This window comes from Shewanella benthica KT99 (assembly GCF_000172075.1).
In the GTDB taxonomy this organism is placed as follows: domain Bacteria; phylum Pseudomonadota; class Gammaproteobacteria; order Enterobacterales; family Shewanellaceae; genus Shewanella; species Shewanella benthica_A.
The window spans coordinates 57,672-152,522 of record NZ_ABIC01000005.1 but is presented as its reverse complement, the minus strand read 5'-3'; the positions used below and the strand labels follow the sequence as shown (position 1 = coordinate 152,522).

The 94,851-nt window shown below is 45.9% G+C and carries 91 protein-coding genes and 10 pseudogenes (1 of these 101 cut by a window edge); 44 read left to right on the top strand and 57 right to left on the bottom strand.

The features are described from left to right. Positions 1-7 precede the first annotated feature (7 nt). The gene (rpmA, locus tag KT99_RS03605; protein ID WP_005497146.1) at positions 8-262 is read right to left on the bottom strand and encodes a 50S ribosomal protein L27; all 255 of its coding nucleotides are present in this window, start codon (positions 260-262) and stop codon (positions 8-10) included. A 15-nt stretch (positions 263-277) separates the two neighbouring features. Further along, positions 278-589 (bottom strand): 50S ribosomal protein L21, encoded by a 312-nt coding sequence (rplU, locus tag KT99_RS03600; protein ID WP_005497144.1) that lies wholly within the window; start codon positions 587-589, stop codon positions 278-280. 275 nt (positions 590-864) lie between these two features. On the opposite strand from rplU, the gene ispB reads away from it, so the two are divergent. Beyond that, positions 865-1,836, top strand: coding sequence for an octaprenyl diphosphate synthase (gene ispB / locus KT99_RS03595; protein WP_005497141.1), 972 nt, complete (start codon positions 865-867; stop codon positions 1,834-1,836). Positions 1,837-2,018: 182 nt separating this feature from the next. Here the strand turns inward: ispB and mdh are convergent, their stop codons facing one another. Next, positions 2,019-2,954: a malate dehydrogenase gene (gene mdh / locus KT99_RS03590; RefSeq protein WP_005497139.1), complete on the bottom strand. Its 936-nt coding sequence runs from the start codon at positions 2,952-2,954 to the stop codon at positions 2,019-2,021. 359 nt (positions 2,955-3,313) lie between these two features. On the opposite strand from mdh, the gene argR reads away from it, so the two are divergent. From argR to cspE, 3 genes are all read left to right on the top strand, one after another. Then, a complete protein-coding gene (gene argR / locus KT99_RS03585; RefSeq protein WP_005497137.1) occupies positions 3,314-3,784 on the top strand; it encodes a transcriptional regulator ArgR in 471 nt (156 codons plus the stop codon). 205 nt (positions 3,785-3,989) lie between these two features. Beyond that, positions 3,990-4,235 carry a cupin domain-containing protein gene (locus KT99_RS03580; RefSeq protein ID WP_005497136.1) on the top strand — a complete coding sequence of 82 codons (246 nt, stop codon included), beginning with the start codon at positions 3,990-3,992 and terminating at the stop codon, positions 4,233-4,235. Between the two features lie 578 nt (positions 4,236-4,813). Continuing rightward, positions 4,814-5,026, top strand: a complete 213-nt coding sequence (cspE, locus tag KT99_RS03575; protein ID WP_005497134.1) for a transcription antiterminator/RNA stability regulator CspE — start codon at positions 4,814-4,816, stop codon at positions 5,024-5,026. Positions 5,027-5,902: 876 nt separating this feature from the next. Here the strand turns inward: cspE and KT99_RS20040 are convergent. Together KT99_RS20040 and KT99_RS03560 are read right to left on the bottom strand one after the other, a co-directional pair. Then, entirely contained in the window at positions 5,903-6,193 is a 291-nt protein-coding gene (locus KT99_RS20040; protein WP_005497128.1) for a hypothetical protein, read from the bottom strand. Between the two features lie 67 nt (positions 6,194-6,260). Continuing rightward, positions 6,261-6,491: a hypothetical protein gene (locus KT99_RS03560; protein WP_040571575.1), complete on the bottom strand. Its 231-nt coding sequence runs from the start codon at positions 6,489-6,491 to the stop codon at positions 6,261-6,263. Between the two features lie 355 nt (positions 6,492-6,846). Between KT99_RS03560 and KT99_RS03555 the strand changes: the two genes are divergently transcribed. Continuing rightward, the gene (locus tag KT99_RS03555; RefSeq protein ID WP_005497125.1) at positions 6,847-7,206 is read left to right on the top strand and encodes a TM2 domain-containing protein; all 360 of its coding nucleotides are present in this window, start codon (positions 6,847-6,849) and stop codon (positions 7,204-7,206) included. Between the two features lie 319 nt (positions 7,207-7,525). Next, on the top strand, positions 7,526-7,954 hold the full coding sequence (locus tag KT99_RS03550) for a DUF481 domain-containing protein (protein ID WP_005497123.1): 429 nt from the start codon (positions 7,526-7,528) through the stop codon (positions 7,952-7,954). Positions 7,955-8,157: 203 nt separating this feature from the next. On the opposite strand, the gene KT99_RS03545 is transcribed toward KT99_RS03550, so the two are convergent. The 3 genes from KT99_RS03545 to KT99_RS03535 all read right to left on the bottom strand — a co-directional run bounded on the left by KT99_RS03545 (position 8,158) and on the right by KT99_RS03535 (position 11,866). Continuing rightward, on the bottom strand, positions 8,158-9,321 hold the full coding sequence (locus KT99_RS03545; protein ID WP_005497121.1) for an NAD/NADP-dependent octopine/nopaline dehydrogenase family protein: 1,164 nt from the start codon (positions 9,319-9,321) through the stop codon (positions 8,158-8,160). Between the two features lie 1,395 nt (positions 9,322-10,716). Next, positions 10,717-11,454, bottom strand: coding sequence for a DUF599 domain-containing protein (locus KT99_RS03540; protein ID WP_040571573.1), 738 nt, complete (start codon positions 11,452-11,454; stop codon positions 10,717-10,719). 205 nt (positions 11,455-11,659) lie between these two features. Further along, a complete protein-coding gene (locus KT99_RS03535; RefSeq protein WP_005497109.1) occupies positions 11,660-11,866 on the bottom strand; it encodes an AbrB/MazE/SpoVT family DNA-binding domain-containing protein in 207 nt (68 codons plus the stop codon). Between the two features lie 496 nt (positions 11,867-12,362). Here KT99_RS03535 and KT99_RS03530 point away from each other — a divergent pair. The 3 genes and pseudogenes from KT99_RS03530 to KT99_RS22205 form a co-directional block, all read left to right on the top strand. Then, positions 12,363-14,806: pseudogene (locus tag KT99_RS03530) on the top strand (acylase). Positions 14,807-15,081: 275 nt separating this feature from the next. Beyond that, complete coding sequence (locus tag KT99_RS03525; RefSeq protein ID WP_040571557.1) at positions 15,082-15,543, top strand: hypothetical protein; 462 nt, start codon at positions 15,082-15,084, stop codon at positions 15,541-15,543. A 502-nt stretch (positions 15,544-16,045) separates the two neighbouring features. Continuing rightward, positions 16,046-16,186 (top strand): annotated as a pseudogene (locus KT99_RS22205) (delta-class carbonic anhydrase); the annotation flags it as partial. 11 nt (positions 16,187-16,197) lie between these two features. Here the strand turns inward: KT99_RS22205 and KT99_RS03520 are convergent. Both KT99_RS03520 and rbsK read right to left on the bottom strand, forming a co-directional pair. Beyond that, positions 16,198-17,205 carry a LacI family DNA-binding transcriptional regulator gene (locus KT99_RS03520; protein ID WP_005497105.1) on the bottom strand — a complete coding sequence of 336 codons (1,008 nt, stop codon included), beginning with the start codon at positions 17,203-17,205 and terminating at the stop codon, positions 16,198-16,200. 78 nt (positions 17,206-17,283) lie between these two features. Then, positions 17,284-18,204 carry a ribokinase gene (gene rbsK / locus KT99_RS03515; RefSeq protein ID WP_005497103.1) on the bottom strand — a complete coding sequence of 307 codons (921 nt, stop codon included), beginning with the start codon at positions 18,202-18,204 and terminating at the stop codon, positions 17,284-17,286. Between the two features lie 587 nt (positions 18,205-18,791). Between rbsK and KT99_RS03510 the strand changes: the two genes are divergently transcribed. Further along, the gene (locus tag KT99_RS03510; protein ID WP_040571556.1) at positions 18,792-19,736 is read left to right on the top strand and encodes a LysR family transcriptional regulator; all 945 of its coding nucleotides are present in this window, start codon (positions 18,792-18,794) and stop codon (positions 19,734-19,736) included. Positions 19,737-19,740: 4 nt separating this feature from the next. Here KT99_RS03510 and KT99_RS03505 read toward each other — a convergent pair whose 3' ends face one another. Next, positions 19,741-20,580, bottom strand: a complete 840-nt coding sequence (locus KT99_RS03505; protein ID WP_005497099.1) for a phytanoyl-CoA dioxygenase family protein — start codon at positions 20,578-20,580, stop codon at positions 19,741-19,743. Positions 20,581-20,772: 192 nt separating this feature from the next. Here KT99_RS03505 and KT99_RS03500 point away from each other — a divergent pair, with 192 nt between their 5' ends. Both KT99_RS03500 and KT99_RS03495 read left to right on the top strand, forming a co-directional pair. Further along, positions 20,773-21,039, top strand: coding sequence for a hypothetical protein (locus KT99_RS03500; RefSeq protein ID WP_157752176.1), 267 nt, complete (start codon positions 20,773-20,775; stop codon positions 21,037-21,039). A 149-nt stretch (positions 21,040-21,188) separates the two neighbouring features. Then, a complete protein-coding gene (locus KT99_RS03495) occupies positions 21,189-23,525 on the top strand; it encodes a TonB-dependent receptor plug domain-containing protein (protein ID WP_232504241.1) in 2,337 nt (778 codons plus the stop codon). A 37-nt stretch (positions 23,526-23,562) separates the two neighbouring features. Here the strand turns inward: KT99_RS03495 and KT99_RS03490 are convergent, their stop codons facing one another. Then, on the bottom strand, positions 23,563-23,931 hold the full coding sequence (locus tag KT99_RS03490) for a response regulator (RefSeq protein WP_005497095.1): 369 nt from the start codon (positions 23,929-23,931) through the stop codon (positions 23,563-23,565). 143 nt (positions 23,932-24,074) lie between these two features. Continuing rightward, positions 24,075-25,616: a protein adenylyltransferase SelO gene (locus KT99_RS03485; RefSeq protein WP_005497093.1), complete on the bottom strand. Its 1,542-nt coding sequence runs from the start codon at positions 25,614-25,616 to the stop codon at positions 24,075-24,077. A gap of 228 nt (positions 25,617-25,844) precedes the next feature. Between KT99_RS03485 and KT99_RS03480 the strand changes: the two are divergent. The 5 genes and pseudogenes from KT99_RS03480 to KT99_RS03470 all read left to right on the top strand — a co-directional run bounded on the left by KT99_RS03480 (position 25,845) and on the right by KT99_RS03470 (position 29,019). Continuing rightward, positions 25,845-26,552 (top strand): annotated as a pseudogene (locus KT99_RS03480) (pirin family protein). Positions 26,553-26,708: 156 nt separating this feature from the next. Next, complete coding sequence (locus KT99_RS23210; RefSeq protein ID WP_269764033.1) at positions 26,709-26,840, top strand: hypothetical protein; 132 nt, start codon at positions 26,709-26,711, stop codon at positions 26,838-26,840. Then, on the top strand, positions 26,818-27,333 hold the full coding sequence (locus KT99_RS22605; RefSeq protein ID WP_005497089.1) for an SDR family NAD(P)-dependent oxidoreductase: 516 nt from the start codon (positions 26,818-26,820) through the stop codon (positions 27,331-27,333). The genes KT99_RS23210 and KT99_RS22605 overlap by 23 nt, the downstream gene beginning before the upstream one ends. Before the next feature lie 14 nt (positions 27,334-27,347). Continuing rightward, on the top strand, positions 27,348-27,590 hold the full coding sequence (locus KT99_RS22600; protein WP_005497086.1) for a hypothetical protein: 243 nt from the start codon (positions 27,348-27,350) through the stop codon (positions 27,588-27,590). Between the two features lie 490 nt (positions 27,591-28,080). After that, on the top strand, positions 28,081-29,019 hold the full coding sequence (locus KT99_RS03470; RefSeq protein ID WP_005497085.1) for a DMT family transporter: 939 nt from the start codon (positions 28,081-28,083) through the stop codon (positions 29,017-29,019). Here KT99_RS03470 and KT99_RS03465 read toward each other — a convergent pair whose 3' ends face one another. From KT99_RS03465 to KT99_RS03410, 17 genes and pseudogenes are all read right to left on the bottom strand, one after another. Further along, entirely contained in the window at positions 29,020-29,451 is a 432-nt protein-coding gene (locus KT99_RS03465) for a cold-shock protein (protein WP_232504238.1), read from the bottom strand. Between the two features lie 71 nt (positions 29,452-29,522). Then, entirely contained in the window at positions 29,523-29,945 is a 423-nt protein-coding gene (locus KT99_RS03460; protein ID WP_232504237.1) for a hypothetical protein, read from the bottom strand. Positions 29,946-30,618: 673 nt separating this feature from the next. After that, positions 30,619-30,753, bottom strand: coding sequence for a hypothetical protein (locus KT99_RS23205; protein ID WP_005497080.1), 135 nt, complete (start codon positions 30,751-30,753; stop codon positions 30,619-30,621). 27 nt (positions 30,754-30,780) lie between these two features. Further along, positions 30,781-31,578: an AI-2E family transporter gene (locus KT99_RS03455; protein ID WP_005497079.1), complete on the bottom strand. Its 798-nt coding sequence runs from the start codon at positions 31,576-31,578 to the stop codon at positions 30,781-30,783. Next, a pseudogene (locus tag KT99_RS22595) lies at positions 31,571-31,744 on the bottom strand (potassium channel family protein); the annotation flags it as partial. The gene KT99_RS03455 and the pseudogene KT99_RS22595, both read right to left, overlap by 8 nt. A gap of 15 nt (positions 31,745-31,759) precedes the next feature. After that, complete coding sequence (locus tag KT99_RS03450; protein WP_005497077.1) at positions 31,760-32,233, bottom strand: hypothetical protein; 474 nt, start codon at positions 32,231-32,233, stop codon at positions 31,760-31,762. After that, complete coding sequence (locus KT99_RS03445) at positions 32,226-33,098, bottom strand: HlyD family secretion protein (protein WP_005497076.1); 873 nt, start codon at positions 33,096-33,098, stop codon at positions 32,226-32,228. The genes KT99_RS03450 and KT99_RS03445 overlap by 8 nt, the downstream gene beginning before the upstream one ends. A 25-nt stretch (positions 33,099-33,123) precedes the next feature. Then, positions 33,124-33,333: a DUF1656 domain-containing protein gene (locus tag KT99_RS03440; RefSeq protein WP_005497075.1), complete on the bottom strand. Its 210-nt coding sequence runs from the start codon at positions 33,331-33,333 to the stop codon at positions 33,124-33,126. Continuing rightward, positions 33,333-33,755, bottom strand: a complete 423-nt coding sequence (locus KT99_RS22200; protein ID WP_198401989.1) for a TolC family protein — start codon at positions 33,753-33,755, stop codon at positions 33,333-33,335. The genes KT99_RS03440 and KT99_RS22200 overlap by 1 nt, the downstream gene beginning before the upstream one ends. A gap of 55 nt (positions 33,756-33,810) precedes the next feature. Next, positions 33,811-34,494, bottom strand: a complete 684-nt coding sequence (locus KT99_RS22195; protein ID WP_005497072.1) for a TolC family protein — start codon at positions 34,492-34,494, stop codon at positions 33,811-33,813. Continuing rightward, entirely contained in the window at positions 34,491-34,700 is a 210-nt protein-coding gene (locus KT99_RS22190) for a hypothetical protein (RefSeq protein ID WP_005497070.1), read from the bottom strand. Before KT99_RS22190 ends, KT99_RS22195 begins: the two co-directional genes overlap by 4 nt. A 10-nt stretch (positions 34,701-34,710) precedes the next feature. Beyond that, positions 34,711-35,193, bottom strand: coding sequence for a hypothetical protein (locus tag KT99_RS22185; RefSeq protein WP_005497069.1), 483 nt, complete (start codon positions 35,191-35,193; stop codon positions 34,711-34,713). Further along, positions 35,190-35,591, bottom strand: coding sequence for a hypothetical protein (locus tag KT99_RS22180; RefSeq protein ID WP_198401988.1), 402 nt, complete (start codon positions 35,589-35,591; stop codon positions 35,190-35,192). Before KT99_RS22180 ends, KT99_RS22185 begins: the two co-directional genes overlap by 4 nt. A 5-nt stretch (positions 35,592-35,596) precedes the next feature. Next, positions 35,597-36,766 (bottom strand): FUSC family protein, encoded by a 1,170-nt coding sequence (locus KT99_RS22175; RefSeq protein ID WP_005497066.1) that lies wholly within the window; start codon positions 36,764-36,766, stop codon positions 35,597-35,599. Between the two features lie 176 nt (positions 36,767-36,942). Continuing rightward, a complete protein-coding gene (locus KT99_RS03420; RefSeq protein ID WP_100067606.1) occupies positions 36,943-38,280 on the bottom strand; it encodes a BamA/TamA family outer membrane protein in 1,338 nt (445 codons plus the stop codon). 101 nt (positions 38,281-38,381) lie between these two features. Beyond that, positions 38,382-38,576 (bottom strand): annotated as a pseudogene (locus KT99_RS03415) (endonuclease/exonuclease/phosphatase family protein); the annotation flags it as partial. Positions 38,577-38,595: 19 nt separating this feature from the next. Beyond that, positions 38,596-39,693 (bottom strand): endonuclease/exonuclease/phosphatase family protein, encoded by a 1,098-nt coding sequence (locus KT99_RS03410; protein ID WP_005497060.1) that lies wholly within the window; start codon positions 39,691-39,693, stop codon positions 38,596-38,598. A 245-nt stretch (positions 39,694-39,938) separates the two neighbouring features. Here KT99_RS03410 and KT99_RS03405 point away from each other — a divergent pair, with 245 nt between their 5' ends. Then, on the top strand, positions 39,939-41,234 hold the full coding sequence (locus KT99_RS03405) for a lipopolysaccharide biosynthesis protein (RefSeq protein WP_050774307.1): 1,296 nt from the start codon (positions 39,939-39,941) through the stop codon (positions 41,232-41,234). 1 nt (position 41,235) lies between these two features. On the opposite strand, the gene KT99_RS21905 is transcribed toward KT99_RS03405, so the two are convergent. The 3 genes from KT99_RS21905 to KT99_RS03395 form a co-directional block, all read right to left on the bottom strand. Further along, complete coding sequence (locus tag KT99_RS21905) at positions 41,236-41,382, bottom strand: hypothetical protein (protein WP_005497057.1); 147 nt, start codon at positions 41,380-41,382, stop codon at positions 41,236-41,238. 8 nt (positions 41,383-41,390) lie between these two features. Further along, positions 41,391-42,224, bottom strand: a complete 834-nt coding sequence (locus tag KT99_RS03400; RefSeq protein ID WP_005497055.1) for a hypothetical protein — start codon at positions 42,222-42,224, stop codon at positions 41,391-41,393. A gap of 389 nt (positions 42,225-42,613) precedes the next feature. Continuing rightward, entirely contained in the window at positions 42,614-44,248 is a 1,635-nt protein-coding gene (locus tag KT99_RS03395; protein ID WP_005497053.1) for a CHASE domain-containing protein, read from the bottom strand. Positions 44,249-44,852: 604 nt separating this feature from the next. Here KT99_RS03395 and KT99_RS03390 point away from each other — a divergent pair. Continuing rightward, a pseudogene (locus tag KT99_RS03390) lies at positions 44,853-45,050 on the top strand (thiol:disulfide interchange protein); the annotation flags it as partial. A gap of 45 nt (positions 45,051-45,095) precedes the next feature. Here the strand turns inward: KT99_RS03390 and KT99_RS03385 are convergent. The 5 genes from KT99_RS03385 to KT99_RS03365 form a co-directional block, all read right to left on the bottom strand. Continuing rightward, positions 45,096-45,632 carry a cytochrome b/b6 domain-containing protein gene (locus tag KT99_RS03385; protein WP_005497049.1) on the bottom strand — a complete coding sequence of 179 codons (537 nt, stop codon included), beginning with the start codon at positions 45,630-45,632 and terminating at the stop codon, positions 45,096-45,098. Between the two features lie 42 nt (positions 45,633-45,674). Continuing rightward, positions 45,675-46,202, bottom strand: coding sequence for a menaquinone-dependent protoporphyrinogen IX dehydrogenase (gene hemG / locus KT99_RS03380; protein ID WP_005497047.1), 528 nt, complete (start codon positions 46,200-46,202; stop codon positions 45,675-45,677). Positions 46,203-46,467: 265 nt separating this feature from the next. Next, positions 46,468-48,090: a di-heme oxidoredictase family protein gene (locus KT99_RS03375; protein ID WP_040571570.1), complete on the bottom strand. Its 1,623-nt coding sequence runs from the start codon at positions 48,088-48,090 to the stop codon at positions 46,468-46,470. A 154-nt stretch (positions 48,091-48,244) separates the two neighbouring features. Next, positions 48,245-49,399, bottom strand: a complete 1,155-nt coding sequence (locus KT99_RS03370) for an imelysin family protein (RefSeq protein WP_040571553.1) — start codon at positions 49,397-49,399, stop codon at positions 48,245-48,247. A 32-nt stretch (positions 49,400-49,431) separates the two neighbouring features. Beyond that, the gene (locus KT99_RS03365) at positions 49,432-50,817 is read right to left on the bottom strand and encodes a hypothetical protein (RefSeq protein WP_005497041.1); all 1,386 of its coding nucleotides are present in this window, start codon (positions 50,815-50,817) and stop codon (positions 49,432-49,434) included. Positions 50,818-51,243: 426 nt separating this feature from the next. On the opposite strand from KT99_RS03365, the gene KT99_RS03360 reads away from it, so the two are divergent. Together KT99_RS03360 and KT99_RS03355 are read left to right on the top strand one after the other, a co-directional pair. Beyond that, positions 51,244-52,440 (top strand): MFS transporter, encoded by a 1,197-nt coding sequence (locus KT99_RS03360; RefSeq protein ID WP_420038528.1) that lies wholly within the window; start codon positions 51,244-51,246, stop codon positions 52,438-52,440. Positions 52,441-52,494: 54 nt separating this feature from the next. Further along, the gene (locus KT99_RS03355; protein ID WP_005497036.1) at positions 52,495-53,328 is read left to right on the top strand and encodes a TIGR03899 family protein; all 834 of its coding nucleotides are present in this window, start codon (positions 52,495-52,497) and stop codon (positions 53,326-53,328) included. A gap of 92 nt (positions 53,329-53,420) precedes the next feature. On the opposite strand, the gene cobA is transcribed toward KT99_RS03355, so the two are convergent. Then, on the bottom strand, positions 53,421-54,284 hold the full coding sequence (gene cobA / locus KT99_RS03350) for a uroporphyrinogen-III C-methyltransferase (RefSeq protein ID WP_005497035.1): 864 nt from the start codon (positions 54,282-54,284) through the stop codon (positions 53,421-53,423). Positions 54,285-54,414: 130 nt separating this feature from the next. On the opposite strand from cobA, the pseudogene KT99_RS22590 reads away from it, so the two are divergent. The 4 genes and pseudogenes from KT99_RS22590 to KT99_RS03335 all read left to right on the top strand — a co-directional run. Next, positions 54,415-54,501, top strand: a pseudogene (locus tag KT99_RS22590) (phospholipase A); the annotation flags it as partial. Positions 54,502-54,618: 117 nt separating this feature from the next. Further along, positions 54,619-56,244, top strand: a complete 1,626-nt coding sequence (locus KT99_RS03345) for a S41 family peptidase (RefSeq protein WP_232504236.1) — start codon at positions 54,619-54,621, stop codon at positions 56,242-56,244. A gap of 105 nt (positions 56,245-56,349) precedes the next feature. Further along, a complete protein-coding gene (locus KT99_RS03340; protein ID WP_005497032.1) occupies positions 56,350-56,700 on the top strand; it encodes a hypothetical protein in 351 nt (116 codons plus the stop codon). Positions 56,701-57,168: 468 nt separating this feature from the next. Continuing rightward, complete coding sequence (locus tag KT99_RS03335; protein WP_005497030.1) at positions 57,169-57,693, top strand: peroxiredoxin family protein; 525 nt, start codon at positions 57,169-57,171, stop codon at positions 57,691-57,693. A 45-nt stretch (positions 57,694-57,738) separates the two neighbouring features. Here the strand turns inward: KT99_RS03335 and KT99_RS03330 are convergent, their stop codons facing one another. The 6 genes from KT99_RS03330 to KT99_RS03300 form a co-directional block, all read right to left on the bottom strand. Continuing rightward, positions 57,739-58,593: a PA4780 family RIO1-like protein kinase gene (locus KT99_RS03330; protein WP_005497028.1), complete on the bottom strand. Its 855-nt coding sequence runs from the start codon at positions 58,591-58,593 to the stop codon at positions 57,739-57,741. 138 nt (positions 58,594-58,731) lie between these two features. After that, entirely contained in the window at positions 58,732-59,145 is a 414-nt protein-coding gene (locus KT99_RS03325; RefSeq protein WP_005497026.1) for a DUF3010 family protein, read from the bottom strand. 217 nt (positions 59,146-59,362) lie between these two features. Next, positions 59,363-61,003 (bottom strand): hypothetical protein, encoded by a 1,641-nt coding sequence (locus tag KT99_RS03320; protein ID WP_005497022.1) that lies wholly within the window; start codon positions 61,001-61,003, stop codon positions 59,363-59,365. Positions 61,004-61,833: 830 nt separating this feature from the next. Further along, complete coding sequence (locus KT99_RS03310) at positions 61,834-62,619, bottom strand: phosphoadenylyl-sulfate reductase (protein WP_040571552.1); 786 nt, start codon at positions 62,617-62,619, stop codon at positions 61,834-61,836. Continuing rightward, positions 62,597-64,330: an assimilatory sulfite reductase (NADPH) hemoprotein subunit gene (gene cysI / locus KT99_RS03305; RefSeq protein ID WP_040571568.1), complete on the bottom strand. Its 1,734-nt coding sequence runs from the start codon at positions 64,328-64,330 to the stop codon at positions 62,597-62,599. Before cysI ends, KT99_RS03310 begins: the two co-directional genes overlap by 23 nt. A gap of 114 nt (positions 64,331-64,444) precedes the next feature. After that, positions 64,445-66,247: an assimilatory sulfite reductase (NADPH) flavoprotein subunit gene (locus KT99_RS03300; protein ID WP_005497011.1), complete on the bottom strand. Its 1,803-nt coding sequence runs from the start codon at positions 66,245-66,247 to the stop codon at positions 64,445-64,447. Between the two features lie 344 nt (positions 66,248-66,591). Here KT99_RS03300 and KT99_RS03295 point away from each other — a divergent pair. After that, positions 66,592-67,998 (top strand): annotated as a pseudogene (locus KT99_RS03295) (MipA/OmpV family protein). A gap of 143 nt (positions 67,999-68,141) precedes the next feature. On the opposite strand, the gene KT99_RS03290 reads toward KT99_RS03295, so the two are convergent. Both KT99_RS03290 and KT99_RS03285 read right to left on the bottom strand, forming a co-directional pair. Continuing rightward, a complete protein-coding gene (locus KT99_RS03290) occupies positions 68,142-68,624 on the bottom strand; it encodes a TetR family transcriptional regulator (protein ID WP_005497007.1) in 483 nt (160 codons plus the stop codon). 300 nt (positions 68,625-68,924) lie between these two features. Then, the gene (locus KT99_RS03285) at positions 68,925-69,182 is read right to left on the bottom strand and encodes a hypothetical protein (protein WP_005497006.1); all 258 of its coding nucleotides are present in this window, start codon (positions 69,180-69,182) and stop codon (positions 68,925-68,927) included. Between the two features lie 241 nt (positions 69,183-69,423). Between KT99_RS03285 and KT99_RS03280 the strand changes: the two genes are divergently transcribed. From KT99_RS03280 to KT99_RS03255, 9 genes are all read left to right on the top strand, one after another. After that, positions 69,424-70,347, top strand: coding sequence for an LpxL/LpxP family Kdo(2)-lipid IV(A) lauroyl/palmitoleoyl acyltransferase (locus KT99_RS03280; RefSeq protein WP_083804803.1), 924 nt, complete (start codon positions 69,424-69,426; stop codon positions 70,345-70,347). A gap of 71 nt (positions 70,348-70,418) precedes the next feature. Continuing rightward, on the top strand, positions 70,419-71,969 hold the full coding sequence (norR, locus tag KT99_RS03275) for a nitric oxide reductase transcriptional regulator NorR (RefSeq protein ID WP_005497003.1): 1,551 nt from the start codon (positions 70,419-70,421) through the stop codon (positions 71,967-71,969). A gap of 83 nt (positions 71,970-72,052) precedes the next feature. Continuing rightward, on the top strand, positions 72,053-72,745 hold the full coding sequence (locus KT99_RS22585) for a M16 family metallopeptidase (RefSeq protein WP_005497002.1): 693 nt from the start codon (positions 72,053-72,055) through the stop codon (positions 72,743-72,745). Between the two features lie 48 nt (positions 72,746-72,793). Further along, on the top strand, positions 72,794-73,453 hold the full coding sequence (locus tag KT99_RS22580) for an insulinase family protein (protein WP_005497000.1): 660 nt from the start codon (positions 72,794-72,796) through the stop codon (positions 73,451-73,453). Positions 73,454-73,478: 25 nt separating this feature from the next. Further along, positions 73,479-73,661: a hypothetical protein gene (locus tag KT99_RS20035; protein ID WP_050774306.1), complete on the top strand. Its 183-nt coding sequence runs from the start codon at positions 73,479-73,481 to the stop codon at positions 73,659-73,661. 233 nt (positions 73,662-73,894) lie between these two features. Continuing rightward, the gene (locus KT99_RS20030) at positions 73,895-74,734 is read left to right on the top strand and encodes an insulinase family protein (RefSeq protein WP_050774305.1); all 840 of its coding nucleotides are present in this window, start codon (positions 73,895-73,897) and stop codon (positions 74,732-74,734) included. Positions 74,735-74,835: 101 nt separating this feature from the next. Further along, positions 74,836-75,078: a hypothetical protein gene (locus KT99_RS20025; protein ID WP_005496998.1), complete on the top strand. Its 243-nt coding sequence runs from the start codon at positions 74,836-74,838 to the stop codon at positions 75,076-75,078. A gap of 157 nt (positions 75,079-75,235) precedes the next feature. Beyond that, on the top strand, positions 75,236-76,375 hold the full coding sequence (gene zapE / locus KT99_RS03260; protein ID WP_005496997.1) for a cell division protein ZapE: 1,140 nt from the start codon (positions 75,236-75,238) through the stop codon (positions 76,373-76,375). 662 nt (positions 76,376-77,037) lie between these two features. Beyond that, on the top strand, positions 77,038-79,281 hold the full coding sequence (locus KT99_RS03255) for a DUF6351 family protein (protein WP_005496996.1): 2,244 nt from the start codon (positions 77,038-77,040) through the stop codon (positions 79,279-79,281). 69 nt (positions 79,282-79,350) lie between these two features. Here KT99_RS03255 and KT99_RS03250 read toward each other — a convergent pair whose 3' ends face one another. Then, positions 79,351-80,046: a hypothetical protein gene (locus KT99_RS03250; RefSeq protein WP_005496995.1), complete on the bottom strand. Its 696-nt coding sequence runs from the start codon at positions 80,044-80,046 to the stop codon at positions 79,351-79,353. Positions 80,047-80,206: 160 nt separating this feature from the next. Here KT99_RS03250 and KT99_RS03245 point away from each other — a divergent pair, with 160 nt between their 5' ends. Then, positions 80,207-80,908 (top strand): oxidative stress defense protein, encoded by a 702-nt coding sequence (locus KT99_RS03245; RefSeq protein WP_005496994.1) that lies wholly within the window; start codon positions 80,207-80,209, stop codon positions 80,906-80,908. 176 nt (positions 80,909-81,084) lie between these two features. Further along, positions 81,085-82,035: a WD40 repeat domain-containing protein gene (locus tag KT99_RS03240; protein ID WP_005496992.1), complete on the top strand. Its 951-nt coding sequence runs from the start codon at positions 81,085-81,087 to the stop codon at positions 82,033-82,035. A 175-nt stretch (positions 82,036-82,210) separates the two neighbouring features. Here KT99_RS03240 and lgt read toward each other — a convergent pair whose 3' ends face one another. From lgt to KT99_RS03230, 3 genes and pseudogenes are all read right to left on the bottom strand, one after another. Then, on the bottom strand, positions 82,211-82,999 hold the full coding sequence (lgt, locus tag KT99_RS03235) for a prolipoprotein diacylglyceryl transferase (RefSeq protein ID WP_040571551.1): 789 nt from the start codon (positions 82,997-82,999) through the stop codon (positions 82,211-82,213). Positions 83,000-83,291: 292 nt separating this feature from the next. Beyond that, a pseudogene (locus KT99_RS22570) lies at positions 83,292-83,444 on the bottom strand (4-aminobutyrate--2-oxoglutarate transaminase); the annotation flags it as partial. Between the two features lie 95 nt (positions 83,445-83,539). Continuing rightward, entirely contained in the window at positions 83,540-85,015 is a 1,476-nt protein-coding gene (locus tag KT99_RS03230) for an NAD-dependent succinate-semialdehyde dehydrogenase (protein WP_005496989.1), read from the bottom strand. A gap of 655 nt (positions 85,016-85,670) precedes the next feature. Between KT99_RS03230 and KT99_RS03225 the strand changes: the two genes are divergently transcribed. Both KT99_RS03225 and KT99_RS03220 read left to right on the top strand, forming a co-directional pair. Further along, positions 85,671-85,958, top strand: a complete 288-nt coding sequence (locus tag KT99_RS03225) for a putative quinol monooxygenase (protein ID WP_005496986.1) — start codon at positions 85,671-85,673, stop codon at positions 85,956-85,958. A 126-nt stretch (positions 85,959-86,084) separates the two neighbouring features. Then, entirely contained in the window at positions 86,085-86,369 is a 285-nt protein-coding gene (locus KT99_RS03220; protein ID WP_232504235.1) for a ribbon-helix-helix domain-containing protein, read from the top strand. Between the two features lie 472 nt (positions 86,370-86,841). On the opposite strand, the gene KT99_RS03215 is transcribed toward KT99_RS03220, so the two are convergent. The 4 genes from KT99_RS03215 to KT99_RS23190 form a co-directional block, all read right to left on the bottom strand. Beyond that, the gene (locus KT99_RS03215; protein WP_005496981.1) at positions 86,842-87,369 is read right to left on the bottom strand and encodes a DUF3087 domain-containing protein; all 528 of its coding nucleotides are present in this window, start codon (positions 87,367-87,369) and stop codon (positions 86,842-86,844) included. 406 nt (positions 87,370-87,775) lie between these two features. Beyond that, positions 87,776-88,252, bottom strand: coding sequence for an IS66 family transposase (locus KT99_RS23200; RefSeq protein ID WP_005496980.1), 477 nt, complete (start codon positions 88,250-88,252; stop codon positions 87,776-87,778). Beyond that, complete coding sequence (locus tag KT99_RS23195) at positions 88,249-88,578, bottom strand: hypothetical protein (protein WP_269764032.1); 330 nt, start codon at positions 88,576-88,578, stop codon at positions 88,249-88,251. Before KT99_RS23195 ends, KT99_RS23200 begins: the two co-directional genes overlap by 4 nt. Before the next feature lie 71 nt (positions 88,579-88,649). Continuing rightward, complete coding sequence (locus tag KT99_RS23190; RefSeq protein WP_005496971.1) at positions 88,650-88,904, bottom strand: DUF6444 domain-containing protein; 255 nt, start codon at positions 88,902-88,904, stop codon at positions 88,650-88,652. Between the two features lie 273 nt (positions 88,905-89,177). Here KT99_RS23190 and KT99_RS03200 point away from each other — a divergent pair, with 273 nt between their 5' ends. The 4 genes from KT99_RS03200 to KT99_RS03190 all read left to right on the top strand — a co-directional run bounded on the left by KT99_RS03200 (position 89,178) and on the right by KT99_RS03190 (position 92,373). Beyond that, a complete protein-coding gene (locus KT99_RS03200) occupies positions 89,178-90,539 on the top strand; it encodes a Na+/H+ antiporter NhaC family protein (RefSeq protein ID WP_005496968.1) in 1,362 nt (453 codons plus the stop codon). Between the two features lie 246 nt (positions 90,540-90,785). Further along, complete coding sequence (locus tag KT99_RS22565; protein ID WP_005496967.1) at positions 90,786-91,130, top strand: hypothetical protein; 345 nt, start codon at positions 90,786-90,788, stop codon at positions 91,128-91,130. After that, a complete protein-coding gene (locus KT99_RS22560; RefSeq protein WP_005496965.1) occupies positions 91,106-91,486 on the top strand; it encodes a hypothetical protein in 381 nt (126 codons plus the stop codon). Before KT99_RS22565 ends, KT99_RS22560 begins: the two co-directional genes overlap by 25 nt. Before the next feature lie 134 nt (positions 91,487-91,620). After that, positions 91,621-92,373 (top strand): pseudouridine synthase, encoded by a 753-nt coding sequence (locus KT99_RS03190; RefSeq protein ID WP_005496963.1) that lies wholly within the window; start codon positions 91,621-91,623, stop codon positions 92,371-92,373. A gap of 428 nt (positions 92,374-92,801) precedes the next feature. On the opposite strand, the pseudogene KT99_RS20405 reads toward KT99_RS03190, so the two are convergent. Then, a pseudogene (locus tag KT99_RS20405) lies at positions 92,802-93,589 on the bottom strand (IS1595 family transposase). Between the two features lie 101 nt (positions 93,590-93,690). Here KT99_RS20405 and KT99_RS03175 point away from each other — a divergent pair. After that, positions 93,691-94,389, top strand: coding sequence for a hypothetical protein (locus tag KT99_RS03175; protein ID WP_005496960.1), 699 nt, complete (start codon positions 93,691-93,693; stop codon positions 94,387-94,389). 376 nt (positions 94,390-94,765) lie between these two features. On the opposite strand, the gene KT99_RS03170 is transcribed toward KT99_RS03175, so the two are convergent. Next, positions 94,766-94,851, bottom strand: a protein-coding gene (locus KT99_RS03170) for an IS66-like element ISSbe3 family transposase (protein ID WP_086017578.1); it runs 1,350 nt beyond the window's last position. Within the gene, positions 94,766-94,851 belong to an annotated coding region that runs on past the window's edge; the region does not span the whole gene.

Here is a 94,851-nt window from a genome sequence, read left to right as displayed (position 1 = left end):
CTAAAGATTAGCCTTCGATGCTAATGAACTTACGGCTCTTAGGACCTTTAATTTCGAACTTAACTTTACCGTCAGTCAAAGCGAATAGAGTATGGTCACGACCCATACCTACGTTAACACCAGCGTGGAATTTAGTACCACGTTGACGAACGATGATGTTGCCAGCAAGAACTGACTCACCACCGAAACGCTTTACACCAAGACGTTTGCTTTCTGAATCGCGGCCGTTACGAGTAGAACCGCCAGCTTTTTTATGTGCCATGAGTTAGACTCCTAATTAAGCGTTGATAGCTGTAATTTTAACTTCGGTAAACCACTGACGGTGGCCCATTTTTTTGTCGTGATGCTTACGACGACGGAACTTCACGATAGTAACTTTATCGTGACGGCCGTGGCTGATAACTTCAGCAACAACCTTTCCACCTTCGACTAAAGGTGCACCAATGTGTACAGTCTCACCGTCGGCAACCAAGAGAACTTGGTCAAACTCAACAGTATCGCCTGTAGCGACTTCTAATTTTTCTAGACGTAATGTATGGCCTTCAGCAACACGATGCTGCTTACCACCACTTTGAAAAACAGCGTACATAGCTATTTTACTCCGGTATTCTAACACGCCGGCTCATTTAGTTGAGGCTGGGGTGTTATAAAAGCTTTAATGACAATGGTGGCGGATTTTACGCTAAGAAGCGTAAGCTGACAAGCCCTAATCACTAAAGAATAAAAAAAGATCGGAATTACCCGTACAATTCACCTCAAGTGCTGTTTTACGGCGCTTTTTTAGGTAGAATCCCATGATTATAACATTAAGCATTAATTTTGGGCCGACAAATACTTTTCAGCCCCACAAACCAGAGCCTCTTTATGGATTTGAACGCCATCCGTCAGTTAGCTGATAGCGACATGCAAGACGTCAATAAGCTTATATATGCACAACTTGAATCTGATGTTGCCCTGATCAATCAGTTAGGCTTCTACATTATTAATGGCGGCGGTAAACGTATGCGCCCATTACTCTCCATATTGGCTGCTCGTGCGATCGACTACCAAGGAGTGGCTCATCTTAAGCTAGCCGCTATCGTTGAGTTTATCCATACGGCATCGCTTCTCCATGATGATGTCGTTGACGAATCCATGCTGCGTAGAGGAAGAGACACGGCCAATGCCCTATTTGGTAACAGTGCCAGCGTGTTAGTCGGCGACTTTCTTTACACTCGTTCATTCCAGATGATGACCGAATTAGGCAGCATGAAGGTATTAAAGATGCTTGCCGACGCAACCAACGTACTGGCCGAAGGTGAAGTACTGCAGTTAATGAACTGTAACGACCCAGATACCAGTGAAGAAAGCTATATGCGGGTCATCTATTGTAAGACGGCCAAACTGTTTGAAGCCGCGACTCGACTCGCCGGCGTACTCGCCGACAGCCCGATAGAAATACAGACTGCACTAGCAGATTACGGTAAATACTTAGGCACCGCATTCCAGTTAACCGATGATCTACTCGACTACACGGCCAATACCGAAGAGTTAGGTAAGAATATAGGCGATGACTTAGCGGAGGGGAAACCTACGCTGCCGCTAATCTATGCGATAGCTCATGGTACCGAGAAAGAACAAGCATTAATACGTAAGGCCGTCGAGCTCGGTGATGGTACACAAAACATCGAAGAGATCCTCGTAGCACTGAACAACTGTGGCGCATTGAAATATACCCATGACAGAGCCTTAGAAGAGTCTGATAAGGCCGTAGCAGCGTTAGCTTGCATTCCTGATAGCGAATACAAGCAAGCCCTTATATCTCTGGCTAAAATTGCGGTAGAGAGAAACCACTAGAATCGATTACCGAGAGTTAACCTTGCATATAGGTAAAGATGTAGTTTGGTATAATATTCTTTTTGTTCTAAAACACTGTTTTAGAACATCTGCACCTCAATCATCTTAGCTAAGATGAGATGAGATGAGAGATCAAAAAAGGCGCCCTAGGGCGCCTTTTTTATTAGGCTTAACGCCAAAGTTTACTTAACAAATTCGACGCCTAAGGTGATATCTGCTTTTAATGTATCTAGCATAGCATCACGGGCATTAGCTTCGAACTCACTCACGTCACCGTAAGCCAGTACTTTTTCGACGCCATTCTTACCCAGTAGAACTGGCTGAGCGAAGAATTCTGCATGCTCACTGCCACCATCGACATAGGCACACTCAACAACATTATCGTCACCTTGAAGACCGCGAACCAAAGATAAACCGAAACGACATGCAGCCTGGCCCATAGAGAGTGTCGCGCTGCCGCCACCGGCTTTAGCTTCAACCACTTCGGTACCCGCATTCTGGATACGAGTCGTCATTGCGGCAACTTCTTCATCGGTAAAGCTTACGCCTTCTACCTGAGACAGTAGTGGCAGAATCGTCACACCACTGTGGCCACCGATAACGCTTACTTTAACATCGGCAACGTTTAGTCCTTTCGCTTCGGCGATAAAGGTCTCAGAACGAATAACGTCTAGTGTTGTTATACCGAATAGACGGTTCTTGTCATAAACACCGGCAGCTTTTAACACTTCAGCGGCGATAGCGACTGTGGTGTTGACTGGGTTAGTAATAATACCAATCAAAGCTTTTGGACAAGTTGCGGCACATTTCTCCATCAGGTTTCTCACGATACCGGCGTTGATGTTAAACAGATCTGAACGATCCATGCCCGGCTTACGTGCAACACCAGCAGAAATAAGCACCACATCGGCACCTTCCAGCGCAGCAGATGGATCTTGACCAGCAAAGCCTTTAACTTCGACTGCTGTCGGGATATGGCTTAAATCGACCGCGACACCAGGTGTTACAGGAGCAATATCATAAAGGGATAGTTTTGAACCGGCTGGCAATTGCGTTTTGAGTAATAGGGCAAGAGCCTGGCCAATACCACCAGCGGCACCAAGTACAGCAACTTTCATAGTTATCTCCGTCAATTCTTGGGTATTTGTGATATAGATCTATCTTTCCAGATGGCGCAACATTACTGGAATAATGAATAAATTTCAATTATCCCTTAGTCTTGATTAGATTTTATTTTTAATTGCCATCGAGAAATCTTCTAAGCTGGTGAGCCATACAGGCATTAACCTGCACTATCCGAGCTAAACAGATCGACTTCAGCTCTCAACTTAGTCCAAGTCTGGCTACATTTAGACGAGATAACAAATCTCACCCCTTGATAACTTGCATTTTTATTCAATTTACTCGGGTATTTGTTGACAAAAAGCCTGAAATATTCAAAATAGAGAAGATTTTTGAATAAAAGAACACAAAAACTATGCAAGCAAATAAAAATCAAGACGAACTTGTTAAGACCTTTAAGTTAATTTTGAAAGAGGAGCGTTTTGGCTCCCAGAGTGAAATTGTTATCGCCCTTCAAGCCGAAGGCTACAGCAACATCAATCAGTCGAAAGTCTCCAGAATGCTAAGCAAGTTTGGCGCGGTGCGAACCCGCAATGCCAAGCAGGAGATGGTTTACTGCTTACCCGCTGAACTGGGTGTTCCCACGGCGGGAAGCCCGCTAAAGAACCTGGTACTGGATGTTGACCATAACCAAGCCATGATAGTCGTCAGGACGAGTCCGGGAGCGGCCCAGCTAATTGCACGTTTATTGGACTCTATAGGTAAGCCAGAGGGAATTCTTGGCACCATTGCCGGTGATGATACTATCTTCATTACACCGGCTAATATAGACGAGATAAGCAGGACTTTACATACGGTTAAGTCCCTGTTTAACTACACGGATTAATCAAGTCCCGAAGAGGGATGTGAGATTCTAGGCCTCGGATGAACATCAATCCCATCATCGAAAAAGGGACGCTTATGGCGTCTCTTTTCATTTCATTATCAAAAAAACACCGGTTCCATCTACAACCAGCTCGTCCCCCACACGCTTAGATCGTCAGTTCCTTCCATACTCAAACGATAATTAACCGCAGAAGATATTCAATATTTTGCTCATCGATGGCGAGCCTCATCCCTTTAAAAAAGGTGACTATATCTGCTTCAATGCCGATACAGGCATAGCTCACACCCTAAGAAATGACTCAGACAAAGAGTTCGTATTCCTGGTCATAGGCAACCGAGATAAGCACGACGTAGTGGTCTATCCGGAAAACAACAAGGTCTTGGTCCGGGCAGTCGATGAGAGCTATGCCAAGCGTCTAACCAATTACTGGGATGCGGATACTAAAGACTGATCAAGTTAATCTCAACCTATAAATAAGCACACCCGATGGGCTAAACCGAAACTCTTAGTGTGTTTCGGTTTAAACCTCTCCAGACGAGTCGGTCATAACAAGTTCGCTCATTACCATCCCAACATGAGAAACCCCAAACAATATAAAAAGTAGACCGCTATCGAACATGAGTGGCACAGTCTCGATATTGTATAAAAAACAAATATAATGGTAAGAGATTGATTGTAATCAAAATTATAATGAGGCGCTCTTTTATCATTCTTTGTGATGAGAATATATTACAAAACTCACCCCATCATTTAGATGCCATCTTGGCCAGCACTGTTAATTACTTTTTCGGTACTCAAAATGAAAAAATGAAAAATAACGCTGTACAATTTTTGATTATAAGGTATTATTTGCCTCGCTCAGCTGTTTAGAGTTATTAGTGATAAAATAAGTAAAAAGTAAACCTTAGATTTCTTCGTTATTGTTGTTATCCTCAGTTTCCCTTATCTTCATCGTCACATTCAATAATTCAATTTCAGCACATCGCATACTGCGATATATTTTATGAATTTAACTATAAGGGACACATCATGTCTAATTCAACAACTGGTCTAGTAAAATGGTTTAACGAAGAGAAAGGTTTTGGTTTCATTACTCAAGACAATGGCGGCGCTGACGTATTCGTTCACTTCCGTTCAATCACTTCTGACGGCTTCAAGACTTTAGCTGAAGGCCAGAAAGTATCTTTCGAAGTAGAGCAAGGTCAAAAAGGCCTTCAAGCAGCTAACGTAGTTGCGCTTTAACTTTGTAAGTCGACGTAAATGGTTTAGGACCATTTACGTCATATTTAAAGCAATTTTCAATTCTATTTTAATCAACATTTATACCGTATCTGCAAAAATATTAACATTTCAATCATCTGCTTGCTTGTATATATCGTTACGTTACTCACTTTCTTCGTTATATCATTATAAATAAACATTAAATATTTACAGCTTAAGGCAAATGTTAAGTTTAACTTCTAGTGCATTGATCCGGATTATAAAAAAGCAAGACAAAAAATATCATGCGCAGCAGATCAGACACGATTTTGGTATCAATATTGGTTCAACACCAAGTAAGCCAACCAGCAGCTCCCTCCCCCAATAAACAACAAGGTAATCAATGACAGTAAACTTCAATATTTTTAAGAATGAGATTTCTTGGAACGCATTAATCCATCAGTTAAATGGTGATGTACTATTACGTCATATTTTAATGAAAGGTAATATAGATAATAGGAATATTGAATTATCCTATTGTGATGAAACCTGCCAAGGTAAGATCATTAATAGTGAAAATCAGCTTATCGGTAATTTTTCTATATTCTGCTAGTACCATAAGCTGTTTATATCGCAGTTAACGATGAAACACAGTTTCTTATGGCGGCAAAACCAGAATGAAGGGAGTCATGACTATATTTTGCAACGAACGAAACTCCCCTGCCAGCTAAACACTATGTTGCTCATTGCAGAACTCCGCCAGCGATAAAATAACGACTCTTTGGTAGCAAAGTCACTTATCAGTTAAAGCATATCGCTTGGAAAGCTTAATATAGAGAAACAGCGACAGGAAAATCACACCACCGCCCAGTGCCTTTTGTAATTTCAGCGTCTCATCCAACATAGTGACACTCAACATCATGGTCCATGATTGGCTCTAGAATCATGATTAAAGCGGCGGTTTCCATCTTTACTGAGTACAGCCCCCACAATACCGACCACAAATAGCTGCAAACATATTGAAACTAACGGAGTAAGTTGGCTGCTGATTTTCTTATTCAGCACGAAGTGAATAGAAAGAAGTACTGCAGCAAGCAGAAAAGACAGCTGACTTGCATCAACTTGCCAGTCCTTACCCCACGTCAGCAACATCATACTGACGGGCAAAGCTAACCAAAATGCTTTGTTCGGTTTTAGCTGAAAAAGCATCCATGATGATCACTGGGGCAATGATCATAGCTAAGCTCAGGCTCACAATAAAGCTAGGTTTTATTTATTACTGATGCTTCTCAGTTTCCCGTGTAACCAGAATAAAGGTCAGGTACATTTTGGTTGGTAAAGACAATGCCATGCCAAAGGCCACACACATAGCACTAATCATGATACCTGTTACGCCCATAGCTTCAATCGTCTCGTTGAAATTATGCAGGTATATACCAAGTAAAATCAAACAAATACCGACAGTGATACTGATTTTCAAGATTAGAATTAACTTATCATCTGTCACTATTACTCCTCCATTATCAGCATCATGTTCGACTAGTATGATGAACAAATCATACCCTGTTACACCATGATTAAGATCAAAGACTCAACTTGCCCTCAATCACAGCAAGCTATTTAGTCTGATACCAATGCTGTCTTAAACTTTGATAGAACTTTAGATCAAGCTTGTCTTCTGATCAACAAAAAGTCGCTATCGACATTCAGCAGCACGATAATATTCGCTTGCGCCTTTGGTCACACCGCCTGCCATAGCTTTATTTTATTTTTGTGAACTGTGCACCTATGTTTCAGCGCACACTTGTACGCATAATGAGTCATTAGTAATTTTAACTCACGAGTGACAACTGGAGTTTGCAATGAAAAATAGTGCTCACCCATGCTCTCAATGTACAGAGTGCAGCCCAAAGATCGACCTTAATTTGGTCACCTGCCCCCAATGTCATGCCGCTCAAGGATTAGAAGCCCTCGCTGGAGTCAATCCATGCGTTCATATTAAAAATCAAAAACTCGCAATATGGTTTAGCTTTATATTCGGCGGTTTTGGCCTACATAAGTTCTATTTAGGTCAATACCTGAAGGGCAGTTTGTACTTAATGTTTAGCTGGACGTTAGTGCCGATGATTGTGAGCTGGGTCGATGCTTTTCGCACCATGAAAATGAGTCCCTTTAATTTTGAGCAGCGTTATAGTCGTAAAGTGACTCGCCACTACATTTAGCCAATGATATAGGGATCAAAGCCATTCGCTGGCTACTGTTTTTTTATTGGTACTTATTTTAAGCTAACAGCTACTTAAGCAAGATCCCCCCCCCACTCCAAGCATTTCATCTGTTTCATGTGCTGCTAATTTAGCGTCAATTGATACAAACACAACCTCCTACGTTAGTATTACAAACAATTGAAAAAATCACCTATTTTGTACTAGCCTTGCTTCTTGGCTGTGAAGATTAAAATAGTCTCTCACAATTTGAGCCAGTTTATGTTTCAGAGCATGTCACAACAAACACTGAGCAACCAGTCGAAACACTCGAATCCAAGTGCGTATTCCGGCAATTAAACATGGGAAAACGGATACTAAAAGCGGCCACTTTAACCATTACCAATATCAATATCAAGTTGGCATTATTAGCGAATTTAATGGTTGGATGGATACCGCCGTATTTACTGAATTAGGGGCAAATTACCTGAATGTAAAAGATAACTTGAGTAGTGACAGTATTAGCGCAAATGCCAGTGCGACAATGCTCAAACTCTGGAGTGACAGGTGGTACAACACATTGGTTGTGCAGGGCAGCGCGGCTATTGATGGCAGTGAACGTTATGAAACTTATGCCAGGCTATCACTTGGGTACCGAGTGACCGAGCGCTGGTCCTGGCAGATCAAATACCGTTATGAGTCTAATCAATATGAGACTTATAATGAAGAGGAGACTAAGTGGGGCTTCGCCATACCGTCTCAATTTTGAATGAAATCAATAAAGAGCAATACAATATAAGCCATAAATAACGCTGCACTTGCATGTTGAACGCGACAAGACAACTGGGACAATTCGATCACTTAGACTAAAAATAGGGGGAGTGAGTGATCGCAACCGCCGGAATATGCAGCGCCCTCAGACTCAGCCCCCCAGATTATACAACCTAATGCTCAATGCTTACACTGGGACGGCTAAATTTTCGCTCGCAACTCTTTTCTTTCTACAAAATGCAATAACTCTTCCCTTGTTAGTTCAGCTAACCCTAAAGAAGCTAATGTTCTGCCTTCTGCATAAAAATCTCTCGCTAAAATACCGCCACTCATCTCGATCAAACGATCACACTCAGGCGTATTAATACCTAATGTTTCACCTAGTGATGATAATAAAACCAACCCCATAGGCACATCCTCAGTGACGTATCTATTGTCGAAACTGTCAGGTCCTGGAGGTGATGAGATTTTATAGCTTTCAAAAACTTCTCTAGGGTCTTGATTCATATCTTGTTCATTTCTGAATAAACATGCTTCTAGATAAGGAATGGGTTCACATCCTAGCGCACTTAACACCGCCATTTTTTCCGCGTCCAATTTTTCTATCATTAGCCATGCCATTTTAGTCGAAAGAGCATCCCTATACATATATGGAACTTCATCAGGATGATGCTTGGCACAATACTCAAGCATTGGATACATTACATACTGCCCCACTGTGTGAACTATGATATTGGGGTTATGTAGTGCCGATTCGAATATATGTTTTCGAACGCTGCTCATTTCAATGTTGTAGGCAGGGAATAAACGGGATGCGATGGCCATTCCTTCTGCTGTTCTTGTGGCGGGGAAAAATGACAGGGAATTTCTGACATTTTTAAATAAAACTTTCACAGTGCCAGATTCAACCACTCTAGCATCATTTGGGGTAGATTCCCCTTCTGCAAATATCGGATTATTATCACAAAATTGATTATAGAAGATACTGCCTGCATAGCCAGGTATCAAGATGACCAACTGATCGTCCTGGAAATATTTTGCAATCCTTTCAGCCAAAGCCCGGTGGTATGTGGTTTGAATGAAAATCATAACTACATCCGCCCCCTCAATCGCTTCTTTAGGGTCTCGGGTAATCAATTCCAATGGTTGAAAGGTTTTTTCGGCATCATCGGCACTATCAGTAAAATGCCCTTTTTTGGTGTTATCGATGCAGTATATTCCCTTATTTCTGACCATAGCTTCAAAGTGGTCATCATGGGTAATACGATTCGAAGTCTTCAATAGTCTTACTTTATGTCCTGCTTCAGCAGCCATAAACGCACAAGCAGAACCAGCATTGCCTGCTCCAATTATGGTGATTATCATTTTTTCTCCATTAAAATATTAAAATATTAAAATTAGTTAGAAAGTTATAAATATCACCTCTTTATCAGTGTAAAACTGCGGAAATTGAATAACCTAGACACCCATAGTTATTCTTATGCTTTCTTACTCCGAGAAAGCAATAATTTCAAGCAGACTAGCTCCTGTGATTATAGTTATGGTGTCGTTATCACATTGCGATTTTTCAATCTTTGTATGCTTTGTAAGTGAGCGCAGCGTAAAGTATTCGGTGATCCGCAGCACCGTACCCGACTCACTGCTAAAGCTGTAGAAAGCTCAAAATCAACTTAACTGTTAATTTATGTTAGGGATCATACGCTTTTATAGGCTTTTGTCATTGATAGATATCAAAATGTTACATTTCCGTGAAACATTTTCCCGATGCAAGTGTCCGCCAAAGCTCTGTTTTCTATGCGGTGTTAACCACCAGATAATTTTGGTTTTATTCTTGTTGCGCCTATTTTTACATAGGCATAACATAGCCATCTGTATACAAGCTGTCTAGCTGTTTATAGTTAAATTTATATTGCCCTTTATTTTAAATAGCTTAGGCTAAAGGTCTTTTTTTGAAAAAATATTTTATTTAGCATCCGGATTTTATATTATTATCAACTACAATTATAGAGAAATACCTACTAGTGACCGAACTACTTGACCAGTGGGACCCCATGAAAAACGGCGGCGATAGCCGTTACTCGAATAACAATTATACTGCACAAAGCATAATTAACGAGGAAGAGTGAAAGCGAGCAGCAGGTGTTTTGGATGACTCATCTGAAGCGTCATTAATCTCTATATAGTTTTTACCTTCCACATCATAGATAGATTTTTTATCCGTGAGGATATTTTCCCCAGGGCAACAAGCCAGTATTCTTATACATAACCATTTCCCCTCTGCCACTACAATACTTCTTTAATTAAACCATAAAACGACATCATTATTAATGCTATGGCATGGGGATTCTTCTGTTAAGTATCTTGAAAACTGTTAACATCAATACTGAATACTAAGCAATATGGATTTAGTAAAATTTATTAAAATATAAATGGCTCAACTAGATTGTTTCCTTTAGGTATTCTAGACTATAACTGTGGTTCAACAGCTAGATAGACAAACAATATTTAACCACTAGCCTAGGCCACCTTATACGTATTCAGGCTAGTACTGGCTTGAAACTTCGTTGCCTTTCTTAAAAGTAATTGCAGAATATTTTTGGCCATTTTCAAACCAATGCGTTCTACTCCATCTTCTTGGCCTTTAGTAAATTGAGACTCAACGGATTTTTGATCATTTTCACACCCAATAGGTTATTGATCAAAGCACTCGCACGCCATTCATCTATCTGGTGTTCGACATTCAAGCGACTAACTAGGTCATCATCGCGGCTGACTATCCCTCTCTTTTCGCTCCTGCTCCTCTTTTTGCAACATGATCATCCCACAGGTGATAGCCACAACGGCTTTAGATTTAAACTCTCGGGCGTAGAGGGTGTAGACAACCAGTAGACTAGAGGCAATAAAGAGTAGCGGATGGAAAAACCAGCTTAGTACCGCCATGGAAAAATAGTAAGCACGCATGCCATAGTTGTAGGAGTGGGCAGCTTGATCTTGGACAATCGCCATCTGAGTTGCGTAGTTTTTCATATGATCACTAGTCTCACGTCCTCGCAGTGGGGTGGCACCAATCATCACATTCACGAAACCATATTGGCGCATCGACCAGGTGAACTGGAAAAAGGCCATCACGAAGATAAAGGTAAGTAGGCTCAATTTTATCTGGATCAAAGCATAGCTAGGTGTAGCAGTGAAAGGGATAGAAACGATCACCGACTCCAATCGTTCTACCTGTGCAAAGAGTGTCAACACACCGGCAAGTATTAACATAGTAGTGGAGGCAAAAAAGGTGGTATTTCGCTCGATGTTTGCCATAAGTGCAGCTTCACCCACCCGCATTTCATAGCGCATCAGTTCATTCATCCAGTGAATTCGGTGCTGATGCAGGCAGCGAGCGAGACAGTTGGTATTTTTCGCTTTCCACTTGGCAAAGTAGGTGTAGCCGATCCAGCTCACCACAAAACAGATAAATGCGATAAGATCTAATACTGAACCTGTCAACATAGCGACTTCCTCGAGGCTTTTGGCAATATCACCAGCTCCTCGATTATGGCAAGCTTTTCATAGCCTTACTGTGACACAGAACAGGTCCAGTCGTTAATTATCAAGGATATATAGAGCTTTATTTAGGTTATCAAGGCTCAAGCTATCGCACTCACTGATGAACTAGCTCTGTGCTAACGGGTATCACCAATGAGGGGAAACGTCACGCATCCTCTTCATGCATATAGTCTTCAATCCGTGTCATTTGTTCGGCTAATTCATCATCCTTAGTGACGAGGCGATAACTGCCATGTGCCATCTTCTCGAGACAGATACTGTCTCCGGCACCAAGATGGAGCCGTTCTACTACATCTTGTGGTAACTGCAAGCCTAAGCCTTTACCCACATTTTGGATCTTGAGTACTGTCATTGTCACTACCTACTCTTTTTATCTGTCATTCGACACATACAAGCGTCATATTAGAACAAACCTATTAATGCAAATTATAGTTGTTCTGCATAGAAATGAGACAAGGTAGAGATCTGTTGACCTTTTCTTATCCGGCCAACATCGTTAGCCAAATTTGGGAGCGATTAGTCATTAGCAGGCCAGCGACCATAAAACAAAATAAAAATGGCTGCTCCACAAAAGTAAGCTCCCCCCCCCCCCCCACTCATAAATATTTTTGAATAGAGCCGCTCACGCATTTAAACAAACTTAACATACCCGGTAAAAATGTAGACAAACGTTTAAATGATTGCTTAAATGGTTGCGGTGTTTTTGTTGTATTTTGAACATGTTGGTTTGGGCGCAGACGGTTTAGCGCTTCTAAGATAAGCTAATGGCTCAAAATTGAGGCACATGGATGGTAAGACTCACTCATAAACAAGCGGCTTTATGAGACAACAATTAATTAGGATCTACAATGGAATTAAACAAGATCATGCTAACTGTTGGCCTTGCTTCAACAGTTTTTCTTGCGGGCTGTGGTAACGATAGCGACTATTCAAAAACCCCAACAGTCAAGCCAACTCCCGAAGTCACTCCTCCTTTACAAGTCTTCGCGCCTGACGGTCTGCTTAAGGCACAAATCCGTCGTACCACCTTTGGTGTGCCTCACATTCGAGCGGATAACTTAGAAAGTCTGGGGTTTGGTAGCGGTTATGCCCAAGCACAAGATAATTTATGTGTATTAGCCGATGGATTTATCAAGGCTAACTCAGAACGCTCTATGTACTTCGGCCCACACGCCTCAATCGATTTTACAACTGGCTTACCCACGACTGAAGATAACGGTAACTTGGTCTCAGACTTTGCTTATAAGGCGATGAAGATCAGAGCTATGGCCGAGGCCCAGTATCCACAATTCAGTTATAATTCACGGGCATTGATGGATGGATTTAGCGCAGGCTATAACCGGTTTTTAGCCGACATAGAAGCCGGAGAACAAACAGGCGACCCCTTTTGTTCGGGCCAACCTTGGGTTAAACCCATCGACGGTGTCGATGTTGCAAACTACCTATTGTCAATCGCACTGCTACCTGGCGCTGCCAACTTCCTCGATTTGATTTTTTACGCCAACCCAGGTGATTTAGGCTCTAACGGCTGGGGATTAGGTAAAGATAAAACCGAGAACGGCAGAGGCATGGTGTTAGGTAATCCCCACTTTCCTCATACTGGCAACCTGCGTTTCTGGCAGTCTCACCTGACTATTCCCGGTCACCTTGATGTGATGGGCGGCTCTCTAGTGGGCATGCCTGGGACCATTAATATCGGCTTCAATAAAGACTTGGCCTGGACCCACGCCTTCTCAACCGCTGAACATTTTGTTATGTATAACCTTGAACTGGTTAGCGGCGATCGCATGCAGTATATGTATGACGAAACGCCCATGCCCATTACTAAGGAAACGGTACAGATTTTAGTTAATGGTGGCCCAGCTGGCATGCTCATAGCCGAGAAAGATATTTACACTACGCCTAAGGGCCCCATGATCGAAGCGCCTGTAGGCCTGGCCCCCTTTCCCTGGGACGATGGTCAGGCCTTCATGCCAACATGGCGAATAAAGATTCCATTGACCATTGGTTTGCAATGAATACGGCAAGTAATAAAGATGAGTTCCAGCAAGCCTTTAAAAACTATGGCGGGATGATTTTCAACAATACTATGTACGCCGATAAAGAGGGTAATACCTTCTATATCGACGACTCAACCGTGCCTGGTTTATCGGGTATCGCCATACACCTGTTAAAAACTCATCCCGGTATTATTGCCGCTAGAGAGCAAGCTGGCTTTACCATCTTACCCGGCAATACATCGGTATTTAGCTTCGATGGACCTATGCCTTACGAGTTCGCTCCCAAGCTTGAGCGCAGTGACTTTGTGCAAAACTCCAATAACTCATTCTGGTCAACCAACTTAGCCGAGCCACTGGAAAATTACTCACCCATGTACGGAGCAGAGCGTGGTCAATTATCACTGCGCACTCGTATGGGGCTTAAGTTAATGGAAGATGCCGCCGGTGATGATGGTAAATTTAATATTGAGGAACTCGAGGCCGCCATGTTATCGAATCGCATCTATTTAAATGAGCTGGTGTTCACCGACTTAATTACTCAGTGTGAAGCCCAAGCCGATACACCTGTATTTGTCACCGACACGATATCGAAAGATGTCAGTGCAGCATGTGATGCCTTGAAAGACTGGAATGGCAAACAAGATAATACCAGTATTGGCGGCGCATTAGTTCGTGAGTTTGCCCATCAATTCGATCAATCGAGTATGTTGACCGTGCCATTTGATGCAACGAAAGCCGCCACTACACCTAACAGCCTAGTGGCAGATGGTAGTGCACTTCAGGCCTTGGCACTAGCTGCACTTAACGTTGAAGCGGCAGGTTTCGATGTCGATGCACCGCTCGGCAGTGTTCAGTTTGTTGAAAAATCATTACCCGATGGCACAGCCTCAGGCACTAAACTGCCTTGGCCAGGAAGCCACAATGCCGAAGGTGGCTTCAACGTATTCTCCACCAGCTTATCTGGTGATGACACGCTGATCCCGCAGCATAAATACTCGCCCGTGATGGATGCGGTGAGTGGCACTCCTTTGGCATCAGGCTTAACGGCTGAAGGCTATCAAATCCGTTATGGTTCCAGTTGGATGATGGCGGTCAGTTTCACCGACCAGGGCCCAGTGGCTAAAGGTATCCTCACTTACTCAGAGTCGAATAATGCCCTCAGCCCATCATTTGTGGACCAAAGCTTATTGTACTCGACTAAAAAGCAGTTCCGCCCATTGTTGTTTACTGAAGATGAGATTGCTGCAGCGGTTGAATCGACCATTGAGCTAAGCATGCAAAAAGTACCGTAAATTAAACCCGAAATATTTAACAGTCCGCTAATTGTGGGCTGTTAATATTTTTATTTCACTTCACGCTTACCATCTTTTGCATTTAAGGGCTATTGCTCGCTGCGTTTCAGCCCGCTGACTGATGCGATCATCAATTAGCTTAATACAAGCATGGCTTGCCACGAATTCAGTGAATTCAATGGGAAACTCCTTTTAAGATCCACTATCATTAAGGATATTGTTATCAAATAAGCTGTTTTATCGAAGTAGGCTCATAGTTGCAATTGGAGGCCAATATGGCAATAAACCAACTTGTATTCACACTCTTATTAGTCACTGCCATCATCAGTGTGGTAATTTATTTGCGCTTTCCTCCTCGTTTTCTCAATAAAATTAGATATCCTTCCCACATTAAGCCTATCAGTCATATCTATGAAGTGCTGCCTGATGGACACCATGATACAAATAGGCAGACAATACATCCGTATCACAATGTCACCATTGAACTCAGCCACTATGCTTGTTGTGCGGTAAAAAATCTTCAAGGCATACATTTTTTATCTAAAGATGCCCCATCTATGCCCCTATCCAATTGCGATGCCTTTGAATGTCGATGTCACTACAAACACTACCAAGACAGAAGAAGAGAAAAACTGGAGCGCCGTGTCGATTTTGGTATGACACACGATCTGTTTGGTGCCTTCGGTGAGAAAAACCAAAGGGGAAATAAGCCTGATAGAAGACACAAAGGAGACTAATCCAAGTGGAGGCAAACTGAATAAGTAAACACTAAAATCATCGCTCTTTATTATGAAGTATCAGTACTTGTATGACACGATAGTTGATTAAAAAAAACAAAACGATAGCAAGGTAGCAAAAAATCACCTTCTTCTCACTTCAGTCCTTAACCCTGCAAGATATCAACAGAACCATGATGAAGCCTATGTCGAAATGCTGAACCGTGGTCGACTAGCAGCTATCTGCTGCGGGCACAGAGTTAACCGACCATAAAGCGGTAGAGTCTGAAATTACGATTCGCTTTACAAAGAAAAGAGAGGATATCAATAAGGTGTTAATCATAGATAGTGATGTGCACCACACGATGGTACGGCAACCTTTATATCAGGAAAGAGATGACATCATAACTCTGTATTTCCACTGACCGGATCTGGTTATTTATGATGCCTTAGTGATCTTCATCGAGACAAGAGATATAGAAACCATTCAAGGTAACAACAAACGCATACTTGCCAAGGCGCTGGTATCAGTGAGGCGAATAGTCATCCTCAGTTACGCGTAGAGACTCAGATATTTGTACTGGTCAATGACGCTAAAGCCATGAGCTTTATGGAGCCAATGAAAAACAGGCTTAACCAAGCCTTAAACATTCCAAGCCTTTAAATAAACCCAGTTCACTCTTCAACAGGTTTTCGCACAGCGACGGAATCCCGGATGACTAACCTAGGTGGCAATAGGGTACGTTGACTTTCCCGTTCGGGAGTCTTTATTCGTGCCAGTAACATGGCAATCGCCTGCTCCGCCAGCTGTTCCAATGGCTGACTGATAGTCGTCAATGGTGGGTTGAAATATTTAGCCCCAGGAATATCGTCATAACCGATAATAGACAGATCTTGTGGAATAATGAGCCCCAGTTTGCCAGCCACCCGTATTGCGCCCATGACCATAAGATCATTGCAGGCAAATATGGCCGTCACCGGACTGGGCTGGTCAAGTAACCTGCTCATGGCCTCTGCACCACCTTCGTAGGTAAACTCACCGGATTGGACCCAGCGCTCATCCACCTCGGCATTCGCTTCGGCCATTGCCCGGTGATATCCGGCGATACGGTGCTGACTATTGGACTTATCCAGCGGCCCAGCCAACATGCCAATGTTCATATGACCCGACTCTAGCAGATGCCTAGTCGCCATATAGCCACCCTGCTCCGAGTCATCCAAGATGCGATCATAGCCCGCTTGCTCAGGACCGGAATCCATCATCACCATGGGCATAGTGCCATAGGAAGATACGGGTAACTGACGGGCATCTGAGCTCACCATCAACATGCCATCCACCCGCCTCTGATTGAGCATGACCATGTAGTCTTTGGCCCGCTCGATGTTACCCTGGGTATTACACAAGATAAGGTTATAACCAAGGCGGTACGCTACCTGATCCACCCACTGAATTAGATCTGCGTAAAATGGATTATTCACATCTGTGATCAACATGCCTAGGACTCGACTGCTGCCGCCTTTGAGACTACGAGCAACTGTGTTGGGCACGTAGTTGAGCTCAACAACAGCCGATTCGACCTTGGCCTTACCCTCGACAGAGACAAACCGAGTCTTGTTGAGCACATGGGAAACTGTGGTCGTAGAGACACCAGCCAGCTTGGCAACGTCACGTATGGTGGTCATAGGAAATACCCCGCAGGCTTGGCCAAAATGCTAGGTATGCGGGTCATAGATAATACTCCTAACAAAAATTTACACCATTCACCCTAGAGCTAACCGTTCCAAGGTTGCTTCCCGAGTCGGGATAGAGCTTTGTGCCCCCATGCGAGTCACAGATAATGCCGCGGCGGCCTGGCCAAAACGCACCGCATCCAGCATAGATTGACCTTCCAGTAATCCGCAGACGAAACCGCCGTTGAAGGTGTCCCCGGCAGCCGTTGTATCTATGGCCTGCATCACGAAACCGGCAATGTGCTTACCTTCGCCCTTGTGTGACAACCATACACCACGCTTACCTAAGGTGATTAGCACAGTCTCGATACCAAATTGGCTGTACAGCTTGCGTGCCGCAATATCCGCATCCGATAACTCCCTGATAGCCACGCCAGTTAACTGCTCGGCTTCTGTCTCGTTGGGGGTGATGATATCGACATGACGCAATAAGCTTTCTGGCAATGCCTTAGCGGGCGCCGGATTCAACACCACTCGAGTACCGGCTGCTTTCGCTATCTTAGCCGCCGCGACTAAGGTAGTGACAGGGGTTTCCAGCTGTAGCAAGAGTAGGTCCGAGTCTTGGATAGCGGCCTTGTGCTCAAGCATCACAGTCTCAGTCAGGCAAGCATTAGCACCCGGCCAGATACCGATACGGTTTTCACCCGAGTCCTCGACGTAGATCATCGCCACTCCGGTATTTTCACCGGGTATAGTGGTGATGCCCTTAGTGTCGATACCGACATCGACGAGACCTTGTTTCATCTGCTCACCTATGGCGTCGATGCCGATACAGGCAATCATAGCCACGTCCGCTCCCAACTTGGCCGCGGCCACAGCCTGATTCGCGCCTTTACCTCCGGCCACTATTTGGTACTGTTTAGCTTGAATAGTCTGCCCGCCCTTAGGCGCGGCGCCGACTTGCATCAGGTGATCTACATTGATGCTGCCCAATACGGATAATTTGGCCATCTGAGTCTCTCTTTGCTTAATTGGATAGCTGGCTGCTTACACGGCGGCACAGCAAGAACCGAATAATCGGCTATAATGATCTCATCTCACGGTTCGACTTAAAACTGTGAAATAACCGCGCAAACGGTTGCGCAAACGATTGCGTGAATATTAATACACCTAAATCCGTATATCCAGACCAAAAACAAGATCTAGATCACGCTATTATAATTGTTAGCTATCTTCAAAATATGCACGATTTTGATCATCAGTATGGGAGAGTTTTGAACTGTGAGCTAATCATCTATGGCGATTAAGTCTTCGCGGTATTGATGGAACTGCTATTTATCTGCAGTAACTTACTGGGCTATTATCGGTATTATGGCTTCACTTTTGCAGCCAAATATAAGCAGAGTTAAAGCAGGTATGACTCGAGTCTAATACTCAGCCACTCATGCAGAAAATCTATAAGTAATCGTTAGCAGCGAGTTCAGCGCAAAATCACGATCCGTAAGATCGGGGCATCCAACTGTTTGTTCAACAAATGAAAGACAGTTAGAATGATATTTACTTATTAGAATATCATTACTGTGCACGAAGAGGATGCTATGGATATAGCCCAACGAAGCCGGGTGAATATCAATTTACTGGTCACACTCAAAGTTCTGCTTAAAGAGCGTAGTGCCTCGGCAACGGCTGACAGGCTCAATCTTAGCCAGTCTTCGATTAGCAAAAACTTGTCCCAATTGCGTCATTTGTTTAACGACCCACTGTTTCACCGTACTCCCCACGGTTTAATGCCGACGCCACTGGCATTGGAACTCGAGCCAAAACTCAGCGCCGTCTTGTTAACAATGGAGGATTTATTTGCCCCGAGCCAATTTGATTTGACGGATTATCAGGGCTGTTTTCGGATCTCGATGCAAGAAAGTGCCTTTGAATTTATTATTGCCCCCATTATCAATAAGCTATTGAGTTGCGCGCCGGGCATGCGCTTAGATACTTGGTTTAAAGACACCATGAGTCTGGACCAACTCAATCAAGGCCAACTTGATTTTGTGATCTTGCCCCACGATGTGGGTCAAACACCCAATTTTGGTCATCATCTCAAGGCAAAAGAACTATATCGTGACAATTTGGCATGTGTCGTCAGGAAGGGACATCCGGCCTTGGCACATGAGTGGGACCAACAGGCTTACCTTAACTATCGCCATATTCATGTGCGAGATAAGGAACTCGGTACACCTATATTTGAGCAGACACTATCCAAGCAAGGTTTACGGCGAAATATTGCAGTGCAGGTACCCGACTTTTATTCGGCAACCAGTCTGTGTAGTCAATCGGACCTGATTTTCACCACCACCTCGACTTGGGCTGAGTTTGCCATGACTAAGCAATCGCTGGTCCATCTGCCCATGCCTGCATCGTCTGTACAGGTGGTGTATTCGCTTATTTGGCACCAACGCAGTGATGCCGACCAGGCCCATCGTTGGCTCAAAGAGCAAATCATCAATACCACCCAAGGATTCTCAGCCGCGAACGCTGCACGATAGCGGTTTAACGATTAAAACCACGTAAGGCGAGTGCCTTAGGGTGTAACCAATTTTCTTTGGCATATTCACTGCTGCCATCGGTGACGTGGAGTGTATATGCCTGACGCGATTTACTCGAGCGGTTAGGTGCGCTGTAATGTGGCAGACGCCCCTGAAATACCACCAGACTGCCAGCTTTTACTTCCACCGATTGACTAGTTTTCTCGGTCGGCCAAGGCGTATCGTCTAATTTAACCATGCTAGTGGTTCGACCGTCGAGATTGAAACGTTCCCGCAACGGCCCGAGGTGCCCACCGCGTTCAACCCACAAACATCCGTTCTCTAAGGTCGCATCTTCAATCGCAAACCAAAACGTCACCACACTTTGCGGGCTGGTGTAAAAAAAGGTCGCGTCCTGATGCCAGTTGACTACACCGCCAATCCTGGGCTGCTTAAAGATGTACATCGACTGACGAATTTGTGGCTGTTGCAGGCCGACATCTGCCGCGATCTCACCCAATAAGGGGAGATGACTAAACTGTTCAAACACGGGATCTAACTCATGCAAGGCATGGCCAATTTTGTTAATGCATAACTCACGTTCCTGGACTAGCTTGCCCTCGGCGTCAAACGCTTCCTCTTCGAAGAAACATTGGATTTGCTCGGCCGAGTCGAGAAAATGATCATCACCGCTGCGATTATTGTGTTTGGTGGTAAAGGTATGAGAGGCATGATCATCACGCCATTGCTCTACTATGTTTGCCGCCGACGCTTTCAGTTGCGAGAGCATCGACGGTTCGATAATCTCATTTAACACCACGAAGCCTTGTTCTTGATATTGCTTAATTTGTTCTCTAGTTAACATGGCTATCCGGTCCTACTGCTCGGGCAGATTATTATTATTTCATGCCACTATACCGCCGGCCTTTCTTTGCGTAAATTGAATAGTAGTAAAAAACAAAATTACAAATTGGAATATCAGATGGGCTGTTTGTCGGCTATTCTAGCGCCAATTTTTAGCGGGTTAATCTTGCTAAGCGAGCAGAGGACAGTTGCGGTGAATATACATTTTCATAAATCATTTTGGGAAGCTGAGTGTACCAATGAGCAAGAGTTGGACCGACTCTTAGAGAGGATAAAGCACGAAGGTTATCAGGGCAGTGAGCTGTTTTTACCCTTCTATGACATCAACGCCACCAGCACGCTCACTGCCCACAGGCGGCACGGGCTGAATATCATCACCGGCATCGCCACCGACGGTACGACTGCCAGCGAACACCTGAGCTCTCGGAGCGCGGATAATCTCTATAACTCTTGGCTCTGAAACAGCAGGTTTCATTCTAAGGGTATCAAGTGTAACGGTGTTAGCCTGCGCGCAACATCATATAGCTTAAAGTAACAAATGGATTTCATTTCATGAAAAATAAAATTGCAATCTTAACCATAGGCGCTAGCTTAGTCGCTCCACATGCCATGGCGGCCGCAGAGATCACCAAAGTTGAGCGTATTCAGGTGATCGGCTCACGCATCGCATTGCGCACGGCGACAGACAGCGCAGTGCCGGTAGATATCATCACGGCGGAGCAGCTTGAAGCAACGGGCATGTCAGAAACGGCCAAGGCACTGCAATTTGCCGCACCGAGTTATAACTTTCCATTTTCATCTATCACGGACGGTTCAGATGCGGTACGACCCGCGAGCCTGAGAGGCATGTCGCCGGATCAGACCTTGGTATTGGTCAATGGTAAACGCCGTCACGGCTCCGCCCTGGTTCACCTAGGCGGTACCACAGGCAAGGGCTCATCGAATGTGGATCTGAACGCCATCCCGATGACCGCAATTAAGCGCATCGAAATATTACGTGATGGCGCCGCCGCGCTCTATGGCTCGGATGCCATCGCCGGCGTGATCAACGTGGTATTGAAAGACAGTGCCCAGGGCGGTAGCATATCGCTCCAGACCGGCCAGACTTATGAAGGCGACGGCGAGCAGATCCGGGTCGGCATTAACCAGGGCATTAGCTTTAGCGAAGATGGGTTTGTTAACTTGACGTTCGAGGCGCACCAAAAAAATAGCACCAATCGCGCTGGGTTAGACCCTCGTCAACAATATCCCTTGCTCCAAGATGGCAGTCTAGATCCCCGCGAAGATAGCTTCGATCGTCTAAATCACCATGTCGGTGACAGTGATTATAATAACTACAGCCTGTTTCTCAATGGCGCACAAATATTCAGCGACGACAGCAAATTGTATGCCTTCGGCGGGGTAAGTTCACGCAATTCGACCTCGGGAGCCTTCTATCGCCGCGCCAAGGACTCACGCAATATCATCGAAACTTATCCTGACGGCTTCTTACCTCAGATCAGCCCGGAGATTATCGATTATTCGTTAGTGACCGGATATGAGTTTGACTTGGGCCAATGGAGCCTGGATGCCTCTGCCGGCTATGGTAGCAACTCCTTTCAGTATCGGGTTGTAAATACCTTGAATGCCTCTCTTGGGCCGACCAGCCCGACCTCTTTCGACGCCGGCACCCTGTCGAATTATGAGACTAACCTCAACCTGGATGCCTCGACCTACTACGATTTTCTCAATGAATCCGACATACTGGTGGCGATGGGAATTTCTTGGCGTGACAGCAGATATCAAATCGAGTCGGGTCAGCAAGAGTCATATATTAAGGGAGATTATCAAGATAAAGCCGGTGCTAGCCAAGGTTTCGGTGGTTTCAGCAAGGGATCTGAAATCGATATAAATCGCCAAAATACCGGTGTCTACTTGTCACTGGAAAACCAGATCAGTGACGATTTTTACTGGGCGATGGCGCTGCGCTATGAGCACTATTCAGACTTTGGTGGCAACACCAGTTGGAAGATTTCTGGTCGTTATGATATCACCGACCAGCTGGCAATCCGCGCCAGTACAGACACAGGTTTTCGCGCTCCCAGTGTCCAGCAACTTTACTTCACCAACGTATCGACCTTCTTCGATCCAGACCCGATCACCGGCGAGTTTGTGCCGAGAGAATCGGGCACATTTAACAGCCTATCTCCAATCACCAAAGGCTTGGGCGTCGAGGCGCTAATGCCTGAAATTTCACACTCATATAGCCTAGGATTGGTCTTCACCAGTAGTTATGGGCTGACCGCCAGCCTAGACATGTATCAAATCGACTTAGACGATCGCATCATTCTATCGGGTTCGGTCGATAGCGACAGTTCGGAGGAAATCGCCGCCATCCTCGCCGATACCAATGCCGACTCGGCGCGTTTCTTCCTCAATGCCATCGATAGTCGCACTCGCGGAGTCGATCTGGTCCTCTCGCAACAATTGGACCTAGGCAGCTTGGGTGACTTGGAAACCAACCTATCCTTCTCCTACAACCAGACAGAAGTCCAGGATATACATCTGCCGAGCATCTTAAGTGGTCAACAAGAAGACTTATTCGATCACCAAGAAGAAGTGAATATGACCGAAGGCACGCCACATAATAAAGGCAATATTGGTTTCACTCACAGGTACGATGACTTCACCACTAACCTAAGATTCAGCTACTTTGGCTCTTACACCATTGGCTACTCGAGCACAGATGTCACCTATGGCGATAAATGGACCACAGACATCAGCATGCGATATCAGGCAACTGCCGGTCTTGCTTTGAGCGCGGGGGTGCAGAACTTATTCGATGTGTATCCCGACAAGCGTCCGGAAGATAATAACTTCAATGGTATATTCGTGTATCCACTCACCAACTCTCCCTTCGGTTTCAACGGTGGTTACTATTATGTAGAGGCTAAGTACACCTATTAATCGATAGGCTCAAATTTTCGTTAATGTGCCGAGTCGATCAGTAAGGGAGGTATTGGTCGACCATTTTCTGTATCACGTCAGGCATAATAGGCTTGTTGACGTAATCGTTGGCACCGAGTTTCAGCGCAAAATCACGATCCGAGCTATCTACTAAGGTGCTGATAACAACCACAGGTATATTGGCTCGTGATGAGTCCGCCTTTAGGAACCTAAGCACCTGGTAGCCATTCACCTCAGGCATAGTGATATCCAGCAAGATGAGATCTGGGATCATTGAATTTAAGATCTCTATGCCACCACTGCCGGAGTTGGCAGTAGTGACTTGATAATCATCGCCTAGGATTGCCAGTAATACCCCGGTACACACAGGGTCATCATCAATGATCAAAATTTTAGCTCTTTCCATTTAGCCCTCTCAGATCTAATTTCAATGTCTTTATTGTATCCAATTTAAGCAAAAAAGACACCCATGAGGCTAATCTAATCAAGGTTCGAAAACCTGAGTTAGCACAGCAAATCCCTAGAGAACTTACTAAAAATCCTTACCCCTTAAGTTCCACAGAATGTGGTGTAGGATCCAAAACTCTCTGGTGCCGCTTTGGCATATTCCTCGGCCCCAGCCTGCGGCGTATAAGGGTTCTCGAGTACCCTAAGCAAGTTTTCAAACGGCTGATAATCAGCTCTTTGCTCTGCCGCTTCTATGGCATGCTCAACCTGATGATTTCTAGGGATATACACAGGGTTAACGGCATTCATCATGGCCACGCGATCTGGCAGAGAGCGCTTTTCTTGGGATGGCGTTTCGCTTAACTGCTTTTCTCTTGCTTGATCGTCTCGGCAGAGGCGCGCCATCCATAACTTCTTCCACTGGATAAACTTAGCGGCATCATTGAATAGCTTGTCGCTTTGGCAGCTGGTACTCTCGAGACTGCTAGTTTCAAGATCGTTAGCGAGTTGGCGGAAGAGCTGGCTAAAGTCTACCTCTTGCCCCGACATAGACTCAAGCAGTTGCTCGCAAAGGGCTAAGTCGCCTTCCTCTTCAATGGATATACCCAGTTTTCCCCGCATGCCTGCTAGCCAGTAACCTTGATACACATCCCAAAATTGGGTGACGGCTTCAGTCGCTTTCGCTACTGCTTCCTCTGCATCATCGCTTATCAAGGGCAACAAGGTTTCGGCTAATCTAGCCAGGTTCCACTGTGCTAAGACTGGCTGATTATTGTAAGCATAACGCCCATCTCTATCGATGGAGCTAAATACAGCTTTGGGATCATAGTCATCCATAAAGGCGCAGGGGCCATAATCTATGGTCTCGCCGCTAATCGTCATATTGTCGGTATTCATCACACCATGAACGAAACCGACCAGCAACCAGCGGGCGACTAACTCAGCTTGCTTGTCGCAAACCGCACTCAGAAAGTCCAGGTATGGCTGTTGGCTGCTTTTGAGCTCTGGATAGTGACGCTCAATGGCGTAATCGGCCAGCTGCTTAACCTTATCTTGCTCACCGCGGGATGAAAAAAACTGAAATGTGCCGACACGTATATGACTGGACGCGACGCGAGTGAGAACGGCTCCAGGCAGGAGTTGAGTGCGCATGATTTGCTCACCTGTGGTGACTACGGCTAATGCCCTGGTGGTGGGGATATTTAGGGCATACATGGCTTCACTGAGTATATATTCCCGCAGAACGGCGCCCAGTACCGCCTTACCGTCACCACCTCGTGAAAATGGCGTTCGGCCAGAGCCCTTGAGTTGAATATCCACACGTTTGCCGTCTTTGTCTAACACTTCTCCCAACAGTAGCGCCCGACCATCACCTAGTTGCGGACTAAAGCCGCCAAATTGATGCCCGGCATAAACTTGTGCCAGTGGACTGGCACCTATTGGCGCCTGGCTACCCGAAAAAACCTCGGCTAATTGAGCTGGATTAGCATTACTCAAGCCAATGCTACTCGCCAATGAAGTATTTAATTTCACTAGCTCAGCACTCGGCGCTTTTGCCCCCGGGCAGGAAGCATAAAAACCTTCTAAGTTTTCTGCGTAGCTGTTGTCGAAGGTCAAACCCAGATCTATTTTCACACTGCTCATCGTTATTCCCATGCCATCAAGACAAAAGTATTCTTTAAACCCTTGCCTCTACTTTACCCCAATCTGCATAAGAAGGTCTCCCGTTCAATATTTACTCCTATTTTTTAGAATGTTTAATGCGATATTTCGCAATATTCATTCGATAATCTCAAGAGTATGCTGATCGTAATCGCTAATACAACAGCATTGTTAACGAGATAAGTTTTAGCCCAGTTCAGGAGAAAAAACATGAAAGTACAGAGTCAATTTTCAGCCAGGCCAGCGATGGATGGAGATGGCGTGAATATTCGCCGGGTAGCCGATTTCAATCATACCAAGTTCGACCCATTCTTGATGATGGATGAGATAAAGTCCGATGATGAACAAGACTTTATCGGCGGTTTTCCACCCCATCCTCACCGGGGTATCGAGACATTTACCTATATCCGTAAAGGCGGATTTTAGCACAAGGATCGGCTGGGAAATGTGAAAGCCATTCGCGCTAAAGATGTGCAATGGATGAGTACCGGCAGCGGAGTCATCCATTCCGAGATGCCGATGAGGGCCTGCATGGGTTTCAGATTTGGCTCAATATGCCAGCGAAGGATAAGATGCGCCCGGCGAGATATCAGGACACCAGTGAAACGGTAAATCCTGAGGTTAGCAATAATACCGGCGCGACACTGCGAGCATTGGCGGGGGATTGGGCATTTGCCGGACAAGCAGAAATTAGTGCTCCGGTACAAGGGCTTGCAGGGGAAGCCGCAATAGCCGATCTCATGCTGAATCCTGACGCTATTGCCGAGTTACAGCTCAAGAGACATGAGTTTGTCGGCCTCTATCTGTATCAAGGAGGATATCGTGCACATGGGGCCCTTTGTAATGAACACACAAGCGGAGATCCAGCAGGCGATCGATGATTATCGAGCCGGACGCTTTGGCGAAATCCCGCTGTAGGAATCAAAACCATAAATATTAAGCCTGAAACTAAGTTATTGAGTCATGATGTTAAACCGCTAGCCAACACGGAAGCCAGATGTTAATAATATCGATTGGTATAAGAAAGCCACATTAAAATAATTGCGCTAAATACAAACTCAGGGAAGTAGATCAATGGCTGATTCAAAGGTTAACTCAGGGGCGATCCCAACACCGGAAGACAACACATTCACTGCTGCTTCCGGGGCGCCGACGGTACTGATCACAGGGGCATCTAAGGGCGTTGGCGCAGCATGGGTTTGCTAAGGCCTTTCCTGAGGGGGTTAATCTGGTATTAGTGGCTAGAGGATTAGCGGGGTTACAAGAGTTAGAGAGTGAGTTAAGCCAATACCCTAATGCCAAGGTGTTGACCCTGACGGCCGATATTGCCGACCTTAAGGCGTGTAAACAGTTAGTCGCGGCTGCGGTGAAAGAATTTGGCGGTATCCATGTCTTAGTGAACAATGCGGCCCTGCACCATAGAGGCGAATTTAGTCAAAGAACGCCGGAGCAGATAGCGGCCATGGTGGATGTGAATCTAAGATCGCCCCTGTATCTGGCTGCACTCGTGCTGCCCCTAATGCCTAAGTCAGGCCCTAAAGCCATCGTCATGGTGGGCTCGCTGGCTGGCCGTGCGCCTCTACAGGGCGCTGCGACCTATAGCAGCACTAAATCCGGGCTTAGAGCCTTCGCCTATGCCTTAAGCGACGAGCTTAGGGATAAAAATATCAATGTGGCCGTGGTGTCACCCGTCCTATAGATACCAGTTTTATTATGGATGAGATAGATGAAGTGGAAGATATTGTCTATTCCCAGCCCATGAGCACGCCAGAGCAAGTCGCCGCAGCTGTCGTTAAGTTAGCGAAAGGCACAGAGACCGAAATTGCCATGCCCTGGTTTAGCGGTAAACTCTCTACATTAGGCTACCTGTTCCCCAGTTTTCGCCGTGCCAGTCGTGGACTGCTCTATCGCATCGGCCGTAAGAACAAGGATAAATACCGCCGACGTCAATCTTAAACCTGAGGTAAATTCAAATATCATTCACATCAAATGTTAACCATAAAAATTCAAATTTCACATAAAATTATTCAAGCAAAAAAACGACCAGCATTAACATAAATTAATTTAGATTTTATAATTGACAGTATACCTCAAGAGATACACTATGAATGTCCACTTAATTCCTCAAGTTTAGGAACAGGGTTTAGTTCATGCTGTTAATTCAATCTCAAACAAGTCATCAAGATAAACTGGTATCGATTCAGTTATGACTCCTAGTCACGAATACGAATACCAATCCCAGTGTGATGACTTGTGTGTGGCCGAATCAGCCCGCGGATGAGATGGAGATAGCGCGCTAGTCTACACCATTACCCAGCCGCAAAAGATAGCAATGCGGCAGATAACTCCCCCATGCTCCGCTCTCTTCTCGGCTTACCACAAATTTGATGACCAAGACTCATGTTTTGCTTCAAATTGTTAATACCAGCAGTAAGCGAGGTACAAGATGACAATGCAAGTCCAGGCAACATTACCCAGACTGGTTCCCGCAGCCTTTTTATCTGTGGTTTTGATCTGGTCTACCACGCCACTGGGCATAGTCTGGAGCAGCGAGTCTGTTCATCCGACCATGGCTGTGTTGCTGAGAATGGTGATCGCCTTGTTACTGGGAAGTTTGATCCTCTTGATAACCCGTATTCGAATGCCATGGAGCAGAACGGCGATAAAGCTTTATGGCGTATCATCCATAGGCATAGTTGGCGGCATGTTACTTAGCTACTTTTCGGCTCGTTATCTGGCGTCGGGGACCATGTCGCTGATCTTCGGCCTGTCGCCACTAATTTCAAGCTTACTGGCTCAGAGGCTCCTCGGTGAAGCCAAATTTGGACCCATGAAACTATTAGCCCTAGTCATGGCTTTTATCGGATTAGGGATAGTTTGTTCATCTAAGCTGTCGCTGGGCTCGGATAGCTGGATTGGCCTGATGCTGATCTTGACTGCGGTGTTTCTATTTAGTCTCAGTGGCGTGTTAATAAAGACCATCAAAATCAATATTCATCCCATCGCTAGCACTGTGGGTGCATTGGCATTTTCGACACCAATGTTTGCCTTAGCTTGGCTGATATTCGACGGCACCCTACCAATAGACACATGGCAGGAGAGATCACTCTGGTCGATCCTGTATCTGGGGGTATTTGGCTCCCTGATAGGCTTTATCGCTTACTTCTATATTTTGCAGAATCTGAAGGCGAGCACTGTCTCTCTGGTGACCTTGATAACACCTGTGTTCGCCATGACGTTAGGGGCACGGCTTAATGGCGAAACCATCACAGATGCCTTAGTCATAGGCGCCATATTTGTGATTTCCGGCCTGGGCCTATATCAGTTCGGCGAAACGACCATGGACTCGATCAAACGCAGACGGATGAAGAAAAAGAGCGGTTGATCACTGTGTTCTGTGTACATCCTCTGTGGTATTGGTGTCAGTGAACATCTGATAAATCAAGCTGCCACCGATAAGCAGCACGGCTATGATTAATAGCCGTGCTATGACAGCCGATGAGGAGATAGGGATCTTACTATTGCCATTACCTAAATAGGGTTTGCTCTCCTTCACATCATCAGCATTGGCTTCGACCCCCTCAATATGAGCCTGGATGGCATTGAGTTTACTGTCGAGTTTAGTCTCTATCAGAAAGAAGATGGTGTCCCAAATTTTTGGGCGCCTGCTCATATGTTTCAATACCGAGATATGGATAGATATGTCCTGCTCGCTGGCAGGACCATGTAACGTCGCCATATCGGCATGAGACGCATCCGGCCTAATCAATCCAAATCCCTTGTCATCATTCCAGTGGATCAATACGCCCTTTAACATCTGAGTTTTCATACCTGTATTTAGTGCAATCCTAAAAAAATGCCAGTGAAAGGTTTACCTAAAACCTCACATCAGAGCCTGCTATGGTTTTTAATGTCGCTCATCGCTTGCAGCTTCTGCTGAAAATGAGTATCAAGTTTAAACCACAACTCTCCCGTTGGTGCGACATTTTTCATAATGGTGTAGTCACCCATCTTGCCCACATAAAAGCGAGAATACTTATCGGCCATAAATGAAGTTTGAGCGAACAGCTCACCCTCACCCACAGCCTCACAACTTATCTTAAGCGGCGAAGTCCTAGATATTGAAAAATTGACGATATTCATCATCTCCCCCTTAACCCTGAGCGACTCCTTCGACAATATCTCTATTAGCTCATCGTAATGGATTTTACCATCGCAAACACCAGGGATCTTCACCCAAGAACCTATGATAAGCGGAACTAAGCTTTTATCTTGTTGAACTTGAACCGGTTTATCAGTATTAACATACAAAACTATCCCAACTCCGCTCCCTACCAATAAGAGAAATAAGCTAAGGAGCATTATTTTGTTTTTTTCTGAGGACATTAGATCCCTTGATTGCTGCGAGTAATTAAATCGACACAAGTTATCTTAATAGAGGTAAAACATCCATAGCATATTGTTAAACATATACTATATTATTGTCATCATAAGGCCTATATATCGTTCTTCATCAATCAGGTAACACATTGGCCAGAGAAAGTAGGCAAAATTAGTGAGAAGATTAGTATACAGAGCCATGCTTAATTAGTTTTTACTGTAAAACAAAAAATAATACCTATCGGTATAAGCTTGTCGAAATTACAATACGAGATTAAGTTCTATTAGTTATAACCTCTAATAAAATCCTTCTCCAAATTGATCACATCTTGCTTAGTGCAATGAGTCTCCTTAGCCTGATCTCACGCTTCGGCGGCAAGCAGCTTGATAACGTAATCGACTCTACAACGGTATGAGCTAGAAGTTTCATAAAGGTGATGATTGATTGTAAAATGCAACAACCGCCTCCCACATGCATAGATTATGCGCTAACTTAAACCTGCCACGAATGATAGTAATCCCATAAAAAGGAGAGCCAATGCTCTCCTCTCCCCTTTTATAAACAGAAAATCTGCTAGGCTCCCTTAAGCCAGTAAAACGTTAGCTATTTAACCTCACTCGTCACAGTTTCTAGCTTAGACTCTGGGCTCTCACCTTCAAGCACTCGCGCTTGTTCAGCCTCTTGTTCCTTGTCGGCCTTCAACCAGGCTATAAACAACTCATACCAGATGGCGAGCACGACTGCGCCGAGGAACAAGCCTATAATTCAGGCCGTCAGCATGCCGCCGATGGCACCAATCAAGATAACAGGCATAGGCACATCCACGCCGCGTCCCATCAACAGAGGCTTAAGGAAGTTATCCGATACGCCGGCAATCAGCACCCATATAGTGAAGATGGTCGCGGCAGTGAGTGTGATCCACTGCTCGCCATTCTGACCCGCTACACGTACTGCGATAATGCTAACGGCATCGGAAATCTTCTCCGCATGAGACATGAAACCCGCCGCGATAGCCAAGGAGATGATAAACATCATCAGAGTCGCCAAGCTACTACCTATGACCGCAGCTATGGTGCCCACGGCCGTCTTTATCTCAGGCAGAAAATGCTGCACTGCCTTCTCCAGGTTAGTGGAGAACAGCGCCCAAATTTCATAAAGCTTGTCACCGATCACAGGAATATCGGCCACCCTCTGGGTCGGGCCAGAGATCTGAACATCGCCACTCTGCAACACCTCTATGGTACGGCTGACACCATCGAATATTGAACCTGAGACTAGGACAAATGGAATGACCAGAAGCGCGACTCCTATGACAGCCAGTGCAGTCGCAGCCAGTCCGCGTCTGCCCTTGAAGGCTTTCTCCAATTTATGGGTTAATGACATCAGAGCCACGGCTATGATGGCACCCCACAACACGGGAATAACGAAGGGCCTGATAATGTCATACGTCCATACGATTAGCATAAACAGCAAGCCGATGCGAATAGCCGACTCCATCATGTTATTGACGAATATTTTACTCTGCTGATTTGCCACTCGATTATTTCCTTGTAGATTATCCATGTTGTTTTCCCTGATTTGAACTCACTAAACTCGCTACCACGATAGCCATATAAAACACACCGGCAATCGCTTCCATGTAGACAAGGACTTGTGAAAATGGGCTGATGGGACTGATATCCCCATAGCCTAATGTGGTTAAAGTAACGAAACTAAAATAGGCCAGCTGAGAGAAGCTTTTCCCCTAGGACATCTGGCTTATGCCGGTAAAAGAATATGGCGCAAACTCCATGACCATAAGGTAGGCAATGGTCCACATCAAGCCCATCAGGAGGAACAGGGCCACAGACCCCACCACCTTATTGCTGTCCACTGTGCCGGTAAATAAGATCTGCCTGGAGATAGATCTAAATGTTCCCCAGAAGAAAGCAAACATGATCAGTAACACCAGCAGATCTATCTCCTGTATGCCTAAGGCTTGCCTGAGTATTGATGCAAGCACCCAGCATAGCGCCAACATCTGCATGAAGCGTTTCCAACGGCGATCGAAACGCAGACTCAATATGCAGACCAGGAAAGTCAGCACTATCACCCCTTCGAGCACATATTCTAAGATGCCGCTCGGCATCACCTCTACCAAAGATGAGGTTACCAGTAAGCCAATGAGCGCGAAGGTCATGTAATAGAAGTTATTTTCCTGATTGATTTTCTTATTCATCGCCGAGCACCATGATCGAAGCCGACAGGCCGAATCTCAACTCTACTCCCTCGGGAAGCTCGTCTAAGGTAATACGCACAGGAATACGTTGTGCCAGGCGGATCCACTGAAACACAGGATTCACATTTGGCAGCAAGTTATAGCCCACGGTACCGTTTTTAGGCGCTATGCCCCAACCTATGGATTCCACTTTGGCCTCGATAGGCTTATCTGGGTGTGCCATCAGGGTCGCCATGGCAGTGCTGCCTATATGGATCTGCGCTAACTCACTCTCACGAAAATAGGCGAAGGCCCAGAAGCTATTACTGTCGACTAGGGCGATAAGGGGCTGATTCATCACCGCCTGGGTACCGATCTGGATGTCTATGTTAGAGACATAACCCTCTACAGGAGCATAAATATTAGTGAAGCCAAGATTCATTCTGACCGCCTTCAACTGCTGCTCGGAGGCCTTAATCTTAAGCTTGGACTCTTCATAAGCTATCTCACGGCGGATCAAATCTTTATGGGAAACCGCTCCCTTATCTTTCGCCCTGATATCCTGCAGGCGATCGAACTCAATCTTCTTACCCTGTGAGCTCAACTTTGCCCGCTCCAGCCCGACTTCGGCTTGGGAGAGTGAGACTTCATAGGTACTGGGATCAATCTTAAACAGCAGATCTCCCTTATGCACAAACTGGTTATCCTTGATATAAACCTGCACCAGAGGACCGGAAACCCGGGGAGCCAGCTTGATCACATTGGCCCTAATCTGGCCATCGCGAGTCCAGGGGTTGTTAAAGTACTCCTGGTATTTCTGATAACCCAGAAACAGTGCGCCGCCTATGATGAGGACATTGAGGACTATGATTGATAATTTTTTCATCTTATTCACTTGTTCGAAGGTCCATTTAGAAGCGTAAAAAGAAACTATCTATGCCGATAACGTAGAACAAGGTTATCGCCATAAAGGTAATCGAAGGAAACGCAATGAAACGCGACAACCTCGTCTTATTTAACAGGGCTACCGTAATCCAGCTGGCGATTGTTGCCATCACTAATACCAGTAACAGGGGCGAGAAATAAATATCTCCCGCAGCGAGTTCATGGGGGAGATCCATCACTCATTCCCTCCTTTAATCGAAAGCTGAGAACTCGTCTGTTGGATATCCGCAACCGTCGGCCGGTTTCCCAGCACTGGTAATAATTGCGGTTCATCTAACACATCTCCCCAATCGGTTCTCGGCCTCATCAGCTCTCTATTGCTATCGCTGATAAAAGCCTTGCCATTATTTATCTGCCAGCCACCGCCCAAGGACTTATAGAGCGCCACGACTTGATTGGCCACATTGCCCTTGATCTGGGCATAACTGTCTTCGCTGCGGGTCATCTTCTCTACCGAGTTAAGCAGTCGCTCGAAGCCTATCTGACCATTCTCATACTGGGTCATGGAGATATTAAACGCCCGAATCGAGGCATTAACCGAACTCATTCTCAGCGCCTTCTGCTCCCGATACAGGGAGTAGGAGGCGCTGAGCGCCACCCACCTCTTGTACCGCCAGCAACACCTTCTTGTTGTAGTTGGTGAGCGCCTCTTGTCAGCGGGCATCCTCCAGGCGGACATTGTTCTTAATCCGGCCATATTGGAAAATATTCCAGGAAAATGAGGGGCCGGCGGAGAGCGTCAGCGAGTCGCTAAAACTGAAACTGCTGCCACTGGGGGTGTTGCTGTTGATCCCTATTGAGCCGAACAGGGAAAAGCTGGGATAGAGGGCCGCCTCGGCCGAGCCGATCTTGGCACTCTGGGCACGGGCCAGTAACTCGGCGACTTGAAGATCCGGGCGTCTCATCACCAGGGAAGCATCGATACTGGCATCGAGCATGGGCGGAGTCGGCACGATAGATTCGGTATTATCATCAGTCATGGTGCGTTTGGTATCTGCCCTGCCATACTCGATATTGTAGGCATCGATCTTAGCTTTGAGCTGCTCCGACTCCAGCATGGGCACTATCTCACCAGGCATTACACCGAGTAACACGGCGAGGGCATTTCTCGCCTGCATCATACCCAACTTAAGTGAAGGCAGTGCCGCCTTAGTGGTGTAGAGCTGACTCTTGGCCTGCTGCACATCGAGCTCGGTGACATTGCCTGAGTCATACTGCACCTGAGTGATGTGTACCACTCGCTGCTGGATCTGAATATTTCGCCTGGAGAGCAACATTCTCTCCTGAAAGGTCCTGAAGTTAATGTAATTACGTGCCACTTCCGATGTGATAGTCACGGCAATATCATTGTATGAGGCGATGCTTGCATTGTCTGTTTAAGCTCACTCTCAGAATCACTCTCAGAATCAGAGGCAGAATTTTTCCAGCTGTCGGGCAAGTTCTTCGCCTCAAGAGTCTGAAAGTCCGGTCCCAATGTGGTACACGCCGAGAGCCCAAGCAATGGCATCATCACCAGACAGGTTTTGACGTACTTATTTAACATTGCCACTCTCCTAAAATCGCTTCTGTCGTAAATTGTTCCAACTGATATCCTCGTACGTCCGTTGACACTGACTGATGGCATCGAACACATTCTTCTTCAAATTGAGGAAGATATAGAAACCTGAGATGTCGGTCGCCGAATACAGCGACAGATCGAGACCATTGAGGTAATCTTCCAACTGCAACTCTGTGGCTGCATAATCCAACTCATACCCCAAAAATACCTTGGCTGATGCCTCCTGCTTATATCCCCCCGCCAGAGACTTGGTCATGGGCAGCAGCACCTTATCCTTGAAGGAATGCCGCCCCTGTAACACCAGTTCATTGGTTGCAAACTTACCTTGGGAAGAGACAAAGATATTCAGATGATTGTTGAGCATTTCACAGGCAGCAGAAAAGGCCGCGAGAGCTTGTGGCGTCGTTTGCTGAAACTGCTTATTATTAATTTTTGCCGACCATAGGGTTAACTTTTTCACAGTGACGTTCATGGTCATCTGGTGCCAATCGGTCTTGAGCCGCTGTAAACCGTTGGGTTTCTCATCACCAGAAACAGATGCTCCGGGCGCGATGAGAAGGGAAAATAATAGGATAAGATGATCATCAAGACCACCAGATAAAATATCATCATGACACTGAGGAGTACGGCAAAGTTATAATGCATGGTGTTATCTATACCCAGCACAAACAAACCCATAAGGAAAAATATGGTAACCGGCCCCTTGAACAGGTAGAAGCCGACGAAGGTATAGATGAAGATAAAGACCCCAAGCTCGGCACCTAAAGTCAGCCCGGGCAGAACGAACACATAGGCAGGCACAGCAAACAGGAAGCCGAAGGTGAACAGCACCAGCAACATCACTGGGTGCACAGGCAAAAAAGACAACAGCGACATGTAGATCACCGAGAAGACCACGAAGGTGTAGCCCCCGGAGGATTGAAGTAGATCCAGATGAGTCCCGCGATCCAGTAGGTGACAAACACTTTTACTGCCGTCTTGGCATTCTCCGCATCCCACCAGATAAACTGAGAGAGTGCCTTAGGGAAGCGCTCGCTGAAATCCACCTTGCCGGTCACAGAGTCGATGCTGCTGATGGTCGCCGTCAACCGCGACAACTTTTCATGGCGCTGATTGAGCAAGTAGGCAAAGGTCAGCACCTTGCCTCTGCCAAGATGAGTGTAGGTTTTTAGCGCTTCTTCATCCAAGGTCACCCTGTGCTCGATGATTTCACATGTGCGCTCTTTATCATCCCAGACCTGCTCGGACTCGATAAAAAGGGCCGCTAGCTTTTGGACGGTTTGAGCGTAATCTGTGATAAAGCCGTCTAGCCTTAACTCTGTGCCCTGTTTCACACTGTGAGAGCCTGACTCGGCGACAACAATTAGCAACTCAGAGATCTGCTTATAATAGATCAGGGCCAGGTCCCACTCCTTCTTATAGGCCGAGACATCGCTGCACTCGGCGCTGATTGAAGTGTACCTCTGCTCCAAGGCCCCTTGCGCTGCGAAGAGCTGCTTCACCAAAGATGACACATCTGTTTGCTCTGCCGACTTTTCGGGGCAGTCCTGGGGCATTGACTCGGCGGGTTCGGCTTGGTCCTGCGTCTCTTTAGGATGGGTCAGAAGATGAAAAAGCTGCCCTTGTATTCGATTCAAATCATGAACCAATACCCTGAGATTTTGCTCTGTCTTGACCGGAAATAGCAATACACTGACCAAGGTAAACACCACCACGCCGAATGCCGTCATGAAGGCCCGGTCAACACCATAGATGAAGGCGCCGTTGGCATCACCGCCGTTGGACATCATCAACACCATCACCCCAGTGAGCATAAACACGCTGGGGTCTTTCTTATAGGCATTGCGGAAATAGAAGATGACCGAGACCACAACAGATACCACGAACATGTAGAGAATGCGCTCTTGAGCGAAGAGTCCTACCCGCATTAGGCCTATAACGGCACCAATCAAGGTGCCAATCACCCTATAGGTCCCCAGGGCGAGAGACTCGCGGCGACAGCAGAAGCGATCAACATCACAGTGGTGGCGGCCGTCGATGCCTGCGGCCAACCCATAGCCATGGGAATGAGGTAAGCCAGAGTCAGACTCAAGGCGACTCTAGAGGCAAACTTGAACTTCTCGCTCAGGCAGAAGGGCCATAGCCAAGAACTAACGTTCAGCCAGGACCCACTGGATTGCTCAATTTAACTCGAGTCCTTATCTTGCATTAAATATCCTTATAAGAGTTAGAACGGATGATCGACCATCACCCAAGTGTTGCTACCCTCATCTGAAACCGCAATATCAGTCCTCACGACCAGGCCCGCAGCGAGAAAACGTAAAGAAAAACCTGCGTCATATTTAAGGTCTGTTAACAGCTCACTGGCAGTATATTGCGCACCCACTCTGCCGGCCTCGACAAAGCCCACCAATTGAAACCAATCAATCTTGAGAAACTTGAGCCAATTCACATCTTCGATGGGGTTATATTTAAGGGTATATCGATACTCTGCAGAACCGTAGATGGCTGCCTTATCGTGGAAACGATTCTGATCGAAACCACGCATGCGATAGAAGCCGCCTAAGGTTGCCGCCTCATTATAAGGGGCATTATTCACCACTCTCTTACCACCCAGACCGTCATACTCCAGTTCCCAGGAGGGTGAGTATCCGCTCCAGAAATTTAACGCCAGAATTCTCTGATGAGCATAATCTGACTCGCCGAAGGAGAAATACTTGCTCATGTCTAAGTTTAAAAATGTCCACTGATTGTCTGAATCGAGCCAGGCAGCATCATGGAAAATAGAGAAATATTGGCTACTGCCTCTGGAGGGATTAATAGAGAAGTCGGTATTGTCATGCAAGATCCCCAGCTCTATAGCGTGGATGGAGCCATCGGACTCCCCCTGTTCGAATTCGAAACTCTGGTAACGATTAAACTGGCGCAATACCATTATAGTCGCCCCATGTTCCAGGGGATTCCAATCCCCTCCCCCACTAGGCTCAGAAATTAACAGGCCATCTTTAAGCTGGTACTTCACCGAGCCTTTATCGGCTGTAGCTCCTATGGGGAGAGCATACTCAAGTTTGATATCGAACCAATTCGACGAGCCATCGGCTTCGAGAAACTGAGTATTGTCCGAGTCATTACTCCCAGGAAGTGGTGTATTCGCAGGAATAAAGTCTCGAGTGCCACCGGCATAGGCGCGCTGTTTAGGATAGTAGCCCATCATGCCGTAGACACTTAAATAAAAACGCTCTGTATTTGGCAGCAGGAAGTTCCAGACACCGCCGCCGGCCGCCTGGCTGACATCACCGCCAAATATTGTCCCGCCTATGGTCATTTGATCTTGATAGTAACCATTGAGCATGCCACCGACACCGATATTCAGCCCCATGGACTCTGAACTGAAGGGATAAGGTAAGACTAAGCTCTCCTGCACTCGGTTGGCCGATTCGGTGCGATTAACCGATGTTTTCACATTGGCCGCCGGGGCGGCTAAAATGGAAGCACTGAATAGCAGACCGCAGAAGGCCGCAACAGAAAATGAGACAGAACAGGATAAAAAGGGGATTTGCTTCATAGGAGTCGGTTCCATTAGCCTATAAAACTGAACACTTTTAGGCCATTAGTAAAAACATCTCAAGCACGTTATCAAAATAGCAACAAAACCGCAGCACTTACTCATTCTCTGATAGCAAGAGTGATCATCACGGGGGCATGATCGGTGCTCTGGCTGTCGTGCTCAAAGCTGGGATTGATCAAATGGCGGTCATAAGTTTCATAGCGACCGACCTCAGCCAGACTCAAATCATTTTTGGCATCAAACTCACTCGAGAGCAAGATGTAATCCAGCACCGATCCTTTAGCAAAATAATAACGAAACCGCAGCACCTGCTCACTCTCTGATAGCAATAGTGATCATCACGGGGGCATGATCGGTGCTCTGGCTGTCGTGCTCAAAGCTGGGATTGATCAAATGGCGGTCATAAGTTTCATAGCGACCGACCTCAGCCAGACTCAAATCATTTTTGGCATCAAACTCACTCGAGAGCAAGATGTAATCCAGCACCGAGCCTTGAGCAAAATAATAATGAGTCGCAGGCCTGGCCTGTTCCGATAAGCTATATTGACTCGCTTGGTATAGATCATAGGAATCTTGTAAACGATAAAATCCTAACTGATGGGCTATATCCCCCATGGCCCCCTGACTCATATCGGCTTGGGGCTTGATGCGGGTATCGACTGAGGTTAGTGCTGCAAGCACGCCATCGCTCAAAATATCATTAAAATCCCCCATCAATATCATAGGATTTTGTGTCTGACTTCGACGTTCGACCATAGCATATCGAAGCAGCGCAGCTTCGCTGCCTCGCTGAACACTCGAGCCCCAACGCCCCAGCGCCTCTATGGCCAGTAATTGGCCGGTATTGAGTTCCGCACCTGCAGAACTTTTTCTAAAAGAGCTTGTCGCGGAATTAGCCTTGATATCCTGTGCATCGAACAGGGTGCGCTTAGACTTAAAGTGCACCACATAACAATCACACAAGCCAAGTTTAGGCAAGTCAACCGTAGCCCTAAGCGGTTTGCGACTAAATTCAAACTCACTCACTAGCCCCATCTGCGCCGCCCACTCTTTATCGACGCTAACCGAAACCGCTTCCTTGATCGGATAACGAGAAGCCAATGCAACGACTGGCTTGCTATAAATAAAATCGTCCATCACCTGAGGTGAGTCCAGCACGCTAAAATAGTCCAGGCCGCAAGCTTTAGTGAGAGTCTCCAGTTCATCTGGACTAAACACCTCCTGGAAAGCTATCACATCAGGCTGATGCTCATTAAGGTACTTAGCAATCCAGTTTAGCTTCTTCTGCCACTGTTCCTGAGTGTAAATATTGTCAAATTCATAGCAGGCATCGGGAGGCGCAATAAAATTAAACAGATTAAAGCTGGCTATCTTTAATTGATAATGGCTATCGGAAGACGTTGATAACAAGGCTGAACCTAAAAATAGCGAATTCTAATTAGAAGGTTATACCGAAAATAACTCGAAGGATAGTTTACATCCTAGCCTAGGGTAAATTATGACGGGTCAAGATAATCCCCGTCATGAGACCAACAACGAATATAAGTCACAGCTTTACTTAACTGCACTATGGTGACGCATATTATCGAGGTAGAATCATCTGCCGATTGAATAGTTAAACTTGCTTTCTCCTTTTCCCCTCAATCGGCAGGAGTATGATGCAAACCACAGCTATCGAACGAGTTAAGTCAGCTTTTATCGCCGGGCTTTGGGCAACCTTGGTCAGTATCACTATCGGCTTCGGCTTTAAAATTTGGCTAGCCCAATGGGTAGCCAAAGAAGATCTGGCTCTGTATCACACCAGCATAGATATCATCTCACTGTCGCTGATCTTGATGACTGGCTTTCGCTCCTCCATGGTGGTGAGCTACTCGCAAACACAGAATGATAAAGATATAACCAATATTTTTCGTTATAGCCTGATCACTATGGTATTGCTCACCTGGGGAGTTGTCTTACCTTATATCAAGCACACGTTACATATCCCAGTGGAGTACTTCCATTTGGTCGGTATCATCTTAGGCATGGGATTCAAGGTCTACTTTACCAATCAGATAGCCATGTACCGTATGTACAATATTTCCAACAAGGTGACTTGGATGGAACCCTTAACCCAGATCTTAGTCTTCTTTATCTGCTTCTATCTGTTAGGCCAAGCCGCCATTGCCTCGCTATTCATTTCCATGATGCTCTCCTCTCTCGCCATGGCTGCCTTTATGTTTATCAGCCGACGAAAACAGATAGCGACGACGCCTTTAGACTCGGTAAATATGGACTCTAGCCTAGTCAGCTTCGTGAAAAAAAGTTTTACCGCATCCCTGGAGGCGGGGGCTAGCATCTTGATGATCTACATTACCGTGCTACTCACAGTCGCTCACTTTAGCATCGAAGAGCTCGGAGACTTTCAGGTGGTTGTTAGGCCTGTGATTACCTATCTGACACTGCTGTTCGTTTTTCCTATCTATCGATTCGTGTTGCCTGAACTCACTGTATGTGTACGAAATTCTGACATCCAGCAAATTAAACAGATAAAAAAGTGGATTTATAAGCTGGCCGCCTTAGTCGGATCAGGCTTCTTCATTACTATGCTCCTATTCAGCCATGACATAGTCGCTTGGGTGTTCCCGCCTGAATACGCTCAGGCTGCACCTGTGCTAATGCACTTTTCAATGTTCTTCATCTTCATGATACTTAACGCCTATCAGCTAGCTTTTATTAAAGCCCACGGCTTATTTACCCAAAGCTTGATGATCAGAATCAGCGGCATTTTTGGACTAATAGTGAGCTACTATATTTATAGCAAGGTGACTGACAATGTTGTGGCGGTGATATTAGCCCTAGGTACCGGCTACCTCTTGATGTTTATCTTATCAAGCTTGGTAGAGAGACAGATCAACAGAAGAGCACATGGCAGTATGCCTGTGGAGCAGAAGATAAAACAACCAGATTAACTTAGTGACGGGGAAGGGGTGAGCCTTGAGCATCTATGACCATGCCCTCTTCATCTTTCTCGGCATAGACACAGACCCGGTTACATCCGGCATTCTTGGCTTGATATAGCGCTATATCTGCCTGAGCGATAAACGCCAAAATATTCATATCTGCTATTAAAAATCCCAGGGCATATCGATATAAACTCTAACTAAAGTATCTTTATCCCAAGGTAAGATCGGCAAATAATCAGCATCATCTACAGCCACTTTTGCATAGGGGTCAAGATTGTATTCGGTATGCTCTACACTCACCACAAACACACTGTCCTCTACCCAAGTATTAGCATCATAATTCAGGGCGACACTATAACGATTCTCCAGCCATTCACTGCCATCATTCCAATGCTGAATCTTGGCCGATAGCTCGAACGACGACCCCAAGGAGAATCGAGTATCTGCTGCGAGCGTATAAGCCCCGGTCTGATTTTGAAAATCACCTCGATCGTATCCACGCATTCTCGGCACATCATCATCAATTTCCAAAGAGTAGTATCCCGCCCCCACCTTAACTGCGGCAAAGAAATTTTTGGTATCATACTCATAGCCAATACCAGGAAACAATTTTAGCTGTTTCTCAACTGAACTAACGGTATTTCGCCTGCTACTCGCCTCTACTTCCCATTGAAATGCACTGTCAGGAGACAGGCGAAACAGCTCGCGCTTCACCATAAAGTTCGAACTGAACCAGATGGGAATATGATCGGGATCTAGCTTGTCTTTATCATGATCGACAAAAACATCTACAGAGCCGATCAATAAAATATTGGACTGTGTGAGATGAGCCAGTGCAAACGTCGCCCCAACACCTACAGTATGTGAGTCGGCTTGTTCGACTATAATATCGTGGGCACCAAAAGCGATACGCCAATCCAGTGCCTGAGCACTAAAAGTACTCGCTAAGGAGAGACACAGAACGGTGAAAATGAGTGTGCAATTTTTCAATGCCATTTTTTGATAACCTTACAATACCATTCCATATAAGTATCTGGTCAGTTCAGAGACTCTCAGTTTTTTCAATTCAAGGCACATTGATGAGGAAATGGTTATTCCCTTTCAAGCCAATGTAACACAGAAGTGGAAACACTGAGAGCCTCACGCAGTGCGGCTGATGTTTAAAGCAAAGGGCAAAGCCCTTTATGCTACGTTGAATGTTTTCGATATACGACTGCATGGATGCAGGAGCAATTATCGAGAGCAACGCAGGAGCTTGTTGCCGAGAATAACTATTAGCTTCAAACATTCGCCTTGCCTACAGTGCTTTGAACTCCCGCTGAATGATCAGATACTTACTCGGAATGGTATAATCTTGGCGAGCGAATCCAACACCGACAGGTTTATTACTTCTTCGGTGCTTTAAAGTCTATCACATCCCCCTTCTGCAGGATTAACGGCTCCTCGATGCATACTCTATTTTTTCCTAAGTCTTTGGCTAGATATAATAATTTATCTGCTTTCGCACTGAAAGCCAAAGGGTCGCTGTTCTGTGTGGGATTTGCGCTGATCACCCCAAGACTGATGGTCACATATTCAGAGACGCTCGACGGCTCATGGGGAATGTGTAATTTTTCAATAATCATTCGACACTTATCGGCCAAGAGTTCGGATTCATTGGTATTTGGCAGTAAAATAACGAACTCTTCACCACCATACCTAGCGACTAAGTCTGTGTTGCGGCTCATGGCACTCTGCAATGACTTGGCCACATCCCGCAAACATTGATCTCCGGCCAAATGTCCATAATGATCATTAAACTGTTTAAAGTTATCAATATCGATCATGATCAGGGAAAGTGAAGTATTACTTCTAACGGCTCTGTGCCATTCTTTTTCGAATTGCTCATCGAATTTGCGACGATTGGCAATTTGGGTCAACTCATCGGTATGGGATAATTCTTCTAGCTCCAATTTGGCTTCATTCAGTTCTTGGGTTCGCTGTTCTACTTCTACCTTGATTAAAAAACTACGTCGAATAACGGCAAAGGTATAAGCACCACAAAGCAGTGTGAATAAAATGCCGAAGGCACAACTAATAAAAGGCAATAAGCTTCTACGCTCTGCAATATAGCCAAGCATCGGAGTCGTCACTAATGTCCACTGTCGGCCTCCGAATCGACTCAAAGGTTTATTGTAAGTGAACTGAATCTGCGTCGTATTGAGAGATTGCTCGCTAGTATAACTGGAATAAAGTTGCTCGGCGGAGACTCCGGTATTATCAACCAAGGTTAAATTAATGCCTTGAGCGCCGGTGTATTTGATCGTTGTTTCGAACATATCTCCGATTCGATACACCCCTAGCACGAAGCCAAGCAACTTCTCTCGACGTTTAATTAACGTATTAGGCTCGCCTCGATAGATAGGCATAAAAATCAGAAATCCTTTCTGATTAGACGTTTCCTGTACTAAGGTGATGCTGGCCGTCGCCAATGAGAGGTCTAGATCCCGTGACTTCTTGAGAATTTGTTCTCGTTTAGGGTTTGATGCTAAGTCAAAACCGAAAGCCACCTCATTGCCTTCCATGGGTTCGACATAATAGACAGGAAAATACTCCTTTCGCTCAGTCGCTCGGATCATACTTCCCTGAAACTCACGCTCGGTGAATTCAAAATCTGGGTGAAGTTGTCTTCTGTGCTGCTCATATTTTTCGCGCTGGCCCAGGCTCACTCGAGGGATCCACTCTAATGCCTGTATATTTTGATGCCTAACCAAGAAGCTACTGGCCAGTTTTCTAAATTCACTTTCGGTCACATTATCTGAACTATTGTATAAGCCCTTGATCGCATAGAGCACTTCTAAATTAATCAGCAGCTCTCGTTCTAAGGCTGCCGCCTTATCATCAACATCTCGCCTAAAATCGGACTCAATGGCTAACGTCTCGTTTTGATAAAAACGGTATCCAATCCCGGCCGAGAGTATGATGCCTACCAGCATAAAAAACAGGACTAAGTAGCTAGAGACAATGCTCAAGGTGCGCATGATTAACTCTCTCTACTTAAATAGACCAGAGCGACAAAGAATGAAATAGGACCAAGTTGTGACAATATTTTACTCTGCTTTAAAAAAGAAAAGTTCTCAGGAGAATAAATAAGTTATATTAGTTAGTCCTTTTATGCAATTAACTCCCACCAGCAATCATCTAAAAACCGCAAGCAATGGTGCAAATTAGCCTAGATATGGCATCCAGATCGCCCTAATGGGGATGCTGCTCAATTTCGTAAAAGTTGTGAAACGTGACAAACTTTAACAGATAAACGTTAAAATATCCTCGAAACTCAAAGCTAGATCACAGTGTAAACACTAGTCCTATTAGTTAATTCAGTCATAATTAAGCTTTAGCTTTTATGCTGGATTCATTAGCTAGAGTATGGCATATCGATAGCTTGTTTTGTTCTTCAGGCAGAATTTCGATATTGAGTACCAGTCGGTATCAGCCAGCTTCAACCTATCACTTTTGAGGATAATCAATTGATTAAGCACATAGCATTAGCGTTAACTTTGGCTTTAGCCCCTTTAAGTAGTTTTGCTGCACAATTTGAAGAAGGTAAGCACTTCACTCAGATTGCCGAAACGGCAAGCGCTCAGCCAATATGATGCAATCGCCGACAGTAAAGTGGTAAATGACAAGATAGATTTATGGCGGGTTCAACAGAGACAGTTCCAAATTCAGAGTGTCCCGGCATTTGTTGTCAACGACAAATATGCGGTCAACATGAGCTCTATTCGAACTCTTAGTGAACTTATCGACCTCATTAATTACTTGGCAGTTGAGCGCAAGTAGATATAAGCCTAAGAAGCATCTAGAAACTAGGCGCTAGTTTCTAGATCAATTTCTGATGAAATCCAGTAGATGCAGACATGCACAGAAAACATGTACCAAGATAAACCCGATAAAACCTTTCACCAGCAGGATGTGATAACCGCGCCACACTAAAGCCTCGGTACTGCCTTGCAGAAAAAACCAGATCACGCCACTAAAGCCAACGCCAACTAAGAGTAATATCCCAATGCCTTCGATACAGCTAAACAGGCCACGCCCGCCAGCCACAGGTATTCTCCCTTTAACCAGCCCGGATAGATCTTTGCTGAGCTGAGAAAAGTCAGCCAGCAGCCAAGGAAACATCTGTCGCCACTGACCTCTCACGCAATGAGTGATCAGCATACTCACCGATAGCCCGGCAATGACTAACCCCAAATACACATGTAAATAATCCCATATTGAAGCACTGTTACGCAAACCTCGCCCCATAAAAATCCAGCCACTGGAGGATATTAAAAATACAGATAAGATAATAATACCGACATGTTGATAGTCGACCAGCTTAGTAAGCAGCCTACTTAAAACTGAAGAAGAATTAGCCATTAAAACCCCTGCTTATATAACTTTTACTTTCCCTAACGAACACTACAGCAGCTCGAGTTCCTTGACGAAAACATCGACTAACTGCCAATCCGTATACTCAATCTTAGTATTCACCGCCGTTGGCCCCTTGGTTATCCACATGATGAAGCGAATTATGCTCCTGTCTAACCAGTTATAGCCCTGATAATCCAGTTTCCCAGCAAACACCTTAACTAAATTAGGCCGCCATAGGGTCTTACTCAAGAAAGCCTGCATATAGGGGTTAGACTCGGGAGTATTCCTGCTGGCTTTTCGCGCGACTAAACTCACAGAGAAAAAGCTGCTAGATTTAGTTTCTAACGCCACAAGATGGGTGTCAATGAAATGATAAACTTCAGGGTTATGTTTGCCGTGGCGAATACTGGCTCCGATGATGATTTTATCGAAGCTGTCTAAATCAAATTGTTCTTCAAGGCTAGCTAGCCTAACTTCACAACCATAGTCACTAGCCCTTAGCTGACTGGCAATATATTCGCAAATTTTTCTGGTTTGGCCATGCACACTGGAATAAATAATCAAGATCTTGTTCACCAGCCCTCCAAGGTTTTCTCAACAGATCCAATACCAATATACTAATGTAAATATGTGGCTTTTTACTTGAAACAGATCACGAGGCACAGGGCTAAAGTCAGCGATACCTTTACCTGTATCACAAATTATTATCTTAGGTATCTAAAAATAGGTAGAGCAGAGAAGAATAGAGGTACAAATAAAAGCGGAGCAATGAACTTGCTCCGCCATGGATTTCAAACAATCGTATTTGAAACTATAGATTTAAACGTTAGCTAGTTAAGCTTTACAGCGACATCAGGAAGGCGATGACTTGATCTCGCTCCGCCTTAGTCAGTTCCATAAAGGCAACACGGCTATTTTCACCTTCGCCTCCATGCCACAATATCGCCTCCTCCAGAGTTGCGGCGCGGCCATCATGTAAGAAACCGGCCAGTGGGTTCACGGTCTGAGTCAAGCCTATGCCCCACAAGGAGCGGGTTCGCCACTCGTTGCCGTCAGCAAGAAAATCAGCACGGCCATCCGCTAGTTCTTCACCCATGTCATGTAACAACATATCGGTGAAAGGATAGATGGTCTGCCCCTTTAGCGCATCTATCATAGGTGCGCCGCCAATATCGCCGCTCGACTTAGTCACGAAGCTGGCCTTATGACAGCCTGTGCAGTTAACTTGCTCAAACAGGCGCGCGCCTTCACGAACATTAGCATCACCGACATTACGTCTGGCCGGCACAGCTAAGGTCTCGGCATAGAAGACCACAGAGTCACTAAACTCGGCACTCGCCTCAGGCTCTCCATTGACACCTTCACCGGTATCCACATAGCCGGTTCTGGCCAGATAGCTATCATGCAAGGCGGTGCCGACTACACTCTCGTCGGGAAACAGTGGGTTAGTGATGCCGATATCACCACGCAGTGCACCCAGAGATTGTACTCGTACGCTTGGGGTGTTGGCCTTCCAGCCAAAACGTCCCAGAGAAACCGGATGAGCGTCACCCGCACGTGCCTTTATTGCATCGAATACCAGGTTAGCCCGGCCGGAGATCTTGTCGCCATCGGCATCATTCTCATCCACCAAGGCCAGAATATCCGCCTCTGGAATCGCTTCAAGCAAACCTAGGCCAAATACAGGCATACCGTTACGCCAGCCCATCAAGACATCATCTTGGAGTAGGTCCGATGTCACGTTAGCACTAGTTAGGGTCTCACCCGGTGCATCATAGGGATTTTCTACTGCAAACAATGGCTGCTTCAATGTGATGCTTGAGCCATCAGGATAAGTCATCTCCTTAGTTTCATAGGAGAGGTACACATCCGCCTGGCCGCCAAACATATTATCTTGCCAATCTGAACGCGCCTTAAGCACGCCACGGTGGAATAACTGGCCGCCAAAATTAGGCACTGGAATTGGCGCGCAGTAATCATTTGCTGCCGTACCTTGAGTACATACTTCGGCAGGAGCCATACTGATACGTAAAAATAGCCCGGCTTCAGAGCCAAGCTTCATTCGTTCTTGTCCAGCAGGAACTAAAGGCGTCGAATTGCGGCCATCTCGTTGGTGACATGAGTTACAGTCGGTATTGTTAAACACCGGGCCCAGGCCATCGAGTTCTGGGTGTTCGACGTTTGGCGCCGTGGTGAAGGCAGTCTCAAAACTAAGATCCCCCTCAAGGTGATGCTCTAGACTGACAGCGGATAAATTAGGCGCGGGAGTCGAGAAACCATGGCCCGACTCGGAGGCATCGAAGGTGGTGGTGTCTCCGCCGCTGGCCTTGATATCGGTAAAGCTTGGGTATACTTTTTCTTCGGGTTTAGGTTCAGGGACATCATCTCCTGAGCCACCACAGGCAGTTAAGCCAAAGCAGATAGCGAGCGCTAAACTGGTATATTTATAGCGATTTAAATTCATCATCTTCATCCCACACTCATTTTACTTAAGCAGTATCGCTCTATCCTGAGCTGGATACTGCTAAAACAGGTCTAATACCAATTGGTATAGTAAAAAAGGAGGCCATTCCTGTGCCTCCTTTTTCTATCCAATCACATCGATATTAGATAGGGAGTTACACTTTCCAATTTTTAAGCAGAGGCAAAACTTCATCCGTGAGACTGGCCTGCAGCTTAGACAGAGCATCGATGGCAGTCTGGATTTTTACCCGACCGTCTGCATCTGCGATTGCCTGACGAAATGGCATGTTATTAGACCCCTTGATAGCCTGGATCTTGATGATGGCATCATCAATTTCACTGCCTACTCGAGCCGCAAGCGTCACATCGGCAGCCATAACGAAATCGACAATGCCTTGCTTGTCACTGGCACCCGTTAGCTCACCTTGATAGACATTGCGCACACCTATGATGTTATCGCTGAAATCTGTCAGTGAATTCCATGAGTACTGCGACTCAACCAGAGAAGTATCGGCTGTTGCGATCGATGTACCGAATGGATCGGCAATCTTACCATTGCCGACTTCATCCACGATTGCGATCATGCCGTTTACCAGCTCTTCAATCACACCGACTTGAGAAGCATAAATATTGTTCCACTCGGTTCCCGGGTTCTTAACAAATTCACCATAGGCATAGCTACCCGTTTGACCGTCATGACTTATCTGCCATGCATCATCCAGGGTCTTGGTATAGCTAAGAAACACTTCCGCCAGTCCCATCAGATATTCAGTTTCGGTCGTAGTTAGATCGGCAACAATTTTCTCGTTGTCGGCAACACCGTCACCGAACAGCAAGTATTCCATGGTGTGAAAACCTTGGATATCATCGTTCCAACCCTTGATGGTATCGGCATCGAAACCACCGGTATTATTGGCCAATACAGAGATCAGATCGACGGTGTTCAGTGGCCAGCTGTCCAAATGTGGGTCAATACTCAGAGAGTCGACAGGACCAAATATGTGTGACTCACCTTGCTCCCACGGCTGACGCGCCGCCTTCCAGGCGTCCTGTACAGCAAGCAGGTTTTCCTGAGTCTTGTTATTCACCAAAGTTTGAGTCGCTTGTAAGAGTTCATCACCTTTAATTGCCAGCGCCGAGTAACCACTGACAATCACATCGTCGGTCAAGTTAGTGATCATCTCAGTCGCGGCAAATTCAAACTGGTTATCGGTAGGCGGCGTTGTTGTATCATCGCTACCCGAACCGCCACATGCGGCGAGCGTAGAGATGAGTGCTATTGCGACTGCTGAATACTTAAGTTGTTTCATGTAAAGCTCCATTTTTACTTCATAATTAGGTGTTATAGAGAAAACTGGTAACCCACGCCCAGGGCGAAAAAATTAGTATCGGGAATTGAAGACACGGCGACTTGCTGACGTCCGGCTTCGGCCTTGATAACAATTTCAGGAATGGGGAAATAGTTAATGCCGATACTGGTCCAGGTATTCTCATAACGCTTAGACGCGGTGCCGGTATCGACATCGGCTAGCGGATTCGAGTAATCGATATTGGCAAAAATGGTAATGGGCATCGGAGTAAAATAGCTCAGATCCACACCAGCCTCGACGAAGAAGGCTTCAGACTCTGAGCCAACTTGAGCAAAAACCCCAGGTTTTAGACCCGGAGTGGTCTTGTTTGCCTGAGTGATTGCATCGGCATCGCTCAAGGTGCCATGCAGATACTGACCACGTAAGATCCAAGGTCCCTGTACGAAGGCGCCGGATATGGCCAAGATGCTGACCGTGCCATCACCGATAACCTTGTTGCTCTTATGGCGATTACCTGAGGTATTGCCATAGTAATAAGCGACGCCAACGGCGCTGCCTTGCTTGAAGTTGCCGTAATCCAGACGCAGTGCATAGGCAAGATTGTCGGCATTAATCTCCTCAAAGCGCTTCTGGTGGCCGGATGCTATCCAGTCATAGGTACGGAAATATTCGGAGTTTAGGCCACTGACAACCTGAGCTTGATAGTGAAAATTAGCCATTTCACCAAATATGCCGACACCCATCTCATTCCAGACGGCGGGTAACATGGCCGCCTCACTGCGGTGACGCAATACCGTCAGATATTGATCAGGCTTGTGTAAAATGCTTGATAAACCGATTGGCAGGTGGATATTACCGAACTTGACGCCGAATTCATCACTGGGACGATATCTCAGCTCAGCCTTCTCGATCATCACCTCACCACCGGCTTCGACTTCAGTTTCAAACTCACCGAACTCATCGAAACCATCATATTCAAGGGCCGTACCCGTGCCACCATGTTCGTACTCGATCTCGACTTCTATATCCCATTCATCGTTGAACTGGTAGCCGAACTCGGTGACTATGCGTTCGAGATCGAAACGGCCACGACGTTCTGGACTGGTATCCTGTACGTTCTGGTAATACTCATCGCTGGTGTAAGTCATGCTGCCGTATGACTTGAAAGAAAACTTGCTCCATTTACTTTCAGTTAACGCTTTTCTGGCAGTTGCAACCACTTCAGCCTGTTCTTCTTGCTGCTTTATTTGCATCTTTTGTTGGGCTGCTAACTCGGCGAGATCGTGTTTAAGCTTATTGAGTTCCGCTTCCTGTTTAGCAATTGCCAGCTCTAATTGAGCCGGGTCTGTTGCCGCCATGGCACTAGTACAGCTAAAGCCAGCTATACATAAAGCCAACAAACTTAACTTGGTTTTCATTTATCTCTCCGCACAAATTAACAGCATCACCTAAATTCGCGAACAAAGTACTACAAATAAAAATCATTTGCATTAGAATTTACACTTCGCTTTGCGACAGCATTTACAAGAAACTTACATTTGTAATGGCTAATATGAGTAATTTGTACTAGTGCAGATAATAATTTGAGGCGTTTCTACTCGATAGAGAGGCTAATTGCAGCCAGTTTTAGCGGAAACTAGATAGATGATGATAAGTAAAATGAACAAATAATCGCTAACCAATGGAGAAAAAACTCATGTAGACTCCTTGTTAAATTGCTCTCCCCTGAATAGTAAATCAACCGAATGGCCCTAGCTACCGATGTTGTGTTTCTATAACTCGCTATCAGATACGAGCTAAAGCTGACGTCCAGTACCCGCGCTTATTGTCATATGGAAGGCCTAATGAAACATAAAAACCCGCAGAGTCTCCTGCTTTGGATGACCTTTATCATGTCGCTGGTATTCGCCGTTTGGCAGGTACTGCTCAATAACTTCGTCATAGAGAAGGCGCAATTTACTGGTGTAGAAATAGGCATACTTCAGAGCTTGCGTGAGGTTCCAGGCTTCCTCGCCTTCACTGCCATATTCGTGCTATTACTCATCCGAGAACAAACCTTCGCCTTAGTCTCTCTGGCCGTTTTATCCATAGGCGTCGCGGTTAGCGGATTTTTCCCTCAGGTACTCGGCCTCTATATCACCACAGTACTCATGTCTGTGGGCTTTCATTACTTCGAAACCATAAATCAGTCGTTGACGCTACAGTGGATAGACAAAAAAGACACAGCAGAATTTCTCGGCAAAGCATTGGCTTGGCGCTCTGCCGCTGCGCTCTCGGGTTATGCCAGTATCTGGTTGGTGATGAGCTGGCTAGAACTCGATTATGTGTATATGTATGCCCTGATAGGCTGCTTGGGCTTGTTGATGGTACTGATCATCACCTTATACTTTCCTAAATTTGAAGTAGGTGAAGTGCAACATAAGAAGATCATTCTCAGGAAGAGATACTGGCTCTACTACTTGCTCACCTTCTTCGCCGGGGCCAGGCGGCAGATTTTTATGGTGTTCGCCGGCTTTATGATGGTGGAAAAATTCGGTTATAGCGTCAGTGAAATCACCAGTCTGTTTCTGATTAATTACGTCATTAATCTACTGTTTGCGCCAGCAATAGGTCGTTTTATCGGCCGGATCGGCGAACGCCGAGCACTCACCATCGAATACCTAGGCCTGATCATCATCTTTGTCAGCTATGCTTGGGTGCAGCAAGCCGAAATCGCGGCGGCCCTCTATGTTATCGATCATTTGTTATTCGCCATGGCGATCGCCATCAAGACCTATTTTCAGAAGATTGCCGATGGTAAAGATATTGCCTCCACCATGTCGGTAAGCTTCACTATTAATCATATTGCCGCCGTGGTGATCCCGGTTTTACTGGGTCTACTCTGGCTATATTCACCACAAGCTGTATTTTATATAGGGGCAGGCTTCGCGGTATGCTCCCTAGTGCTGGCCCGAAATATTCCTAACGCTCCGTCTCAGGGTAACGAAGTCAATTGGAGCTGGTCCAGAAAAAATGTTCAGCTCAGTAACCCAAGGCAATAAGCGCTAGATTCAAATAATAAGTACAAGACGTATGTATATTAAACTGGAATTGATATGGCCGAAATAGCGAAAATCAGCGAAGTGAAGTCAGCGCAATCTGATGTCTCTGCACGCAAGAAAGCACTCCTGTTAGGCCGTCAGCTTGGGTTAAGCAGTGAAGAGGGCTATCGGGCGAACACGGCCTCGGTCGCAGAGCGCGCAGAACACAGGCAGCGAAAGTTGATGAGCCAGTATCAAATCAATCTGGAAACCATCTATAAGATAGCCTTGAGCATCACGCCATCAGACGTAACCGGGTCCGATCTCGATCCCGACTGGTCACATCAGTTTTTTCAAATCGCAGAGCAGATACATAACCGAAAAATGCAGGAGTTATGGGGCAGAATTCTCGCCAATGAAATCACCAATCCAGGTAACTTTAGTCTAAGGACCCTGACAACACTGCAACAGTTAACTCACAAAGAAGCACAGATATTAGAGAAAGCCTTAGGCATGGCTGTGAAGGTCAATAACGAGACTCGTTTAAAGCTCATCATTGGCTATCGATATACGGGGGGCATTGGCCAGATATTCAGAAAATCATCACCCATTAATATTGGCTTATCAAATTTTGGCCTGCCTTATTCCAACATTCTCACCTTGATCGATGCGGGCATACTCCACCGAAGTGAATTTGAAACAGGCTTATTAAACAGCAAGACACCTATCCATTTTACCTTGTTCGATACTAAGATGAAACTGACCCCTAAAAGCGGCCATCTGTTAGTTAACTATTATCGTTTAACGCCGATTGGTGATGAACTCACCCAGCTTATTCACCCTAAACCTGACGGTGAATATACCAAGGCCATGAGGACTCTGTTCGCCAAAGACTTCAAGATAGAATAATACCATTCCATATAAGTATCCGGTCAGTTCAGATACTTACTCGGAATGGTATAAGCGTCTAGCGGCTGAAGCTAGGCTTATACCGATTGATTTTAGTGTGCTAGCTCGGCCTTTAATGTTTGACTCAATCCTTGGGCCCATTCTCTGTGTAGCAATTGGTTTTGAACTGAATCATGTTGCATAGAATCAGGTTTAAACCAGTTCAAGGTGTCTGCGAGTTCGACTACTTCACCTATGATCATCAAGGCTGGCATTTTAAGCGCAGGATTTGATGCTAAGCGTTCTAATTCTCCCAATGTTCCTATGAAACACCGCTGATCTTGTGTCGTGGCCTTGGAAACAATGGCCACTGGGGTATCGATATTTCGTCCGGCCTCTAACAGCCCCGACTTTATCAAGCCAGCATTCAATATTCCCATATAGATGACCAAGGTATTATTGGGGTTTGCATAGCTATTCCAATCCATTGGGCGGCTCTCTAGCTGGCAATGACCCGTGATAAATGTTACCCCTTGGGCATAATCTCTATGGGTCAATGGAATGCCCGCATAGGCCGATGTGCCGCTGGCAGCCGTGATCCCCGGAACCACTTCAAACTCTAAACCCGATTCGACTAAGCTCTGCAGTTCTTCGCCTCCGCGGCCAAAAATAAACGGGTCCCCCCCTTTGAGTCGCACGACATTCTGCTTAGTAAAGGCTTTAGTGACTAGGAGTTGATTGATCTCATCTTGAGCGGAACGGTGCTTACCCGCGCGTTTACCGACTGCAATTTTCTCGGCATCCTTGGGGACCAGAGCCATGATGTCTTCACTGACCAGGGCATCATAGAGGACAACATCGGCGCTCTGGAGGATTCGGTATGCCTTGAGCGTTAACAGCTCAACATCTCCTGGCCCCGCACCCACCAACCAAACTTTGCCACCGGCTCTCTGGCCAGGTAAAGTGACTATTTCCATCTCTATGCCCCACACTCGATTTTAATAGTGTAAATATAACCGCCTACTTATAACTTAATAAATAGTTATTTCTTTACTGTTATACGTTTTAGTTATTAAGTGCAGGCGCTTAGAATTTACACTCGATAATTTTAACGGTTACGGGGAGAGTCTTATCGACTATAATGCTCACACTCTAGATATAGGGTTCGGCGCGTCCCCCAACGATTTTTTATAGATAAACTATAATTCAGCTGACTGTATTCACACCATTTTAATCGCTTCAGTTCGGCCTGCTAACAAGCCAATGGATCTTACCTCCAACGAGTGATCAGACGTATATCAAGGAGAGATATTGAAATTCGGATTTCCACAAATAGTCAATGTATTTGGACTCTGCCTGCTGATAAGTACCCTGCAGTTAGCACGATTAACCCTATATCCCGTCGACTATAAAGCCCGACTCACTCAGAGTGAAATGCACCAAGACCTGGAAGCCTTGATAAACGAAGTTGAGTTACATTCAGCATTTTCCGCATTAGATGAGCATCGCCTCGCTAAGATACAAGCCGATGTCGAGCCTCTTACCTACCGAGCCACCAACTCACTCGAAAGCCAATATTTTTATGCTGAGATCGTAAAGCTACTCGCCACTCTCGAAGATCCGGGAGTGATAGTCACATCCCCCAATGAGCCTCTGCCGGTTTTACCTGTGATCCTCAAGCCACTTGCAGACTCCTGGCTTGCACTGGATGAAAACGCCACCCCGATAGATGCCGATCATCCTTTCATTACTCATATCGACGGCCTTCCTCTATCTCGCTGGGAACAAGCCAGTCAGAAATTTATCTCGAAACCTCTGAATGGGAGCATCAGTGCGCGCGTGCACTGGCTTTCACAGCTGGATATTCTCAGGCACGACATGGGATTGCCTCTCAAAGATCAGGTAACCCTGTCCCTCAGCGATAATCAGGATTCCAACATTCAGTTAATCTTGCCAGTTGCCAAACACCAGATCCATCCTCCCAGAGAGCTCATCGCCGGTATGGTGAACAGCTTGAGCGATGCAGACTCGGCGAGTCAGCCTTTGTATGTCTCAATCGATTCGTTATCTCGCTATGATAGCGACCCAGAGCTAGTGACAAGCCTGGAGAAAGCTTCACGGCAAGCGTTAACTATCATAGATCTGAGGAGTGCCGTTGGCGACAGTGATAAGCTGTTACATTTCATCGCCCGTCATTATCCTAACCCCACATCTGGCTATCATCAGACACAGGCGCCACAGCATCTCATTGCCCTAGGGCAATATCGCCGCTCCCTCGATTTCAAGTCCGACTTTCTCCGGCCCCTGGGCTTTATTCCTTTTGATGAGTTTAATTTCTTCGAACAACTGGAGTTCAGTCGCGCAAGCCAAACGATTGATTTGAATAAGACTGATAGGTTCGGTCTCTGGTATGGAAGAAGATCGCCACAGGCTAAAATTTTAAACACAGATGAGTCAGCCACGCCAATATCCAGTCGTCTCGGCTTAATCATAGGCCCAGAGTGCCGACGGGAATGTGAGTGGATAGCCTACTTTGCCAAGTCATTGTCACGAGTGACACTTATCGGCGAGAAGACTTCTGGAGACTTAGGTAGACGGTATGGGTTCACTTTACCAAACAGCGGCATAAAGATTGAGCTTACGGCGAGCCTCACCTACAACATGCAAGGGAAATTGCTATCTAGCCTAGGAACTCAACCCGATATTCCGCTACCCATCACTGAGGTTATAAACTGGCAAGGATTGTTATCACTGATAAAAAGTGAGCAGCAAGATCGAGAAAGCGTCTACACTCACAAGAGTCCCGATACTGAAGCTAAGCGGGTATTAAATATCGTGCAAGGCTCGGATGGGACTAGCACTCTAGAGTCACGAGTGGCGTTACAACTAGACATTCATACCAGCGCTGATCTAGCCGTTCAAACATTAAAGCCCTAAGAGCTAAGATCTTAATCACTATAATAGGTAACAATTAGGTGTTCGGTTAGCTCGGATTATAAAAAGTCGACAGCCGCAGCAAGTGAGGGTCTATAGGAGAGGGATATGCCGAGTCAGCAAGAGTTAGTGTTCACCGCCGATACGTTTAGCCGGGGGGCTTTACGTATGACAGTCACCCTATTGCGCAGCATGAATCCGCAACTGGCACTCACAGTACAAAATCAAATGTGCAGCCCCATCAATCCTCAAGCTGACAATAACCCAAGTCCCAAAGACAACTTCAAGATAGATCTGGTCCCATTGGACGTTAGAGGGGTAGTTGAATCCCTGCAAAAAACAGGACAACACCCTCAGGTAGACCCTGGTACTCAAATGATGGTGAAGGCACTCATCATTGACTGGATAAACTATGCAAACTTACTCATAGGTCTAGAAAACAGCAAGAATGCACAGTAATAAAGGAAGATGAGAGGTTAACAATCACCGCATCATGCTCAATCATCTCTTAAAATAACTCAGCTAAATACCTGGCCTTCATCTCTCATAAGCTTATACCATTCCATATAAGTATCTGGTCAGTTCAGAGGCTCTCAGTTTTTTCAATTCAAGGCGCATTGATGAGGAAATGGTTATTCCCTTTTAAGTCAATGTAACACCGAAGTGGAAACGCTGAGAGCCTCACGCAGTGCGGCTGATGTTTAAAGAAAAGGGCAAAGCCCTTTATGCTACGTTGAATGTTCTCGATATAGAATAACTATTAGCTTCAAACATTCGCCTTGCCTACAGTGCTTTGAACTCCCGCTGAATGTTCAGATACTTACTCGGAATGGTATTACATGCACCTGCTAATGTGTTAATTTGAAAGGACCCTATATCGGTAATACCGATTGATATAACAAGCAATATACAGACTAGGTACTAAAGATGTTTAAAATGTCATTCAAGCTTATCCTATTATCCATACTCAGCTTCTCCGCCATGGCGACCGATCTCAAGGTTGGAGATACTGCACCAAATTTCAGACTGCAATCTACAGATGGCAATTTCTATCAACTAAGTGATTACTTAGGTAAGCAGACTCTGGTCCTCGCCTGGTACCCCATGGCTAACACTCATGGCTGTACACTGGAATGTCGCTCCTTGGTTCAGAAGGGGCACTTAATCAGGGAATATAATGCGGTCTATATGATGGCCAGTGTCGATGACTTAGAAGACAATCAAGATTTCGCCAAGAAACAGAAAGCCGATTTCCCCATGTTGAGCGATCCCACCAAGGAAACGGCAAAGGCCTACGATGTGCTAAATTTCGTCCGTGTCGCCAGTCGCGTCACCTTCTATGTAGGCAAAGATGGCAAAATCATTAAGATAGATGAAGATATTAATGCTCCAACAGCAGCAGAAGATATAGCCGCGAATTTGAAACAGTTGGGGATAGAAAAAAGTATTTAGTTCCTAGATATTAGGTTCTAGTTCCTAGGAACTAGAACCTTTTCTTTAACCTTCTTCAGCTTCGCGGATACGCTCTTTGCGTTCTTGCTCTTCATCGAAGGCCGCTTCAATTTCAGCGAGCACCGACTCTACATCCGCAGCTTTAGTACTCTCTTTAAACTTACCAGTCAGCTCAGACTCAGGATTTAACTTACCCGACTCGAACAGGGCCCACATCTCTTTAGCGTACTTGCTACTAAGAAGCTCGGGAGCAAACTGACCATAAAACCGGGTCATATTGTTTACATCACGTTCAAGCATGCTCTTAGCATTATTGTTTGCTGCCGCATCGACCGCCTGGGGAAGATCTATGATCACCGGGCCATTACTGTCCAGCAACACATTAAATTCAGACAAGTCGCCATGGATTAAGCCGACACACAACATACGCTGCACATCTTTCATCACTGACTTGTGCTGCTCTAGTGCCTGCTCACGGGTCAAGGTGATGTCGTTGAGCCTTGGCGCCACATATCCTTGATCGTCGGTGATCAGCTCCATCAATAGCACACCATCGAAACAGCCGTAAGGCTGCGGGACTCTAACGCCAGCGTAGGCTAGGCGAAACAGGGCATCAACTTCGGCATTTTGCCAGGAATTTTCCTGCTCATTACGGCCAAATTTCGATCCCTTCTCCATGGCACGAGCTCGACGACTGTTACGGCTCTTTCTGCCTTCCCGGTATAGTACAGCCTGTTTGAAGCTACGCTTCTCGGCTTCTTTATAAATCTTGGCACAACGAACATCGTCGCCACAGCGGACAACATAAACATCGGCCTCTTTACCACTCATCAAGGGGCGAAGGACTTCATCAACTAAGCCTTCATCGACGAGAGGCTGAATGCGTTTCGGTATTTTCATAACGCCGTTATACCTTACTTAAGACTTCGATGGAATATTAAAACAAATTTTCATGGGAACAAGATCATTCCAAAAACCAAACCCACGAACGTAATTTCTACAATTACAGTAACTTTTCAAAAACTTATATTATTTCGGCTAGTTTAACAGTTCAAACGCCAGATCATAAGCCTTACCTAAATCGACCGTTTTAGGTTTTAAATCTTTTAGGGTAGCAGTGCGTTTATCAGTCGCTCTCACTGTGGCAGGATGAACCAAGTCGACACTTATCGACGTGGTTGCCAATATAACCCCTTCCATCAGGAAGGTCCCTGCACCGCCGGCGCCTTGGCCCTTACTGGCACGCCTGTTCATCACGATTTTCTCAACTTGATGCTCGCCGCAATAGGCCTTAACCTCTGCAGCAAACTGGCTGACCTCTTCCCGGCTGGGGTTCTTATTGAGCGCTAACTTGTTTATCTTAGGTGCCACAAGCTCATGGGATTCACGCGTACCACTCAGACTTACCATTCTCACTTCATTTGCTTTTAAAAACAGTCCAGCAATGACCACTTATTACCTCCACCTGCTAATTTTTTATTACAGTTATCTTTAATACCGTCAGTATATCGATTGGTATGACACAAAAAAGAGCCAGCTGGGCTGGCTCTTTTTTATACTAATATTTACTCACCACCGGGTGCTGCTTTACTATTCATGTATGAGTCAAATACGATGCCCTGGTCATTGATGTCCAGACCCATCTGCACCTGCATATTGTAATCTTTCATCATAGAAACTCTTCCGGCAATGGCTCGCCAGTCATCTCAGCCAAGCTTAAGATCGGCGCAAACACCTTGCTATAATCCAGATAGACACTATATAAGCCGTTGTTATCTAATTTTTCATCAGCCAGCTTATTAGCCACAGCCTCAGCCTTGTCCCCAGTATACAGGACTAAATGTTTGCCTTTCAGCGCCAGCTTAGGAGAGATGCCATATTCCGGCGGAAGTGGTAACAATTGAGAAAGGTCAACAGGGCTACCATCTTGTGGTAATTGAATATTCGCCAGTCCAGGTGCGAAAGGCTTCACCATATTAAACAAGATACTCGGGTTATCTGCTGACAGACTTATAATAGCATCGACACTCTCTAAACTGGGCTCACCCTGCGCGCCCGCGGCTAGCTCGGTAAACTTATAATCAAACAGTGCAGCGCTCACGCCACGAACCCCATTCGCCATGCCGGTAAACATGCCTAACATCGCAGGGTTTTGACCCGACATCTCTTGCTGAAACTCTTGTAAAATCTGACACTGGTATTGAGGTTGTAGCATCTCATCCCATACGGCAGTTAGTGAGGGAACCAATTGATTTAATTCAATGCCCAGACCCATGGAAAATACGCTATCACGACTGTTCTTCACGTAATCTGGAATGAAGCCACGCATGCTCTTAAGTGCATTCAGAAATGTCTGGTTTTTACTCTCAATCACAGTAGAGAAATCCAGACTAGTCTCTTGGTCTCCTATTGAAATACTGTTCAAACCAAATACGGTTCGCGGCCAATTAGCGGCAATAGCTGTAAACTCACTATGGCACTCGGGGGTGCGAAGCTCCAACAATGGGTCTTCACCCTCTTGAGCAAGAATAGCCGTCACCTGGCGGGCCAGCTGATTACCATCTTTGGTGGTAATGGCCTTAACTAACTCTTGGTGATTGATGAAACCGACAGCTGCATCGCTAAAGCCGTGGGTTTTAATGATATCTTGTAATATCTTTGAATCCGCTAGGGAAGGTGTCACAGGGTTAATGCCAAGAGCCGTTTCGAGAGTCTCTTCGGCAAGTATAGATGCATTTAAGGTGATCGTCAGCAAGCCATCTTGCTGTGAAAACACTAACTCAATAGGTTCGGCATCGCCTGCATCTGTTAACGTATAAGAGCGATAAGAGAGCCCTTTCAAGGTCTTCATCTGGTGACTGAAGCCACTGTCTTTTTCCGCCTTATCCAGCAGAGCCCAAATAGCCTCAGGCTTTTCGACGTCAAGTTTGAGTACAGGTAACAAGCCTAAGGTGTAAAAATAACTTCTGACCTCATCGGCTAAACCAAAAGTGGTCACAAATTGTTGACCGCTCTCCATGCTATCCATATAGGTCCGACTCAAGCTGACAAAAAACTTGGCCTTAGCATCATCAGACTGCTCTAACTCGGCAAACATATCCTCTGGATAGGTCTTGTAACTTTGAGACAATGAGTTGATATAAGACTTGATGGGGAAAGGCGTTAACTGACCCGAAAAGATAGGCGTATCTGCAGGTACCGAAGCCAATACTTCATTAGACTGACTCGCTTCCCCTCCGGACTGCTGGCTAAACCAATATCCACCGGCACCGACGGCAACCACAGCCGCAGCGATTAGTATTTTTTTCATTCATTAAACTCCATTTTATAGATCGAAATTTGTATTTGGGGGATGTTGAAACGCCCTGACACTTAATTTTCTAGCCCACTAATATACTATATATGTAGAGAAAAAGGTTCTAAAACGAAGAAGATGTCCTATGGCTTGTCTATAGGTGGGGCTTTAGCCCCGAGGCTCTTAGATTCTAGGTTCTAGGTTCTTAGCTCCATCCTCTCCCGGCTAAAGCCGGTCCTACAACGAGGTTTATGGATTTATCCCCTCCCTTGTAGGAAGGGGCTTTAGCCCCGAGGCTTATGGATTTATTCCCTCCCTTGTAGGAGGGTGCTTTAGCCCCGAGGCTTATGGGTTTATTCTCTCCCTTGTAGGAGGGTGCTTTAGCCCCGAGGCTTATAGGTTCATTCCCAGCCCCGAGGCTTATGGGGTCATGCTCTGTTCCTACAACCGACATTAGCGAGCCCGCGCCATAAGCGCAGCGTCGTCTTTTATCTACAATAGATTACCAAATAAATGGGTCTAAAAAACAGAAGTGATATTTGACGGAAATAAATTCAGGAATGGCGGCGGGAAGCTTTAGAATTCTGGGCTGATCCTGAATAGCCGCATCGGGCTATTCAGGGGTAACGGCTTTTGATTAAGCAGGCGCTAGCAAGCCAACCAAAACCCTCTACGGGGGATCCTGACTATAAACTAGTTTTTTTAACTGTGTATAAATTTGTGCGTAAGATTGAACTACCCCCTTAAAAACACAACAAAAGTACAACGATGTGGCTAAGCTAAACAAAAAACTCAAGACCACAAAGCTGATTAGCACTGATAACCCAAGTACCAAAATTTAAAATCTATATCTCGAAATGCAGTCCACATTCACGCTTGAGACCATTGAAACGCGTCTCCTCTTCGGTCATACCCAGCTCTAATGGCTTGCTGGAATGTGTATCGCCAACAGAGACGTAGCCTTGTTCCCAAAGCGGGTGATAAGGCAAGTCATGCTCAGTTAAGTATTCATGCACATTCTTATTGCTCCAATCTAAGATAGGTAAGATCTTATAACGTGAGCCATGAATAGCCAAGATTGGCAGAGCCTCTCGAGTACTGGATTGACTGCGACGCAGCCCCGCAAACCAGGTGCCAACCTCGAGCTCAGCTAAGGCCCGTTGCATTGGCTCGACCTTATTCATACGGTTATATTGGTCTAAACCATCGAGACCTTTTTCCCACAACTGGCCAAAACGCGCCTCCTGCCAGGCAGGAGTCATGAGGGAGACAAATATCTTAAGATTTAGCGATAAACGCTCGGTCAGCTCGTCGATAAACTGATAGGTTTCGGCAAACAGGTAACCGGTATCGATCAAGATCACCGGAATATCTGGCTTCTCAGTGCTCACCAGATTCAACATCACCGCGGCTTGAATACCAAAGCTCGACGATAACGCATGAGTACCCGGAAGATACTTCAATCCCCAAGCCACTCTTTGCTTAGGGTTCAGCTCTGTGAGGAAGTGATTGATACGCTCAAGCTCACTCTTCTGCTCGACTGCCGGCGCGCTTAACAGGGCTAACAGCTCTGGTGCAGAAACCACTGATTCAACCTGATTATTTGATTCAGGCATGACTAGTCTGTCCATGAAAATCCTTAGCGGCATCAATTACCGCTGCCACGACGCCTATGCGTACCGTGAAATTACCAAAGGTTTCGCCCTTTTCTCGCTCAGCCACATATCTGGCGAACAAGCTATCAAGCTCAGATAAGATCTCTGCTTCTTGAATATTCTCGCGATAGAGTTTATTTAAACGTGTACCTTCGAAGCTCGCGCCCAGATATAGGTTATAGCGACCCGGCGCCTTACCTACCAGGCCAATCTCTGCCGCGAAGGGTCTGGCACAACCGTTAGGGCAACCCGTCATGCGGATGACTATTCCTTGGTCCAGGAAGCCATGTTTCTCCTGCAATGACTCTACTTTCGTCAGGAAGTCCGGGAAATAACGCTCGGCTTCGGCCATGGCAAGGGCACAAGTTGGCAATGCAACACAGGCAATTGAGCGACCTCGGGTTGGTGTGATCACTTTCCCCATCAGACCATGGCTACGGGCTAAGGCTTCGATCTCGGCCTTATCCTCTGCGGCAACGCGGGCTATGATCAGATTTTGATTCGAGGTCATACGGAAATCGCCCTTATGTATCTTGGCAATCTCCCTTAATCCGGTTTGCAACGGCTGACCCGGTAAATCCTTGATGCGGCCGCCTTCGATGAATAGTGTCAAATGCCACTGGTTATCGACGCCTTTTATCCAACCATAACGATCACCGCGATCGCCGATGACCACATCACGTTTGGGCTCAAATTTAACCCCGGCGCGCTTCTCTACTTCGGCCTTAAATACCTCATAACCATATTTGACTATGGTGTACTTGAGTCTCGACAGTTTACGGTTAGAGCGATTACCCCAGTCACGCTGAACTTTTAATATCGCCTCGGCAAACTTCAATGTATCTTCGGCCTTAATATAGCCAAAATCATCGGCTAGACGTGGAAAAGTCTGCACTTCACCATGGGTTGAACCCATGCCGCCACCAGCCACTAAGTTAAAGCCGATAAGCTCGCCCTCTTCCGCTACCGCGATAAAACCCAGATCATTGGTGTATACATCTACATCATTATCAGGGGGTACGGCAACGGCCATCTTGAACTTACGCGGCAAATACGTCTTACCATATACAGGCTCGACATCATCACCTTCACTGGTGGCAACCTTGTCATCACCAAGCCAGATCTCGGCATAAGCCTTAGTGCGTGGCAAGTAGTTATCCGACAATTTCTTGGCCCAGTAGTAGGCTTGCTCGTGTAAGCGAGACTCTACGGGGTTTGGGTTACACATGACATTACGGTTCACGTCACCACAGGCGGCAATCGAGTCCAGCGCCTTACTGTCCAGACTCTGGATCAGGGTTCTCAAGTTACGCTTAGAGATGCCGTGATATTGAAATGTCTGACGCGTAGTCAAACGTATGCTGTTAGAGCTAGTCAAGGTTGATGCTATTTCATCGACACCCAGCCACTGATCCGGACTACACACACCACCAGCAACACGGGCGCGCAACATAAAGCTATAAAGCGGCTCCAGCTTCTGCTCTTTACGTTCGTTTCTTAGATCGCGGTCATCTTGCTGATAAAAACCATGGAACTTAATCAGCTGCTGATCGCCTTCACTAAATGATCCCGTGACAGCGGTATCTAAGCCTTCCTGAATGGTGCCTCTCAGAAAATTACTGTCGGTTTTAAGATGCTCATTGACTGATAATGGCTCTGCTTGCTCTACACTTTTTTTCTCTGACATGGCTACCGCCTCATTCATCTCTTGTGCGACGCTCTAAATAGGCATCGCATCTTATATTAGGTTTAAACAGAAGATTTCATTACCGGGTATTGCTCCCGGCAAGGCTTCTAAATATCAATAAACGTCTTTCTGATAACGCTTATCGCTGCGTAATTGCTCAAAGTAGGCCTCGGCCTCCTCCTCGGTTTTGCCGCCAAACTTTACCGCGATATCGAGCAGGGCCTGATGCACATCTTTCGCCATACGCTCGGCATCACCACAGATGTAGAAATGCGCGCCGGACTCGAGCCATTTCCACAGTTCTTCACCCTGCTCGGCAATTCGGTGCTGCACATAGATCTTATGGGCTTGATCTCTAGAGAAGGCTAAATCTATACGAGATAACGAGCCATCTTGCAGATATTGCTGCCACTCAGTTTGATAAAGAAAATCCTGCTCGAAATGTGGGTTGCCGAAGATAAGCCAGCTATTGCCTTCAATCCCTTGAGCCGCACGCTCTTGCATAAAGGCTCTAAACGGTGCAATACCTGTCCCTGGCCCCACCATGATCACTGGCGTCTCTGGATTTTCCGGTAACCTGAAATGCTTGTTAGGTTCGACATAAACCTTAACTTCCTGGCCCTCTTGTGCTTGAGCCAAGAACTGTGAAGCGCCACCAAATCTTGCGCCGCCTTCGCGTTCATCCTCGACTAAGGCAACGGTCAAGTGTACCTCTGACTCGACCTCAGACTGACTCGATGCAATGGAATACAAGCGAGGTGTAATAGGTCGTAGCATGGCTAACAGCTGAGTAGAGGTCACCTCTGCGCGGTAAGTTGTCACCAGGTCCGCTAGCTGATTATTTCGCACAAACTGACGAGTCAGTTCTTTGTCATCACTGATACTCAACAGCTCGGCATTACCGCTAAGTGCGGCCCAATCTTTAACCAGACCGGGATAAATCTGAGTCAGCTCTTTCTTCTCAATTAACGCTTGCTTGAGGGATAGCGCATCCTTTCCCACGGTTACGGCTTCATCGCCGTCGAGGGATAATTTAGTCAATAACTCTTCGACTAAGCTTGCTGCATTAGTAAACCAGACACCCAGCGCATCACCGGCTTGATAGCTCAGTCCTGACTCACCTAAATCGATTTCAACATGTCGTACATCACGATCCGATTCCCGACCCGTTAACTTCTGACTCACGAGAAGCTCGGCTGTATAGGGTTTTTGCTTAGTGAACTCACTCACTGCAACGCCAGGGATGCCCGAACCAGACAGTGGCACGACACTCGCACCTGAGGTTTCGATTAGTGGCTTAACGGCTTCTAACACACTCTCTTGCCACAACTGCGCGGCAGATTCATAGTCGACATCACATTCAACCAGAGCTTGGAGTGATTTAGCGCCTAATGCAGATAGGCGATCATCGAAGTCTTTACCTGTCTGGCAGAAGAATTCATAACTCGAATCCCCCAGAGCCAACACAGAATAGTTTAGGTTTGCTAATTTAGGCGCTCGCTTAGATGCCAGGAATTTATGCAATTCGATGGCATCATCGGGCGCTTCGCCTTCACCGTGGGTACTCACCACAGCCAGTAATATGGTTTCTTGCTTCAGTTGACGGACCTTGTAATCCCCCATAGAAGCAAGGTTAACGGCGTACCCCTGGGCTTGCGCTTTCGCGGCTAATTCGCTTGCTACCCCACGACCATTACCGGTTTGACTACCGTATAGTATGGTGATGGTCTGTGCCGGAGCGCTTTGAGCAGCAGTTTCGTTACCAAGAAGATTGGCTCCTTGCTCCGCAGTAGCAGATAAATATCCACTTACCCATGCAAGTTGCACGGCACTCAGCTCAGCGGTGAGCTGCTTTAACTTATCCACTTGCCCTGACGACAGTGGCGAAGCGAGTGATGAAAGCTCTTTTAACAACATGGGTACGGCCCTATATCAGTGTGATGTCAGTTAGCTTAGCCCCTATAAAGAAAAGCAAAAAAGAATAAAATCTGATTTTTAATACCTTTTTGGAATATAGAGCGGTTTTTTTTGCACAATGAGGCTAGGGAATCGATAAACAGCAGTATTTATAAGGGTATTAACGTGAGTCATCCGGCGAGGTCAAGACTGAATTATCTTCCAAGCCTGAGCACTTTTCTGAGCTTGAGGCTAAAATCTGTGCTTGCATTCAGCATAGATACAGCTAAGTAACAGATAATAAATATTTTAACTTTCTATTTTCATTTTATACTGGCCCAATAAAGGTCTCTAAAAACAAGCCTATGAATAATCATTCTCAGCTCCTATCGTCATCACAGTTTTTTGTTCAGCCTCTCGCCCTAACTCTCGCGTTATATAGCGGGCTGGCACTATCATCTGAGCACAGTGTTCCAGAAACGGTGCAGCCAGATGAGCCGCAGCCTAAGATCTATGCCACACAATTCCAGACTGAAACCTGGGGACTGGGGATCGGGGTAAGAAGGGGCGACATTCCTTTTGCTGTAGAAGATGACGAAGTGTACGATGTGCTGCCACTGATAAAATACAGTAACGATTATTTCTTCATCAACGGCATGGAAGCGGGTATGCACTTTTAGAAGAATGATGAGCATCAGGTTAACCTCTATACTCGATTTCGTTTCGTCGACATACCCCAGGAGCTACAGAACGAATCGCAATCTCAGGCCTTCGATTTAGGCCTGCAGTATCGATTCCTCCAAGACGCCTGGGAGTTTGATGTCGCCTTCATGTCTGATTCGAATAAACGCCGCTACGGCTACACCCGAACCCAATATCATTGGGAGTATGGCGATTGGTATCTTAACCCCTATGCCGAGTTTCATTGGAAGAGTGCCGATTTTAACCAACACTATTACGGCTTAGATCAATATGAAGTCGGTGGTGGGATTGAATTTAATGCGGGTATTAAGAGCCGATATCACCTCTATAGCAACCTATACCTATTAGGACAATTTGCTGTGGGTCGCATCGATGACGACACGGCAAACCTGCCGACCATGGATCCTCAATATCAATCCTTTCTCGGTTTCGGCTTCTTTCCGGACTTCAGTAATACAAGCACTAAGGATAAGACGACTAAGTCCGAATCGAGAGTCTCAACTTCTGATAATAGTGATGGTGAGTTTATACGCCTTGCACATGGTTGGGCCACGCCTTCGAACCTGAACGCCATTTTCTCCTGGCAGACCCAGACAGATCCCTATAATAATCAATTCACCTCGGTATTCTACGGTACGCGTCTCACCGAAACCTTGTTTAACTTTCCTATTGAGCTCTACTTCACCCCAGGCCTGGTTTGGCACCACGACTCTCAAGTACAGAGTGATCTGGCCGAAGGCGTCGTTGCCATCAAGGCCTTCTACACCTTCGAATTCGGCCCAAGATGGCGCCTGGGTGTCGCGGAAGGCCTGTCCTATGTATCAAGCGTCACCTATATAGAGGGCTCAGAACTGGAAGAGAAAGGTTATAAGCCATCCAAGCTACTCAACTATCTGGATTTTTCCTTAGATGTGAATATGGGCGATCTATTTAATAGCCGCACCATGGATAAGATGTGGATGGGCTACAGCATACACCACAGATCCGGCATCTATGAGAAGAGCTCAGCCTTTGGCCGCATCGGTGGCGGCAGTAACTATCAGACCTTATACCTGCAGTGGCATTTCTAATGTAAAACTAGCTTGCATAAAATATCAGCATCTGGTTAGATAATGCCAGTCTGGTGTTACGTGAGAATAGATAATTAGAAACGTTGAGGCTTAATAAAAAAAGGAGCATCTAGCTCCTTTTTTGTGTCTAACGAAACGTTCGCCTACGCCGCAGCCTCAATACCATAACTTCGAGACAGCAATACCACGGCACTTCTTCCCAACAGATCATTGAATACACCCTCCCCCTTTGAGCCCAAGTTTGATATTGCCGTATCTCTAGCCATATCGATCGCCTTAAACATGGTGATATCTTTACTCGAATAACCACACAGACTAAAAAACAGACGTAAAATGGCACAGAAACGATGGCTTTCAATGGCTTTCATCCAAGATGTCTCTAATGCCGTTGATGTAGAAAAATCCAAGTCATTAATAAACAGGCTTGCGATATTGGCATCTAATCGAATCAGAAACTCAGCTTTACGAGGAAAATGATGGCTGATACCAGTGCGACTGATCCCGGTCGCCTCAGACAAGGTAGTATAAGACATTGACTCATAGCCGATCGATAGAACCTGCTGTAACGCCTCATCCAAAATCTGCTTTCTAGTTTGTTCTGTTTGCGCTTTAGAACGTTTGGCCATGACGGATCCCCCAATCTTGTTTCAGTACTTAGTTGCGTACCCTACTCATCCTAAGATGCTATCAAACCAGATAGGCGAATACCTGAGTAACTAAGTTGATCAGCGAGATATCGGCTACTTGTTCAGCTAAGGTTCAGCTTAAAAAGCGAGATTTATAGAGTCATTAACATACTCAGCTCTTATGGCCATACACTGAAACTTCTGCCTATTTAAGCAAGATAAGTAGGAGAAGCTGGAGAACTCATCCGGGTATCTCGAACCACTTGTTCGAATTAAGGCATTCAGCTTAAAAAGCGGGATTTACAGACTTTGCTCTTGTAGCCATAGATTGGCGCCATCTCTTCCAAGTAAACTCACTAAGGTAGACTCAAAATAGCGACGGAGGGCTGGCTTACGCCAATACATATAAATGGGAAGATGTAGCGATGCCTGAGTGCTGAAACTTCTATGTATTAAGCTGGAAAATTCATCCAGAGTATCCTGATTAGCTTGCTCGAGATGAGGTGAAAAATCACTCCAATAAAAGCTAGCACTCAAAGCCAGTGCGAGCCAAATCACAACTCAGCCTTATTGTAGTCGATGATTTCAATGCTCAAATAGCCTCCAGCAAGCATAAGTTTAAATCTTACCCATTCGCCCATAGAAACCTGCATAACACTCATATCTTAATCTGTATAATTTATCATCAATAGTAGCTAATTTTATTGATGAGTGGCAGTGATAATATTCGGTATTTTCAACTTCTACTGGGGTATTTACGTTAGAATAAGCACTCACTTTTCTCATGTTAGAGTTATCCGTGGTAGAAAAAGCCCAATTTTCGACACATCTTTATCACCCAAAATACTGGCTACTCTGGTTCGGTATAGGTTTGATGCGCCTGACACAACTACTGCCGCTATCGATACAGATGAAACTAGGAAGTCTTATCGGGCACTTAGCTAAAGCCATCATGGGCAGTCGTGTCCACACTGCCAAGCGTAATTTGGAGCTTTGCTTCCCCGAGATGAGCACGAGTGAACGACAAGACTTGCTGACGCGTAATTTTGAAGAAACCGGTAAGGCCATCTTCGATACCATCAACGCCTGGTGGTGGTCCGATGCTAAGGTTCAACGCCACATGAGCATAAAAGGCCAGCAACATGTCGAAAAGACACTCGCTGATGGCCATGGAGTGATCCTGTTCGCCGTGCATTGTCTGCCGCTGGAGATGGGTGCACGAATTTTGGGCATGTTTCGACCCAGCGTGGGTGTCTACCGCCCCCATAACAATCCAGTGATGGAATATTTGCAGGTCAAGGGCCGCCTGCGATCCAATAAGGCTCTAGTGTCTAAACGGGATCTGCGTAAGATGATACGTTGCCTGAGAAACCCTGATGTTATCTGGTACACGGCGGATCAAGACTTTGGTCGCTCCAGTGCCACCTTCATTCCCTTCTTCGCCATGCAAGAAGCGGCAACGATCACAGGTGCTACCACCTTGGCTCGCCTGGGCAAGGCTAAGGTATTGCCCTTCAGTGTGGTCCGTAACGCCGACGATAAAGGCTACAGCATAGAGATCATGCCAGCACTGGATAACTTCCCCGGAGAAGACGAGGTTGTAGATGCTAAACGAGGCAATAAAATCATCGAAGGGATCATCAACCGCTGTCCCAGTCAGTATATGTGGCTACATCGCCGCTTCAAGACTCGGCCTAACAAGGATGATCCTTCGGTATATTAGCCTCTGTCCTCGGTAGCTTTCACGCTCTGAGAACAACTGAATATCACCATAAGTGATCCCTAGGAGCAGATATGGCACTGAGTCAAACTGAACTCACACAGATAGCACTGGATATTACCTCTGGCTTGTCCAACCGCGATCGATTTTCCAGGCTACTCGATACCATAAGGCAGAATCTACATTGTGATGCGGCGGCGCTACTCGCCTTTCAGGACGGGCAATTTACCCCATTAGCCATTGATGGACTCAATGCCGATGTACTGGGAAGACGCTTTCTTGTGGATGAGCACCCAAGATTAGAAGCCATTGCTCGTGCCGGGGATATTGTCAGGTTTCCCTCCGATAGCACACTCGCCGACCCTTATGACGGCTTGATCCCCAATCAAGGTGATAAACTTAAGGTCCACGCCTGTATCGGTCTGCCCCTGTTTGCTAATGAAAACCTTATCGGCGCCATCACCATAGATGGCTTCGATCCGCGGCAATTTGATCAGTTTTCCAATAGCGAGCTTAGAAGTTTAAGTGCCATCGCCGCAGTCTCACTCAGTAATGCCCTGATGATCGATAGATTAGAGAAGCTCGCGGTGCAATCACAAGACTCGTTACTGGCGATGCGGCTCGGCATAGACACCAATACAGATGTAGAGGTCATAGCTCAATCCGAGATAATGCAATCACTCCACGATGAGATAGAAATGGTCGCTGCCACAGATCTCAACGTGCTTATCTTAGGTGAGACTGGCACAGGTAAGGAACTGGTTGCCAAGGCAGTACATCAGGGCTCAGAGCGTAAAGACATGTCACTGGTGTACCTCAACTGTGCGGCTTTACCCGAATCTATCGCTGAGAGTGAGCTGTTTGGCCATGTAAAAGGCGCGTTTACCGGTGCCATAAGCAATCGAAGTGGCAAGTTTGAACTCGCCGATAAAGGCACCTTGTTTCTCGATGAGATAGGCGAGTTACCGCTCACCTTACAGTCCAAGCTCCTCAGAATATTACAGTATGGCGATCTACAGAAGATAGGCGATGATCGCAGCCGAAAAGTAGATGTGCGAATTATTGCTGCCACCAATAAAGATCTAAAGCAAGAAGTGTTAGCCGGACGATTCAGAGCCGACCTCTACCACAGACTCAGCGTCTTCCCCTTGATGGTGCCACCACTGAAAGAGCGAGGCGATGATATCACCTTGTTGAGCGGATATTTTGTAGAGAGGTGCAGGCAGAAGCTAGGCATTAATAATCTCAGTTTAAGCCCGGCAAGCCTGAGCCAGCTCAAGCAATATTCATGGCCAGGTAATGTCAGAGAGCTAGAGCATGTCCTGCATCGAGCGGCCGTACTCGCTAGAGCGCAATCTCGCGGTGGGCTATGCCAGATATCGCCTCATCATCTGGAGTCAATAACCCAAGCCGATGAACCCGATATTTCCCGTCAGGCCAGCAAAGAGAGCAACAAGTTTAATATCGGCGATAACAGCCTAAAAGATGCAACCGACGAATTTCAATCTCAATATATCAGACAGGCATTAGCCGAAAATAACGGACAATGGGCCGCCACAGCCCGCAAGTTAAAGCTAGACTCGGGCAATCTGCACCGTTTAGCTAAGCGATTGAGGCTGAAATAAACTGGAGTTGAGCATAGAAGGCTAGCTCTAGCAGATAAAAAGCTGTTATAAAATAGCCTATAACAGCCAGATTAAGCGATAACATGAAAACGGAATTCAGTCTAAAGTATGGCCTGCTAGCCTACGCTTTTATAAGCCCGAACACCTTGGCAGAAGAGGTGAATCTTAAGCTGCTGGCTACGCCTCTTTACCAGCTAGAGCAGAAGATCGACTACCAGACGTTAGACAATGGACTGCAGATCAGATTACTCCCCATGGATAACACCTTGAGTGTGTCTATTGCCAGCCAGTTCAGTGTCGGCTCTAGGGATGAAGCGCCGGGACAAACCGGTTATGCGCACCTTTTTGAACACATGCTGTTTAAGGGCAGTAAAAATGCCCCCGGCGACAGCTACGCCCAGACGATGAGCTCACTCAGCGGACAATTCAATGCCTCCACCTTCTTCGATTTCACCAATTACTATCTGACAATTCCATCTGCAGCACTCGAGCTCGCCCTATGGATAGAAGCCGACCGCTTCATTCGCCCAGCCTTAACTCAAGAGACAGTCATAAATCAGCAGGCGACCGTGTTAGAGGAGATGGCCAGCAGCATAGATAATCAGCCCTATGTACGCCAAGCGATGGAGTTTCTCTTAAAGCAAGCCCAAGGCACGCCCTATCAACACGCGGTCATCGGCTCTAAACAAGATATAGCGCAGTCGACGCCAGCGAGCCTAAACCAGTTCCATCAAAACCATTATCGCCCCGACGCAATGCAGCTCAGCTCAGCATAGTCGGTAGCCTTCCGCCGCAGACCACAGAGTGGATTCAATCACTCTTCGGTGACTGGGCTAAACCTTCCACACCCGTTAACGCTCATCAAGAGCGTCATTTTTACCAACGAATCTGTTCGCGCTGAAATAGTCGATAGCCGGGGCCCCTGGCCCGCATTACTGCTTGCCTGGCATACGGTAGGACAAGCTCATCGCGATGCCGCCGCCGTCACTTTACTCGAAGGCTACCTGTTTCAAAATCGAAATAGCATCATCAAGCAGAGTGGCTTGAGGGATCCGCAGCAACTACTCACCTACTCGATACCCTTGTCCATGGAGCATATGGGAGTCACCAACCTGGTCATGGTGCCAAGGGCCAAGACTTCTCTCGACCAACTGGCGGAGAATATTGAGCAGATGATAAATCAACTAAGTAGCCAAGGAATAAGCCAGAGTGATTTGGACCAATTGAAGGCCCAATGGCTCAACCTTAAACTCAGGCAAGTCGATAGCCCTTCAGCATTAGCAAGAGCCCTATCGGCCACATTACCTCAAGATCGCCTTGCTCCTCTAACTGGCCCCTGGGAACGCATAAATGCGGTGACAACGGTCGATATGCAGAGGGTAACCGGTCGCTACTTTAATCACGGCTATGTCAGGCTAGACCTGCTGCCACCTTGGTATCTCAGATGGAGAAAACCTTACTGGAATGGCTTCCCGCAGGGCTAACCGACAGCTTAGAGGATAGCGTCTTATGATCTGCTTTAATAAACCTAACATTAACTCGCCAAGATACCGGCTAAGCATCTTGCTGTTACTGCCGCTTCTCGGCTGCCAACAGACCAAGTTAGTGTTCACCGACGAGCAAGCACCAGTCACGCCGACATTTAACCGGCTCGAAGGAGCCCGCAGCCACATAGAATCAAGCCAGAATTAAACCTAAGTACCGAATCATGGGCTCCAGAAGTTCATCCACTGACGGCTGATTTTACCCTGCACCTCTTCCCGCCTAGCCCATCAGAGCTTAATTATGTCGAGCTGGTACTGATAAATTCACACCAGCCCTTTAATAACATAGATATTCTCAATACCGCGCTCAATGAGCGCGGTATCTGGTTAGCGTCTCAGCATCCAATCTCATGTATCGAGAGCCTACGAATTAGTGCGAGAATGCATAGCATTAGCATAAAGATGGCCTGCCCAGCTCAAGAGATAGCGCAATCACTGAGCATACTCGCCGACAGTTGGCAGGATTGGGCATTTGAGCAAATTGATATAGATAATGTCCGACGAAAGCTAAAGCTTAATAAGCATATCAATGCCTATAGCGGTGCGGAAATTGATAAAGTATGGGCCGATATCATATTGGGAGATAAGCATCCTTATAATCAGGCACTCAACAACCTAGCACTGCAAGATGAGCTAAGCCTTAGCAAGCTAGCTGAGCTACAGCAAGAGATGCGAGTAGGCGCTAAATGGCATCTGTTTATGTCGCTGCCCGCGAATCATCGAGTCTCAAATCTTGCCCAAGCCAATATTCTCACGAAGGAAGTCTTAATAGAAGAGGCTGAGCGGCTTGCTAAACGGTTAACCCGATCTTCTGCTGTTACAGCTAAAGAGGAGCGTGCAGGAACAGAAGAAGCTGCGGCTTTAGTCAAAGCACTGCAAGAGACAGATACAGCTGCAGAGTCTTTTATCAACACAGACAAGATAATCTACCTGATAGATGCGCCTGGAGCCGTGCAGACGCAGGTGAGAGTGGGATATAGACTGCCACTTTCAGCTTCTGATACTGACACGCTGAATAGTGACTTTTCGTCTAGCCATCCCTTGAGCTGCCAGTTACTCGCCAATTGGTTGGGTCGCAGTTTTTCCGGTCGCCTCTACTACGACTTAAGAGAAAAACGCGGGTTGACCTATGGCATCTATGGCCGCTGTTTCGATAACCCTCTGTCGCGTACACTCAAATATTATGCCAGCACCAACTGCATCACACGGGTGCATTTGTAGCTGGTATCTTAGCTCACCTGCAACTCGCTACCGAACAAGAAGTTGCCAGCGCCGAGCTATTGGCGTTGAAGATCTTTGAGAAAAGTAAGTACACGCTAACCATGCAGTCCCAGTACTCGAATAAGATACAGTATATTAAACAACTGACACTCAAACGCAGCAGCGAAGACCTAGCTGATATTCAGATCCAGATAAAAGAATTGACCGGCGAGGAGCTAATACAGATGTCTCAGTCTATTTTCAACTCGCCTCCCTACATCTTACTCAGAGGCGATGCCGATAAAATTAGTGGCGATCTAAAAGATAAATTACCCGACTGGCACATTGAAGAGATAGAACCTTAAGGTACTTTGAGTCGCTCAGCTGCTATCGGATAAAATATAATACCGATTGTTATAGAGAGCTAAACATGAACAGAATCGAGTCATATCAGTTGTCCCTGCGTTAAAACGGCACAACTGATATACTTGCGCCCATCCCCAATCGATATACCCAGTCAATATGAGCCTCTCTCCTCTCGTTAAATATCGGCAGAAACTCACTCAGCTAGATTTTAGCTTCGACCCTAAGCAAGAGCAGGCGGTGACTTTACTCGATACTCTGTTCGAGCAACTCACTTCACCCAAAAAATTGATTCCAGCGAGTTCGGTTAAAGGAGTCTATCTCTGGGGGGATGTGGGCCGGGGTAAGACCATGTTGATGGATCTTTTCTGCGACGCACTGGATGACAAACTGACGCTGAGGCTGCACTTTCATCGGTTTATGGCGCGGATCCATAAAGACATGTTGGCCGAATCAGGTAAAAGAGATCCCTTAGTTCGCATCGCTAAACGCATTGCTAAAGAGTGCAAGGTCATCTGCTTCGATGAGTTTTTTGTCGCCGACATAGGTGACGCCATGATCCTCGGCACCTTGTTCGAGGCGCTATACAAACAGGGAGTGATATTAGTCGCCACCTCCAACATACCTATCCCACGTCTGTATGAATCCGGGCTGCAAAGAGACCGTTTCCTGCCTACGATTGCTTTGCTGCAGGCCCACTGCAGCGAGTTTCACTTAGATGGCAAGGAAGATCATCGACTGCGTTCCCTGGAGTTTAAACAGATCTATTTCTTGGGTCAGCAGGCAAAATTTAATGACTTGTTTGATTCGAAAGCTGACGGGAACACCTATCGCAATGAATCGATACAGATCTTAGGCCGCAGTATTCCAGTCATCAAGGTCAGTGATAATCAGGCCTGGTTTAGTTTCGATGCCTTATGTGATGGTCCCAGATCTCAGCTGGACTATATTGAATTGGCCAGTCGCTTCGATACCCTGTTTGTCAGCGATATTCCCGTACTCGGCGGCCGCCCTAAATCCTGGATCCGCGCCAGAGGCACGGAAGATGGTGCTATCGCCACCGAAACCGGCGAACGTCAGCTCTCCTATGCTGTGGGTGATGACCCGGCCAGACGCTTTATTGCCCTAATCGACGAGCTTTATGATCAGCGAGTCAATCTCTATCTGTCAGCCGAAGTCCCCCTAGAAGAACTCTACCGCGAAGGCGCTCTAAGCTTCGAATTTAGACGAACCTTCAGCCGCTTACAGGAGATGCAGTCCACTGAATATGCGGCTAGCCCGAAACGAATAGCGGCTTAAACCTCTAATACCATTCCATATAAGTATCTGGTCAGTTCAGAGACTCTCAGTTTTTTCAATTTAAGGCGCATTGATGAGGAAATGGTTATTCCCTTTTAAGTCAATGTAACGCAGAAGTGGAAACACTGAGAGCCTCACGCAGTGCGGCTGATGTTTAAAGAAAAGGGCAAAGCCCTTTATGCTACGTTGAATGTTCTCGATATACGACTGCATGGTCTATTTTGTTCCATACAAAATAAGACATTTCCCTGACCCATAGGGATATGGGAAATGTCTTGAAAGCGTATGGAACGCTTAAGACCATGGAGGTCAGATGCAGGAGGTACGAGCCCATGGACGGGTGAAGGTAGAATAATGCAGGAGCAATTATCGAGAGCAACGCAGGAGCTTGTTGCCGAGAATAACTATTAGCTTCAAACATCCGCAAGCCACATGGATGTGGTGAATGTCTATATTGCACGACTATAGGGATATAGGAGGTAGAGTAACGCAGGAGCAGTTACCGAGGAGCAAATATAGACCTTGCCTACAGTGCTTTGAACTCCCGCTGAATGATCAGATACTTACTCGGAATGGTATAAATTATTTTCAGCATAATTATTGCTTTTTTATCGAATCGAACAAGACTTAAGAGGAGAACTACATAAGGACGGGAGTTAGAAATGAGCAAAAGACTCTTGATATTATTATTTTTTTTAACCAGCATTTTAACCGCCTGCGGGCAAGATCCCTTGGTAAAACGTCAGGTAATCTCCATTGCGCCTATGGATCAAGAAAACCTATTGTTACAGGTAGATAAGCACATAAGCCTCACCCAAAGACCCAGTGAAACCTTCCCTTTCCCAATCAAACTCGATGAAGTTGGCCCAGCCGATAGCCTCTATTCGGGTATGCGCCAATACCCTTTCTACTGTATGACAGTCGATGCAGGTTTAGGCCAGCCCCTGGTCGATAATCAACAGGGATACGGCGTCACGATTTACGACGAAAACGACGAGGTAATAGGCTATAGCAAAGACTGCATGGTCACCTCAAGAATAGACTATTTTTATACCTTAACAGGCACAGATAAAATACGAGCCTATGATCTCGACAAGCCACCAGCAAGAGCAGAGATTGCGACCACTGAGATCGACGGCAAGCCGGTCCCGGAGATCTTCCGTTTAGAGAGAGGTAGCATCAACCGCTATATCTATTACATTGCCATGTTGGTCCCCGAAGAGAGGCTTGGACAACGCCAAGATAAGCAATATTGGAATAATAAGCTCATCTATCAATTCAAAGGCGGAGCCAGCATAGGTTTTCGACAGGGACGTATGGGGGCTGAACGCCTCATTAACAGACGCCTCACCTTGCTCAGACAAGGCTACGCCGTCATCGCCTCCAGTGGCAACAATACCAGCTACAGCTATAACATGTTGCTCGCCGAAGATACCGCCAGAAGAGTCAAGGCACAGTTCATATCTCTCTATGGTGATCCCCTCTATACCTTAGGCATTGGCGGCTCAGGTGGTGGACTCGCCCAGTACCTTATCGCCCAAAACAGCACTGGGGTTTTAGATGGCTTGATGCCTATCTATAGCTATCCGGATATGGTGTCACAATCGATATTCCTGCTCGATTGCGACCTGCTACAGCACTACTTTAACGTCACGGATAACGGTAATAGTAAGTGGAAAGACTGGGAGCAGAGAGAAAAAATAGAGGGCATGAATGGCATTAATGGTTTCGATCATCCTTATACCTTCTTAGTCCCTCTCAACCAACTGTTTGCAGGTGTCTGGCCCTCCATGCCCAATGGCAGCAGCGAGTGTGTATATTCTTGGTTCATCGCCGCAACTTTCTTCTACAATCCTAAGCAAGGTTTCGTCAAACCTTACTTCTCCGATAAGGTAAAAGAGCAGGTTAACTGGACCTATTGGCAAGATTTAGCTCAGATTTACGGCACTGATAGTCATGGCTTTGCACGAACAACCTGGGGCAATGAGGGCGTTCAATATGGCCTGAGGGCCATGAAAAGGGGAGATATCAACATCGAAGAGTTTATTCACCTCAATCAGTATATCGGTTCCTGGGTGCCACAAGATAAAATGCGTAAAGAAACGGCATTTACGCCTTTTGGCATGAGGTTCCCTATCTGGCTAAGCCTCTGGAGTCGCAATAATATCACTGAGCCAAAATCCCACATAGCTAAACGAAAACCCGCCGATGCCCAGGCGATCGTTAACGGCTATAAATATGGACAGATATTCATCGGTAAGGCCGAGCTGCCAATCTTAGAGATCCGTCACTATCTGGAGGATGATCTCAACATGCACCACACCTTAGCCTCTTTCGAGACCCGACTAAGGATTCAGGAATATCAAGGACACCATGATAATCAGGTGGTATGGATATCCCATAAAGATCATACTCCCATCGATAAGGGTATAGCATTTCTTGACCGATGGCTGATGGCCATAAGAGCATCCGAAGATAAAGATCCTGTCACCAGTAAACCCGCTGACTTAGTCGATGCCTGCATAGACCACCTGGGTAAGGTGCAATTTGAGGGGGAAGATGTGTGGGATGGCGAATGGAACGATCGGCCATTGGGGAAGTGCAGCAAGGTATATCCCATTTACAGCAACATTCGCGTACAAGCAGGTGGCCCCTGGGCCGGCAGTATCTTCAAGTGTGGTCGCATCTCGGTTGGTGATGCCATAGAGCGAGGCGTATACGGCAATGTTTCCATTGGGGCTTATCAGGGGCATTTGGAAAAAATATTCCCTGATGGAGTATGTGACTATGGTCAGGGAGATATTGGCAAGCCAGATCTCGGCTTAACACCAAGTCTACAAGCCAGTAAAAACAAGCGTTCTAATCTGTTGCCTCTGGTTGGCAGTAAACAAAAATTAGAACGCTAAATCGGTACTCACGTTTCTTCCGCTTAAACTTAAACTGAGTCTATGGACACCAAAAATGAAGCGATGACCTTACTCCTGATGGGGGGTGAAATTAGTGCTTAAATACTGTCTACCATAGAGTACCGCTAAGCCTATCAAGGGCATTAACATGGTGAATTGGCCACCAATAAACACAACATCGATTAAGATTAACGCCGACAAGAAAATCATCTTCTCATCGAACTCTCGCTGCTGATTATCCCCGCTAAGTGTCAATGAAATAATGGCAATACCTAGGAGGAAGATAGCCGTATTGAGCACACTGGACACTCGTCTCTTCTCGAGCTCTACCTTGTAATTGGGGTCCGAGTGTCGTTTCCTCAAGGCTTCGAGCCTAGCCGTAACGCTCGAACGAGTATTCACGTTAGCACTGCTTTTAACCACATTGGTGTTAGCCAGGTTAGCTTGAACACTCCGACCTATATTATTTGTGCCTACCTCGGCCATAGCGGGATTGTTCACACTGGAAAATTCATTGTAACGGCTTATAGTGATTGTGTTTTTTGTTTCATGCGGCCTTGCTGCCTGAACTTGAGCCACTGCACGAATATCAGACAATGAGACTCGGTGATCTACCACGGCTCTGCCATAGGCCTGTTCGGTACCATATACATGAGCCTCATCAGACAGGGACACATCTTCAAGTTTCCCTGTGTAGAGGATGACAGCTAGGTAGCATAAGACAATGGCTAAACCTAACAGCAGGTTTCTTCTTATAAAGTACATACCACCTCCATAGCTTGCGCTAATTATCCCAGGTACAAATACAGCGAGTCACCGTTAGCCATAGTATAGTCAAAGAAAATAAAACCCTTTTCTGTTTTCCCCGCGTTTATAACTTCAGAACTCGTATTTAACTTTTTTTCTAAGATTGGAGTCGAAAACTATGAATAAAACACTTTTAGCCGCACTGGTATCGAGCAGCCTTATCTTTGTCTCTCCCCTCATTCAAGCTGCAGAGCTAAGTTTCCCTCACCTTGAAACAGTGGGAACTAGCCAACTCCAGGTTGACGCCGATATGGCCGAGATCAATGTCGAAGTGACAGTCAAGAAGAAGACTGCCAAGGCTGCGAAAGACACCTCAGACCAAGCCGTTGCCAAATTTATTGCCCGCTTAAAGCAGGCTGGCATTGCGAGAGACAAGATCTACAGCGCCAACTTGAACCTGCAGCCACAATATCATTATCAGAAAGACAAGCCCGCCGAGCTAACAGGCTATAGCGCAAGCCGTAGATTGGTTGTTACAGTCGATGATCTGTCCCGCCTCAATGAAATCTTAGACTCGGCGCTCGAAGAGGGCATCAACAAAATAAATAACATCGCGCTCAAGACCAGCAAGGAGGAGGAATACATAGATAAGGCTCGCTTGGCAGCCATTCAGGATGCTCAGCGAAAAGCCAAGAAACTCGCCGAGGGCTTCGGTGAAGAGATCCAGAGGATCTGGGAGATTCGTTACTTAAATCAACGCCCGGTTCAGCCGGTGATGCTACGCATGAACGCCGGTCCTAGCTATGACATCGCCGAAAGCTATCAACAAGGCCAAGTCACCATTCGAGACAGAGTCGAAGTGGTTTATAAATTGAAATAACCAAAGTTCATTGATTCAAAGCAATTTATTCAAGATCCATCAATTTAAATGACGAATAACCGATACCAGCAAAGCATATGCTAGTATCGATTATCGCTTAATTGATTCGAGCCAGATTGATCTTGTCACATAACTACTCAAATAAGCTCGCCTCTATAATCCTTACCGTTTCGCTGATGGCATTCGGTCTTATTCTCACAGGCTGCAGTAAACCTGTGGCCAAACAGCAAGCAAACTCGATTCATAGATATGTCGCAGACCATCTCATCGATGCCGACCTGTCCAGCGATGCCCAGCTTACAGTCACCTTGAGCCGCACCCGTGAGTTATCGGTGTGGGATAACGCCTCAAAATCTCTGTTACATCAATGGCAGATAGAAGACTTCGACGAGCCTACTTACTTGGTGTCACTCTCCGGAAATAATCAGTATCTGGCGGTGACGGGAAAGCATCGAGTATCGATATTTGATCTCAACAGCGGCCGACTCGAGGTCTCCTGGCTTGCACAGGGCTTCGATAGTGATGCCCGTATCTCCAGCCTGTTTCTGAATCAAAACGGAAAACGAGTGTTACTCGGTATGAACGAAGGTTCGGTGATTAGCGTCGATCTCGAAAACAACCAATTATCTATGTTTCAACTCCATGACGGGTCCGTCAGTCATGTTGAATTTATCTCCTATGACGAACGAATATTGTCGACAGCCCATGATGGACATGCGCTCATTTGGGCCAGTAGCGATGGACAAGTTATCAAGGACTTTAGCTTGCCCTTGCGTATCACCAGCATCAGCTTCGATGAAGCCGAACGAAGACTATTTATCGCCGATGCCTTAGATAAACACATCGTAGCCGACACAGATTCTGGTGAGAGTATCGGCCAGTTGGCCTTCCTAGAGCGCTATCGCTATTTTAGACAAGCGTTATTTGTCGACCGAGGTAAGACGCTCATCACAGCGAGCTCAAAACAGAAGATCATCAGCTGGGATATAAGCTCAGGCAAGGAAAAGAAGCACTGGGACATCACAGCTTTTACCACCGGGACCACAGTGCTCGACATGGCCATTAACCCCAGCGGTCAGCTAATGACCCTAAGCTCGGATGGCGCCTTGGAGAGCTGGGACTATTGATGCCATTCTCATAAAATTAGAAAAACTTAGTTTTTGTTATTCAGTTTTAGCTTATTGGCTAAGGGTTCTATGGCGCCGCCTTGGAGCAGTATCGAAAACGGCACGACAAAGAATACTATATGCGCCAGTTCTATCGCTCCTTCGACGCCTGATTATTCTAATACCAATAACTCGGTTAAGCCTTAACCTTCTTGTTTAAATAAGGCATTACCAAGAGTACAACTCCAACAATGAGGAAAGGTACACTCAACCATTGGCCCGCACTCCAGGTCATTCCCTCAGCGTAAGCCGCCTGCTTGACCTTGACGAACTCTATGGCGAAACGAGCACTGAACACCAATACCAGGAACAGGCCGAAAATAGCGCCTTCTTTCTGCTTCATCTCAGTGTATTTGTAAATTGCCCAAAGACCGATAAAGATAGCCAGATAAGCGAAGGCTTCGTAAAGCTGAGCCGGGTGACGAGGTAGCATGTCGATGCGCTCGAAGATAATAGCCCAAGGTACATTGCTCGGCAGGCCTAATATCTCTGAGTTCATGAAATTGGCCATACGCACGAAGAAACCAAAAATTGCCGTGGCGATGGCCAATCTATCCAGCAGGAACAGGAAGGGCATATCCATCTTACGACGATAATAGTAAAGCGCCAGAATTGCGCCTAAACCTCCGCCGTGGCTGGCGAGTCCGCCTTCCCAGATGGCGAAAATTTTCAGTGGGTTACTGAAGTAATAGGCCGGGTCATAGAAGATACAGTGAGCCAGGCGAGCACCGACGATAATGCCTATTACACAATACATCAGCAGATTATCTAACGACTCGACGGGCAACTTCTCCTTGATATAGATGCGCTTCATCACCTGAAAACCACAGGCGATGGCCGTCGCGAACAGAGCACCATACCAATGCACTTTAAGCCCCATAAAGGAGACCAATACGGGGTCGACGTTCCAAACAAAATGATCCAAATTCAGCCTTCCAGTTTCTTTTTAAAAGTAGAAATATTTAGGTTATATGGGGCTGTTTTACGCTGAACTTAGTGACTTAGCAAGTTTTCTTAAAATATCCCCATGGCTATTTGAGCCAGATAAGAGATTATGGCTAAACTTCGATACCTTCGACTTGGCTTCTTCGCTCCAATAGTGTCACATCTCTCCAAATGCCTTCCATCTTGCCTAACCTATCTCTGGTCCCGAGAACGGTAAAGCCACTCTTTTTTATGAATGTGCAGACTCACTTCATTTTCAAAGTGATTCCAGTTTAGCGCGCAAGAGCACTAAATAGCGGGTTAAACTTTTCTAAACCTTCATAGATTAATTCATCAGATATGGTCAAGGCTGGTAAGAAACGAATAACATTACCGTAGCAGCCACAGGCAAGCAGAATGAGGCCATGCTCGGCCGCCTTACCTATGTTAGGAGGGGATTTAGCCCCGAGGCTTATAGGTTTATTCCCTCCCTTGTAGGAGGGGGATTTAGAGGTTTATTCTCTCCCGGCTAAAGCCGGTCCTACGACTTATCTATCCCACCCATACACAGATACTTGATCTCCATATAGTCGTCTAAACCATACTTAGAGCCTTCGCGGCCGTTGCCTGACTGCTTAACCCCACCGAATGGCGCCGCCGGATTGGATATGATGCCTTCATTAATACCGACCATGCCGTATTCAAGCCCTTCGGCGACGCGCCACACTCGGCCAATATCGCGGGAATAGAAGTAAGCCGCTAAGCCATACTCAGTGTCGTTAGCTAATGCGATAGCTTCCTCTTCGGTGTCGAAACTGATGATGGGCGCGACCGGGCCAAATATTTCATTGCTTGCCAAGGGCATATCATTGGTGACACCGGTCAAGATTGTCGGCTCATAGAAATTGTTACCTGCAGCGCTGCGTTTACCACCGGCAATAATTTTGGCCCCAGCGGCGACGGTTTCTTCCACTAACTTATGCACGCCATCGACCGCTTGTGATGTGATCATCGGGCCTAAGTTAACGCCATCGACCAGGCCATCGCCGATCTTAAGCTCGGCCACCGCACTGGCAAACTTATCGGTGAACTCCTGAAGCACGCTACGCTGAACGAAGATACGGTTAGTACAGACACAAGTCTGGCCTGCATTACGATATTTAGACACCAGTGCGCCTTGGACTGCGGCATCGATATCGGCATCGTCAAATACGATAAATGGCGCGTTACCGCCGAGTTCCATCGACACCTTCTTAACCGTAGTGGCCGCTTGGGTCATCAATATTTTGCCAACCGCTGTCGAACCGGTGAAGGTGAATTTAGCCACGTCCGGATGCTGAGTCAGTACCTTGCCCATACCAGATGAATCCAACCCCACAACCACGTTGAACACACCGGCTGGCACGCCAGCCCGCTCGGCAAGTTCAGCCATAGCGAGCGCCGACAGCGGCGTAGACTCTGAAGGTCGCACCACGAACGTGCAGCCAGCTGCCAGAGCCGCTGCCGCTTTACGGGCGATCATGGCATTAGGGAAATTCCACGGCGTAATAGAGGCGACGACGCCCACAGGCTGCTTGATAACGATAATACGTTTATCACCGGCAGGACCCGGAATCGTATCGCCATAAACTCGCTTGCCCTCTTCGGCGAACCAATCGATGAAAGCCGCACCATAGGCAATTTCACCTTTAGCTTCGGCTAACGGCTTACCCTGCTCTAAGGTCAAAATACGGCCTAGATCATCCTGACTCTCCATCATCAAGTTGAACCAGCGACGCAAGATAGCTGCACGCTCATTGGCCGATTTCTTAGACCAGGTCGGCAGGGCTTTTTTTGCGGCGATAACGGCCGCTTCCGTCTCGGCAATGCCGGCGTTGCATACTTGAGCCACGACTCGGTCATTGGCAGGATTGATGACATCGAATCGCTCACTCCCACCATCCAACTGACTATCACTCCACTTGCCATCTATGTAAGAGCTGAGCTTCACTAATCCTGAATCGTTAACTTGTTGCATAATCACTCCAGTGTGCTGTCATCTTGTCAATGGCACCAGTTTCTTCTCCAGAGATGAAACTGGTACTAAAAATTCATATAGCTTTTGAATAGCAAAATTAAATTAATTACTTAAAGCTATATTTGATGAAGTATTTAATCAAGAGTAAACAATAGTTACCAAGAGACATAAGCGCTTACGTCAGTGACAAACCGTAACCATCCTAGGTTGAGTATCCGTCGTACGCTGAATATCACTAATAGTAGTGACTCCGGCCATGAAAGAGAGTGCTTTATTCGGTGACTCAAAATGAATGAAAGTATAAACCAGCGACAGGCCCATTATTTTTATAAAAGATGTGCAATATGTGTCTGATAAAATCGTTATTATTTGTCATGTTTTTGACGAACAAATAGAAGGGAAGATGTACTTAATCTTATTGGCATCAGTTTTTTGTTCTAAAACGCTAACTCAGATACATTTTTACACGGGTCAACCTAGCGATAAATTTATGTTTATTTACAAAGTGATCAGACACAAAGAGCTGTAAAGAAAGAAGTTACTTAGTCTAAATAACTAGAATGTAGTACCCCTTTGCTACCCCTTCACCAGTCAAGTCACTTACATTAACTCACCCTTTCGTTATCGGTAGTAACTTTTGACTACGGGCACAAACATGATCAATGTATTGACACGCTTTAAGGCACAAAGTGGTAAAGAGCAGGCGCTTCTTGAGCTCCTCAAGAGCTTAGTTCAACCGACTCGAAATGAACTGGGCTGTGTCAAATATGAACTTCACCAAGAAAATGACAAACATGGACATTTCATCTTCATCAAGAGCTTTGTCGACCATGCTGCATTCGAAAAACATCAAAATACCGGACACCGCAAACGTCTAAAAAAAGAGATGCCTGAACTCATCGCTCAAGAACCTGAAATTATCATCTTATCCCAACACGCATAACCGGATAATAAATCATAAGTTGTGATAAATCGCTAAATTCGAGAATTTGTACACGCCCCTGAATGGTAATAAAGACAATTAATATGTATAATACCTTAAAATTCAACAAATTAAATGACATCGAGTGTGCGAATCAAAGTTATGGATAATCTGTTTTTCGATAACCCTACCAGCCATTACTTGCCGATTCAGAAATCCATTCGCATCCAGGGGCATGTAACCAGCATCTCATTGGAAAAGCTGTTTTGGGATCTATTAGATCAGATTGCAGAGAGCCAAGGTGTAAAAAGAAACCAATTTATCGCGAGCCTATACATAGAAGCGCTTAACCATCACGGTGATGTAAAGAATTTCACCTCATTGCTTAGATCGGCCTGTGTCCAGCATATCTTGTCGAAGGAGAATGTTTAACTCTACCACCTCACACAGGTTCAGCTTAAACTCAGTGATCCCATGCTTAATAAGCAGTTAACACTTCGTATCGGTCACCACCATTCTCTGTGGTAGGTTTTTAGGCCATAAGTCATATTACAAACGAGTCAACTTACCTAGCTGAGAAGTCGCGAGGCTTCACTATCTCTAATAATACCAATCAGTATAAGAAAGTGGCCAACTCAGAGTTATTTTTGGCTGCATAATTCAAGGCGGATGAGTGAGGGAATGGTGATCCATTATGAACTCATTCAACATAGAAGTAGGCTGCCAAAAACACTCCTGAAAGGCGAGTTTTAGCACTTTAGATACGGCGTTAACGAGCTTAAACGTAGAATAACTATGCCTCTCACTCGTTGCCTTGCCTCTAAAGCGCTAAACTCTCGCTGAGTGACCACACCTTTATACCGATTGGTATAATACCACCGATGAAGATCTGGGATCCTAGCCGCTATTTAAACTTACTGAGTAATGCGGCGTTAAAGTCTTTAGCCGATACGGTCAGATTGCGTTCACTAATTCTGCCTTGAAGATCACTGATATCTTTCTCCAACTTGCTCAGGGTAAGCGTGTTGTTATCTAACAGATAGACCTGCTTCTGACTCTGATAATAGAAGCTTAATATGATCAAGGCATCGATATCATAGTTAACAGCAGCGGCCTTGATCTTCTTCAATCGACGATAGACGCGGTTATGCAACGCTTTGAGCTTCCATATATAATAGACCTCAACCAGATAAGGATGATGTTTAAAATGCGTCAATATGGCCACAGAAATAATGGCCGCCAAGATCACACCGAGTAAGTTCCATTGAAAATTCCCCGTCGTCTCAGCGCTCATGTCCTTAGCATCACCAAACAAGGCAATAAAACCGCTCCCAAAAACCAAGGATAGCAAGATGAGACTAGCAACTAGGGTGATTGTGACGATATTCAGGTGCTTACGATATACAACTTTATCTATCTCTTGTAACTTCATGCTTTGACCCTTTGTATTTCAAGACAAACATTTTAATTTTCCTATCATGGCTTGTATAGCCTGAACTTACTCTTTTAGAATAAAATAACTTGGTTTCGGCCCTTTCTACAAAATGCCAGAAAAATGAGTGTCCCAATGTATAAAAACGACCAGCAGAGTAAAATCGCCAACAAACAGTGATATAGCAACATATATGTAAGCGTTCACCAGAAGGGCGTTGACTAAGCTGACACCAGGTCAAACACGTCTGGGTATTCTCTGTTGCCTACAACGGCTGTAACGATCTTACTTATCACTGTAATTGGCGATAACTGCCGTTTTTTGCATGTTTCAACCACTGACAGTAACCGGGAACGGAACTTCTCCCCTCGATCTGAACGGGTGCCATAGCAAATCTTACGCATGATCACGCTACCACGCTACCACGTATGCAGCGTTCTGCTTCGTTATTGGTCAGAGGAGTGCCTGGGTGATTAAGAAATACCCATAAGCCTTGCTCATATTTGAGAATATGACGGCATCTGCCAGCATAGCGTGAAGCGGGCACATTTCCCCCGCACTCAAGCCAGCGCTTAATACTGCGCCTTAGTCGTTGCATTCGCCGACGCCACATTATTTCCTCAACTTCACCGGATTCATATCTATGCTGGATGCGAAATACGGACTTGAAAAGCAATACCAGTCGGTTACCAATATTCGCAGTGAGGCCTTTTCCTGAATAATCGGCCATTTGTTGTAAATTGCGTAGCACCTGGGCTAGGCAAACCTGATGACGCTCAGGGGCTATCCAGTTGTAGCTCGGACATTGGTCGCTCACTACGATAGCTTGAGTCTGTGCACCTAATACCGATTTGGCGGCATCCTTATTGCGAAAGTATTTCACCACTTGGAATACCGCGTCAGCATACTACTGACTCGTCCTTGAGCCTCAGAAATCAGGCCTGTAGAGAAATGAGTACCATATTGGTCTTGCAGTAAACGTTGAATTTTTCGTACGCTCAGATGATATAAACCACTGAGCACAGCTACGTAGCTAAGCAGTCTTGGTCCCATCTGGCCATCAGAAGTATCCTTAGGTAAGGCGCCTTTGCTCACCGTGTTGCATTGCTGGCAACGTCCATGAAATAGCTGATATTCAGTGATATCAAGCTTAGGCTCAGGCAGCTCAAACACCTGATGACGATAACTGGGAGACTTATTGGCAGTCACTTCACCACCACAATCGGAGCAACAGGCCCCTGGCAAACAAGCGATTTGCTCATCGTTTTCGCCGAGTTCCGCTAGTGGTCTTTTATGCCCCGTATGTCCAGGTTGAGCGCCAACCTTATTTCCACTACGAGGCGTTTGAGCTTTTTTCGCTCGGCCTTATCCGCAGGGGAATCAGAGGAGGGTGATTTGGATGAGTGACGAGAACTGAGCATCAACCTGTCTTCATACTCACGTAGCGTTTGCCAAAGCTCACGGATAAACAGGTTGGCTTCGCTGATATTATCAATCGAAGGCGGCTCTTGCTCGAATTGTTTTTTCTTTTTCATGACGCCATTTTCACATGGAAAAGAGATCGTTCAATAGCTATATGACCAAACCTTATCGATCATCAATTGATCGTGTCAATAAGGGGCTGGTGAACGGTTACACATATATAGCAATCTTAAAAGAAAAAACAAAGTGGAAGTAAAAACATCTAGACGTCCAGATTGACAGACGTCTATTTATCTCATATCCTGCCGACTATTGAGATCTACCATTCTGCTTATGCCGACCGATGTTGAGCTTAAGACTAAAGAGACAAGATAAGAGAGAAGACTTTGACCACATCGACCAATCCCTCAGCAAGCGCTCAAACAAAGAGTACCAAGACACCAACGGCCTCATTTGTTGCCCTGCTGCCGTTATTTCTATTCCTCGGCCTATTTATCGGTGCCGGAGTTTACTTCCAGAGCCAGGGCGTTGATTTTGCTTTCTATCAGCTACCCAGTGTCGTCGCTATATTGCCAGCAATTATCTTTGCCTTGATCATCTCGAAACAGAAGCTCAACCAGAGCATAGAGACGTTTATTGCCGGCATAGGTCATGCAAACATCATAGCCATGTGTTTGATTTACTTGCTTGCTGGTGCATTTGCTGCCGTGGCTAAAGCCACTGGCGGTGTGGATGCCACTGTTGCGCTAGGTCTGTCACTTGTGCCATCTAACTTACTCTTACCCGGCTTCTTCGTCATCGCAGCTTTCCTCGCTACTGCCATGGGTACCTCTATGGGTACTATCGCTGCAGTCGCGCCTATCGCTCTTGGCGTTGCCAACGAGGCTCAGATAGAGCTAGCCCTGATGGCTGGCGCGGTGATTTCTGGTGCACTTTTTGGTGACAACCTCTCTATCATCTCTGACACAACTATAGCGGCGACACGTACCCAAGGTTGTGAGATGAAAGATAAGTTCAAAGAGAACCTTATTTTTGCGATTCCAGCGTCGCTCATTACCCTGATTGCCTTCGCCTTCGCGGGTCAAGGCCAGGCCGATGTGGCCGCTCAGGAGATAGACTTTGTTAAAGTCATTCCTTACCTAACTATTTTAATACTCGCAGTCTCAGGCCTGAACGTATTTGTCGTACTGACTATCGGTATCCTGCTCGCTGGTATCACAGGCCTGGTCACTATGGATTACGGCGTAATCCAATTCGGTCAGGATATCTATACCGGTTTTGGTAACATGCAAGAGATCTTCATCCTTTCCATGTTAGTGGGTGGTCTAGCGGCACTGATGCAACAGCAGGGTGGTCTGGCATTCGTCAGTAAGCAAATTGAAAAGTTAATCGCGAAATTCTCCAAGGCCAAAGGTGACGCTTCGACTCGCGCATCTGAATTAGGCATAGCAGGCATCGTTGCCCTAACAAATACCTGTATCGCCAATAACACGGTATCAATTGTGGTAACTGGCGATATCGCTAAAGAGCTGGCACAGAAACACGACGTAACCCCTAAACGCGCAGCCAGCATCATGGATATCTTCTCCTGTATTATTCAGGGACTCATTCCATATGGAGCTCAGGCCTTGCTTATCGCATCGACCTTTAGCATCTCGCCACTGGCAGTGGTAACTCACGCCTGGTATTGCATGATCTTGGCCTTAGTGGCTATCTCAATTGTCATCTTTCGTAAGCGTGCCAGCTAATCTCGCCGTGTATCTTAAAAACGGCTACAACTAATGTGGTATTGCAGATGCAGCTTAAATAGAGCAAATTGATATCCAGTTAAGCTAAAGTTAATATTGCTCCCAAGAGCTAGGTTTAGCTAAAACGATAGGGATATTCAATTTCGACGTAATTTGTAAACGTCGATACAAGTAAAGGAGTGCAGCTTACTGCGCTCCTTTTTTATTTTTGCAATCCGTAATCCGTACTGAGAAAAGCGAAAACCCATGCAAAGTGAATTAAAAACACATTCAACCCATTATGATCTACACAGATTAGTGGTGCTGATGATCTTAGTCGGTGCCGCTGTCACATCGGTGGGGATCTCTATCTCTGTCTGGGCTGAATATCAAGATATCGGCATGCAGGTCTTTTTCAGACGTTCAGACTTCCTCGGTGATTATTCACCTCTGGCCTATGTCTTTAACATGTCACTGATTATCGCTGGTTCATGTATTCTGCTCGCCATGTATGGCCTGTATTTGCTTAAGCTAGGCGACTTTAGTCACTTTTTATCGATTACAGGATCTTGGGTCGCCTGTCTATTATGCTCATTGGTGTCTTTCCCATAAATTATTTAGACGAACACAGACTGGTGTCCACCAGCTTCCTGTTGGCCACATTTGTGCTCCACCTATTGACTATTTCCACTCGATTTACCCATAAAGAGATCTGTTCAAGACCCCTGTTTATATTGGCCATCTTTGGTTTTATCAGTGCATCCGGCCTCATCTATCAGCTAGATTGGAACACCTTAGACTTCTCCCCTTGTTTACATGAAGAAGGCGACGTCTGCTGGGTCGCGCTAAATATGTGGTTGCAAACCAATATCACCATGCTCTGGTGCGTGTTACTGGCACTAAATATCAGAAAATTAGCCATTGAGCAGCATTATCTAGAGTCACAGAAGCAGATGTCAGACTGGTAGCCCTTCTTTAAACCTGCCTCACTGCTCTTCTTTAAACCTGGCTGGCAGCCCTTCTTTAAACATAGTGGCAGTTAAACGGGTTTAGATGCTAACCTTGCGGCTAAACTATATTTATACCCTCACGACGCTGAACAATGACACAAGATAACCCTAGTATTCGTCTGGCTAAATACCTTGCCATGACTGGGCTCTGCTCCCGCAGGGCCGCGACTCGCTATATCAGAGACGGTCAAATAACCCTAGATGGACGCCTCGCCAACCATATAGATACCATCAGCTTAACCGACAGCGATTCAGGCTTTATCAGCCAAGAGATACTCAAATTCGATGGTGTGCTTATTCAGGGAATCGAGTCTAAACAGTACTGGATGCTCAATAAGTCTGTCGGCACAGACTGCCGCCTCTTGCCCCACGACCCCAGTTCTCTATTACATTTGCTGCCAGCCAGCCCCAGGCTCTACCCTGTGGGCCGCTTAGACAAGGACTCCCGGGGTCAGCTGCTATTAACCAACGATGGTGAATTGACGCAGAAGTTAATGCACCCGGATTTCGGCCATAGCAAGACTTATCATGTGCTAGTTGATCGCAATTTCGATGACAGTTTCTTAATCAGTATGGCCCAGGGCGTCAGCTACCGGGATGTCACTACCCTCCCCTGTCAGATGACCCGTCTCGATGATGACAAGTTTGAGATCATACTCACCCAAGGGCTTAACCGACAGATCCGCCGCATGAGTCAGGCATTAGGCTATAAGGTGATAGATCTTAAACGGGTACAGATACAGACCCTTAAGCTAGGTGAGCTAGAAGAGGGAGAGATGAGGGAGTTGACTACCAATGAGCTGGCGCTTCTCTTAGAGAGCTGTCGACCTTCGAATGAAGGTTAGTTACATTTTTATTTAGGTTCATTTGGCGACTTGGTTATTGGGAAATATATTTATTAATTTTACCTTCATTGTTATCTATCGCTTGCAGCGGGTGCTGTGCATGAATGCACAAATGTCGTGCTCACATGGTCAGAGATGTTCCCTACATCCCAAGACATTTCCCATATCCCTATGGGTCAGATGTGAGTGAACGACCTTATGTGCACTCTTACTTTGAGAAGGTTCTGCGAATCGCCGCTAGTACAATCCCTGTAGGCTCTGCCAAAAAGTCCCTTTTTTGGAAGTTCGCAGCCGCATCTACACTGAGTTCTTCAAAAGAAGGTTATTTATTTAACCTTGCCCGTAAACAATTTTAAATCATGAGAACTACCTAATTCGCTACGACCCCTTTGTTCGATAACAACACCCATTTAGCTGTATATATATGGCTATGTTCCATAATATTGTTGTCCCCCATACGCGGCTTTCAATATCTGCAGATTATCTAGTTTTGCGTTACTTTCCTTAAACCAAGCCAGATAATGTGACAAATACTTTGTGGCAACCCCCTTCATTTGCCCATTAACCCAACTCTTAAAGTGAGCGATTGCACCATTTACAGTCTGGATATGGTAAATCTTATCTATCACTCTTACTTTATTATTTATCAATCGCTTATGATCGCAGTTCTTTTGCTTTGCTATCGCTACATATGCCCAAGAGCCATCACTGCAAAGTACCGAATCTGCTGCAATGTTTTTAGACAAATTAGCCGCTATTTCTGCAGTCGTATCAGCAGATAAAATAGGGGTGATCATGTGTTTACTGCGATCTATGGATAATAGGATAGCGATCTGGCCTTCTTTAGTTCGTTTATCAATATCGCCGCCTCTCTCAGTGTTAACTTGAGCTGCATACAGCGAGTATAGTCAGCCCAAAGGTGGCATTTATGTAGCCTAGCTAACGGTGTCTTAGTCTTGTTATTGAAGGTCTTGTAACAGGTATTACATCGGTATCTTTGTATTGCTCCAGCCTTCCCCCATTTTTTGAACTGAGGAGAGTGGCAATGTGGGCACTGGGATAACGCATCGAAAAGTGGTTGAATGAGCTCATCGGTGGGGATTTTAGCGTTTAATGCCTGAATTGACTGGTGAACGACTTCTCTTTGAGCCGGTGTCATCGATAAAAATGTTTTTGTTATCTGGTTAAGCTTACTCACAAATAATTTTGTTTTCATTTTCTTTAACCTCAATCAATTACGCTCAATGATAAGGGTAGACAACATTTCGCTACAACAGCGCCGATGTTTTACACTCTCCAGAGTTAGCAGGTTTGAAAATGTCAGATTTAGAGAAAGATGAATTTGAGGAAGTTTTAAGTGATTTTTGGGGATATCCTATACCCGTTGAATATGTTTACACAAAGGATAACAAGACTGTAGAGAAAATATTTGATCGCTTGAATCGAAGTGGTGAGAAATTAAATGGACAAGAGCTAAGGAATGCCAAATTTTATGATTCAAAGCTTGTGGATCTAGCTTATAAATTCTCGCAAATGGAGTTTTGGAAAAATGAATTACTAATTACAAATAAAAATAGAATGGAAGATATTGAACTATTTTCAGAGTTCATTTTTCTTATTATAGAGGGTGGGGAGTTAGCTTCATCACCAAAAGTTTTAGATGAGCTGTATGCAAAATATGCTAATAGTGCTGAAATTGATTGGGCTGATCTTGAATTACAGATGAACAATGTTTCTAGCTTCTTTACGGCTATGAAAGTGAATTTTTCAGATTATAATGTTTCAGGTGTAAGTCATTTATATGGCTTATGGGCTTTTTCATATTATTGTGTCGCTAAAAAAATAAAAACTAAAAAAGTTAAAAATAACCTTCATGATTTTTACCAAGGATATATGGATTCAGATTTTGAAGAAGATGATTCATTTTCGATTTATAAGTCTAGTATGATGAATGCTACTAAAGGTAAAGGGCAGCGAAAGAAGCGTAGAAATGCACTAATAGAATATTGCCTATAACGTGCATATAATCGGGTAGCCGGAGGTATCTAGCCTCCAGCCCCCACACCACCCTGCATGCGGCTCCGCACACGACTGAATGAATTCAGGAGGTTTGTTGCCGAGGGCGGTTCATTTAGAGCGCCTAACCTAGACTTTCTGGTTAGCTTCTTTGTTTCGAGAGTGAATTACAATCCATCCATCCATCTCTTAGTGAACATAAACCCGCTTTCTTAACTCTTACTTCGAGCTTTGCATTACTCAGTGCTTGCAGTATCTCTGGTCAAAGATTTTAACCAGAGTCGAGCTTCGCCACTGACGCCATTCCCTATAACTGGAAAGTCACATACGCACGCGACGACGGATCCAATGTAAGCATTCACCAGAGGGGGATTGACTAAGCTGAGGTTAGTCCAAATACGTCTGGGTAGTCGCATTTACCCACCACGCCCGCAATGATAGTGCTGATCACTGTTATCGGGG

Bases quoted from the DNA above. Each gene is read 5' to 3' on its own strand.
- rpmA (WP_005497146.1), bottom strand. From the start codon at position 262: ATGGCACATAAAAAAGCTGGCGGTTCTACTCGTAACGGCCGCGATTCA.
- rplU (WP_005497144.1), bottom strand. From the start codon at position 589: ATGTACGCTGTTTTTCAAAGTGGTGGTAAGCAGCATCGTGTTGCTGAA.
- ispB (WP_005497141.1), top strand. From the start codon at position 865: ATGGATTTGAACGCCATCCGTCAGTTAGCTGATAGCGACATGCAAGAC.
- mdh (WP_005497139.1), bottom strand. From the start codon at position 2,954: ATGAAAGTTGCTGTACTTGGTGCCGCTGGTGGTATTGGCCAGGCTCTT.
- argR (WP_005497137.1), top strand. From the start codon at position 3,314: ATGCAAGCAAATAAAAATCAAGACGAACTTGTTAAGACCTTTAAGTTA.
- cspE (WP_005497134.1), top strand. From the start codon at position 4,814: ATGTCTAATTCAACAACTGGTCTAGTAAAATGGTTTAACGAAGAGAAA.
- KT99_RS20040 (WP_005497128.1), bottom strand. From the start codon at position 6,193: ATGCTTTTTCAGCTAAAACCGAACAAAGCATTTTGGTTAGCTTTGCCC.
- KT99_RS03555 (WP_005497125.1), top strand. From the start codon at position 6,847: ATGAAAAATAGTGCTCACCCATGCTCTCAATGTACAGAGTGCAGCCCA.
- KT99_RS03545 (WP_005497121.1), bottom strand. From the start codon at position 9,321: ATGATAATCACCATAATTGGAGCAGGCAATGCTGGTTCTGCTTGTGCG.
- KT99_RS03535 (WP_005497109.1), bottom strand. From the start codon at position 11,866: ATGACAGTACTCAAGATCCAAAATGTGGGTAAAGGCTTAGGCTTGCAG.
- KT99_RS03525 (WP_040571557.1), top strand. From the start codon at position 15,082: ATGGCAATAAACCAACTTGTATTCACACTCTTATTAGTCACTGCCATC.
- KT99_RS03520 (WP_005497105.1), bottom strand. From the start codon at position 17,205: ATGACCACCATACGTGACGTTGCCAAGCTGGCTGGTGTCTCTACGACC.
- rbsK (WP_005497103.1), bottom strand. From the start codon at position 18,204: ATGGCCAAATTATCCGTATTGGGCAGCATCAATGTAGATCACCTGATG.
- KT99_RS03510 (WP_040571556.1), top strand. From the start codon at position 18,792: ATGGATATAGCCCAACGAAGCCGGGTGAATATCAATTTACTGGTCACA.
- KT99_RS03505 (WP_005497099.1), bottom strand. From the start codon at position 20,580: ATGTTAACTAGAGAACAAATTAAGCAATATCAAGAACAAGGCTTCGTG.
- KT99_RS03495 (WP_232504241.1), top strand. From the start codon at position 21,189: ATGGCGGCCGCAGAGATCACCAAAGTTGAGCGTATTCAGGTGATCGGC.
- KT99_RS03490 (WP_005497095.1), bottom strand. From the start codon at position 23,931: ATGGAAAGAGCTAAAATTTTGATCATTGATGATGACCCTGTGTGTACC.
- KT99_RS03485 (WP_005497093.1), bottom strand. From the start codon at position 25,616: ATGAGCAGTGTGAAAATAGATCTGGGTTTGACCTTCGACAACAGCTAC.
- KT99_RS23210 (WP_269764033.1), top strand. From the start codon at position 26,709: ATGGCTGATTCAAAGGTTAACTCAGGGGCGATCCCAACACCGGAAGAC.
- KT99_RS22600 (WP_005497086.1), top strand. From the start codon at position 27,348: ATGGATGAGATAGATGAAGTGGAAGATATTGTCTATTCCCAGCCCATG.
- KT99_RS03470 (WP_005497085.1), top strand. From the start codon at position 28,081: ATGACAATGCAAGTCCAGGCAACATTACCCAGACTGGTTCCCGCAGCC.
- KT99_RS03465 (WP_232504238.1), bottom strand. From the start codon at position 29,451: ATGTTAAAGGGCGTATTGATCCACTGGAATGATGACAAGGGATTTGGA.
- KT99_RS03455 (WP_005497079.1), bottom strand. From the start codon at position 31,578: ATGGATAATCTACAAGGAAATAATCGAGTGGCAAATCAGCAGAGTAAA.
- KT99_RS03450 (WP_005497077.1), bottom strand. From the start codon at position 32,233: ATGAATAAGAAAATCAATCAGGAAAATAACTTCTATTACATGACCTTC.
- KT99_RS03445 (WP_005497076.1), bottom strand. From the start codon at position 33,098: ATGAAAAAATTATCAATCATAGTCCTCAATGTCCTCATCATAGGCGGC.
- KT99_RS03440 (WP_005497075.1), bottom strand. From the start codon at position 33,333: ATGGATCTCCCCCATGAACTCGCTGCGGGAGATATTTATTTCTCGCCC.
- KT99_RS22190 (WP_005497070.1), bottom strand. From the start codon at position 34,700: ATGTTAAATAAGTACGTCAAAACCTGTCTGGTGATGATGCCATTGCTT.
- KT99_RS22185 (WP_005497069.1), bottom strand. From the start codon at position 35,193: ATGACCATGAACGTCACTGTGAAAAAGTTAACCCTATGGTCGGCAAAA.
- KT99_RS22180 (WP_198401988.1), bottom strand. From the start codon at position 35,591: ATGTCGCTGTTGTCTTTTTTGCCTGTGCACCCAGTGATGTTGCTGGTG.
- KT99_RS03420 (WP_100067606.1), bottom strand. From the start codon at position 38,280: ATGAAGCAAATCCCCTTTTTATCCTGTTCTGTCTCATTTTCTGTTGCG.
- KT99_RS03405 (WP_050774307.1), top strand. From the start codon at position 39,939: ATGATGCAAACCACAGCTATCGAACGAGTTAAGTCAGCTTTTATCGCC.
- KT99_RS21905 (WP_005497057.1), bottom strand. From the start codon at position 41,382: ATGAATATTTTGGCGTTTATCGCTCAGGCAGATATAGCGCTATATCAA.
- KT99_RS03400 (WP_005497055.1), bottom strand. From the start codon at position 42,224: ATGGCATTGAAAAATTGCACACTCATTTTCACCGTTCTGTGTCTCTCC.
- KT99_RS03395 (WP_005497053.1), bottom strand. From the start codon at position 44,248: ATGCGCACCTTGAGCATTGTCTCTAGCTACTTAGTCCTGTTTTTTATG.
- KT99_RS03385 (WP_005497049.1), bottom strand. From the start codon at position 45,632: ATGGCTAATTCTTCTTCAGTTTTAAGTAGGCTGCTTACTAAGCTGGTC.
- KT99_RS03375 (WP_040571570.1), bottom strand. From the start codon at position 48,090: ATGAATTTAAATCGCTATAAATATACCAGTTTAGCGCTCGCTATCTGC.
- KT99_RS03370 (WP_040571553.1), bottom strand. From the start codon at position 49,399: ATGAAACAACTTAAGTATTCAGCAGTCGCAATAGCACTCATCTCTACG.
- KT99_RS03365 (WP_005497041.1), bottom strand. From the start codon at position 50,817: ATGAAAACCAAGTTAAGTTTGTTGGCTTTATGTATAGCTGGCTTTAGC.
- KT99_RS03360 (WP_420038528.1), top strand. From the start codon at position 51,244: ATGAAACATAAAAACCCGCAGAGTCTCCTGCTTTGGATGACCTTTATC.
- KT99_RS03355 (WP_005497036.1), top strand. From the start codon at position 52,495: ATGGCCGAAATAGCGAAAATCAGCGAAGTGAAGTCAGCGCAATCTGAT.
- cobA (WP_005497035.1), bottom strand. From the start codon at position 54,284: ATGGAAATAGTCACTTTACCTGGCCAGAGAGCCGGTGGCAAAGTTTGG.
- KT99_RS03340 (WP_005497032.1), top strand. From the start codon at position 56,350: ATGCCGAGTCAGCAAGAGTTAGTGTTCACCGCCGATACGTTTAGCCGG.
- KT99_RS03335 (WP_005497030.1), top strand. From the start codon at position 57,169: ATGTTTAAAATGTCATTCAAGCTTATCCTATTATCCATACTCAGCTTC.
- KT99_RS03330 (WP_005497028.1), bottom strand. From the start codon at position 58,593: ATGAAAATACCGAAACGCATTCAGCCTCTCGTCGATGAAGGCTTAGTT.
- KT99_RS03320 (WP_005497022.1), bottom strand. From the start codon at position 61,003: ATGAAAAAAATACTAATCGCTGCGGCTGTGGTTGCCGTCGGTGCCGGT.
- KT99_RS03310 (WP_040571552.1), bottom strand. From the start codon at position 62,619: ATGGACAGACTAGTCATGCCTGAATCAAATAATCAGGTTGAATCAGTG.
- cysI (WP_040571568.1), bottom strand. From the start codon at position 64,330: ATGTCAGAGAAAAAAAGTGTAGAGCAAGCAGAGCCATTATCAGTCAAT.
- KT99_RS03300 (WP_005497011.1), bottom strand. From the start codon at position 66,247: ATGTTGTTAAAAGAGCTTTCATCACTCGCTTCGCCACTGTCGTCAGGG.
- KT99_RS03290 (WP_005497007.1), bottom strand. From the start codon at position 68,624: ATGGCCAAACGTTCTAAAGCGCAAACAGAACAAACTAGAAAGCAGATT.
- norR (WP_005497003.1), top strand. From the start codon at position 70,419: ATGGCACTGAGTCAAACTGAACTCACACAGATAGCACTGGATATTACC.
- KT99_RS22585 (WP_005497002.1), top strand. From the start codon at position 72,053: ATGAAAACGGAATTCAGTCTAAAGTATGGCCTGCTAGCCTACGCTTTT.
- KT99_RS20035 (WP_050774306.1), top strand. From the start codon at position 73,479: ATGATCTGCTTTAATAAACCTAACATTAACTCGCCAAGATACCGGCTA.
- KT99_RS20030 (WP_050774305.1), top strand. From the start codon at position 73,895: ATGCATAGCATTAGCATAAAGATGGCCTGCCCAGCTCAAGAGATAGCG.
- KT99_RS20025 (WP_005496998.1), top strand. From the start codon at position 74,836: ATGCAGTCCCAGTACTCGAATAAGATACAGTATATTAAACAACTGACA.
- zapE (WP_005496997.1), top strand. From the start codon at position 75,236: ATGAGCCTCTCTCCTCTCGTTAAATATCGGCAGAAACTCACTCAGCTA.
- KT99_RS03255 (WP_005496996.1), top strand. From the start codon at position 77,038: ATGAGCAAAAGACTCTTGATATTATTATTTTTTTTAACCAGCATTTTA.
- KT99_RS03250 (WP_005496995.1), bottom strand. From the start codon at position 80,046: ATGTACTTTATAAGAAGAAACCTGCTGTTAGGTTTAGCCATTGTCTTA.
- KT99_RS03245 (WP_005496994.1), top strand. From the start codon at position 80,207: ATGAATAAAACACTTTTAGCCGCACTGGTATCGAGCAGCCTTATCTTT.
- KT99_RS03240 (WP_005496992.1), top strand. From the start codon at position 81,085: ATGGCATTCGGTCTTATTCTCACAGGCTGCAGTAAACCTGTGGCCAAA.
- KT99_RS03230 (WP_005496989.1), bottom strand. From the start codon at position 85,015: ATGCAACAAGTTAACGATTCAGGATTAGTGAAGCTCAGCTCTTACATA.
- KT99_RS03225 (WP_005496986.1), top strand. From the start codon at position 85,671: ATGATCAATGTATTGACACGCTTTAAGGCACAAAGTGGTAAAGAGCAG.
- KT99_RS03215 (WP_005496981.1), bottom strand. From the start codon at position 87,369: ATGAAGTTACAAGAGATAGATAAAGTTGTATATCGTAAGCACCTGAAT.
- KT99_RS23190 (WP_005496971.1), bottom strand. From the start codon at position 88,904: ATGAAAAAGAAAAAACAATTCGAGCAAGAGCCGCCTTCGATTGATAAT.
- KT99_RS22565 (WP_005496967.1), top strand. From the start codon at position 90,786: ATGCAAAGTGAATTAAAAACACATTCAACCCATTATGATCTACACAGA.
- KT99_RS22560 (WP_005496965.1), top strand. From the start codon at position 91,106: ATGCTCATTGGTGTCTTTCCCATAAATTATTTAGACGAACACAGACTG.
- KT99_RS03190 (WP_005496963.1), top strand. From the start codon at position 91,621: ATGACACAAGATAACCCTAGTATTCGTCTGGCTAAATACCTTGCCATG.
- KT99_RS03175 (WP_005496960.1), top strand. From the start codon at position 93,691: ATGTCAGATTTAGAGAAAGATGAATTTGAGGAAGTTTTAAGTGATTTT.